Source organism: Nocardioides segetis (genome assembly GCF_051390595.1).
Lineage (GTDB): Bacteria > Actinomycetota > Actinomycetes > Propionibacteriales > Nocardioidaceae > Nocardioides.
On record NZ_JBNINR010000009.1, the window covers coordinates 1 to 112,806 of the forward strand.

Consider the following 112,806-nt stretch of genomic DNA (forward strand, 5'->3'; position numbering starts at 1 on the left):
ACGAGTTGCGGATCGCGATCGTGACTTGGATCGAGAGGACCTACCACCGCCGCCGCAGGCAGGCCGGACTCGGACGATTGACCCCCATCGAGTTCGAGACCATCATGACTGCGCCAGCCACTCAGGCTGCGTGACCCAACCTGTCACCCGTTCGTGCAGCAGTCCCGATCTCGACCAACGTGCCTGGGCATCACAGTCAGAGGCTGGTGTCGAGAACGTGTCGAGGCTGGTCAGCAGCGCGGGAGCACGGTCCATAAGGTTCACAGACGAGTTCAGCGTCACCCGCCAGTCGAAGGACGACTGGTTCGACTTGGAGTGCACTGAGGAAAATGAATCGCCCCGGGTCTGATGGAGGCTCTCAATCCATGGAGGATGAGAGTCATGGCAGCACCCAGGAAGTACCCCGACGAGCTGCGTGAGCGGGCGACCCGGATGGCCGTCGAGCTCCGACAGGACGCAGCCACGAAGCAGGGCGCGATCGCTCGGGTGGCCGAGCAGTTGGGTATGCACCCCGAGACCCTGCGCAACTGGGTCCGGCAGGCCGAGATCGACGGCGGCGTCCGACCGGGCACCACGACCTGCGATGCGCAGCGGTTGGCTGAGCTCGAGCGGGAGGTCCGGGAGCTGCGGCGTGCCAACCACATTCTGAAGACGTCGGCGGCTTTCTTCGCGGCGGAGCTCGACCGCCCCACCAGCAGGTAGTTGCCTTCATCGACGCCCATCGTCACGACGTGGTCGATGGGCGCGAGGTCGGGGTCGAGCCGATCTGTGCCGTGCTGAAGAACGCCGGCGTGCAGATCGCCCCGAGCAGCTACTACGCCGCCAAGGCCAGGCGGCCTTCGGCGCGGGCGATCCGGGACGCGGAGCTGGTCGAGGACATCAAGGTCGCCCACCGGGCCAACGTCGGCGTCTACGGCGCGAGGAAGGTCCACGCCGAGCTCAACCGCGAAGGAGTCAGGGTCGCTCGGTGCACTGTGGAGCGGCTGATGCGCGCCGAGGGCCTGCGCGGGATTCCCCGGGAGAAGACCCGCAAGACCACCATCGGTGACAGCGCAGAGACCGAGCGGCCCGAGGACTTGGTGAAGCGGAAGTTCATCGCGTCCGGGCCGAACCAGCTGTGGGTGGCGGATCTGACCTACGTCAGGACTCATGCGGGCTGGACCTACGTCGCGTTCGTGCTCGATGTCTTCTCCCGGATGATCGTGGGCTGGCAGGTGTCCACCAGCCTGCGCACCGACCTGGCACTCGATGCCCTCGACATGGGTCTTTGGACCCGCCGCCGGGCCGGGCAGGACGTCACCGGCCTGGTCCATCACAGCGACCGCGGAGTCCAGTATCGAGCGATTCGCTACACCGAGCGGCTCGCCGAGGCCGAGGCCGTCGCGTCCGTCGGGTCGCGGGGCGATTCCTACGACAACGCGATGGCCGAGGCACTGAACTCCCTGTTCAAGGCCGAGTGCGTCCGCAACCCGGCGATGCGCCCCAAGGGCGGATGGAAGTCGGTAACCGACGTCGAGATCGCGGTCGCTGAATACGTCGACTGGTTCAACCACAGACGCCTTCACGGTGAGATCGGCCTCGTCCCGCCTGCCGAGTTCGAGGCCAGCTACTGGGCCAAGAACAACATCACCGACTACGTTGAAACACCCGTTCCGACCGGGGCTGGTTCCAAGTAACCGAGTCTCCACGAAACCCGGGGCGATTCAAAATCCCTTGGATGTCGATCCATTCCTGGTATTCGACGACACGGACCCCTTCTGGGCGTCGACCCATGACGACGTCATTGCCTTCTTTGGGCCTGCCCTCAACTACGTGATCAAGTCGGGAGGCAACCATGCATCGCCGCACTGGAGGAAGGCCGAGCGCAGGCTCACGTTCCCTGAGCCGAAGGAGTTCGCCCTCAGCCTGGCCATGGGTTCGCCGGACGGTGCAGGGACCGGCTCTGACTTCGCCACCCGCATGGCTGATGCGCTCGACCTCCTTCGTCGCGACAAGACTCCTCCCGGTTGGCGCAGATCTTTCCGACCAGGTATGTATGGGTGCGGTCGCTTTCCTTCGTCTATCAGCGATAGATCGCAACGAGATCCAACATGACTGCTGGGCCCTCCAGGTAGTTTTCGGCGTCCTCACCGGAGGGCTTTGTTGCTTCCATTGCCTTTCTTTCCTTGCGGGGCAACAAGTTCGAGCCGGGCAGGGCCAGGAGGGGCTTCCAACGATTCTCCGGCCAGCGCTGGGCTACCTTCCCGACGACCGTGACGAAGCCATCGAGCGCTCCGATCTCCGTAACGGATTCCGCCTTGAGTTGTGCTGCAACCTTCCAATCTGTGTCGTCCTCTCCGACGATCAGAAGATCACTGGATACCTTGTCCATGACGTCCTTCATTGCAGCCATCTCTTCGGTTGAAGGGATCCCTTGCATATCCAATTTCATCGACGAGGCCAGGGGGCTGATGGCCTGAACAAGGTCAATGATCCCGGACAGCTCCGAGCCCCCACCAGCGAGCATCTTGACGACGTCAGGGACGTAGATTTCGCATTCGACGGAGACCAGGGCGCCCTGCCCAACCGTTGCCAGCAGGTCGAGCTGTTCGAGGTCGACCCACCCCGTTTCGTCCGGCCGCGCTTGGGCGAGGCGCGCGAACCGTTCAAACTTCGCGGGCGGCGTATCAACAACCTCTCTCGTCTCGTGAGACTCCTTGCCGCGAGAACCGCTCAGTTTTGCGCCGCTTGCACCGACCGAGGCACCCATGCCGGCGTTCTTGCCACTTTGCCTCTCGATGCGGGTCGCGATCCCGTCCTCCAGCGCACCAAGGTAGTTATCGAGCGCGCGAAGATTGAGGTAGAGGAAGTTCTTCAGCATTGCTCCAGCATACTCCCGCGGACTCGCAGTCCCGTTCGATTTCCTTGCGGTGCTTAGGCGGCCTCAACCCCGCTGTTGCAAGGAGCACCTCGTTGAGTGCCTGTCCGGGAGTCTGCCAGTTCAGCGTCATTTGAGGCGGGTATTCAGACGTAGAGCGATGTCGTCGCACGCCGCCTGGGTCACGCCGATCAGGGCCGTACTCTTCGGCCAGTCCTCGCGCGGCAGTCCGTTCCTGTTCTCGTTGCTGCCGCGCTGCCAGGGCGAGTAGGGATCGGCAAAGTGGACTGGACGCCGGTCCCAAGCTTAAACGTGGCGTGCTGGGCCATCTCGGTGCCGCGATCCCAAGTGATCGACTTGATCAACTCGGTCGGCAGCGTCGAGACCATCTCGGTCAAGGTCAGCCGGATGTCTCAGGCGCGTGCCGGCCCGGGATCGGAGTGAGCGGCAGGAATCGGCTTGAGCGCTTCACCCACGCAATCACCGAACCCCTGCACTTGGCGCCCATCGCAGGTCACCCTCCCAGTGACCAGGCACTGCACGATCCGCAACCTCGGCCGGTCGGGCGCTGATCGAGACGTCCGGAGTGCACCGGATGCTGCTGCGTTTCGGGCCACCGTTCTGGGCTTTGCGCTCTAGTCGTCCCAACCTCAGGTGTCTGGCCAGCTCCCGTCGAAGCTGGCTCTTGGTCTGGACGAACAGCGCCTGATAGGTCGTCTCGTGGGACACCCGCATCGCCTCGTCGTCGGGGAACATCACCGGCAGCATCGCCGCGATCTGCTGCGGGGACCAGTCCGCCGGGACCAATTCCCAGGCCCTGTCCCGCAGTGGCGCCTGATCAAGCCGTCGCGGCACCGGCGACGTGCCCGCCGATCCGGCAACTCCTGGGCGAAGCTCGAGTCGTAGCGACCGCGATAGCCCTGCCCTGCGCCGCGCGCGATGCGACCTCGTACCGACGCCGAACCGAACCCTGACACGCCCGGTGCCAACGCAACTCACGCGACACCGTCGAGGGAGGCACCCCGATCAACGCCGCGATCGTCCGCTGCGCAGACCGACCCGATAGCCCCGCTCAATCACCGACCGCTTCCGAGCCGTCAAACGCTTCCCAGGCACGCGCCACAACCTCCACCGGACCACAACGAGTTGCAACAGCCTCTAGAAGGCCGCAGTAGAACCGTGAGAATGTAGAAGCGCCGCCGCTGGGCGGCGCTACTCGACCAGTGGAGTCCAGCAGAGTGGTGTACGACGGACCTGAGTGAGCGCGTGCCTGCAACGTAGGCGCGGCCGGCGTCCGCTAAGCGCCGCGACCACCGTTTCCGGATTCAGGGCGACGTCCACATGCCAACATGCCGACGTGATTCCGTTGGCGAGAAACCCGATCTCCCGAGCTTTAGCTCACGACCTCAGCTGGCGTCGAGGAACGCTTGGTAGCGCTCATCGAGCAGCACCCGATCGGGACGTTCCGTACGGCGCGTGGGCAGCACCATGAGCGGTTTCCCGTGGAACTCCTGGATGCCGTGGCGGAGCATCGGGCCGTCGACCTCATGCAGGACCTCGGCGTTGATCCGGACCTCGTAGTCGGGGGTGATGCCGAGGATCTGCCGGTCGTAGGCGGCGTGGTGCATCTTGCAGAGGGTGAGGCCGTTGGTGACGACGGGGCGTCCGCCGGCGCCGTCCTCGTGGATGTGGGCGGCGTCGAGGAGGTCGCTGTGGCGGAAGGAGCAGACGGCGCACGAGGTGCGGTACGCGCGGAGGACGGCGGCGCGGAACGGACGCTGGTGGAGGCGGCGCTTAGTGAGCTGCTGGCGGTACGACGGATCGAGTTCGAGCTCGACGGCCGGCCAGGTCACATCGGTCTGCGGGACGGCGTCGATGTCGACGACGAACTGCAGGTCCGCCAGCTCCTCGCCGACGAGGTAGATCGGGTACAGCGCGCTGTAGCCGCCGCCCTGGACGCCCAGCCACCAGATCAGCGGCAGCCGCTCGACCATGGCCTCGCGGAGCGCGCGGTTCTCGAAGTGGTTCGGGTCGTCGCCGCGCATCTTGTAGCGGTAGAAGCCGTCGGTCCCGACCGCGTCGTCGTAGGGCCGATTGCTGCCCTCGGGGCGGAAGACCGTCCGGAAGGACAGCGCGGCGACGAACTGCCCCGGCTTCCAGATCCCTTGCTGGGTGGGCATGAGCCGGACGGTCTCGCCGGCGAGGGTGAGTCCGCTCGTGTCGGCCTGGGTGAAGGTCTCCTTGCCCGCGGCGCGCTGCTGGTCGAGCCAGGCGAAGGCGGCATGCCGGATCGCGAGCTCACGCAGTCGCTGGTCCGGGGCCACGGCCGGATCATCTCAGGATTGGCAGAGGCGGGTTGAGCTTTGCGCCGGAATCCTCACTTCGGGCCAACAAACGCCTCGTAGCAAGGGCGCGGTGCGGATACCGTGCCCGGATGTACCAGCGGCGCCGGCCATCCCCATCCCCGCCACGCGAGGACCCGTCGGTGGCGGTGGTGGAGCAGATCCTCACCACGGCGGCCGCGCGGTCCGCGCCTCCGGTGCCGCGGCTCAACGACCGGTTCAGCGCCGATCGGGCCGTGTGGCTGTGCGCCTGCGTCACGGACTTCGGCGCCGATGCGCCGACCTGGCTGATCGTCGACTCCGACGACGGTGGCATCGCGTGGTGCAGGGTGCCGGACGGCTTCGCGGTCTCGACCTTCGTGAGTGCACCGCTCGTCACCGGCGACCACCTGCACCCCGAGCAGGTGCTGCACTGGCTGGAGGGCCGGGAGGACCGTTCCTGGCCGGGCGCCGGGACAGACCGTGAGGTCGTCGAGAGGTTGGGGCGGAAGATCCGCGATCTCCAGGCGGATTGAACGACCCTCCATCGGGTACGGCGTCGCACGGACTCTTGCGGCCGAGCCCGGACGACACCGGAGATTGTCCTGCGCGCCGGGGTGGACGTGAGGCCGGAGAAGAGGCAGGGTCGGAGGGTGCTCCGGTTCTGCCGGGCACATCTCGGAAGACACCTCATCTCGGAAGGTTGTTGAAGTGAAGAGAGCACTGACGATCGTGGCGTCGGTAGCGACGGCAGCAGCTGTGCTGGTGCCAGGGGGGAGCAGCGCCGCGCCGCAGGCTCCGCAGGTGACTCAGGCCGAGCCCGCGGCGTACACGCCGCCGGCGCCCGTGTGGGGGGCCTGCACCAACCAGCGTCTGATCGACGCGGGTGCGCAGTGCGCGATGCTCGAGGTCCCCCTCGACTACGACAAGCCCCAGGGCAAGAAGATCCAGATCGCCATCAGCCGGGTGCTGCACACCGACCCGGACTACAAGGGCATGATCGCGGGCAACCCGGGTGGACCCGGCGGCTCCGGTCTCGGCATGGCCCGCCTCGGCGCGGCGATCCCCAACGGCGTGGGCGCGAAGTACGACTGGTACGGCTTCGACCCGCGCGGTGTCGGCAGCAGCGAGCCGTCGTTGAACTGCAACCCCAACTACCCGGGTGCTGGCTACGACCGGCCGAACTACGTGCCGACGAAGAAGAAGGACATGAAGTGGTGGCAGAAGACCACCCGCAAGTACGCCAAGGCGTGCTCGAAGTCCGACGGGAAGCGGCTCCTCAAGCACATGCACACCACCGACGTCGCCCAGGACCTCGAGAGCCTGCGCAAGGCCGTCGGCGCGCCGAAGCTGAACTACTACGGCTTCTCCTACGGCACCTACCTCGGCCAGATCTACGCGACGATGTTCCCGAAGAAGGTCGGCCGGTTCGTGTGGGACGGCGTGCTCAACGCGGACCGTGCGTTCTACCAGTCCAACGTCGACCAGAACATCCAGTTCGACAAGAACATCCGCATCTACTTCAAGTGGCTGGCCCAGAACGACGCGGTCTTCGGCCTCGGCACGAGCGGCAAGGCGATCCGCAAGGGCTACTACAAGCTGCTCAAGAAGCTCGACAAGCAGCCCGCGGCCGAGGGCAGGCTGGGGCCCGACGAGCTCGGTGACGTGCTGCTCAGCGCCGGCTACTACGTCTACGACTGGAACGCCATCGGCCTCGCGTACGCGAAGCTCGTGAAGACCGGCGACGGCTCGGACCTGATCGCGATGTACGCCGAGCCCGGCGACGACAACGGCTTCGCCGTCTACAACGCCGTGCAGTGCACCGACGCGAAGTGGCCGGGGTGGAAGCAGACGGAGGCCGACGCCTGGCGCGTGCACAAGAAGCACCCGTTCCTGACGTGGGGCAACACCTGGTACAACGCGCCCTGTCTCAACTGGCCGGCGAAGTCGCGGGAGGCGTTCGACGTCAGCGGCAAGAAGGTGAAGTCGCCGATCCTGATGATCGCCGAGACCAAGGACGCCGCCACGGTGTTCTCCGGCGCGGTGGCCACGCGCAAGGCGTTCCCGACCTCGTTCCTCATCGAGGGCAAGGGCGGTACGACGCACTCCGGGTCGCTGTCCGGCATCGCCTGCACCGACGACCTGGTGGCGAGCTACCTCGACACCGGCGTGCTCCCGAAGCGCAGCAAGAAGAAGCGCAGCGACCTGAAGTGCGACCCGGTCCCGCCGCCGACGGCGAGCACGTCGGCCCGGGGCACCAGCCCGCTGACGGTCGACGACCGGATGCCGGCCGACCTGCGCCGGCTGATCGTCGAGGCGCAGGCCTCCGGGCGCTGATCGATGATGAGGTGACGGGGGTCGAGCAGACGGGGTGATCCCCACCCACGAGCGGGCGTCGGCGATCTCGTCGGCGCCCGCTCGCATCTGCGGCGCCCCCGCGCGTGGCATGGCAAGATGCGGCGGGTGAGCGGCATGGGGCGGGTCGGTGCGGTACTTGGCGCCTTCGTCGTCCTCGCCGGTCTCTCCGCCTGCAGCGGCGATCCCGAGCCGGTCAAGCAGCAGGTGCCGGAACCCGAGGTTGCCGTCGCCGAGTACGACGCCTCGAAGGAGCCCTCCGCCGCCGTGCTCGCACTCGTGCCGGCCGCGGCGACGACGCTCGAGGTCACCGACTTCGACCAGCTGCGCCTCGTCCTCGGGTTCTCCACCCTCGACGAGGCCACGCCCGCCCCCGAGCGCGAGCGGTTCTGGCAGCGGATCCGGAAGACCGCGGCCCTCTCCGAGGGCCTGCTGCGGCCGTTCGACCAGCGGCTGCGCAACCAGTTCGGCGTCAGCCAGGACGACGTCGCCTGGGAGGCGCGCTGGTCCGGGGCGGGCGGCCCGGCCGACGCGGGCTGGGTGCTCGCCTTCCACGACGACCTGCCGATGGCCGCGGTGCAGCGGGCGATCGAGGCCGGGGTCGGTCCGCTCGCGGGGGCGGTCGTCGACGAGGCACGCCGCCTGGTCACCGCGACCGCGCCTCCCGCGCCGGCCGACTCGTGGGGCGCCGACCCTGAGCTGGTCGCGCTCACCGGGAGCGAGGCCGTGTCGACGTACGTCGAGCGTGGATGCACGCCCTTCGCCACCGTCTTCGGCGCGGGGATCGAGGAGCAGCTCGCCGCGGCGCCGGCCGCCGCGCTCCACGGCCTCGACGAGCTCGAGGCCTGGTCGGTCGCCCTCGGCACGGAGCTGGTGACGGTGCAGCTCGGCAAGGCGCGCAGCGACGCCTTCGACCGGGTCCGGCTGGCCGACGTGATGCCGCCGACCGACCCGGAGTTCGGGCTGGTCATGAGCCGCGGCGTCGCCGACCCGTCGAGCGGCCGGCTGGGCTACACCCTGGCCGATCCGCCCGCCGCCGCCCGGCTGGTGCGCGAGCGGCGGCTGCCGTTCACGGTCTGTCCGAGCTGAGCGCGTCGTACTGCGCCCGGTCGTGGGCGCAGATGATGGTGACCTCGTCGCCGCGGGCGAGCTCCTGCAGCCGCGCGAGGTTGGCCACGCGCTGGCGGTTGTCGACCGCCATCAGCCGCTGGAACGCCGCGAGCGAGGCCGGGCAGGTCGGCGGTTCCTGCAGCTGCCCGCTGTGGAAGAAGGCGTCGCCGGCGTGGAGCAGCCACCGTCCGTCGTCGCGGCGTACGGCGACCCCGGCGTGGCCGCGCGTGTGGCCGTGCAGCGGGATGATCACGACGTCGTCGCCGAGCGCGGTGACCGACGCGAACCCGAACCAGTCGTCGCCGTCCTCGCGGTGCAGCGTCCACTGCGGCCGGTGCGCCCACTGGCCGGCGACGTAGCGGGCCTTCTCGCGCGCGGTCGGGCGGGTGGCGGCGGCGTGCTCGGTCGCGTGGATGTGCACGCGGGCGTGGGGGAAGTCGCCGATGCCGCCCGCGTGGTCGAGGTCGAGATGGGTCAGCAGGATGTCGGTGACGTCGGCCGGGTCGTGGCCGCGCGCCTTCACCTGCGCGAGCGCCGTCTCGCCCGGGTCGAGGGCGGGGCGCACCGTGGTGAGGAAGGGTCGACCGAGCCGGCGGCGGTCGGCGAGATCGCCGGTGCCGAAGCCGGTGTCGACCAGGGCGAGGCCGTCCGGACGCTCGAGGAGCAGCACGTGGGCGACCATGGGGGGAGCGAGCGGCGGCCGCATGGTCGCGCAGTTGAGGTGGTGGATCCGCACGGGCGTCAGCCTGTCATGGTCACAGCGACAGGTCGTGGAGGCGCTGGACGGTCGGAGACGTCGGCACCGTGCTCGGGTCGGGCGCGGTGCCGAACAGCCGGTCCGCCGTCCCGGCCGAGGTGACCGTGAACCAGTAGTGCTCGCTCTTGTAGTGGTGCAGCCGGTGGTTGCGCCAGACCTTGCGGTACCACGCGGACTTCGGCCGGTAGTCGCTGTGCAGCAGGTAGTGGGTCCACTCGTAGGCCGACTTGATCGCGTAGACCGCCGTCAGCAGCGTGAACATCGCGGCGGTGGTCGGGGTGACCAGCCAGGCCAGTGCGGTCCACGCCGGCGCGAGCCAGAGCTGGGCCTGCCACGGGATGAACACGAGCGGGATGGCGCGCGGGTCGGCGTGGTGGGCGCGGTGCTTGCGGGCCAGCAGCGGGTCGACGGTGAGCGGGCCGAGCCGACGGGGCCTCCAGTGCAGGATGAACACGTGGACGACCCACTCCACGACCGGCAGGATCGCCACCAGGCCGAGCGGGATCGCCAGCTCCCACCAGCTGCCGGGGCCCGACAGGAGCCGGCCGGTGATCGCGGCGGCCAGGCAGGTCGTCAGCAGGTAGGGGCTCGGGTGGCGCCAGAACTCGGCGAACACCGCGCCCATCGTCTGATGGGTACGACGGCCGGCGGACCGGTCGCCGACGTACGTGCCGTCCAGCCTGCTGCCGGGGCTCCCGTCGAGGCGGGCCTCGTCCTCGGCCAGCCGGCGCCGCGCGTGCGCCTCCCGGGGGCTCACGGGCTCGCTCACCGGTCGGCGCCCATCGCGGTGAACGCGCCGAGCAGTGTCTCCGCGGTCGGACCGAGCACCCGCGTCGCGGCGGCGCGGGCGGTGGGACCGTCGCCGGCGCGGACCGCGGCGGTGAGCAGCCGGTAGGGCTCGACCTGGCCGACCTCGCCGGCCAGCAGGGTCGCCAGCGCGGGCAGCGCCGGCTCGTAGGCGGCGCGCAGGCTGTTGAACATCAGCCGGAAGACCATCGAGTCGGCGCCGTCGACGAGCAGATCCCAGTAGTCGAGGGCGAGCACCTGCCAGCGCACCGCGTCGGTGGTGGTCGTCATCTCCTCGGCCACGGCGTCCAGGCCGGTGGCGAGTGCCGGTCCGCCCCGCTCGGCGGCCAGGGCGGCGATCCCGGGCCCGACCTCGGCGCGCGCCTCGATCACGCTGCGCCCGATGGAGGTGTCGAGCGTGCCGCCGCGCACGAGCAGCCGCGGCAGCAGGTCCAGCCCGGCGGCGCGCCGGAAGTCGCGGACCACGCTCGCGCCGCCGTGCCGCACCTCGACCAGTCCGGTCTGCGCGATCCGCTGCAGCGCCTCGCGCACCGCCGGCCGGGAGATGCCGAGCACCTCGGCCAGCCGGCGCTCGCTCGGCAGCGGCTCGCCGGCGGGCAGCTCGCCGTCGACTACCTCGTCGAGGAGCTGGTCGAAGACCTGGTCGGAGACCGAGCGGCGGGTGACGGGACGCAGAGCCATGGGTGTCACGGTAGGCGCCGGTGGACAGGTGGTCAAGTGGTCTTACCAGTTCGGGTTTGGGCAGAGACTGCATGCTTTGGGCCCCCAATTGCGTGGATTGGTCCCAAACCGCAGTGCTTCGACCCCGCGTCGTAGGCTGCACGTGTGGTGCCTTGGTGGAGCGTGCGGCTGTGGGGTGCCCACCTGCTCGGTCTCCTCTGCGTCGGCATCGCGGTCGGCATGGGGGCGTGGCAGTACGACGCCTACCAGGCCCGTCGCGCCGCCGAACGGGTCGACCTCACCCGGGCCGAGCCGGTCCCGATCACCGACGTGATCGGTGCCGACGACCCGTTCCCGACCGCCGGCCTCGGTCGCCCGGTCGACGTCCGCGGCACGTTCCTGCCCGAGGGCACCGTCCTGGTGTCCGGGCGCGCGGGGGCCGACGGCGCCGACGGCGGCTGGCTGGTCACGCCGATCACCGTCGGCGACGCGTCCGCGCCCGCCGTACCCGTCGTCCGCGGCTGGGTCGCGGACGGCGCCGACCTGGCCGCCCTGCCGGCGCCGCCGGCCGGCGAGGTCGACCTGCGCGGCTGGCTGCAGCCGCCGGAGGGCACCGGTCAGGTGGACGAGGACCCGAGCGACGACGTCCTGCCGGAGCTGCGTATCGCGGACCTGGTGCAGCGCGTCGACCAGGACCTCTACGGCGCCTACGTGATCGCCGAGGAGCCGCTGGCCGCCGACGCGGCCGCCGGGGTCGACGGCGCGACCCTCGACCAGCTGCCGGAGGCGAGCCGGTTCACGGGCCTGCGCAACCTGCTCTACGCCATCGAGTGGTGGGTCTTCGCGGCGTTCGCCGCCTTCCTGTGGTTCCGCTACGTGCGCGACGCCACCTCGGAGCGGACCGTCGAGGAGGCCGCCGCCGAGGAGACCGAGGGCGTCGTCGTACCCTCGGAGCCGTGACCAAGCTCTTCACCGTCTACCGCGTGCTCGCGCTCGTGGTCGGCGTGCTTCTCCTCGTCGGCACCGTCGGCTCGCTGCTGAAGTACCTGCTCGAGGACGGGACGTCGCTGCAGCGGTTCGGCGACGACCTCACCCCGATCTGGCTGATCCACGGCTGGATCTACATCGTCTACGTCGTCGTCGCCTTCCTCCTGACGCAGAAGGCGCGGTGGACGATTCCGCAGCTGCTGCTGATGCTGGTGGCGGGCCTGATCCCCGGCCTGATCTTCTGGGTCGAGCGCCGGGTCGCCCAGCGGCTGCGCGAGGACAACCCGGAGCTCGCGAACAGCTGACGCCGTGCGGACCATCGGGCGGGGCGAGGAGCTCGAGCGGCTGCGTACGGCGCTCGCCCGGGCCGAGTGCCAGGTCGTCCTCATCGCCGGCGAGGGTGGGGTCGGCAAGACCCACCTGCTCGACGTCCTCGCCTGCGACACCGGTGCCGTCCGTGCGTACGGCACCGCCGCCCTGGCCGGCGTACCGCTCAGCGCGATGGCGCACCTGGTCGCCCCCACCTCGGTCGCGATGACGGCGATGGTCGCCGACGTCGTCCGGGCCGTGCCCGCCGGCGGGGTGCTCGCCGTCGACGACCTGGACCAGTGCGACGATGTCTCCCTCGGGGTCGCGCTGCGGGTGGCGCGCGACCACGGGCGCACCGTGGTGGCGACCGTGCGGACCCAGGACGGCGTCCTGCCGGCGGCGATCGGCGCGTTCGCGCACGATCTCGGGACCGAGCTGGTCACGGTCGGCGTCTTCACCCGTGAGGAGACCGAGCGGTTCGTCCAGGACCTGCTCGGCGACGTGGTCGACGCCGGGATCGTCCAGGAGGTCTGGAGCCGGACCGGCGGCAACGCCCTGTTCATCGCCCAGGTCATCGGCGAGGCCCGGCATGCCGGGACGCTCCATCATGAGCCAGCCGGCTGGGTCGCCCGCGGGAGCCTCAGCGTGCCGGTCCGGCTGCGGCAGGCGCTGCTCGCCCGGCTCGCCGGCAGCTCGGACGAGGCCCAGGAGGCGGCCCGGGTCGTCGCGGCCGTCGGCCGGATGTCGCTCGAGGAGGTCGAGCGGTGGGGTGCGGCGACCGTCGACGAGCTGGTCGGCCTCGGCGTACTGCGGTGGGACGGGCCGGTCCTGCGCTTCGTGCACCCGCTCTTCGCGGAGGTTCTCTGGGACGACACCTCGCCGGTCGCCCGCCGCCGCCTGCTGCGCCAGCATCTCGAACTTGCGCAGCGCTCCCCCACACCCGACGTCGTCCGGATCGCCGTGCTCAGCCTCGATGCCGGCGAGCGGCCCGATCCGTCCGGCCTGCTGGCCGCGGCGCGGCTCGCCAACGCGGGCGGCTCGGCCGAGACGGCCCGGCGTCTCGCGGCCGCCGCCGTGGAGCTCGGCGACGGCGAGGTGGCCGGCCAGGCTGCCCTGGTCCTGGCCGCGGCGCTCAGCGAGCTGGGCCGCTCGGGCGAGGCCGTCGAGGCGCTGCGCGCCACCCTGGCCCGGATCGAGCCCGGGCCGCTGGCGATCGCCCTCGCCGTCACCGTGCACAAGCTGATCGTCTGGGGGACCTTCGACGTCGCCGCGGCCGCGGCCGCCCTGCGGGCCGAGGCGCGGCGCTACCCCGCGGGGGCGCCGATGGTCCGCGAGGCGTTCGCGATCGCCGAGGCCGACAGCCGGATCTACGCCGCCGAGGCGCACCGCGCCCAGCAGTTGCTCGACGGCATCGACCTCGCCGCGCTGCCTCCGGCGCTGCGCACCCTGCACGCGACGACCCGGGTCCACGTGCTCACCCACCTCGGCCGCACCGCCGAGGCACTCGATCTGGTTGGCGGCACCCTCCGTCTCGCGCTCGACCATCCGCAGGAGGTCATCCCCGGCACCCGGGACCGGCTGCTGACGATCGCCAGTCACGCCGCGCGCGAGCACGGGAGCTACGCCCTCGCCGTCGAGTACGGCGAGCGCTCGCACGACGGTGCCCTCGCCGACGGCATCGTGGTCGGCCGCGCCTGGGGAGCCGTCGTCGCCTCGGCCGCCTGGGGCCAGGTCGGCGACCTCGACGCAGCGGTGCTCTGGGCCCGGCGCGCGCTCGTCGCCGCGACCGCCTGCGGGATGGTCGACGCGCAGCGGCTGGCGATCGCGATGCTCATGGTGTGCACCGGGAGCCGCGGCGAGGCGGTGTCCCCGGATCTGCTCGCCCGGCTCGCGGCGCTCCCCGAGGGCGTCGGCTTCCTGCGGCACCAGATGCCGATCGCCCACGCCTGGGCGGAGTACGGCGCGGGCCGGCCCGGCCGCGCCCGCGGTCTCCTGCGCGAGGGCGAGCGGGCGACCCGCGAGGTCGAGGCCCGGGTGACCGAGGCCTGGATCCTGCATGAGCGGCTCCGGATGGGCGACCGGGAGGGCGTCGCCGCACGCCTGGCCGAGCTCGACCTCGACTCGCCGCTCGCCGTGGCCCGGCTCCGGCTGGCCACCGCGCTCGACCGGCACGACGGCGCCGGCGTCGTCGCGGCGGCCGAGGACTTCGTCGGCCTCGGGGCGATCCTCGCGGCGGCCGAGGCCGCGGCGGAGGGATCCCGGCTCCTGACCGGGCGCGCCGCGGCCGCCGCCCGACGGCAGGCGCACGAGCTGGCCGCCCGGATCGGGCAGCCCGCCACGCCGCTGCTGGTCGGTCTCCCGCAGGACCCGCTGAGCCGGCGCGAGCGCACCGTCGCCGAGCTCGCCGCCGACGGCGCCTCGAACGCCGAGATCGCCGCGCGGCTGCACCTGTCGGTCCGCACCGTCGAGAACCACCTGAGCCGGGCCTACGCCAAGCTCGGGGTGTCGTCCCGCGGTGGGCTGGCCGCGGCGATCGGCGTACCCGAGCGTCCCTGACCCCCGCGGCAATTGAGTGGTGACCACTCAAGCCCGGGAGGCGCCGGCGTTCCTAGCCTCCGTGGGGCCGGACGGTCCCGTCCGGTTCACGCGCGCCCCGCTCGGGCGGGGTCTCGGAAGGAAGCAGACATCATGACCGTCCTTCGCAGGCTCCTCGCACCCGGCGTCGTGCTCGCTGCGGTGCTCGCCCTCGCCCTCGCCGGTGGCTCCTACGCCGCAGGCAAGATCACCGGAAAGCAGATCGCCAAGAACGCGATCGTCTCCAAGCACGTCAAGGACGGCAGCCTGGTCGCCGCGGACCTCTCGCCGTCGGCGCTGGCCGCGCTCAGGGGCGCCCCGGGCGACAAGGGCGCGGCCGGTGAGAAGGGTGCGACCGGTGCGACCGGCGCGCCGGGTCCGCAGGGCAGCGCCGGACCCCAGGGTGCGACCGGCCCGCAGGGCGCCACCGGTCCCCAGGGACCGCAGGGCGCCACCGGCCCGCAGGGCGCGACCGGACCTCAGGGGCCGGCCGGGGTCCTCGGCCTGCAGGCAGTCCTGTACACCACGGTCGATTCCCAAGCCACGCCCCAGGCCAACGTCGTGGCGAACAACGCCGAGGTGACCCGCTGGTACAAGTGCCCGGCCGGCAAGTTCCTGATGAACTGGACCCTCGCCAACGTCAACATCGATAACATCTTCGTCACGCCCACGGTGGGCACCGCGGACGCCTTCCACCGGGTCAGCGAGGTAGGCCTGCGGATCTCCAACACCGGGTCGACCAGCCTGTCGTTCAATGTCAACCTGATGTGCTTCTCAGGCTGACCGGCCGGTCCTCGGAGCCCTGGGCGCTCAGTTCTGCGGCTCCTCCGGCAACGGGTCGGTCAGCGGGTCCGGGGTCGGCGGCGGGGGCACCTGATCCGGAGCGTCGGCCGCGCCCGGCAGGTCGGCCGGCTCGTCGATCGGCTCCGGCGCGTTGTCGACGAGCAGCTCGTCGGGCGCCGGCGCGGGCGGTGCCGGCGGCTCCGGGGTGTCCGGCGGCAGCGGCGGTGTGGGCGGGTTCGGCGCGGACTGCCACAGCGACGCCTCGTCGGCGCCCCCGGCCTGCAGCCGCTTCGCGACCGTCGCGACGAGCGCTCCCAACCCCCCGAGGACCACGAGCTTCTTCAGCTTTCCCATCCCGAGCCTCCTTCGCCGTACGGCGCTCTGTCGGCCCGGTCGGACCGACAGGTCCATCCCACCACGTCCTCCGCGGCAGGTACACCCGTCGTACCTGTGCTGCCTCAGTAGGATCGACCTCGTTCCGCACCACATCCCCACCAGCTGGAGACGAGGCACTTCCATGGCAGAGCCGCAGGCCGTCCTGAAGACCAACAAGGGCGACATCACGCTCAACCTGTTCCCGAACCACGCGCCGGAGACGGTCGCCAACTTCACCGGTCTCGCCACGGGCGAGAAGGCCTACGACGCCGGCAACGGGGCGAGCGGCCCGTTCTACGACGGCCTCACCTTCCACCGGGTCATCCCCGGCTTCATGATCCAGGGCGGTTGCCCGCTCGGCACGGGCACCGGCGGCCCCGGCTACACCTTCAAGGACGAGCCGCACCCCGAGCTGGTCTTCGACAAGCCCTACCTGCTCGCGATGGCGAACGCCGGCCCCGGCACCAACGGCTCGCAGTTCTTCATCACCGTCGGCGCCACCACCTGGCTGAACTTCAAGCACACGATCTTCGGCGAGGTCGCCGACCAGGCCGGTCGCGACGTCGTCGACGCGATCGCCGCGGTCCCGACCGGCCGCAACGACAAGCCGGTCGAGCCGGTCGTGATCGAGTCCGTCGAGATCATCGGCTGACGCTCCTCCCATGAGCACCCCTCCGGTCGGAGTGCCGACCTGCTACCGGCACTCCGACCGTGAGACCTGGATCCGCTGCCAGCGCTGCGAGCGCCCGATCTGCCCCGACTGCATGCACGAGGCGGCCGTCGGCTTCCAGTGCCCCGAGTGCGTCGCCGAGGGGCGCGCGTCGGTGCGGCAGGCGAAGACGGCGTACGGCGGCCAGATCTCCGCGAACCCCGGCGCGGTCTCCGTCGCGCTGATCGGCATCAATGTCGTCATCTGGATCGCGATCATGGCCTCGGGCCGGTACGGCAGCCGGCTCTACGAGCTCTTCGCGCTGGCCCCCCGCGGCTCGTGCCGCGAGAGCAACGGCGGCTACTACCCGTTCGTCGACGAGGCGAGCTGCCGGACCGGCACCACGGCCCACTGGGCGGACGGGGTCAGCGACGGCGCCGTGTGGCAGCTGCTCACCTCGATGTTCACCCACGTCGAACCGTGGCACCTCGGCTTCAACATGCTCGCCCTGTGGGTGCTCGGGCCCCAGCTGGAGTCGATCCTCGGCCGCGGCCGCTACCTCGCGCTCTACCTGCTCTCCGGCCTCGCCGGCTCGGTCGCCGTCTACTGGCTCTCGGGCGAGCAGACCACCACGGTCGGCGCCTCCGGCGCGGTCTTCGGCCTGATGGGCGCGCTCGTCGTCGTCGGGCTCAAGGTCGGCGGCAACGTGCAGAGCCTGCTGGTGTGGATCGGCATCAACGTCGTCCTCACCTTCTCCCTGTCCAACGTCTCCTGGCAGGGCCACTTCGGCGGCCTCCTCGGGGGTGCCGCGATCGCGGCGGTGCTGGTCTTCGCGCCCCGCGCGCGGCGTACGGCGATCCAGGTGGGTGGGCTTGCCGCGCTCGGCGTGCTCCTCGTGGTCGCCACGGTGCTGCGCACCCTCGTGCTGACCTGATCGCCCTTGTAACTAAGGGTGACAGCACGAATTTCGGTGCCACAGCACCCGGGTAGGTGTCCTAGCACCCGGGGAGTCGCGCCGGGCGGCTGCTCGGCGGCCTGGCGCGTCGTTCGAGCATCTACCCGGGCGGTATGACACCTACCCGGGCGCTGTGGCACCCCGAAACCGTACGTAACCCTTAGTTACAAGCGGCGGCGACGCCTTTCCCACAGGCTTTTCCACTGGTGTGGACGAATCACACCCATGTAGTTCTCCCCAGGTGTGGAGATCTCTGGGGAAAACGAAACGCCGCGCCGGGGACCCAGGTCCACCGGCGCGGCGTACGACGTGTGCGGGCGCGGGCTACTCCCAGCGGGTGGCGAAGGCGAAGCCGACGGCCATGAAGGCGATGCCGACGAAGAGGTTCTTCTGCCCGAGGTCACTCATGATCGGGATGTCCTTCGGGTCCTCGCCGGTGAGGAAGATGTAGAAGACACAGATCCAGACCAGGCCGACGATGAAGCAGGCCAGCATCCCGATGACGACGCCGCGGCCGCGGCCGAACGGGGTCTTCGGGTGGGCCGCGACCATCAGGCCGAGGAAGAACGCGATGAACCCGATCAGGTAGTTCTTGCCCTCGAGGTCGGCGAGGAACGACGGTCCGCCGGGCTGGCGGACCTTGCCGTCGGAGCCGATGCTGCCGAAGCCGTCGGTCGGCCGGATGCCGAAGTAGTAGTACAGGATCCAGGCGATGCCGCCGAGGATGAGCACCAGCGCGACCGCGAACCGGATGCTCAGGACGGGGCCACGATCCGGGTCGCCGAAGACCTCGCGCTCCTTGCGCTTCGACAGGCGGGACGACTTCGCCACGGGTGGCTCCTCGATCGGGTTCGGGCGCCGCGCGAGCCCCGTGGGCGCGCGCGACAGTGGTGGTGGACACTGTCAGTATGACGGGTGCCCATGCCGGAGGTACGACAGGCCGCCGACCCGAGGCGGCTCGTCGCTCCCTCGTGTGGCGCGTCGGCACCCCCGTCGTGGTGCTCCTGAGCGGTGCGCTGCTGGCCGTGTCGGCCACCAACAGCGAGGGTTCCGACCTGCGCCCGGGCCGCTACACGGACCTGTCCGGGCTGGTCGAGGGCGAGGCCGCGGACTTCCGCAAGGTGGAGAACCGCTACCAGGAGCTCTCCGATCAGGTCGACCGGCTCACCGACGCGGTCAGCGACAAGGGCGTGCGGGACGCGCGGCGCGAGATCGCCGAGCTGCGCGACCCCGCCGGCATGACGCCGCGCACCGGCCCCGGCCTGCAGATCACCCTCTCCGACGCCCCCGAGGAGCTGCTCGACGAGGCGGTCGAGCGCAACAAGGGCCTCGACCCCGAGCAGCGGCTCAACCTCAACCGGTTCGTGGTGCACCAACAAGACATCCAGGCGGTGGTCAACGCGCTGTGGCGGGGCGGCGCGACCGCGGTCACGATCGCCGGGCAGCGGGTCATCTCGACGACCGGCATCCGCTGCAAGGGACCGGTGGTCCAGCTCCAGGGCGAGCCGTTCCCGCAGCCCTATGTCATCGAGGCCGTCGGCGACCCGAGCGAGCTCTACGGCTCGGTCGCGGCCGACCCGATCGTCAGCGGCTACCGCAAGGACGCGGAGAACCCGCTCATCGAGATGGGCTGGTCCCTGGAGTTCGAGGAGCGGATCGAGGCGCCGGCGTACGACGGCCTCGTGGACCTGCAGTACGCCCGGCCGCTGCGCTGAGGCGCGGGCGCCGGACCGCTGCGGCGCCGTGCGTCCACCGACGGGCGGGCAGCGGGTCCGCGTCAGGCGTCGCCGTCGTCCGCGTCGCCGGAGGCTCCCGGCTCGCCCGCGCCGCCCCAGCCGCCGCCCGAGCCGCCGGGCCGGACCTCGCGGCCCAGCGGGTTGAGCGGATCGGTGCCGTTGGCGACCTCCTGGCCGTCGCTGACCCCGTCGCCGTCGGTGTCCGGGTTCGTCGGGTCGGTGCCGCGGGCGGCCTCGTCGTCGTCGGGCAGGCCGTCGCCGTCGGTGTCGGTGTCGGTCGGCGGCGGGGGGGCCGGCTCGTAGACCGAGATGAAGATGACGACATTGGAGCCGGCCGCGAGGGTGCCGTCGGCGGGGATCTGCTCGGTGACCCGGCCCTTCTTCTGGCTGGCGTCGTCGGGCCGGGCGTCGCGGACCACCGGCACGAAGCCGGCCTCCTTGATCGCCCGCTCCGCGTCGGCCTGCTTCATGCCGACCACGCTCGGGACGGTCTCGGGCCCGTCGGACACGCAGAGCTCGACGGTCGCCTCGCGGTCGACCATGGTGTTGCCCGGCGGGTTCTGCTCGACGACGGTGCCCTTGTCGTCGTCGGTGTCGCACTCGCGCTCGGTGATACTGCGCCGCGCGATCCCGGCCCCGACGAGGGTGTCGATGGCCTCCTTGCGTTTGAGCTCGACGACCGACGGCAGCGAGAACTGGCCCGGTCCGAGCGAGACCACCAGGTTGACCTTCGACTCCGGAGCGACGTAGTCGTCACCCTCGGGATCCTGCTCGATGACCAGCCCGGCCTCGATCTCGTCGTCGTTGCGCACGGTGACGGTGCCGACCTCGAGGCCGGCGTCGCCGATCGCGTCGCGGGCGTCGTCCTCGCTCATCCGGATCACGCTCGGCACCCGCACCGGTGGCGGGGTGTCGTCGAAGAGCCGCGGCCACACGATGTAGGCGGTCGCGATGATCGCCGCGATGAGCAGGCCGAGCACGACCCACAGCCCGACCCGGCTGCGCCGGTCGTCGTCGCGGCTCGGCGGCAGCGGAGGCCGGACGGCGGTGGCGCCGTGGTCGCCGTGGTCGGCCGGCGCCGGGGGTCGCGGCGCGACGACGGACGTCTCGCTCGTGACCGGCGGCAGCACCGCCTGGACGGGGCGGCCGGCGAGGTAGCGCTCGATGTCGGCACGCATCTGCGCAGCCGACTGGTAGCGGTCCTCGACCCGCTTGGCCAGCGCCTTCATCACGATGGCGTCGACCTCGGGGGTGAGGTCGTCTTCGTGCCGCGACGGGGGTACGGCGGGCTCGCGGACGTGCTGGTAGGCCACGGCCACGGGCGAGTCGCCGACGAACGGCGGCCGGCCGGTGAGCAGCTCGTAGAGCAGGCAGCCGGCGGAGTAGACGTCGGAGCGGGAGTCGACGGTCTCGCCGCGGGCCTGCTCCGGGGAGAGGTACTGCGCGGTACCGACGACGGCGGCGGTCTGGGTCATCGAGGACTGCGCGTCGCTCATCGCGCGGGCGATGCCGAAGTCCATCACCTTCACGTCGCCCGACGGGGTCAGCATGACGTTGCCGGGCTTGATGTCGCGGTGGATGATCCCGGCGCGGTGGCTGTAGTCGAGTGCCGACAGCACGCCGCTGGTGATCTCCAGCGCCCGCTCGGGCAGGATCTTGCGACCCTCCCGCAGGATGTCGCGCAGGGTCCGCCCGGCGACGTACTCCATCACGATGTAGGGGACGACCTCGGTGCTGCCGTCGAGGTGGGTGGTGCGCTCCTCGCCGGTGTCGTAGACCGCGACGATCGCGGGGTGGTTGAGCGAGGCGGACGACTGCGCCTCGCGGCGGAAGCGCGCCTGGAAGGTCGCGTCGCTGGCCAGGTCGCTGCGCAGCCGCTTGACTGCGACCACCCGGCCGAGCCGGGTGTCGGTGCCCTTGCGGACCTCGGCCATGCCGCCGCGGCCGAGCAGCTCGGCGAGCTCGTAGCGACCGCCGACGACGGGGCGGGTCGCCCCGGGATCGTGCGGAGGAGTGGTCACTGGGCACCCCCGGTGAGGTCGGTGGGAGCGGTGGGCAGGGTGACCGGGTCGGTCGGCCCCGTGGGCTGGGTGGGCTGGGTGGGATCGGTGGTCGGATCCGCCGGCTCGGGTCCCCAGAAGTAGACGACGATCGCGTCGCCCACGGTGAGGGTGCCGTTGCGGGAGAACCTCGAGACGGTCCCCTCGTCACAGCCGCCGTCGTTGGCGCGGGAGTCCTGCTCCCAGGTGACCTTCAGCCCGTCGGCCTTCAGGTCGTCGACCGCACGCCGGTAGTTGCTGAAGCAGGTGTACTGCTCCTGGTCGACCTCGACCGTCTCCGGCTCCTCGGTGGTGGGCTCGTCGGTCGGCTCGTCCGTGGGCTCGGTCGGCTCGGAGTCCTCCGTGGTCGTCTCCGTCGTCGGCGTCGACCGCGTGGTCTCGGTGTCGACCGGGTCCTCGTCGCCACCGCCGAGCAGCAGGATCGCCGCGACGACCGCGATGGCCACGACCAGCAGGACCGTGATCGCGATGGGCCACGGCGAGGTGCGCTCGTCGTCGGTGTCGCCCCGGGTGGCAGCGTCGCCGTCGGAGCCCCGGTCGTCGCCGGCGTACGCCGCGGGGCTGTCGAGGCGCCGCATCGGCTCGGGTGTCGCCGTGCCGGCGGTGGGCGGGACCGGCACGGGCGGGACCACCCCGGTGAGCACCCGGGTCTGCCCGTCGTCCGGCTCGTCCGGGGTCGTCGCGGCGGCGACCTCCGGCGAGCGGAGCGCCTCGGCGAAGGCCGCGCCGTCGGCGTACCGCTCGGCGGGGTCCTTGGCGAGCGCGCGGCGGACCACGGCGGCCAGCGGCCCGGGTACGCCGGGCGGCAGCTGCGGCACCGGCTGCTGCAGGTGGGCCAGCGCGGTCGCGACCGGGGTCTCGGCCTCGAACGGGCGGCGTCCGGCGAGGCACTCGAAGGCGACGACGCCCAGGGAGTAGACGTCGGAGGCGGGCGTGGACGGGTTGCCGCGGGCCTGCTCGGGGCTGAGGTACTGCGGCGTGCCCATCACCGAGCCGGTGCGGGTGAGCGCGACCGAGTCGAGGGCGCGGGCGATGCCGAAGTCGGTGATCTTGACCGTGCGGTCCGAGGTCACCAGCAGGTTGGCGGGCTTCACGTCGCGGTGCACGATGCCGGCGCGGTGCGCGACGCCCAGCGCCTCGGACGCCTGCGCCATCAGGTCCTGGACCACAGCGGTATCGAGGGTGCGGCCGCTGGCGCGGGCGTTGGCGAGCAGCGTCGAGAGCGGCTGGCCGTCGACCAGCTCCATGACGAGGTACGGCGGCAGGTCGTCGCCGACGGCGTGCTCGCCGGCGCCGTAGTCGTAGACCCCGGCGATCCCGGGGTGGTGGAGCGCTGCGGCGCTGCGGGCCTCGCCCTCGAAGCGGCTGCGGAACATCGGGTCGTCGGCGTACTCGGGCTTGAGGACCTTGACCGCGACCGGCCGGTTCAGCCGGGTGTCGGTGCCGCGCCACACCACCCCCATGCCGCCGGTGGCGATCATGGAGTCGAGGCGATAGCGACCGGCCCGGTCGGCGTACCTGCTCTGCTCGGTCACGACGTGCTCACTTCTCCAACACCGCTTCCATCACTGCCTTCGCGATCGGACCACCGAGCTGGCCGCCCGCGATCTCGCTGCACGCCCGGTCGGGCGCCTCCTCGATCATGACTGCCACCGCCACCTGGGCGTCCTGGGCCGGCGCGAACGAGACGAACCAGGCGTACGGCGGCTTGCCGCCGGCGCTGCACAGCGTGTCGCCGCGCTGCGCGGTGCCGGTCTTGCCGGCCACGCTCACGCCGGGGATCGCGGCCGGCGACGCGGTGCCGTCGGTGACGGTGGAGACCAGCAGCTCGGTGAGCTCGCCGGCGGTCTCGGCCGACACCGCGTTCTCGTTGAGCACCTCCGGCTCGGTGGTGCGCAGCACGTTGAAGCCGGCCGTCTGCACCTTCTCGACGAGATAGGGCCGCATCAGCTTGCCCTGGTTGGCGATCGCGGCGGTGACCATGGCCATCTGCAGCGGAGTCGACTGCACGGTGTTCTGGCCGATGCCGGTCTGCGCGGTCTCGGCGAGGCTCAGCTCGCGGGTGCCGCCGCCCTCGCTGTCCGGCACGTCGACGCCGGTCGGGTAGACCGACGGGACCTGGCCCTGCAGGTCGAGCAGCGAGGTGCTGTTGAAGCCGAACGCCTCGGCCTGCTCGCGCATCTTCTCCGGGCCGACCTCGACGGCCAGCCGGGCGAAGGTGGTGTTGCACGACCACTCCATGGCCCGGGCGAAGCTGATGTTCGCGGGGCTGCACTGGCTGCGGCCGTCGTTGCCGATCTGGTGGCTGGTGCCCGGCGGCTCGTACGTCGCCCCGGCGGGGACGTCGTCGTTCGCGTGGTACTTGCCCGCCTCGATCGCGGCGGCCGCGGTCACCAGCTTGAAGGTCGAGCCGGGGAAGAGCCGGGTCCGCAGGGCGCGGTTGAGCAGCGGCTCCCGCTCGTCGGCGTCGAGCGCCTCGTAGGCCGCCGACGCCTTCGCCGCGTCGTGGGTGGCGAGCTCGTTGGGGTCGTACGACGGGTAGGACGCCATCGCGAGGACCCGCCCGGTCTTCGGCTCGATCGCCACGACCGAGCCCTCGCCGCGCGGGCCGAGGGTGTCGCGCAGCCCCTCGAACGCGGCCTTCTGCGCCTCGGCGTCCACGGTGAGCACGACGTTGCCGCCCTGCGCGGTCTCGCCCTTGAGCAGGTCGACGAGGCGGGTGACGAACAGCTGCGGGTCCTCCCCGGTGAGCACGGCGTTCTGGCTGCGCTCGATGCCGGTCTGGCTGCCGAGCTGGAGGTAGCCGGTGATCGGCGCGAACATCCGCGCGCCGGCCTCGGGGTAGACGCGGAGGTACTTGTAGCGGTCGTCGGACTTCTTGCTCTCCGCGACCGGCTTGTCGCCCACCAGGATCTGGCCGCGCTCGCGGCTGTAGGACGCCTCGGCGACGCGGGCGTTGCGCGGATCGGTGTTGTAGTCGTCGGACTTCCAGAACTGCACGTAGGTCACGTTCGCCATCAGGGCGAGGAACAGGAACATGCAGAAGATCGACACGGCGCGGATCGGCTTGTTCATCTCACATCACCGCCACTCCGGCATGACCTTGACGACCTGGGTGGCCTGCTCGTCGGGGTCTCCCGCCTCGTCGGCCGCCAGGTCGGGCAGCGGCCGGCGGGCCTGGTCGGAGATACGCAGCAGGATCGCGATGATCACCCAGTTCGCGACCAGCGAGGAGCCGCCGTAGGAGAGGAACGGTGTCGTGAGGCCGGTCAGCGGGATCAGCCGGGTGACGCCGCCGATGACGACGAAGACCTGCAGCGCGAAGACCGCGGCGAGGCCCGTCGCGACCAGCTTGCCGAAGCCGTCGCGCGAGATCAGCGCCGCGCGCAGGGCCCGCTCCACGACGAGGCCGTAGAGCAGCAGCACCGCCATCACCGCGGTGAGGCCGAGCTCCTCGCCGATCGCGGCGAGGATGAAGTCGGACTCGACGTACGGCACGCGCTGCGGCATGCCCTCGCCGAGACCGCGACCGACCAGGCCGCCCCAGGCGAAGCCGTAGAGCGCCTGCACCAGCTGGTAGCCGCTGCCGTCGGCGTCGGCGAACGGGTCGAGCCAGATCTCGACGCGGCTCTGCACGTGGCCGAAGATGCGGAACGCGACCGCCGCGCCACCGAAGAACAGCAGCGCCCCGACGACCAGCCAGCCCGGCCGCTCGGTCGCGACGTAGAGCATGACGAGGAACAGGCCGAAGAACAGCAGGCTCGAGCCGAGGTCGCGCTGCAGCACGAGGATGCCGAGGCTGACGATCCACATCATCAGGATCGGGCCCAGGTCGCGGCCGCGCGGGAGGTCGACGAACACGACCCGCCGGCCGGCGAGGGCGAGCGCGTCGCGGTGCACGACGAGGTAGCCGGCGAAGGTGATGACGAGCAGCACCTTCGCGATCTCACCGGGCTGGAAGCTGAACGGGCCGAGCGCGATCCAGATCCGGGCGCCGTTGATCTGGGTGCCGAGCCCCGGGATCATCGGCAGGATCAGCAGCGCGATGGCGGTCAGGCCCGAGGTGTAGGTGAACCGGGCGAGTAGCCGGTGGTCGGGCAGCACGATCAGGGTGCCGACGAACAGCACCACGCCGAGCGTCATCCAGGTCAGCTGCTGGCTGGCCAGGCCGGTGTCCTTGGCGAGGTCGACGCGGTGGATGATCGCCAGGCCCAGCCCGTTGAGCGCCGCCACCACGGGCAGCAGCACCGGGTCGGCGTACGGCGCGACGATGCGCACCGCGATGTGCGCGGCGACCACGAGGAGGGTCAGCCAGCCGCCGTACCCGATCAGGTTCGTGGGCACCTCCCCGTCGACGCCCAGGCCGACCGCGGCGTAGGCGCCGATGCCGACGATCAGGGCGAGGACGAGCAGGAAGAGCTCCGCGCCCCGCCGGCGGCGGTGCACGAATCCCATCAGCGCGGAGTTGGTGGCCATGGCTGGTCGTCCGCTCCTCAGGCGCCGCTCGGGGTCGAGGAGGTCGGGGCGGTCGGATCGCCGGCGCCCTGGGGCGAGGGCGAGAACGGCGACGCGGAGTCGGAGGCCGGCGGGGTCGGGTCGGTCGGCGTCGTGGGCGTCGTCGGGGTCGTCGGCGTGGTCGTGGCGTCGTCGCCGGACTGGCGGCCGTTGGCGCCGATGCGGGTGATCGCGTCGCGGGCCCGCTCGACGCTGCTGTAGATCATCGCGCCGTCGCGGACCTCCTCCTGGGTCGACTCCTGGAGGTCCGCGACCGGGAGGTCGGAGATCTCGTAGACGTGCGAGAGGCCGGGGACGTCGACGCCGCGGTAGATGACGACGAAGCCGTCGTCCTCGCCGACGTAGTACTTCTGCTGGCTCCACCAGTAGCCCGTGCCGACCGCGATCCAGCCGATGCCGAGCACGACCGCGGCCGCGAGCAGGCGGCGGGCCCAGGCATAGCGCGGCGGCGGCTGCGGCGCGTAGCGCAGCGTCTCGGGGTCGACGATCGGGTCCTCGGGGATGGCGTAGCCGACCCCCGCGGGGATCTCCGCGGTGATCGGCTCGAGCTCGCCGGTGTCGCCCGAGCGGTGCGCGCGGAACAGGTTGCGGGTACGCCGACGGCTCAGGTCGGCCGCCGCGCCGACCACCATCGGCGCGGAGGGCCCGGGCCCGGCCGGGTCGCCGGCGTCGACGACGTCGGCGACCACGCAGGTCACGTTGTCAGAGCTGCCGGCGTCGAGGCTCGCGCGGACCAGCTCGACCGAGCTGAACTCCGGCGTGCCGTCGGCCAGCAGCGCGGTGATCCGGTCGTCCTCGAGGACCCCGCACGCGCCGTCGCTGCACAGGAACAGCCGGTCGCCGGGCACCAGCTCCAGCGCGAACAGGTCCGGCTCGACGTCGTGCAGCCCGTCGAGCGCCTTGAGGATCAGGTTGCGGTGCGGGTGCACCCGCGCCTCCGCCTCGGTGATCCGGCCCTCGTCGATCAGGCTCTGCACGAACGTGTGGTCGTTGGTCAGCTGCGACAGCTCGCCGTCGCGCAGGAGATAGGCCCGCGAGTCGCCGACGTGGCCCACGGCCAGCCGCCGCCCGTCGAACAGCGCGACCGTGGCCGTCGTACTCGTGCCGTTGAGGGCGGGGTCGTGGTCGACCTGCGCTCCGATCGACACGTGCGCCTCGTGGAGCCCGTCGTTGACCCGGTCGATGACATCCGTCGCGCCCGGCGGCTCGTCGAGGCGGCGCAGCTCGCTGATCGCCGTACCGGAGGCGATGTCGCCGCGCGCCGCGCCGCCCACGCCGTCGCACACGGCGAGCAGCCACGGGCCGGAGTAGCCGGAGTCCTGGTTGTCCTTGCGCACCCGGCCGACGTCGGAGACGGCGTACCCGTCGAGCCGGAGCCGGGTCTCGCGCAGCCGGACGTCGACCGTGTCGGGGCCCGGCTCGGGCGCGGGCGCGCCCTCGGGCCCGTTCGCGGGCGGGAGCACGGGGTCCTGCGGTCGGTCCGTTGGGGGGTCGGTCGGGGGGGCGGTCGGCTGGCCGGGCGGCGGCGGGGTGCTCGGGGCGTCGGTCATCTACTTCCTCAGCTCCACGATCGTCTTCCCGATGCGGATCTGCGAGCCGAGGCCGACCGGCACCGGCTGGGTGAGCCGCTGGCTGCCGAGGTACGTGCCGTTGGTGGAGCCGAGGTCCTCGACGTACCACTGCCCGCCGGACTCGACGATCCGCGCGTGGCGGGTGGAGACGTAGTCGTCGTCGAGGCGGATGGCCGCGTCGTTGCCGCGCCCGATGAGGACCGGGGCCTGCGCGAGGTCGGCGACGATGCCGGTGTTGACGCCCTGCACGACCTCGACCCGGGTGGGCTGGCCGCGGCGCGGGCTGGCCGGCTTGGGGGCGCGCGGCTGCTTGCCGGGCGCGGCAGGGGCGGGCACGCGGGCGCCGAACATGTCGCTGCGGATCACCGAGATCGCGGACAGGACGAAGATCCACAGGATCGCCAGATACGCGATCCGGACGAGGAACAGGGTCAGCTCAGACATCTCCCACCACCTGACTCGGTTCCTGGAGCAGCCGGAGCACGAGGGACGTGTGGCCGATCTGCACCCGGGAGCCGTCGCGCAGCGTCGCGCGCGCGACCTTCTGCCCGTCGACGCGGATGCCGTTGGTCGATCCCATGTCGTGCACCTCGACGTGGACAGGACCCGCGCCCGTCGTACCGGGCTGGGTGGTGATGAGGAACTCCGCGTGGCGCCGGCTCACCCCGGGGTCGTTGATCCGCAGGTCGGCCTCGCTGCCGCGACCGACGACGAGTCCCGGCGCCTGCAGCGGGTGCTCGGTGCCGTTGACCTCGAGCACCGCCCGCGTGCGCCGGCCGGTGCCGCGCCGGCTCTGCCCGGTCACCTCCGCCTCCGCGTGGCTGCGCACCCGGAACCGTCCGGTCCCCAGGTCGTCGGCCGACTCGAACACGATCCGGATCGGGCCGGGGAAGACATAGGACTGCAGCTCGGCGTGCTCGGTCAGCTGTGTCGTCAGCTCGCTCGCCAGCGCCGAGTCGTACGGCGCCAGCCGCTCCAGGTCGCCGTCGGACAGCTCCACCACGAAGCTGTTGGGCACCAGCCGTCGCTGCCGCGACAGCACCTGGGCCTGGTTGTCGAGCTCGCGCTGCAGCGCGGCCGCCACCTCCACCGGCTGGACGGCGCTGCGGAAGGTGCGCGCGAACACGCCGGAGATCGCCTGCTCCAGGCGCTGCTCGAACCGCTGCAGTCCTCCCACGTCGCTGCCCTCCTTCCGCATGCCTCACTGGCCGGACCCGTGCCCGACGATCCCCACGATCGTATCGGTGGCGCCCTGCCCCACCCGGGACCTTCGCTCGCCCATCGCCTGCCTCCCGGCGAGCCGACCCTTCGGCGTACCCCCCGTTTTGGGTGAGGGGCGGGACTGGGATAGCCTTGGCCGGCCGTTGATTGGCGGCGACGCGCGAGTGGCGGAATAGGCAGACGCGCACGGTTCAGGTCCGTGTGTCCGAAAGGACGTGGGGGTTCAACTCCCCCCTCGCGCACGTGTGACTGGCCCCGGGTCTTGGGATCCGGGGCTTCGTCCCATTTAGGAGTCGCCCGTCGGGTGTGCCCGCGATGCTTGGTTGTCGCCGATGGCGCGGCGTGGTCCTCCTCGTGTGGGTCTGGCGTGCTCGTGTCAGTCACCTATGTCGCGGCCGAGCGCGCGGGCGATCAATCCGCGGCAGCTTTCTGGAACGAATAGAGAATCTTCGGCTGCCCGTGCACCCCTGGGGGTGCACGGGGCGGATCGGCGGTCTCAGGGCGACCACTGCCTCGTCGGGCCTGTCGATAACCTCGGGCAGACCGTTGCCCGTGGGAGCGGGGCATGACGGCCTTCTCCAGGTCGGCGAGCGCCCCTGTCCGGTAGCGGGCCGCAGAACTCACGGCGGAGTGTCCTCTCCCCGCCCCGTCGGACACGACGAACCCTTAGTGTCGCGTCGAGCAGGACTTCAGAGCCGCAGGAGATCATCGTGGACGTCGACGACTATGCAGGGCGCGACGGGATGCTCGCCTTTTACAGAGACTGCCGAGGGCTCGCAGCGGCGGGCGAGGTGGGGCAGTTAATTCATGCATTGTCGACGAAGGCAAGCCGGACCTACGAGAAGCACGAGGTCGCTCGAATCGCCGCCGGTGTCCTAGCGTCGATGGACTCGACTGGCATCGCCGCGCTAGGACGATTTCTGGAGTCGGCCGACGTTGGTGGGCTCCGGGCCAGCGCGGCGTTGAGGGCGCTCTGGCTCGCGTCGCAGGGTCAGTCGCCGGTGGAGACCGTGCTCGGCATCTCCTACCCGGTCGAGCCGGTCGCGCTCGATCTGCAAGCGCAGGCGCGCGTCGTCGTAGACGACTTCATCGCAGCAGCCTCGACGAGCGCAGAGCACTCGCGTGTGCTCGTTGCCCTCCAGCAGCAGGAGTTCGACCTGAGCAGAGACGATGCGCTGCCACCACTCACTGCGCACATCCTGAAGGTGACCCGGGAGTCTTCGATTGTCTTGACCCTTGGAGTCATCGAAGAGTGGGAGGCGCTGGTCGCGCAGGATCTGCCCGAGAAGGACTATCAGAACTTTTTGGAGAAGCACCCTGTCCTTGTCGACCCGCTCGCAGCGGAGGTGCTGAATCGCAAGCGGCTTGGGCTCGAGCTGGTCACGGACTTCGTCGTACGGCGCCACGACTACCGCTACGTCGTCGTAGAGATCGAGAAGCCCCAGGACCGGATCTTTACTCAGGCTGATGACTTCGCTGCGCCATTCACTCATGCCATGGGTCAGATCCTCGACTTTCAAGGCTGGGTCGCGGAGAACGTCGCCTATGCCCAGAAGCACCTGCCGGGGATCGAGAACCCGCACGGGGTCCTCATCATGGGGCGCCGGAGCGAGGTGACCCACGACCAGGAAGCCAAGTTGCGACGGTGGCTTCACAACAGCAAGAACATCGAGGTCCTCACCTTCGATGACCTCAGCGTGCGTGCTCGCGCGCTCCACACCAGTCTCCGGGGCGCCGTCACCCCGCCTGCAACCTGATGGGCCGCGTACTGCTGGCGTGATCGAGACGCCTGCATGCACGCGTGTCGAGCTCGACGGGTCAGTCCCGCTCGTTTGGCCTTGCGCCGCGGCCACCGGGCCGTTTCTGTGGCTGCGGGCGGCGGAATGACCGGGCTTGCCAGCGAGATGCTGGCTGACTCAGTCACGTGCGGCCAGCCTGTGGCTCAGGCACTCCCTGTCGTCGGCGCGGGACTCACGGTGTGTGCCCGGGCGCCTCGAACGAGAGGGTGCGCTGGTCGCCGTCGAAGTGCACTCGACCTCCGTGGTGAGCTACGAGCAGCCGGAAGACGTGGAAACCCTGAAGGATTGCCGACTCCCAGTTGGCTTGGCTTCGGACTCCCACCTCGAGTTGGCCGGTGACCATCTGGATGGTGTCGAGCAGGCTCTGGTCGAGGCGGTTGATGTTCTCGAGCATGTTGTGTTGGGAGGCATAGCCGAAGACGATGGCAGCGATGCCTTCCTCGATGACGATGGCGCGGCCACCGTCCTCGTTCTCATCAGTGACTCGGTCGCTCTTCCGCTTCCTCTTCAGGATCGACCGTGTGACCGGCGACCAGCCAAGGATGACGGCATAACTGAGATGGAAGATGTCGTGGAACCGGTACCCGTCGTCGACGTAGGAGGCGTCGGTCAACTGGTCGCCGACCTTCTCGCCGTCAAGGAACAGGTCGACTGCCGGACGACCGGACGCGGAAGTAGTGGGCACGAATTCGTAGATCCCCGACCGCGGAAGCTGCTCGGCGTCGGGCCAACTCGCGTCGAGCGCGGCACTGCTGGAGGGCAGCCACCGGTCAGTCGTCTTCTCCAGGTTTGCCTGGGCGATCTCGTCGAGGTCCAAGTCGAGGTGGCGCGCGATCGCGGCGACATACCAGAGAACGTCGCCGAGCTCTTCCCGCATCCTGGGCCGCCACCACGTGTGTGAGCCGCCGTCACGGAGCGACTTCTTGTACTCCGATGCGACTGAGCCGGCTTCGCCAGCCAGGCCGAGGAGGTGAACGACGATGTCAGCCGGGTCTGGCTTCTGGTCGGTGCGTAGCGCCCGGTCCTGGAACTCTCTGAACTCCATGAACGAGATCCTCCTTCTTTTTCGGCGACCTGTCTGGTTTTCCGACATGTGTGCTGTAGGATAGACCGACAAGTATGTCGGTAAATCCGACTAGCTCGGTGACAGGAGGCATCGTGAGGATTCCTACGCAGCACGCGATTGAGGACGTGATCATCGAGCTGCTGGCCGAAGACGGTGGGGTCAATCCCGCCGACCTGCGCCGGCAGCTGGAAGAGCAGGGGCCCGGCCTACCGATCGACTCGCTCCTGGCAGTGGAGGTGTTGGTGCGTGTTGAGCAGCGGTTCGGCGTGCAGCTGGACGCGAACCCGGCTACGGCTGAGGCGATGCAGTCGGTGGTCGCGTTCGCCGCGACGGTCCGTAGCGCCATCGTCGCGCTTCCTTCGGAGGCCGCCCAGTGAGCACTCCTGATGCAGATATTGACGAGGAGTGGCGGGCGCTGGGGGCTCGGCTGCGGGACATTCGCGAGTATCTTGGCATCTCTCAGCAGAACGTCGCGGCGGCGACCGGCATCCCCCGCACGGCCGTGTCGGACATCGAGCGGGGCCAGCGCAAGGTCGACAGCCTTGAGCTGCGCAAGCTGTCGAAGCTCTACCGGTACCCGGTCAGTTACCTGCTGGGCGAGTCGGGTGTCGACGAAGACGAGGCCGCTCCCGTGTCCGCGTTGGCGCGCGTGTTCGACGACCTCACCGACCAGGACCGTCAGGAAGTCCTGCGGTTCGCCGAGTACCTCCGGTTCAGCGCGCAGGTGGACAAGCCCGCCCGCCGCGGAGGCGGCTCCTCGTGAAGGTCGTGGTGTTGCGCCCAGTGCCGACTGTTCCCGAGGTCGATACTCGGGATGCGCCGGTTGTCGGACGCATCGGGGGTAGAGGGCGAATGGGATCCTGGCAGCAGGCGAACAAAGTCGCGAACGTTGCCGCCGCGCGCGCTCACGGCGCCCTCGAGGTCGACCTGTCGGCTCCGCGCGTGGACGTAGAGGCCGCTGTCGGTCGGGCCGACCTGGACTTGTTCTGGCGACCGATGCCGCGCCTGTTCGGCCTCTACGTCAGTGAGCCGGACGCGGCGGTCGGCATCCTCGTCAACAGCGGCCTTCCGCGGGGAGCTCGTCGACACACAGTGGCCCACGAGCTTGGCCATCATCTGCTGCGCCACTCCACAACTGTCGATGATGGCAGCACCATCGACATCGGCGGCGCTGTCGACCCGCTCCCAGAGAACGGGGCACCGCGGCGCTGGACCGACCAGGAGATGGGCGCCGAAGCGTTCGCTGCGTGGTTTCTCATGCCACGTCGTGTCGTCGCGGCCGCGCTGCGGCTCCTCAGCCGTGACCGGCCCGAGTCTGCGCTGGACGTGTACCGACTGTCGGTCATCCTAGGGACGTCGTACGCGACCACGCTGAGGCACCTGCCGAACTTGAAACTGGCATCTCCTCGCGACACGAACGCGTGGCTGAAGGTGCCGCCTGGCCGACTCAAGGCGCGGCTCGACCGGGGCGTGGAGCCGCCGGCCGATCGTCGTCGTGACGTTCTCGTCGTAGGCGCGCCACTGAGTGGCGTTCCGGTGCACGCCGAGACCGGCGACCGGTTGGTGATTCCGGGCGTCACACCGTCTCAGGTGCATGCACCGGAATGGCTTGCCGTCGCCGGGACCACCGCTGGGGCCTATTTCGCCGACGGCGTCGTCCTTGACGTCGTCGACCTGGCAGAGCCGCACACCGGGCTGCTGACCGTTGAGGCCGGAGCTGGCTGGACCCTGGCGGTTGAGGCCGGGCCGCAGCCTGTCGGACGTCAGCCGAGAACGAGGAGCGACCGATGAGCCGCGTCGCGCCGGGGCTCGTTGTCGCCGGCAATCTGTCGCAGGCGTGGCTGGAGACAACCAAAGACGTGCAGGAGCAGGGCGGGAAGGCGTTCCATACGTTGACGCGCATCGAGAACCCGCTGGCAGAAGACGCGTCCATTCGCGACGGGTATGACGCTCTTCTCCAGGCTCTGCGGATGCAGTCGGCCGAGACTGTCGCCCATACGATCTTTCCGAGCGGGCCGGCTGCCGAATCGGACTCGCCGGACGCTCTTGTCGCCAGATACCTCAACTCGTACCCAACCCTTCGACGGTTCGGTCCGAACAAAAAGGGCACTTACTTCGGCCGCATCGTCGCCTACCCGAGCCCGACCGGCGACCTGGACCAGCTGACGCCGCTGATCCGCAAGCTCGCACAGGAACTGGAGACGCCAGGGCCGATGAGTGCGCGCTACGAGGTGGGCATCGAAGCCGCCCACGACAGGCATGACGACGACACTGCGCATGACGGTGACCACCAGGAGGACCCAGGCGTAGCCGAGGTGGCTGTGCCAATCTTTGCGCCGCACAAGGACACCGGGCGGCGTGCGTTTCCGTGCCTGTCGCTGCTGTCGTTCCAGCTCGACGCTGGACAGGTGCATCTGCTCGCTCAGTACCGCTACGAGTATCTGGTGGAGAAGGGGTACGGCAACTACCTCGGGTTGGCGCGGCTGTTGGAGTACGTCGCGGCATCCGTAGACCTAACCCCGGGGCAGCTGACGGTGACAGCCGGCCGCATCCAGACCGACGCACCAAACCGCGCTCTCGCCGATCACCTCGGCGATGCGTGGAGTCACGCCTGACCGCACACCGTCAGCGGTCGAAGCGTGCGGGAGGTGGCTGCACCGCGACGAGCGGTGACCGGCGAGCGAAGGCGGCGGGATTCTCGTCGTTGATGCCCCACTTCGGGGGGAACCAGGCCGTCGGCGGCTGGTCCACGGCGGTGAACCTCTGCTTGATGCGCGACCGGCCGCTGATACCGGCGACGTCCGGATGAGCGACACGAGCGTACTTGTCGACCTCGCAGAACAGGTTCTGGCAGTCGATGAGTTGCAGCGGGCGGCCCCGCAGTCCGCCGAAGTCGAGGCCGAGCCGCTCGAAGTGCATGTCCTGGGTGTCCGCCATATAGCGGATCAGGTCAGCTTCGATGCCGGCGGCCTGAGGGCCGAAGCACTTGCGGAGCCCATCGCGCGCGCCCGGCCCTGCCACAACGAAGTCCATCTCGTCGAAGTCGAGCACCTCGGAGTAGTTCAGATCGATGAGGAACTGGAACGCCAGGAAGTCGCCCATGCCCGGGAAGGCGCGCAGCGTCTCGAACGCCTGCTGCATGGTGGCCGACTCCTGCAGGTGGCCGGGCAAGTCGCTGCTCATCATGTGGGCGAGGAGCAGCAGGTGGTTTGTGTGCTTACGGACAGCTCCGAACTTGGGCGGAGGGATGACGTACGCGGCCGAGTACAGCCGCTGTCCGGAGGCGATCGCTCGCCCGAGGACGGTGTCGTAGGCAGCGTGGTCGAACTCAGCCCAGGTCAGCTGACCTAGCTCGGATGTCAGGAGTTCCCACGTCGAGACCTTGTTGAACATCTTAAAGAGCAGCGCGCGGAAGACGACCTCGGTCGGGTCGGCATCGCCCGCGTAGAGGACCTCGGAGATCAGGTATTGGCTGACGCGGTCAGCGGCCCGGAAGCAGTTGGTAAACCGGTGAGCTTGAAGAATCGGGTCGTCCGTCCACGGCCCAGGCCTCCCGGTCAGGCGGGCTTCGTAGACGGCTTGCCGCCGAGCGGCGAACTCCCAATACGTATCGAACACGACCGTCGGCGACACCCGACGGCCCGCGATGACGACCTCGGCCGGCCGGTCCGTCGGAGCATCGGTGAGAGGCGGCCGAGCCGTGAGCACCTGCGCTTGCGACATCTGCTTCTCCTTTGATGTTGCGAACCGCGTGACCGACATCGCTACACAAGGCACACTATGTTGGTGACTGTTCCCGACGGGGAGGCGCGACGGGCAAGGTCCGCGGCGCTATTCAACAACCGGCACTTCGCCGACTGTGCAGCGCATCTGCTCACCGCGTCGAAGTCGGGTGCCGAGTTCGTAACCGTCCGGCAGATCGCGGCCGCTTCCCAGCTCGCCGACAGCCTTGTCCGGCCGGTCGTGCTGCGACTGGTCGATGCGGGCGTGCTGGAGAAGCTTCCGCGTCTCGGCAGCGGTCGCTCACCCCAGTACTACCGCGTCGTCGATGCCGACCTACTGGCTTGGGCCTCTCTGACCAAGTCGGTCAACTATCAGTCGACGGCGCGTTAGCCGTACAGCATCTCTCCCCGAGAGAAGCCCGCGATGCGCCGAAGGCGCGCGGGGCGGGTTCGCGAGCGGGACAACTGCGCGCGACCTATCTGAGCAGGGTCAATCACTCTGACACTCGCGTCCGGAGAGAATCGATCCGGCGTCTACATGGATGCCGGATCTGTACCGAAATCAGCCCACCGTGGGACAGCATCATCGGGGCGAACTGACCATGGTCACCCGGTTGCCGGGGGGAAGCGCTTCCGAAGCCGATCGATGCTTTTCACCCACGATTGCCCGGTCTGGCTGTCGATGGCTGCTTGTGGTGGCGGGCTGCGGCGATGGGTTCAGTAGACCGACATGTTGTCGAGGACTCGTTCGGCGATGTTGACGATGGCGCGGATTTTGGGGAGGTCGTCGCGGATGTCGTCGGGATGGAGGTCGGGGGTGTCGATCTGGGGGTACTCGGCGTCGTGTCGCTGGCGACGCATCCGGTCGAAGGGTCGTAGGTCTCGTCCCATCGGCGGGTCGAGCTGGGCTCTGACGGCTTGGTAGACGGCGAGGTGGCCGCCCTTGGTGGTGGGTCGCAATCCCTGGTTGGCCAGGATCGCCCATAGTGCCTTCCGGCCGGCGTCGTACAGGGTGCCGTAGGCGCCTTCGGGATCTGATTCGCAGGTAGCTTCGGCGGAGTCGAGGTGACGCCGTGCTTGGGTGAGCAGCCGGTCGGCGTGCTCTCGGCTGGCTTGGACACGTTCGAGCTCACCGTCGGCGAGCATCGTGTCGATCTCGGTGCGCCCTTGCTGCCACTTCATGTGTCATCCCGTCCGGTGTTGGCTTCGGTATTGGTGTGGAGCTCGACGAGCGGGCGGGACCTCACGGTTGCCACGAATGGGTCGTCTTGCTTCTCCCACGTGGTTGGACGGACCCTGCGGACGTTCACTTCACGCCGCAGGATGGCTTCGGCTTCGCCGGCGCGTTCATCGAGGTCGTCGGGGTCGACGTAGCCGATGACGATGACGTCGACGTCGCCCGGCACAGGTCCCGGTTCGCCGTTGTAGCGGGCTGCCCAGGAGCCGTAGATGAATGCCTGGTCGACTCCGTCTAGTCCGGCGAGGGATCGGGTCAGAACGGGCAGCGGTCCGTAGGTGACCGCAAGCAAGTCGGTCAGGGGGCGGGTGAGGAGCGAGTCCTGCACGGAGCGGACCAGCCGTGAGGTGCCGACCTTACGATCGGCCAGGAGGCCGTTCTCCACCAATCGTGTGACCTCCTGGTGGACAGCCTTGACTGACGCGCCGATCCGGTGCGCCACCTCGGTGATGCTGTACTCCTCGTCGGGGTTGAGGTAGACGAGTGCCAAGAGGTCTCCCTGGACCCGCGATCTCAGGAGCGGCAGCAACGGGGACGGCGAAGTTCGCATAACAGGTTCAGTATCGATACCTTTTAGGTGAACTGCAAGCGTCGCTGTGGCTTCGCCTTCCCGTCGATGCTGCTGGCCAACCGAACAGTGGCTGGTGCACCCCTGGGGCACACGGACCCGAGAGAACGGGTGCCAACCGCAGGCAACGGGAGGTGGGTTTCAGGCTCATCACGGCGGTTCCCGCCGGGTCGAGCGTGGTAGTCCTACGGTTCAACCCCCTCTCCCGCACAACAACCCAGGTCAGAGACCTGGGGGGCTCTGTGTTGGGGGCGGCTCCGCCTTCGGCGCACGTGCCGAGATAGGTGCCAGACCGACGACGGAACGTCGCGTGGTGCGCGCTGGGCGATCATCGTGACCATGGCGACAGCGGCCGACCCAGAACCGGGGGGTCCGCGGCGTGACCGAGCCGCGACGCGACCGCTGTCGACCTGATGGCCCCGAGGATTCGACATCGGTACGTCGATGGCGGCCCTCCGGCTCTGCGAGTCTCGGCTCCGTCCGATCCCCTCTCGCGAAGGAGCCAGTCCATGGCGATCGTCTTCCCGCCCGCCGACCTCTTCCACGCAGCCATGGACGAGGGTCTGCTCGGTCCGCCGAGCGCCGTCGTCCTCGACGGCGAGATCCCGGTGCGGTCGAGCGTGCCCTTCACGTCCGAGGACGGACGGGTGCTCTCGGGCGTGTGGGAGGCCGACCCGGGAGTGTCGCGCTGGGAGTTCCTCGATCGAGGCGAGGTCATCTTCGTGCTCGCGGGACGGATGGTCGTGACCCCGGACGAGGGCGAGCCGCTCGTGCTGACCACGGGCATGGCTGCGGTGTTCCCGATCGGCTGGGTCGGCACCTGGGAGATCACCGAGCAGATCCGCAAGTTCTTCGTCGTCTACCGCGGCTGAGGAGACACCTGCCGCGCGCCCTCGCGCAGCCGGACGTCCAGGTCGTCTCCGAGCTCCTCGGCCAGGCGGCGCCGCACCGGGCCCAGTGACGCCGCGAGGACGCGGGGCAACGGCGATCCCGTACGCCGCCGGAGGGCGTGGGACTCGCCGAGGGCCCGCGCGCGGGCGGGTGCGTCGTCGTGACTCACGGCGACGGCTTCGAGCGCGTGCGCGACGGCGCGCGGGTCCCCGGTGGCGCGGGCGAGGTCCACCGACCGGGTCGCGAGCGCGGCGGCGTCCGGAGAGCCGGCCGCGGCGAGCTCGTGGGCCAGGCGCCCGGCCGTGTAGCTGACGCCCGCGCCGGAGCCCTGCCGCTCATACCACGTGAGTGTGGCGGCGTGGATCTGCGCTGCCCGGTCGTGCTCCCCGACCAGGCCGTGGGCGAGACCCAGTCCGTTCTCGGCCAGGGCCACCCCGGCGGCCGAATCGATCGAGCGCGCGACCCGCACCGCCGCCCGCAGCGTGCCCAGACTCTGCTCGGAGCCCGCCAGCGCCTGTACCGAGCCGAGCCGGGTGAGCTGGGTCGCCTGCCACTCGGGTGCCTCGATCGCCCGCGCCAGCGCGAGTGCCCGCTCGTGGGTGCGCCGGGCGTCGTCCAGGTCGCCGACGATCTCGGAGCAGTAGCCGAGCAGGTCCATCGCCATCATCCGACCAGCGGGATCGTCGAGCTCCTCGAAGGCGCGTCTGGCCGCGCGGCCACCGGCCGTGGCGCGCGCCACGGCGCCTCGTTGCAGCGCCGCCTTCGCCTCGACCAGGCCGACGAGAGCCAGGCCCCAGCCGTCGCCCAGCCGGCCCAGGCTCGCGCGTGCGGCGTCCAGCAGCCACGTCCCCCGGCGGGGCTGCCCGCGCTGGAGCAGCCGCTCCGCCAGCAGGACGGCGGCCAGCGACTCGGGTCGGCGCCAGCCGAGCTCCAGCGCTTCGCGCAGCGCCGCCTCGCCGGCCGCGATCGCCTGCGCGGCGTCGGAGGCCACCGCGTCGAACACTCCCAGCCAGGCGGTCGCGCCGAGGACCGCCGGTCGGTCGGCCCCGCCGGGGGCGATGCCGACGAGCTCCTCGAAGAGGTCCCGTCCCTCCGAACGGCGTCCGGCCAGCCACCACCACCAGGCACCGCGCAGGGCGAGCTCGACGGCCGCGCCCACGGCACCCTCCCGGGCCAGCCAGCGCGCGGCGTCCATGGCGCCGGCCGGGACCGCGGGCGCCCGCGGGACGTCGAGCGAGCGACGAGCGGCCCGCCGTTCGGCGCTCAGGAGCCGCGTGAACTCCTCCTGCAGCTCGGCGGGGGGAGCCAGGCCGGTCTGCTCCGCGAGCACGCGCCGGCCGACGTCGTACACCGCGAGTGCCTCGGCGCGGCGTCCGCCCCGGTCCAGCGCCCGCATCAGCAGCAGCCGGGCGCGGGACCGCAGCGGGTCCTCGGCCAGCAGCGCACGCAGGCCGTCGACCGGGGACGGTGCCGGCGCCTCGGCGGCCAGCGCGGCCTCGGCGCTGAGCTCCAGGAGGGAGGCACGCTGCTCGGTCAGCCGCGCCCGGGCGGCGACGAGTCGAGGGTGCTCGCCGAGCTCGGCGGGCGGAGGCCCGTGCCACAGCGCCAGTGCCCGCGCGGCCACCGCGCCGGCCTCCTCGGGACGGCCCGCGGCTGCCGCATCGGCCGCCTCGCGCGCCAGGGTCTCGAACAGGCCGACGTCGACCTCGTCGCGCGCCAGCGCCAGGCGGTAGCTGCCCTGGTCGTGCTGGAGCGCGTGGCCCCGAGGGCCCAGATGGCGGCGGAGGCGCGAGACCTTCACCTGCAGGGCGTTGCGCGCGTGGGCCGGCGCCTCCGGCCCCCACAGGGCGTCGATCAGGTCCGTCGCCGGCACGGCGCGGCCCTCCGCGAGGGCGAGGTGTGCCAGCACCAGCCGATCGAGACGCGCCGGCGCCACCGCCGCACCGCCGGGCTGCCGCACGGAGACGGCTCCGAGCAGGCGCAGCAGCGGGTCGTCGCTCACCCGCCGACCGTGACTTCCGTCGTCGGCGCCATGCCCATGCCGTTGGGATAGGGAACGCCTCCCGCGGTGACGATCGGCTCGGTGACCCCGACCAGGCGTCCGGTGAGCCCGGCGAGCTCGTCGTCGTCGAGATGGCGCCATGCCTCGGTCGTCATCGCGTCGGTGTGGGCCTCGATGGCGGCCCGCTCCCGCCTGCCCGTGGTGGTCGCCGCACCGGCCTTGGTGAGCCACCCGCGCCCGGTCAGCGCCGCGGCGGCGGTGGCCCACTCCGACTCGCTCCATCCGCGGTAGCTGCGCTGGTCGTCGGGAACCAGCCCGAGCGCGACCATGAGCACGTTGCTCTCCGCCGAACCGACGCCGGCGACGCGGAGCGCGGCGACGTGGGCGTCGCCGCGGAACTCGCGCAGCGCGCTCGTCGCCCAGAACAGCGCGAGGTGCGCCGCCTCCGGTCGGCCCAGGCTGCGATGGGCGGCGAACAGCGGTGCTCCGGCCGCCGGCAGCGTCTCGACGACGCCGGTCAGCTGCTCGGCGAGCTCGCTCAGCACCGGCGCGTCGACCCGGTCACCGAGGTGGCGTCGTACGGCCCGGTCGAACACGGCCAGACGGGCGGCGACGGCCTGCTCCGGTGTCGTGTGCCGCCACGCGTCGGGCAGGGCGCGCTCCACCATCCGGGGAGCGAAGCCGTGGAAGCACGCGGTCACGACGTCGGCGGGCACCGCGCCGAGGGCCGCGGACCGGGTCGCGAAGTAGCCCATCCAGCCGCCCTTGAGGCCTAGCGCGGTGTAGACCTCGGGCCGCTCGGGCGCGTAGTAGACCAGCGCGTGATAGGCCTCGATCAGGCGCCACACGGCGCGCTCGGCGCTGCGGCGCGTCGGATCGGGGAGCGAGCCGCGGGGGTCGGCCATGGCGTCACCTACCTCACTGGGACCCGCCGCGGCCGGTCCCGATCGGAACAGTAGTCGTCCGCGGGGGCGCTCGACGGGCCGCGGCGTACGACGAGCCTGGCCGTCCGCGCTGACAGCCCACTGACAGCCCCACTGGCAGCCCACTGATCGCCGCCGGCGGCGGAGCTGTCAGCGATATGTCAGTGCGGTCGACTAGCGTCCGACGCGACCCGGCTGACCGCCACCGGCCTGGCCGTCGGTGCGGCCGCCCTCATCGGTGAGGAACGAGGAATGAGCGAGAACGCGTGGCTCCTGCGGGAGCAGTGGGACGCGGTCCGTGCGTGGCTGCGAACGGAGCGGGTGCTCGACCGCGCCGCCGATCCCTCGGGTCTCGGCAGCTGGTCGGTAGCCGATGTCGTCGTCCATCTCGGCTACGGGTTGCGGATGCTGGCCGAGGTGGTGCCCGCGGACGGCGACGAGCCGATCGCCCTGGCGCGGTACGTCGCGGGATACGCCCCGGCCGGACGGCAGATCGCCGCCGACACCGAGGCCGCCGCCGGATCCCTGCGCGGCAGGGAGCTGGAGGGCATCGACGAGATGGCCGACGAGGCCTGGCGGGCGCTCGATGCCGGCCTGCCGGCGGTGGTCCGCGGCCGCCGGGGTCCGTTGCGGGCGGACGACTTCGTCCTGACCCGCCTGCTCGAGCTCGTCGTCCACGGCGACGACCTCCACCGTTCGCTCGGCTCCGCTCACCCCTCACCGCTGCTGCCCGCGGCGGTGGACGCGGTGTCCGCGGCGCTGGCCGAGGGCTATCGGGAGAGCACCGGTCGACTCCCCGCTGCCGACGGTCTCGCACTCGTCCGGATCGCCACCGGGCGCGTCGCGACCGAGGACCCGGCGTTCCCGCTGCTCTCGTGACGCGCACGCGGAGTACGGCCCGAGCGCGAGCCGTTCGGCCGGGGAAGCGGCCCCCTGAGGGCCCAGCAGGAGAGGACGGACGATGACGACCAGCGAGACGACGGTCTTCCTGCAGGCGGCGGACATGTTCGCCGACCTCTGCCGTCAGGTGCCCGACGGGGCGTGGACCCGCCCCGGCCTGGGCGAATGGGACGTCCGCGCGCTCGCCGGCCACACGCTGCGCGCGGTCACCACGGTGGCGGCGTACCTCGACCAGCCGGCGGCGGAGACCGCCGCGTGCCCCAGTGCCGGCGAGTACTTCGCGCGGGTCCGCACGATGCCCGGCGCCGACGACCGCGCTGTCGCCGAACGCGGCCGCCGGGCGGGCCGGGACCTGGGCGCGGATCCGGCCGCCGCCGTGCGGGCCGCGGTGGCGCGGACCCGGGACGCGCTCGCCGTCGTCGCCGGCCGGGACCCGATCGTCGCGACGATCGCCGGTGGGATGCGCCTCAGCGACTACCTTCCCACCCGCACGTTCGAGCTGTTGGCGCACAGCCTCGACCTGTGCGCCGCGACCGACCTCGTCCTCGAGCCGCCTCCGGCGGTCGTCGAGTCCGCGGTGGTCACGGCGGCGGCCGCTCTCACGCACGTGGGCGACGGCGTCGCCACCTTCCGGCATCTCATCGGACGGGCCGGCGGAGCACACCGTCCCTTGTTCGGCTGACGGCTCGGCTGCTCGACTGCGCTCGTCGGTCGCCGCGGGCGGCGCGGGCGGCGAGGCGGCCCTCAGTGCACGCTCGGCGACGGCGTCGACCGGCCCCAGCCGGCGTCGGCGGTGAGCTTCGCGAGGGCCGGCTGGGCGCGGTAGGGCACGGGCGTCGAGACGGTGAAGGTCGAGGTCGTCTTGCGGACGCCCTCGATCCCGACGATCGCGGCGGTCAGGGTCTGCAGGGCCTCCAGCGACTCGATCGCGACCCGGACGAGGAGGTCCTCGCGACCGGCCTGGATCCGGACCTCGAGGACCTCGGGGAGGGCGGCCAGGCCGTCGACGATAGGCGCCATCACGCGCTGGTCGATCTCGAGGGTGACCAGGGCCTGGACGGCGAGGCCGACCGCGTCGAGGTCGATGATCGGCTGATAGCCGAGCAGGATGCCGGTCTCCTCGAGGTGCTTGAGGCGTTGCTGCACGGTGACCCGGCTGACGCCGAGGGAGGCCGCGATCTCGGCGATGCCGGGGCGGGCGGTGGCCGCGACGCGACCGAGGATCTCGGCGTCGAGCCGGTCGATGGTTGCCACGGTGCTCAGCTCCCGGTACGTCGATCAGTGCGGAGGTTGTCGGAAAGCATAGTTGTGACGCATCCGCTTGACGGACGTGACAACCAAAACCACGATCGTCGTACCCCAGAAACACCGACTCCTCGGGACCGCCAGCCACAAGCCGGGCGGCGACGAGGAGAGACAAGGAGCGCGCTCCGCATGCCGACGACCACCCCCGTCGAACCTCTCGCCGTCTTCGACCGCAGCGACGATCTCGCCACGGCCGGCCACGAGCAGGTCGTCTTCTGCCGCGACGACCGGACCGGACTGCGCGCGATCATCGCGATCCACTCGACCGTCCTCGGACCCGCCCTCGGCGGCACCCGGTTCAAGGCCTACCCCCACGAGTCGGCGGCCCTCGTCGACGTGCTGCGGCTCTCGCAGGGCATGACCTTCAAGGCATCCCTCGCCGGCATGCCGCTCGGCGGCGGCAAGGCCGTCATCATCGGCGAGCCCGACACCCGCAAGACGCCCGAGCTGCTGGCGGCGTACGGCAGCTTCGTGGACCGTCTCGGCGGGCACTACGTCACCGCTGCCGACGTCGGCACGACGGACGCGGATCTCGACATCGTCGGGACCCGGACGCGCCACGTCACCGGACGTACGCCGGCGCAGGGCGGGTCGGGCGACAGCGGCCGGTCCACCGCCACCGGCGTCTTCGAGGCCATGCGTGCCGCCGCCGAGCTGGTGTGGGGCGACGGCGGGCTGCAGGGTCGCCGGGTCGGGGTCGAGGGTGTGGGCAAGGTCGGCCGTCACCTGGTCGACCTGCTCCTGGCCGAGGGGGCGCGGGTCGCCGTCGCCGACGCCTCGCCCGCGGCGCTGGCGCGGTTGCGCGCCGACCTCGACGCCGCCCCCGCCCGGGGCGCCGCCGTCGAGGTGCTGCCCTCCGTCATCGACGCGGACGTCGACGTCTACGCGCCGTGCGCCCTGGGCGCGACCCTCGACGTCGCGTCGATCGAGCGCCTCCGGGCGCGGGTCGTCTGCGGCGCGGCCAACAACCAGCTGGCCACCGACGAGGTCGACGAGCTGCTCGCGGCCCGCGGTGTGGTCTGGGTGCCGGACTACGCCGCCAACAGCGGCGGTCTGATCCAGGTCGGCGGCGAGCTGCTCGGCTGGTCGTCCGACGAGGTGGACCGCCGGGTCCGCGCCGTCGGCGCGACCGTCCGCGAGGTGCTCACCACCGCCGCCGCGACCCTCCTGCCGACCGGCCGGGTCGCCGACGAGCAGGCCCGCGCCCGGCTCACCCGCTGACGCCGACCTGCCCGACCCGCCCGCACCGCGCACCCGGGCGCGCTCTGCTCGCGTCCCGCTCGCGCCCTGCCCGCGACCCGTCCTTCGTGGAGGAGCCCGCATGTCCCACCCTGCCCTGAACCAGACCCCCGCCCCGTCGGCGACCCGCGGCGAGCCGTCGGCCGTGGCCGCCCGATCCCCGCTCCAACTGGTCGGCGCCGACGGCCGGGTCACCGAGGCCGGCCGGGCGCGAGGCGTCGACGTCGACCTCGCGCGGCGGCTGTACCGCGACATGGTGCTGGCGCGGGCGCTCGACCGCGAGGCGGTCGCCCTGCAGCGCCAGGGCGAGCTCAGCCTGTGGCTGCAGTGCGAGGGCCAGGAGGCCGCCCAGGTCGGCTCGGTGCACGCCCTCGCCGACCGCGACCACGTCTTCCCGAGCTACCGCGAGCACGCGGTGGGGCTGGTGCGCGGCCTGACCCCGGGCGAGCTGCTCGCGCAGTGGCGCGGCATCGCGCACGCGGGCTGGGACCCGGCCGAGCACCGCCTCCACTTCAACTCCCTGGTGCTGGGCACGCAGACGCTGCACGCGGTGGGCTACGCCCTCGGGTGCCGGCTGGACGGCGACGACGGTGTCACCGTCGTCTACTTCGGCGACGGTGCCGCCAGCCAGGGCGACGTCAACGAGGCGTTCAACTGGGCCGCGACCATGGCCCTGCCGGTCCTGTTCATCTGCCAGAACAACCAGTGGGCCATCTCGACGCCGACCAGCAAGCAGTTCGGCACCAGCCTGCACGACCGCGCCGCCGGCTTCGGCCTGCGGTCGTGGTGGGTCGACGGCAATGACGCGCTCGCGGTCCACGCCGTCACGGCGGAGGCGGTCGAGAGCGTCCGCCGCGGCCAGGGACCGGCGCTGATCGAGGCGGAGACCTACCGGATCGGCGGGCACAGCACGTCCGACGACCCGAAGCGGTACCGCACCGACGAGGAGCTCGACGCGTGGCGGCGCCGCGACCCCGTCGCGCGGCTGCGCACGGCGCTGACGGACCTCGGCGTCGAGGCGGCGTGGTTCGGCACCGTCGACGCCGACGGACGGGAGCTCGCCGCGCGTACCCGAGCCGAGTGCCAGGCACTCGCCGGACCCGACCTCCGCGACCTCTTCGCCGAGGTGTACACCGACCCGCATCCCGTCGAGCGCGAGCGCGCGTCGTACGAGGCCTATCTCGAGCTGACGGGGCGTGGTCGGTGATGGCCGTCCTCCCGCTCGGCAAGGCGCTCAACCTCGCGATGCGGCGGTCCCTGGCCGAGGACGACCGCGTCGTCGTCCTGGGCGAGGACATCGGCACCCTCGGCGGGGTCTTCCGGGTCACCGACGGACTGGCCGCGGAGTTCGGCTCCGACCGCGTGATCGACACCCCGCTGGCCGAGTCCGGCATCGTCGGCACCGCGATCGGCCTGGCCCTGCGCGGGTTCCGGCCGGTGTGCGAGATCCAGTTCGACGGCTTCGTCTACCCGGCCTTCGACCAGATCGTCAGCCAGCTCGCGAAGATGCGTGCCCGCTCGCGCGGCCGCGTCCAGCTGCCCGTCGTCATCCGGATCCCGGCCGGCGGCGGCATCGGCGCGGTCGAGCACCACAGCGAGTCGAACGAGGCGTACTTCGCCCACACCGCCGGGCTGCGGGTCGTGTCCTGCTCCAACCCGCAGGACGGCTACCGCCTGCTGCGTGCCGCGATCCGGAGCAACGATCCGGTCGTGTTCTTCGAGCCGAAGCGGGCCTACTGGGACAAGGGCGAGGTCGACCTCGACGCGAGCCCGGCGTCGCTCGACCGCGCCCTGGTGCTCCGCAAGGGCCGCGACTGCACCCTCATCGCCCACGGACCGAGCGTGAAGGTGGCGCTGTCCGCGGCCGAGGCGGCCGAGGAGGACGGCGTGTCCGTGGGCGTGGTCGATCTGCGCTCGATCTCCCCGCTCGACGTGGAGACCCTCCAGCGCTGCGTCGCCGCGACCGGCCGTGCCGTCGTCGTCCACGAGGCGTCGACCTTCCTCGGGATCGGCGCGGAGGTCGCCGCCGCCGTCACCGAAGGCTGCTTCCGGGAGCTCAAGGCCCCGGTGCAGCGGGTCGGCGCCTACCAGCTGCCCTACCCGCCCGCCCACGTCGAGGACGCCTTCCTCCCCGACGTCGACCGCGTCCTGCTGGCGATCGACCGGTCCCTGCACTACGGAAGGACGGCCGCGCATGTCTGAGCCGCAGGTCTTCAAGCTCCCCGACGTCGGCGAGGGGCTCACCGAGGCCGAGATCGTCGCGTGGCACGTCCGGGTCGGCGACGAGGTCGAGGTCAACGACGTCCTGGTGGACGTGGAGACGGCCAAGTCCGTCGTCGAGCTGCCCTCGCCGTACGCCGGTGTCGTCCTCGAGCTGTACGCCGAGCCGGGCCAGGAGCTGCCCGTCGGCGCGCCGCTGATCGCCATCGGTAGCGCCGCCGCCGCGCCGCCGACCGCGGCCCCGCCGCCGGTCGAGCCGGTGCCCGTCGCATCCGCGCCGGTCGAGCCGGTGATCGTCGAGTCGGTGCCGGTCGAGTCGGTGCCGGTCGAGTCGGTGCCGGTCGAGTCGGTGCCGGTCGGGAGGGAGGCCATGCCGGTCGCGTCCGACCCGACCGAGCCGGAGTCCGCGGCCCCGGCGGTGCTCGTCGGCACCGGGCCGCGGGCGGCCGTCGCGCGCCGGGTGCACCTGCGCCGGCCGGACGAGGCGTCCTTCGAGCGGGCCTTCGAGCGGGCCGCGGAGCCGGTCGCCGTCCGCACCCCCGCCGAGCGGCGGATCCCGGTCAAGGGCGTGCGCCGCGCGACGGCCGAGGCGATGGTGCGCTCGGCCTTCACCGCACCCCACGCGGCGATGTGGACGACGGTCGACGTGAGCGCGTCGATGCGGCTGGTGCGTCAGCTGCGGGAGGACCGCGCCTGGCGCGACGTCCGGGTCAGCCCGCTGCTCCTCGTGGCCCGCGCGACGGCTCTCGCCGTCGCGCGCCACCCCGAGATCAACGCCTCGTGGGACGACGCGGCGCAGGAGATCGTGCTGCACGGAGCGCTCAACCTCGGCATCGCGGCAGCGACGCCACGCGGCCTGATGGTCCCGCACGTCAAGGACGCCGGGTCGCTGTCGCTGCGCGAGCTGGCCGAGGCCATCGACGACCTCGTCACCCGGGCCCGCGCCGGCAAGCTCGCGCCGAGCGACATGACGGGCGGCACCCTCACGCTGACGAACGTCGGCTCCTTCGGCATGGAGGGCGCGACGCCGATCCTCAACCCGCCGGAGGCGGCGATCCTCGCGCTCGGCGCGATCGAGCCGCGGCCGTGGGTGGTCGACGGCGCGCTCGGCGTACGCGAGGTGATGACCCTGTCCATCTCGATCGACCACCGACTGGTCGACGGCGAGCTGGGCGCCACGGTGCTGCGCCACGTCGCCGACATCCTGAGCGACCCCGCCCGGGCGCTGCTGTAGCGGGCCGGTGCCGACGATGACCGACGTGACCGACGTGACCGACGTCCGCGGCCGCCCGCCGCTCGCGAGCCCCACGGTGCTGCGCGTGCGCGCGGCCGGCGAGGAGGCGCTGTTGCTGCGCATCGCCTCCCTCGTCGCCCACTACGACGTGCGACGGTTCACTCTCGACGCCCGAGGCGACGGATCGACCGACGTCCGGATGGAGCTCGGGGGCACGCCCGCCGATCCGGCGGCCGGCCTGCTCGAGCGGCGCCTCGGCCGCATCGTCGGCGTCACCGAGGTGGTCAGGACAGGCTGAGCTTCAGCGACCGCAGGTGGTCGCGGCTCAGCGCGCGGGCGTGCTCGGCCTGCCGGGCGACGATCGCGTCCAGCACCTGCGCGTGCGCGCCGTGGTCCTCGTTGCCGTCGAACGCACGGTGGATGCGGAGCATCTCGACCATCGCCTGGCGCTGGCGGGGGGTGAGGTCGTCGAACATGCCGACCAGGATCTCGTTGTGCGAGGCGCTGAGGATGCTGCGGTGGAAGGCGAGGTCGGCGTCCACGAGCTCCTCGATCGTCGCCTGCGACCGTGCCCGGTCTTCCAGGGCGCGGCGCATTCGCCGGATGTCCGCGGGGGTCCGCCGCTCCGCCGCGAGCGCCGCGGCCTCGCTCTCGATCGAGATCCGCGCCTCCAGGACGGTCGTGATGGCCGCCCGGCGCAGCACCAGGTCCCACTCGTCGTTGGCCTCGAGCGACACCACGAACACGCCGGCGCCCTGCCGCGTCTGCAGGACGCCCAGTCCGGCGAGCTGACGGATGGCCTCGCGCACCGTCGACCGGCCGACGCCGAGCTGCGGGCCCAGCGTCGTCTCGGCGGGGAGCTTGGCGCCGAGCGCCCACTCGCCCGAGCGGATCCGTTCGAGGAGGGCCTCGGCGGTCTGGTCGGCCAGCGAGTGACGGCGGATGGGCGGCACGACGTCATCGTACTCGTCTACTTGTCTGAGGAGTGAGGGCACGGCATCGTCTGCTGGCCCGTCCTGCTGGCCGCCACCGCGCCGGTTCCTCGGCCTGCCGCACTCACCGACGCCAGGGCGCCGGGGGCTGGTCGACAGCCGCCCGACGCCCTGTCCGCGCCGTCACTCAGCGCCCGGCCGGCACCGCCATCGGAGTCTCGGCGGCCACGACCGGCGCGGTCCGCCGGCGCGGCCAGGCCCGCTCCCCGAGCAGGATCAGCACGGCGGGCAGCACCACGAGCCGGATCAGCGTGGCGTCGACGAGGATCGCCGCGGCGAGGCCGACGCCCATCATCTTCATCTCCATCATCGACAGCGTCGCGAAGATGGCGAACACGGAGACCATGACCGCGGCGGCGCTGGTGATGACGCCGGCGGTGTCGGCGATCCCGCGGTGGACGGCGTCCCGGGCGGGCAGCCCGCGGTCGACGAGCTCACGGATCCGGCTGAGGACGAACACGTGGTAGTCCATCGACAGGCCGACCAGGACGACGAGGACGAAGATCGGGATCCACTCGATCACGAAGCCGGGGCTGGTGAAGTCGAGCAGCCCCTCGCCGACCCCGTGCTGGAAGACGATCGACAGCAGCCCGAAGGCGACGCCCACGGACGCCAGGTTGAGCACGGTCGAGACCAGGCCCAGCAGGACGCTGCGGAACGCGAGCATCATCATCACCATCGTCAGCAGGAGCACGAACCCCAGCAGGATCGGCATCCGCTCGGTGCGCAGGTCGAGGCGGTCGAGCGACTCGGCGGCCCCGCCGCCGACGGCCCACGAGCTGCCGGCGCCGAGGCCGTCGAGGGCGGCGGGCGCGAGGTCGGCGCGGAGCCGTTCGATCGCCTCGGTGGCGCGGTCGTCGGCCTCCTCGTAGGGCAGCGGGAGGTCCACGACCGACGTACGGCCGTCCTCGGAGGTGCGCACCTCGGCCCCCTCGGTCGCGAAGTCGTCGCCGGCACCGGCTGCCGCGGCGAGCTCCTCGAGGGCGGATCGGGCCGCGGCGGGCTCGGCGCCGGCGACGACGACCTGCGCGGCGGTGCCCTCGGCCGGGAACGCCTTCGTGATCGAGCGGAGCGTCTGCACGGCCGGGATGTCGGCGGGCAGCGTCTCGATGCTGGCCTGGTGGGTCTTCATCCCGAAGGCGGGTACGGCGAGCGCGACGATGCCGATCGAGGCGGCGACCAGGGCGGCGACGGGATGCCGGACCACCGGGCCGAGGATCCGGCCGCTGATCGTGCCCGTGCGGACCCGGCGGGTCATCCGCCACAGCAGGGGCAGCCGGGGCCGGTCGACCCAGCGGCCCAGCTTGACGAGCAGCGCGGGGAGCACGGTGATCGAGCCGAGCACGGCGACCGCGACGACGAGGATCGCACCGGTGGCCAGCGAGTTGAAGGTGACGTCGGAGAGGACGAAGAGCCCCGCCAGGGCGGCGATCACGGCGCCACCGGACACCAAGATGGCGTGTCCCGAGGTCTCGGCGGCGATGGCCACGGCGTCGAGCGTCGACCGACCCGCGGCACGCTCCTGACGCTCCCGCTTGAGGTAGAAGAGCGAGTAGTCGACGCCGACCGCCATGCCGATGAGCACGATCATGCTGAGCACGGTCGGCTCGGCCGGCACCAGCCAGGAGATCGGGGCGCTGATGCCGATCGTCGCCGCGACGCTCGTCGCGGCGAGCAGCACCGGCAGCCCGGCGGCGATCAGCGCCCCGAACGCCAGCAGCATCAGGAGCAGGGTGATGGGGAGGCTGATGAACTCCGCGGAGCGCAGGTCCTCACCCACCCGCTCGTTGATCGCCTCGTCGATGGTGACGTCGCCGGCCTGGGCGATCACCAGGTCCGGATGGGCGGCCTGGACCGCGGCGGTGACCTCGAGGAGGGGCGCGGCATCCACGTCGTCGGCGGTCAGCTCGACCGGGACCAGCAGCGACGTCCCGTCCGCGCTGGGCACGGCCTCGCCGACCCCCGCGACCCCGGGCGTCGTGCGCATGCCGTCGGCGATCGCGGCCGCCGCGGCGCTGCCGTCAGCCGTGTCGAGGGGACCGGACCGCGCGCGCACCAGCACGCTCTCCGAGGGCGGCTCGTCGAGACCGGCCTCCTCGATCAGCGCACCGGCCCGCCCGGACTCGCCGATCCGGTAGTCGGCGTCCTCGACGTCGTTGGTGGGGACCGTGGCGGCGAGACCGACCGCGATCACCACGAACGCCAGCCAGGCGCCGATCGCGCGCCACGGATGGGTGGCGCTCCAGCGGGCGGCCCGCGTGGGCAGCGCGCTCAGGGAAAGGGACATGACAGCTCCTGGGAGGTGAAGGGAGGGATGGAGCCAGCCTCCCGGCGCGAGCGCCCGCGGTCAGGGGTGGAGCGTCCCGTCCGGTTGTGGTGCCTGCACCACTGTCCGGGCGGTCGGGTTCGGGGAGACTGGTGCGGTGAGCAGCAGTCCCGACGACGTCAGTCCCGACAGCGCGGCGCGGGCCGGCCGCTGGGCCGTGACCGGGTACGCCGCCCTCCACGTCCTCCTGTTCGTCCCGATCGTCGTCACGTTCGTGCTGGTGACGGTCAGCGCGGTGCTGGTCGTCGTGTGGGTCGGGATCCTGTTGCTCGCCGGCCTCCTGCCCGCGATGCGCGGCCTGGCGGGACTCCACCGCTCGATGGCCGGCCGGACGCTCGGCACGCCGGTGCCGGCGCCGTACCTCCCGCTCACGGGCGGACCGCTCGCCGACCTCCGCACCCGGGCCAGCGACCCGATGACCTGGCGGGACCTGCTCTGGATGCTGTGGGCGATGAGCTTCGGGTTCGTGGTCTCGCTGCTGGCGGTCGTGCTCTTCCTGGGCGTCGTGACGCTGCCGATCTGGTGGTACGGCGTGGTGCCGCTGCTGCGCGGACGCGCCGCCGTCGACCGCGCGATCCTCACCATCGGGCGCACCGAGCGGCTGGAGCGCCGGGTCGAGGCGCTGACGGCGTCGCGCGCGGTCGTCGTCGACCACTCCGCCGCGGAGCTGCGCCGCATCGAGCGCGACCTCCACGACGGCCCGCAGGCCCGCCTGGCCGCGGTGTCGCTCAGCCTGGGGCTGGCCGACGATCTCTTCGAGTCCGACCCGGAGGCCGCACGCCGGTTGATCAACGAGGCCCGCGGCACGTCGTCCACCGCGCTCGGCGAGCTGCGTGACGTGGTGCGGGGCATCCATCCGCCGGTGCTCGCCGACCGCGGGCTGTCCGGGGCGGTGTCGGCGCTGGCGATCGACATGGCCGTCCCGGTCGAGCTCGCGCTCGACGTACCCGAGCGGTTGCCGGCTCCGGTCGAGTCGGCGGTCTACTTCGCCGTCGCCGAGTGCCTGGCCAACACCGCTAAGCACTCCGGCGCCGCCCACTCCTGGGTGAGCCTCCAACACGACGGCACGGTGCTCCGCGGCCGGATCGGCGACGACGGCCGCGGCGGCGCGGACCTGCGGAAGGGGACCGGGCTCCCGGGCATCGCCGCGCGTCTGGCAGCCTTCGACGGAACCCTGTCGGTGTCGAGCCCGCCCGGCGGGCCGACCGTCGTCACCTGGGAGGTCCCGTGCAGCCCCTCCGTGTCGTCCTCGCCGAGGACCATGCGCTCCTGAGAGCGGGTCTGACCCAGCTCCTGGAGGCGAAGGGCTTCACGGTGCTCGCCGCGGTCGACAACCTGACCGAGCTCGAGCGCGCGCTCGACGACCCGTCGGCCGAGGCCGCGGTGGTCGACGTCCGGATGCCGCCGTCGTTCACCGACGAGGGCCTGCGGGCCGCGATCGCCGTGCGGGCCCGCCGGCCGGGCTTCCCGGTGCTGGTGCTGTCGCAGTACGTCGAGCAGCTCTACGCCCGCGAGCTCCTGGCGAGCGGGGAGGGCGCGGTGGGCTACCTGCTCAAGGACCGGGTCGCCGACGTCGCCGAGTTCGTCGACGCGCTGCGCCGGGTCGCCGAGGGCGGCACCGTCCTCGACCCGTCGGTCGTCGCCGCGGTCCTCGACCGCCGCCGCGACACCCCGGTCGACCGGCTCACGGAGCGGGAGCGGGAGGTGCTGGCGCTGATGGCCGAGGGACGGGCCAACGCCGGCATCGCCCAGGCGCTGGTCGTCACCGAGAAGGCCGTCGCCAAGCACATCAACAGCATCTTCGCCAAGCTCGACCTGCCCGCCGACACCGACGACCACCGCCGGGTGCGGGCGGTGCTGGAGTGGCTGCGGATCTAGGAGACCGCCGGCTCCGTGGGCGCGCCCGCGTCGGCCCGGGCCCGCTCGATCAGCTGCTCGTCGCGCCAGGCCACCCGCCGGTCCCACTCCTCGAGCGGCAGCAGCGCGCGGCGCTGGGCCGCGACCGTGGCGACCAGGTCGGGCGTCCACGGGTCGTGCTGGCCGCGCTCGCGCCCCATCCGCTCGTACGCCGGTCCCATCTTCTCCGCGTGGGCCTCGATCCCGCCGCGGGTGTTCAGGTCGACGGTCTCGAACGGCCCGATCACGCTCCAGCGCCGGCCCAGCCCGAGGGTGACCACGGCGTCCAGGTCGGCGACGTCGACCACGCCGTCACGGACCAGGCAGTAGGCCTCCCGGAGCACCGCGCCCTGCAGCCGGTTGAAGACGAAGCCCTCGACCTCGCGGTGCAGGGCGATCGGGTGCAGTCCGGCGCCGGCGTACAGCTCGACGGCGGTGCGGGTGATCGAGGGATCCGTCGCGGTGCTCGGGACCAGCTCGATGACGGGCAGGAGGTACGGCGGGTTGGCCGGGTGCGCCACGAGGATCCGCTCGGCGGCACGGTTGCCCTCGGCGAGCAGGCCGGCGCGCAGAGCCGAGCTGGAGCTGGCGAGCGGGACACTCGCGTCGGTGAGCTCGGCCAGCCGCGCGTACAGCGCCTGCTTCACGTCGAGGCGCTCGGGAGCGCACTCCTGGACCAGGTCGGCGTCCTCGACGGCGCCCTCGAGCCCGCTCACGAACGAGACCCGGCCGGCGACGGCGTCCGGGTCCTCGCCGAGCAGCCCGCCGTCCGCCAGTCGGGCCAGCCGGTCGCCGAGCTCGGCGGCCGCCCGACGACGGGCGTTCGGGTACGGGTCCCAGCACCGCACGTCGTGGCCCGCGCGGGCGAACACCACGGCCATGGCGACGCCGATCGAGCCCGCGCCCGCGATGCCGATGGTCATGTCCACCAGCTCCGGTCGCCGGCGATCCCGCGCTCGAGGATCCGTACGACGTCCGCCCGGTCGAGCTCGCGCGGGTTGTTGGCGGTCAGCCGGGTCGCCAGCATCGCCTGGTCCGCGACCTGCTCGACCTGCTCGGGACGCAGGCCGAGGGCGGCCAGGTCGAGCGGGCAGCCGATAGTGGCGAGCAGCGCCTCGATGCCCTCCACGGCGGCGTGCGCCGCGGCCTCGGTCGAGCCGCCCGCGGGCCTCACCCCGATCAGGTCGGCGACCTCGGCGAGCTCCTCGGTCCGGGTCGGCAGGTTGAAGCGCAGCACGTAGGGCAGCAGCGCACCGACCCCCAGGCCGTGCGCGCTGTGGGTGAGGGCGCCGATCGGTGACTGGATCGCGTGCGCGGCCGCCGTCCCGGCGGTGTTGATCGCCAGTCCCGCCGAGAACGCGGCGAGCATGGTGTCCGAGCGCGCGCCGAGGTCGGCGGGATCGGCGGCCATCCGGGGGAAGGCGTCACGCACCAGCAGCAGCCCCTGGCGGGCCCAGGTGTCGGCCAGCAGGTTCTTGCCGGCGTACAGGTGGGCGTCGAGGTCCGCGCTGGTCGGGTTCTTCGCCCGGGCGGTGAACGCCTCGACGAGGTGCGTGAGCGCGTCGGCGGCCGTCGCCGTGGTGAGCGAGGGCGGGCAGGTCAAGGTGAACTCGGGGTCGATGATGGTCGCCGCCGGCTCGAGCCAGGCGCTCGCGATGCCGACCTTCATGCCGCGCTCGTCGTCGTAGACGACCGAGATGCAGGTCGCCTCGGCGCCGGTCCCACCGGTCGTGGGCAGGGTCACGAGCGGCAGGCCCGCGGCGGGGACGACATTCTCGCCGTAGAGGGCGGCGACGTCGCCGCCCTGCGCGAGCAGGATCGCCGCGACCTTCGCGAAGTCCAGGACGCTCCCACCGCCGACCGCGACGACGACGTCGAACTCGTCGCCGTCGTGGGCGCGAGCCACCGCCTCGAGGTTCTGCCGGGGCAGGTCCGGCTCGACCTTGGCGTAGGTGGTCACCTTGGTGCCGGCGTCCTCGACGCCGGCGACGAGCTCCCGGTAGACCGGGTCGGCCGCCATCCGCTCGTCGGTGCAGAACAGCGCCCGGCCGCCGTACGCCGGCAGCAGGCGGGCCAGGTGGTGCCGCTGCCCGGGACCGAACAGGACGGTGCCCGGCTGCCGGAGCAGGCCCAGCCGCAGGTCGTTCGTGGTCCGGACGGGGGCGCTCATCGCAGGCCGTCCTTGGACTCGTCGACGGTGATCGCGAGGTACTTGGGCTCCAGGAACTCGTGGATGCCGTCGGGGCCGCCCTCGCGGCCGAGGCCGGACGCCTTGACGCCGCCGAACGAGGCGACCGGGTCGGCCATGATCCCGCGGTTGATGCCGACCATGCCGAACTCGAGGTGCTCGGCGATGCTCACCGCGCGGTCCAGGTCGCGGGTGAACAGGTACGCCGCGAGCCCGTAGGTGGTGTCGTTGGCGAAGTCCAGCGCCTCCCGGACGCTGGCCACGCGGTAGAGAGCGGCCAGCGGGGCGAAGAGCTCCTCGGTGCACAGCTCGTGGTCGCGGCTGGCGAGCGCCATCACCGTGGGCTCGTAGAAGTAGCCGTCGCCCGGGGCGGGTCGCCCACCGGTCAGCACGTCGGCGCCGATCCCGCGGAACCGGTCGACCAGGTCGACGACCCGGTCGCGCTGGCGGCCGCTGATGATCGGGCCGACCTCGGTGGCCTCGTCGAAGCCGTTGCCGACCCGGAGCTCGCGGGCGCCGGCCACGAACTTCTCGGTGAACTCATCGGCGATCGCCTCGTGCAGGATGATCCGGTTGGCGGCGACGCAGGCCTGGCCCGCGTTGCGGAACTTGCAGATCAGCGCGTGCTCGACGGCGAGATCCACGTCGGCGTCGTCCAGCACCAGGAACGGCCCGTCGCCGCCGAGCTCCATCGAGGCGTTCACCACGTTCGGCGCGGCCTGCTGGAGCAGCAGGCTGCCGACCCCGGTCGAGCCGGTGAAGCTGATCTTGCGCAGCCGGCGGTCCGCGAGCGCGGTCTCCGAGACCGTCGCCGAGCGGGTCGTGTGCAGCAGGTTCACCACGCCGGCCGGGAAGCCCGCGTCCACCAGGGTCTGCGTGAACAGCGCCCCGGTGAGCGGCGTCTCCTGGGCCGTCTTCATCACCACCGTGCAGCCGGCCGCGAGAGCCGCGCCGGCCTTGCGGGCCGACATCAGCAGCGGGAAGTTCCACGGGGTGATGAGCAGGCAGGGGCCGACCGGCTGGTGGGTCGTGACCACGCGGTAGCCGCCGTTCGAGCCGTGCGCCCAGGTGCCGTGCAGGTGGGTGATCTGCTCGGCGTACCACAGGAAGAAGCCGGCCGAGAGGTCGAACTCGGCACGCGACTCGCTGAGCGGCTTCCCGCTCTCGGCGGTCATCACCCGGGCGAACCGCTCCCGGCGCTCGCGCAGCAGGGCGTGGGCGTGGTGAAACAGGTCCGCCCGGGCCCGCGGCGCCCAGTGCGCCCAGTCCTGCTGGGCGCGCACGGCCGCGTCCAGGGCGGCGCGGGTCTCATCCGCACCCGCGTCGGCCATGCGGGCGATGACGAGCCCGGTGGCCGGGTCGGTCACCTCGAACGAGCGGCCCGGGTCGCTCCAGGCGCCGTCGATGTGGACGCCGGTCGGCACGTCCGCGGCGGCCGACAGTCCCTGGGGCGCCACGGTCTCGGCAGTGGTCATGGTTCTTCCTTCCTGGTGCGGGCCAGCCCGCGGGTGCGAATGGGGTGGGGGCGGTTCAGCGGGCGGTGTAGCCGCCGTCGATGGGCAGCGCGACTCCGGTGACCCAGGACGCCTCGTCCGAGGCGAGGTACAGCACGCCGTAGGCCACCTCCTCGGGGCGGCCGAGCCGGCGCAGCGACTGATGGGTGGTGTTGACCTCCTCGTAGGCCGCGATCCCGCCGGGGAAGTCGGCCGCGATGCCCTCGACGAGCGGGGTGAGCACGGTGCTGGGGTGCACGCTGTTCACCCGGATGCCGTACGTGCCGTAGGTCGCCGCGTCCTGCCGGGTCTGCATGGTGACCGCGCCCTTCGCGACGTGGTACGCCGTGAACTCGTCGTTGCCGCGCAGGCCGTAGATCGAGGAGAAGTTGACGATGCTGCCGCCGCCCTGCTCGATCATGTACGGCACGGCGTGCTTGGTGCCCCACAGCACGCCCTTGACGTCGATCGCGAACAGCGCGTCCCACTCGGCCTCGGTGATCTCGTGGGTCGCCTTGTCGGGGCCGATGACGCCGGCGCAGTTGACCAGGATGTCGATCCGGCCGTGCTCGCCGACCACGTCGGCCCAGGTCCGGGCGACCGCGGCCTCGTCGCTCACGTCGAGCGGCCGGAACGAGGCCCGGCCGCCGGCGTCGCGGATCGCCGCCGCCGCGGCCTCGCCCTCGCGGGCGTCGATGTCGGTGAGCGTCACCACGGCGCCCTCGCGGGCGAACAGCTCGGCGGTGGCCCGTCCCATGCCCATGGCGGCGCCGGTGACGACGGTGACCTTCCCGGCGACCCGTCCGACGCGTCCGGTCGCCTCGGCGGCAAGGGCGCTCACGCCGGGACCACCGCCTGCTCGGTCGCGGCGACCCGGTCGTTGAGGAAGGACACGTAGCCCTCCGCCTCCGCCTGGCCGCAGTAGTCCTGGTAGACCTGGCCGCCGCCCATGTAGACCTGGAACGCGCGCCCCTTGCCCGGGACGTTGTGACCGAGGAACCAGGCGCCGGCCTTCTCGCCCTCGGAGCACATCACGGTCGCCTCGCCGGCCCGGTTGGTCTCGTCAAACCACCACTGCTCGGACGCGGCGGTCGCCTCGATCCGCGGCACGTCGTTCTCCCGGGCCCAGACCAGCAGCCGCTGCAGCCACTGCGCGCCCAGCTGGATCGGGACCGGCAGGTTGGAGTACGGCGTCTGCGGGCCGAGCGACATGAAGAAGTTCGGGAAGCCGTGGACCGAGATGCCCAGGTTGCTGCGCAGGCCCTCGCGCTCCCACTTCTCCCGCAGCACCAGGCCGTCGCGGCCGACGATGTCGATGGTGGTGAGGGTGCCGGTCATCGCGTCGAAGCCGGTCGCGAAGACCAGGACGTCGAGGTCGTACTCAGTGTCGCCGACGACCAGGCCCCGCTCGGTGATCGCCGAGATCGGCGTGGACTTCACGTCGACGAGGTGCACGTTCTCGCGGTTGAAGGTGTCGTAGTAGTGGTGCCCGGTCGGGACCCGCTTGCCGTTGAACGAGTAGTCCTTCGGGCAGAGCAGGTCGGCGACGGCCGGGTCCTTGACGATCTCGCGGATCTTGGAGCGGATGAACTCCGAGGCGAGCTCGCTCGCCTCGTGGTTGGTGGCGAGGTCGTTGAAGCACTCGTTGGCGAAGTGGAAGCCGCCCTCCTGCCACTTGCTCTCGAACACCGCGCGGCGCTCCTCGGGCGTGGCCTCGAGGGCGCTCTTCTCGGCGTACTCCATCGCGACGCCGAACGGGTGGGCGGCGGCCTGCGCGAAGATCTCGTCGTAGTGGTCGCGCACGTACTGCATCCACTCCGCGTCGACCTGCTCGTTGTTGGTCTCGACGACGTAGTTCGGGGTGCGCTGGAAGACGTAGAACTCCTCGGCCTGCTCCGCGATCACCGGAACCGCCTGGATGCCGGACGCGCCGAGGCCGATGATGCCGACCCGCTTGCCGCGCAGGTCGATGCCCTCCCGGGGCCAGGAGGCGGTGTGGTACTTCTCGCCGGCGAAGGAGTCGATGCCCGCGATGGCGGGGTAGATCGGCTGGGAGAGCACGCCCATCCCGCTGACCAGGTAGCGCGCCGTCTGCCGGGTCCCGTCCTCGAAGTCGACCACCCAGCGGTTGCCCGCCTCGTCGTACGCCGCCCGCGAGACGCGCTTGCCGAGCTCGATGTCCTTGCGGAGGTCGAGGCGGTCGGCGACGAAGTTGAGGTAGCCCAGGACCTCCTTGCCGCTGGGGTAGCGCTCGGTCCAGGTCCACTCCTCGCGGACCTCCTTGGAGAAGGAGAAGGAGTAGTAGTGGAACTCGCTGTCGGTGCGCACACCCGGGTAGTTGTTGATCCACCAGGTGCCGCCGATGCCGTCGGTCGCCTCGACCACGTGGGTGGCCAGGCCCGCCTCGCGGAGGTGGTGGAGCAGGGCGAGGCCGGAGAATCCGGCGCCGATGACGAGGGCGTCGTGGTCGACAGTGAGGTCGGTGCTCATTGCTGTGGTCCTTCGGGTTCGGGAGTGGTCGGTCAGGCGGGGAGGCCGGCGCGGTACCAGGCGGCGATCGCGGTGATCTCCTGGTCGGCGCGCTCGGTGCGGCCCGCCAGGAACGGGAAGACGTGCTGCTGGCCCTCGCCGACGGAGAGGGTCACGTCCACGTCGTGCTTGCGGGCCAGCTCGTCGAGCCGGACGCTGTCGTCGAGCAGCGACTCGACGGAGCCGGCGCAGATGTAGAGGCGTGGGAAGCCGGTGAGGTCGGCGTACAGCGGGTTGGCCAGCGGCTCGGTCGGGTCGCAGACGCCCCCGAGATAGCGGTCGATATTGGCCTGCAGCCCCTCGCGGGTGATCAGGAAGTCGGTCGCGTCGTTGGTGTCGAGGGTGGCGCCGGTGTTCTCCATGTTCAGCCAGGGCGACATGGTGATCACCTGGCGGGGCAGCGGCTCGCCGGCCCGGAGCAGGCGGAGCGTGGTGGCGATCGCCAGGTTGGCGCCGGCCGAGTCGCCCACGATCGTGGTGCGCTCCGGGGCGCGCCCCTCGGCACGCCAGGCCGCCAGCACGGCGAGCGCGTCCTCGATGGCCGCCGGGTAGGGGTGCTCCGGGGCCAGCCGGAAGTCGGCGACGAAGACGGGCGCCTCACAGGCCCGGGCCAGGTGGCCGCCGAGCTTGCGGTGCGAGGCCGACGAGCCGAGCGCGAAGCCACCACCGTGCAGGAGCAGCAGCACCTCCTCGGACTCCACGCCGGCCGGCTCGGCCCAGATCCCCGGGACGCCGCCGACGGTCGTGTGGCGGTAGGTGATCCCCTCCGGCTCGGCGGTGGCCCGCTGCCAGTCGTCGAACATGATCCGCAGCAGCTGCAGGGACATGTCGGGGTGGTCCTGCATCTCGTCGGCCCACTGGGCGTAGATCTCGCCGAGGAGGTCCTGCGGCACCGGTTGCGTCATCGCTGACGTCTCCTTCCGAGGGATGGGTGTCCCCCTCGACCGGCGTCCGGACCCGGGCCGGGAGGGGGGTGGCGATCGGCCACGTCCTCACCTTGAACGGCCGGATCGCCGCGATGCGAGGGCTGTCGCAGATTGCGACAGTCCGGTCGCAGAGTGACGCGGCTCACTGCGCTCCGGACGCCCAAGACTCCCGGTTCAAGGAGGTGCTGTGACGGACGGCACCCACGGACAGGGCGGACTGATCACAGATGCAGGTGAGCAAGAAGGGCCTTCTCGCGCTGGCGGCGACCGCGGCGCTGGCGACGGCGTGCTCGAGCGGCGCGCCGTCGGGGGCGAAGAGCGCCGAGGACGCGGTCGAGGGCCAGCAGGTCGGCGTCGTCGGCACCCAGGACCAGATCCAGGACATCGGCGAGTTCTGCGGGGACGACGACATCACCGTCGCCCTCGCCGACGGCTTCGGCGGCAACTCCTGGCGCAAGATCACGCGGGCCGTGTTCGAGGCCGAGGCCGCCAAGTGCGACAACATCTCCAAGGTCCTCTACACCGACGCGCAGGGCGACACCCAGAAGGCGATCGCCGACATCAACTCGCTCGTCGCGCAGGGCGCCGACGTCATCGTCACCTTCGTCGACGGCGGTGAGGCGCTGCTGCCGACGATCAAGAAGGCGACCGCCGCCGGAGTCAAGGTGGTTCCCTTCGTCGGCTCGCCGGGCGGCGAGCCGGGCAAGGACTATGTCGACTTCGTCTCCGAGGACATCGCGACGTACGGCGAGAACCTGGCGACCTGGACCATCGAGAAGATGGGCGGCAAGGGCAACCTGGTCATGCTCGGCGGCCTGCCCGGCAACTCCTACTCCCAGGGCGTGTACGACGGCGTCGCCCGGGCCGTGGAGGAGAACCCCGACGTCACCCTGCTCAACACCGACGGTCCGGTGAGCACCGACTGGGAGCCCGGCAAGACCCAGCAGGTCGTCGCCGGCCTGCTCACCAAGTACGAGTCGATCGACGGCATCGTGGCCGACTACGGCGGCGGCTCGGTCGGCGGCATCCGCGCCTTCCTCGCGGCCGGTCAGCCGCTGCCGGTCTGGTCGGCCAACGACTCCAACGAGTTCGCGTGCCTGTGGTACGAGCACGCCAAGGCGCAGCCCACCTTCCAGGTCGCGACCGAGTCCTCCCGCAACTGGGTGGTGAAGGTCGCGCTGCACAAGGGCCTCGCCGCCCACAACGGGATCCTCAACGAGGAGCCGTCGACCTACAACCTCGAGATCATCGAGGACTCGACCGATCCCGCCAAGGCGCCGAAGTGCGAGGACTCCCTCCCGCCCGACGCCATCCTCTCCTCCGGCCTGACGGTCGAGGAGCTCCAGGCGCTCTTCGACTAGGGCGACCGACCGAACCATCCATCGACCGCCGGTCCGGACGGCCACCACCACCACGCTGTCCGGACCGGCGGGTCCAGCACACCCAGGAGCACCCCATGTCCCGACTCACTGGCAAGGTCGCCATCGTCACCGGCGCGGGACGCGGCATCGGCCGGTCCATCGCCGAGGTCTTCGCCCGCGAGGGCGCGAGCGTCATCGCGACCAGCCGCGGCAGCGACGCCGACCAGCTCGGCGGCCATCCCGGTGTCGAGTACCAGCAGCTCGACGTCGCGAAGGACGACGACTGGCAGCGCGTCGTCGCCCGCGTCCTCGACCGCCACGGGCGCATCGACGTCCTGGCCAACAACGCCGGCATCATCACCTACCAGCCGGTGCACGAGCTCACCGTCGAGGACTGGGAGCGCGTCGTCGCCACCAACCAGACCGGCACCTGGCTCGGGATGCGCGCGGTCCTGCCGACCATGCTCGGCCAGGGCAGCGGCTCGATCATCAACGTCTCCTCGATCTGGGGATCCGCCGCCGTCGCGGGCGGGCACGCCTATCACGCCACCAAGGGCGCGGTGCGGAACATGTCGAAGAACGCCGCCATCACCTATGCGCCGAACGGCATTCGGGTGAACTCGCTGCACCCGGGCTTCATCAGCACGCCGCTCACCGACGCCCAGGACCCCGAGGTCAACGACTACGTGGTCGGCCAGACGCCGATGGGCCGGGCTGGGAAGCCGGAGGAGATCGCGCAGGGGGCGGTGTTTCTGGCCAGTGACGACTCCAGCTTCATGACGGGCGCGGAGCTCGTCATCGACGGCGGGTACCTGGCGCAGTGAGCACGGCCGGCATGGAGGGGAGCACCGCCCTGACGGTGCAGGAGGCCACGGTCCGCCCCGGTACGACGGACGCGCCCGCGGGGCACGCCCTCGAGCTGCGCGGCATCGGCAAGCGCTTCGGCGCGATCCGGGCGCTCGCCGACGTCGACCTCGTCGTCGACCGCGGCGAGGTGCACGCGCTGGTGGGCGAGAACGGCGCCGGGAAGTCGACGCTGATGGCGATCGCCTCCGGGGCGCTCGCCGCGGACGAGGGGCAGATCGTCATCCTCGGGGACGAGCTGGGGCACGCCTCGCCGGACCGGGCCCGCGAGCTCGGACTGGCCATCGTGCGCCAGCACCCGGCGCTGCTCCCGGACCTCACCGTCGCCGAGAACATGGCGGTCGGCGTGGGATTCCGGAACGGAGGCGTCCGTGGCGCGGTGGCCTGGAGCCGGGACCAACTGGCGCCGTGGGGCATGGACATCGATCCACGGGCGCGGGTCCGGGACCTGCCGATCGAGCAGTGGTTCGTCATCGAGATCGCCAAGGCGCTGGCGCTGCGGCCCAAGGTGCTCGTGCTCGACGAGCCGACCGAGCACCTCAGCCTGGACGAGGTGCGCCTGCTGTTCCGGCGGCTGCGCGAGGTCGTCGCCGACGGCACCGCCGTCGTCTACATCTCCCACCGGATCCCCGAGGTCAAGGAGATCGCGGACCGGATCACGGTGCTGCGCGACGGTCGGACGCGGGGCGTCCACGACGCCGCGACGGTGTCGGAGGACCAGATCGTCGAGCTGGTCGTGGGGCGCGCGCTGGAGACCGTCTTCCCGCCGAAGGGCTCGGTGGCCGGCTCGGTCGGGACCCGCGAGCAGCTCGTCGTCGACGGACTGTCCGGTGGCCGCTTCCAGGACGTGTCGTTCACCGTCCGCGCCGGCGAGGTGGTCGGCCTGGCCGGTGTCCAGGGCAACGGCCAGGCCGACCTGCTGCGTGCCATCGCGGGTCTCGAGCCCAGCCGCGGCTCGGTGCTCGTCGACGGCCACGCCGTACGCCGGGGCAGCACCGCCTCGGCGCGGCGGGCCGGCGTGGTGCACGTTCCGGCGGACCGGCACGAGGAGGGGGTGTTCCTGCCCCTCTCCGTCGCCGAGAACACGGTCGCCGCGACCCTCGACCAGGTGAGCACGGCCGGCATCGTGCGCGGCCGCGAGGTCGCCGCGCGCGCCGAGGAGCAGCGGGCGGCGCTGAGCATCAAGACCCCGTCGGTCGACGCCCCGGTCGCCTCGCTCTCGGGCGGCAACCAGCAGAAGGTGGTGCTGGCGCGCACCGTGCTCGCCACACCGGGCGTGCTGCTCGCGGAGGAGCCGACTCAGGGGGTCGACGCCGGGGCGCGCGTCGACATCTACCGGATCCTCAGATCGGTGGCCGACGACGGCGCGGCCGTCGTGGTGCTGTCGTCGGACGGCGTGGAACTGGAGGGCCTGTGCGACCGGGTGCTCATCGTGTCGCGCGGCAGCGTCGTCAAGGAGCTCGCCGGTGCCGAGGTCACCGAGGAGGCGATCGCACACGCCGCGCTGACGGCCACGAGCGTGCGGGAGCGCGCCGAGGTCGCCGCGCCCCGACGCGCGGGCTGGCGCCGGCTGCTGGCGAGCGACCATGCGCCGGCGGCGATGCTGGTCGCCGTGATGGCCGTGCTGGGGCTGGTCGTGGGCGCGCAGAACGCGTCGTACTTCTCCTCGTTCAACGTCTACAACCTGCTCTTCATGGCTGCGCCGCTGGTCCTCGTCGGAGCGGCGCAGCACCTCGTGGTCCTCACCGGCGGCATCGACTTGTCGGTCGGCCCGTTGATGGGACTGCTCGTCGTGGTCGGCTCGTTCTGGGTCGTCGACGGCGGCAACCCGGGGCTCGGTCTGCTGCTCATGGTCCTGACCGGACTCGGGGTCGGGCTGGTCAACGGGTTGCTGGTGGCGGTCCTCGGCGTCGACGCCGTGGTCGCGACGCTCGCCGTGTTCATGGCTCTCCAGGGCCTCTACCTCACCCTGCGCGAGGTGCCCGACGGCATCGTCGCCGAGGGTTTCGCCACCCAGGTGATGGCCCGGCTCGGCTCGCTGCCGGTCGCGATCCTCGCGGTCGCGCTGGTCGCGATCGCCCTCGAGGTCGCGCTGCGGCGCACCCGGTGGGGCGTGGCGCTGCGGGCGACCGGCTCACGCCGCGCGGCCGCCGAGAGCATCGGCGTGCGGACGGTGCGGGTGCAGCTCGGCGCGTACGTCCTCGCGGGCGCCCTGACCTGCGCCGCCGCGGTGCTGCTGATGGCGCAGATCGGCATCGGCGACGGCCGGCCCGGCGTCGGCTACACGCTCTCGTCGATCACCGTCGTCGTGCTGGCCGGGGCCAGCGTCTTCGGCGGGCGCGGGTCCTTCCTCGGCGTGCTCGCGGCCGGTCTGCTGGTGCAGCAGCTGCTCTCCGCCTCGCCGTTCCTGCAGCTCCCCCAGGCCTGGAGCTACCTGCTCCCCGGCCTGGTCATCCTCGCCGCGGCCGTCCTCTTCGGCCGCCTCCAGCACGCACGGAAGGCGTGAGCATGGACATCACCCCCTCATCGACCCCGGCGGTCCGCGACCTGGGGCGCCGGCTCCTCACCGCGGGACCGACCACCATCGCCGTCGCCACGGTCCTGCTGTTCGCGGTGTCGCCCGTGGTCGCCCCCGGCAGCCTCGGCTCGGCGCCGCTGCTGAGCATGCTGCCGTTCGCCGCGGTCCTGGCGATCGCCGCGGCCGGGCAGACCCTCGTCGTCCAGCAGCGCGGCCTGGACCTGTCCGTGCCCGGGATGATCGCGCTGGGCGCGGTGCTCTGCACCGCCCTGCCCCAGCAGCACGGCTGGCCGCTGGCCCTCGCCGTCGTCGCGGGCGCACTCGGTCCGGCCGTCGCCGGCCTGGTCACCGGAGTGCTGGTCACCCGGTTCGCGGTGATCCCGCTGATCGCGACTCTCGGCCTCAACGCGGTGCTGCTCGGCGTCGTGTTCGCCGTCGCGGACGGTACGCCGGCGGGCGCGGCCCCGGCACTCAACCAGTTCGCGCTCGACCGTACCCTCGGCGTACCGAACACGGTGCTGGTCGCGGTCCTCGTCGTCGGCGTCGTCGGTCTGGTGATCGGTCGATCGACCGGTGGGCGGCGGCTGACCGCGGTCGGGGTGAGTCCTCGCGCGGCCGAGGTGATCGGGGTCCGGGTCGAGCGCTACCAGCTGCTCGCCTACGCGAGCGCCGGCGCGTGCTACGGCGTCGCCGGGGTGCTGCTCGCCGGATACACCAAGACCCCGCCGCTCTTCCTGGGCGACTCCTACCTGCTGCCGACCGTGGCCGCAGTCGTCCTCGGCGGCACCGCTCTCACCGGTGGGGTGGCCAGCGTGGTGGCGTCCGGCGTCGCCGCCTTGTTCCTCACCCAGCTGGGCCAGCTGCTGCGGGCGCTCGGCTGGTCGGACTCGCGCCAGCTCATCGCGCAGGCGGTGGTGCTGCTCCTCGTCGTCCTCGGGCGGGTGCTGGCGCCGATGGCCGTCGCGGCGTGGCGCCGTCGCGTCACCGACCGGACCGCGGCGCTGCCGGCGTGACGGGGGTGCTCGGGTCCTGCCGTCAGCCGATGAGTCGGTAGGACTTCATCTTGCGGTAGACCGTGGCCCGTGAGACGCCGAGGATCTCGGCGGCGCGGGCCCGGTTGCCGCCGGCCTCCTGGAGGGCCTGGCGGAGGGCGCGGACCTCGACCTGCTCGATCAGGGTCAGGCCGGGGGCGCTCTCACGCAGCGCCGCGGGCAGGTCGGCGATGCCGACCGGCCCCGTCTTGCCGGACTGCGCGAGGCGGGAGACCAGCAGGCGCAGCTCGGTGAGATTGCCGGTCCAGTCGTGGCCGCGGAGCAGGTTGAGCGCCTCGGGGCGCAACACCATCCCGGCGCCGGGTGCGTGCACCCGGGCGAAGGAGTTCCACAGCTCGGGCAGGTCGGCCGCGCGCTCGCGCAGGGGTGGGACCCAGACCACCCGGCCCCCACCGAGACGGACGGCGAGCTCCTCGGCCTCGGCAGGCTCGCCGGCAGACACGGTGACCACGACCGCAGGCGCCTCGTCGGCGTGGGCGAGGAGCGACCGGAGCCCGGCCAGGGCGGCGCGGTCGAGCGTCTCGGCGCCGTGCACCACCAGGCGCCGCGACCCGGTGAGGTGCTGGGCGATCCCCGCCAACCAGGCCTGGGTCCCGACGACGTGACTCTCCGCCGCGTCGACCACGACGTCCGAGGGCTCCGCCGGGGCGGACCCGGTCGAGCTCCACGGGTGCCCGACCGCTATCGACATCTTGCCGGTGCCGGGTTCGCCGGCGAGGACGAGGGGGCCGTCCTCGTCCCGGGCGCGCGCGACCTGCTGCAGCACCGCGAGCCACTCCGGCGTACGGCCGACCAGGCCGAGGCTCGGCGCCGCCGCCGGCGTCGCGCTCCGGGCGGCGACGCGCCCCTGCCGGGGTGTCTCGAGCACCACCGCGACGTGGTTGTCGTCGGCGAGGGTGGTCAGCTGCAGGTGGAGGCTCTCGGTCGTCACCCGGGTCGGGAGGCCCTGCGGCGCGCCGGCCTCCCGGCAGGCCTCCTGGATCTCCTGGAGCTGGGCGGGGCTCAGCTTGCTGGCCAGCGCGTTCTGGATGACCAGGCCGTTGTGCCCGAGGGCGACGACCGGCTCGGAGTAGCGGCGTACGGCCTCGATGAAGCCCTCGAGGACCTGGCGCGACGCCGGGGTCTCCACGTCGAGGATGTGCTGGCGCAGTCGCTCCACGATCGTCTGGAGCAGGGGGCGGATCAGCGCGGTGCCGGGGCTGATGTCGGAGGAGAGGGTCACCGACCCCAGCAGCGAGCCGGTGATCGGGTGCAGCAGCGGGGCACCGGTGCACACCGCGCGCTGGTAGAAGTCGGCGAAGTGCTCCGCCCCGCGGACCTGGACCAGGCTTCGCGTGGCGAGGGCGGTGCCGACGCCGTTGGTGCCGACCGAGTCCTCCGAGAGCACCGAGCCCCGGAAGGTGCCGACCTTGTCGAAGTGGGCGCTCGCGGTCCGGTCCGCCACCCAGCGCTCCAGGATCCGGCCGTTGGCGTCGGAGAGCAGCAGGCCCAGGCCGGTGCCGTCGAGGGTGTCGGCGAAGCGCTGCAGCGGGCTGCGCATCATCTCGAGCAGGTGGGCGTCGAGGAGCTCCTCGCCGACGTGGGGGACGTCGCGCACGTTGGAGGGTACGCCGAGGGCGTCACGGGAGCGGCGCCACGAGTCGATCAGGGCGGGCGCAGGCACGGCGGACCCGGCGGGCTCGTTGAGCACCGCGTCCTTGGCCGCCGCCAGCGCGTCGGGTGCGGGCTGATCCGGCACGACAGCCTCCTATCTCGCTGCGTCCAGGCGTCCGGCCTCCGCGTTCGGAGCGGGTGGCGCGGTCCGAGATGGACAGCCGTGACGACCGTCACCATAATCGTCATACCGTCATACGATCAAGGCCCGCCGGTGTGGGTCGTCACCTTGGGGAGGACAGCGATGATCACGGTGCCGGCCGCACCCGTCCGCCAGGAGGTGGTCCGGGCCGTCCGCCAGGACATCGTCCAGCTCGAGCTGCGGCCCGGACAGCGGCTGGCCGAGCCGATGCTGTGCGAGCGCTACGGCGTGTCCCGCACGGTCGTGCGCGAGGCGCTGCGGCAGCTCGAGTCCGAGGGGCTGATCACGCTGCTGCCCAACCGGGGCGCGATCGTCACGCTGCTCACCCGCTGCGACATCATCGCCATGTACGAGGTGCGCGCCTGTCTCGAGGGCCTGATGGGGGAGTGCTTCGCCGAGCGGGCCACCGACGAGCACGCCCGGGGACTGATCGCCCACCTCGAGCGGATGGACCGCGACTTCCTGCCCGGTGACCTGGCCACCCGGGTGGCGCTCAAGGACGAGTTCTACGAGCGGATGCTGACCGGGGCCGACAACGAGGTGCTCCGCGAGAACCTCGAGCGGATCCACCTGCGCATCGGCATCTTCCGCCACTTCGCCTTCACCGACGACGAGCGGGTCCGGCTCTCGCTCGACGAGCTGCGGCGCATCGTCGACGCCGCGGCCGTGCGCCGGGTCCCGGCCGACGCCCGCGCGGCCTGCACCGCCCACATCAAGCGCGCCGGCGAGCTGGCAGTGGCCGAGTACGAGACGCGGACGCCGCCTCTCCTCGCGGCGGGTGGCTGAGAAGCACCGGCCGCGCGGCCGCGATACTCGACCCATGAACCCGGTCGACATCTCCGAGCCGCTGCGATCGCGCTGGAGCCCGAGCGTCTTCGACGACCGCCACGTGCTCGACGACGAGCAGCTCACCCGGCTGCTCGAGGCGGCCCAGTGGGCACCGAGCGCCGGCAACCGGCAGCCATGGCGCTATCTCGTGGCCGTCCGCGGCAGCGCCTCGCACGAGGTGGTGGTCCGGCACCTGTCGCGCGGCAACTCCGGCTGGGTGCCGCGGGCCTCGGTGGTGCTCGTCTCGGTCGCCGTGCTGGCCGAGGAGGGCGAGGAGCCGGGGGATCCGACGATCCCGACCCACGACGTGGGCCAGGCGTCCGCCCACCTCACCCTGCAGGCGCGCGCGATGGGTCTGCACGCCCACCAGTTCGCCGGTTTCGACCACGACGCGGTCGCGGCCGAGCTCGGCGTCCCGGCGCACGCGCGGGTGGTCGCGGCGATCGCGGTCGGCCGGCGGGGCGACCCGGCCGACGTACCCGAGCGCGACGCGGAGCGGGACCACCGGATCCGCCGCCGCCGGCCGCTCGAGGAGACCGCGTTCACCCGTTGGGGCCAGGCCTGGCCCGGGGCGGTGCCGTCGGGTCCGACGGTGGCGCGGCCCGAGTGACACGCTGCCGGCGTGTTCCGGGGCGGTCGGCCCCGGCATGACCTCACAGGTCATGGCCGACCGACCCCCGGCGGGGCGAGGGTTCAGGTACGAACCCACCGAGGAGGACACCATGACCACCACGCTCGACCACTCCCTCGCCCGTCCCGCGGACCTCGCGCCCCGCCGCCTCTGGTTCGGCGCCGACGCCGTCGTCACCGGCGCCAACGGTCTCGTCTACCTCGCCGCCGCCGGACCGCTCGCCGACCTGCTCGGCGGCGAGCCCGGCCTCTGGCGCGGCATCGGCGCCTTCCTGCTGGCCTACGCCGCCGGCGTCGCCCTCTACGCCCGGTCCCCGCGCTCGGCCCGCGTCGGCTGGACGATCGTCGTCACCAATGCCCTGTGGGTCGTCGCCTCCCTGGACGTCGCACTCACCGGCGTGCTCGACCTCGACCCGCTCGGTCGCGGATGGGTCGGCGCCCAGGCCGTCGTGGTGGGCTGCTTCGTCCTCCTGCAGGCGCGCGTGTTGCGTGCCAGACTGCGGGCATGACGTCCCTCCACGATTTCAAGGCCACCGCGATCGACGGCCGCGAGGTCGACCTGTCGTCGTACGACGGCTCGGTCGTGCTCGTCGTCAACACGGCCTCGAAGTGCGGATTCACGCCGCAGTACCAGGGCCTGCAGGAGCTGTACGACAGCTACGGCGAGCGCGGCTTCGCCGTCCTCGGCTTCCCGTGCGACCAGTTCGCGCACCAGGAGCCCGGTACGGACGACGAGATCGCCGCCTTCTGCGAGCGCAACTACGGCGTCTCGTTCCCAATGTTCGCCAAGGTCGACGTCAACGGCAAGGACGCCCACCCGCTCTTCCAGTGGCTGAAGAAGGAGCACGGCGGGTTGATCGGCGGCGCGATCAAGTGGAACTTCACGAAGTTCCTGCTCGGTCGCGACGGCCGGGTGCTCGACCGCTACGCCCCCACCACCGAGCCCGCCAAGATCTCCGGCGACATCGAGAAGGCCCTCGGCTGACTCCCTGGGGGCGGATTCATCACGGGATGTAGGCCAACTGTCCCTTCTGTAGCGGAGCTCCGCTACAGAAGTGGCGGTCCACCTACATCCCGTGATGAAGCCGCGCCGGCCAACCGCCCGCGCCATTCCCGGAAGCCACCGACCCGGCGCGTTCAAACGCGCCGGGTCGGTGGCTGTGCGGTGTTCAGATGCGACGGGTCGGTCAGACGCCGGCCAGCTGCTTGTCCTCGTCGAGGTCGTCGTCGCTGACGTGGACCGGGGCCGAGTCCCGCTCGAGCGACTCGCCCTCCACGTCGACGTTCGGCAGGATCCGGTCCAGCCAGGCCGGCAGCCACCAGGCCTTGTCGCCGAGCAGGTAGAGCACCGACGGGATGAGCACCATCCGGACGATGAAGGCGTCGAAGACGATCGAGGCGGCGAGCGCGAAGCCCATCGACTTGACCACGGCGTCGTCCTCGAGGATGAACCCGGAGAACACCGCGATCATGATCGAGGCCGCGGCGGTGACGACCCGGGCGCTGTTGCGGAAGCCGTCGACGACGGCCTCGTGCATCGGCAGCCCGTGGACGTGCGCCTCGCGCATCCGGGTCACCAGGAACACCTGGTAGTCCATCGCCAGGCCGAACACCACGCCGATCAGGAAGATCGGCATGAAGCTCACGATCGGCTGGCCCTCGAACAGGCCGAGCGCGCCCTCCTGGAAGATCGCGACCGTCGCCCCGAGCGTGGCCAGCACCGAGAGCAGGAAGCCCAGGGTGGCGGTCAGCGGCACCAGGATCGAGCGGAACACCAGCACCAGCAGGATGAACGCGAGGCCGATGACCACCGCGAGGTAGACCGGCAGTGCCCCGTTGAGGCGGTCCGAGACGTCGGTCGTGATCGCGGTCAGGCCGGTGACGCCGACGACGGTGTCCGTCCGGTCCTCGATCGCGCCCTGGCCGTCGCGCAGCGCCTCGAGCAGGTCGAGGGTCTCGGGCTCGTCGGGGCCGGAGGAGGGCACGATCTGGATCATCGCGCCGGTGCCGGTCCCCGTCGGGGCGCCGTCCTCCCCGAGCGGGGCGTTGGTGGCGACCAGGTCGGCGCTCTCGACGTCGTCCTGGCCCGCGGCCCAGGCCACGACCTCGTCGAAGGCGGCCTGCCGGCTCTCGTCGTTCGCGATGTCGCGACCGTCGACCACCACCAGCAGCGGACCCTCGCGACCCGGGCCGAAGGCCTCGGTCATCAGGTCCGACGCCTGGCGCTGCGTGGTGTCGGTCGGCGCGGTGCTGTCGGTCGGGAACGCGAGGTACATCTGCGTGATCGGCGCGGCCAGCGCACCGAGCAGGACGACGACACCGAGCACCCAGGCGACCGGCGCCTTGGCCAGCATGCGCGCCCAGCGGACGCCGTTGTTGTCGATCCGGCCGTGCTCGTCCCGCTTCGGGTCGTAGCGACGGACCCGGCCGGCGAAGGCCTTCGACTTCGTCAGGCCGAGCAGCGCGGGCAGCAGGGTCAGTGCGACCAGCACCGCGATCAGCACGGTCGCCGCGGCCGCCAGACCCATGGCGGTGAGGAACGGGATCTGGACGACGGCCAGCGCGGACAGGGCGATGAGCACGGTCAGGCCGGCGAAGACGACCGCCGAGCCCGCCGTACCGACGGCGATGCCGGCCGCGTGGGCGCGGTCGTCGGTGTGGTGCAGCTCGGTGCGGTAGCGGGCCAGGATGAACAGGGTGTAGTCGATGCCCACCGCGAGGCCGATCATCGTGGCCAGCATCGGGGTGCTGGAGCCGATGTCCATGACCGCCGTCATCGCGGTGATGCCGACCATGCCGAGGCCGACACCGAAGACCGCGTTGAGCAGCGGCATGCCGGCGGCCATCAGCGAGCCGAAGGTGAGCACGAGGACGATCAGGGCGATGCCGAGGCCGATCAGCTCGGCGGTGCCGCCGGGCGGGGCCATCACGGCCATGCCGGGACCGTTGGCCTCGGCGATCAGGCCGGTCTCATCGGTGGTGTCGCTGAGCAGGTCCTCGAGCTCCTCGACCGACGTGGTCTTCAGGTCGGCCGGCGAGTCGACGTCCCACTCGAACGTCATCGTGCCGATCCGGCCGTCGTCGGAGAGGGTCGCGAACGCCGCGGGCATGCCCTCGGGCGCCGCGGCGGGGGCGACGAGGCCCGGGTTCTCGGCGCCGGTCTGCGGCAGCGAGGGCACCTTCTCGATCAGCTGCTGGATCGCGGCCTGGTAGCGCGGCTCCTCAAGGGTGTGGCCCTCGGGCGCCGCGACCACGACGTTGACCGACGCGTCGTCGAACGCGTCGCCCGACTCGGGGAACAGCTCCTGCTGGATGTCGGCCGCCTTCTCCGAGGGGATGCCCGGGATGGAGAAGGAGTCGGTCATCGGCTTGGAGAAGGCGGCGGCGAGGCTGCCGACGATGACGGCGAGCAGCAGCCATCCGGCGATGAAGAACGGCCACCGCCGATAGGCGGTCGAGCCGATGCGGTAGAGCAGGCGGGCCATGTCAGGTCTCCTGGTGGGACGGACTGCGACCGGGGTCTCCGGCGCAGGTCGGGGTGAGGGAAGGGTGCTGCTGGTGGAGCGGGTGAGTCGGGTGAGTCGGCGGATCAGGCGGATCAGGCGGATCGGGCGGATCGGGCGGATCAGGCGGCGGGCGGACGGGAGTCAGGCGAGAGCGCTGCGGGCGTCGGCGATCGTCGCGTCGAAGTGCTCGGCGAAGGTCCGGCTCGGATCCTCGGCGATCCGGTCCAGGGCGTTGTCGAAGAAGGAGAGCAGCAGCTTGAGCAGCAGCCGGGACTGCTGCGGCGGGAAGTCGTCGCCCTCCCGCTGGCGCACGCACTCCACGAAGCCGCTCGCCGCCTCCTCGAGGCGGGTGTGGACCAGGGCGAGCAAGCGGGTGTCGGTGATGACCGCGTCGCGGAGCAGCGAGATCAGCTGCTCGTCGCCGCGGTCGCGGACCGCCTCGTGCGCGAGGGCGATCAGGTCGTCGAAGAGCCGTCCGGTCGGTCCTCCCGCGACGAAGGCGTCCACCTTCGCCGGGTCCACCTCGATGCCGGGCCCGAGGACGATGTCGGCCTTGCCGTCGAAGTAGTTGAACACGGTCCGGCGCGACACGTCGGCCGCCACCGCGAGGTCGTCGATCGTCCAGCCGTCGAAGCCCTTCTCGAGCGTCAGCCGCAGGCCGCACTGCTGGAGCCGGAGCGCGGTCTGGATGCGCTTCGCCTCACGGCGGTTGGGACTGCACAGCTCGGGCATGGAGTGCATCTTTGCACTTCCTGCGTCGCTGGTGCAACTTTGTGACGACCGTCACGCCGCGCGGTGACGTCGGGCGGACTCGCTCCGGCAGCCGACGATCGCGGGCGCCTCCCCGACCAGCTCCTCGTCGTCGAGGGCCGCGACCATGAACAGCGCGAAGTCGGTACGGCGGGTCAGGTTGCTCTCCAGCAGGGGATCGCCGACGTGGCGGGCCCAGACCGGGAGCCCCTCGGACGGCCCCTCCTCCAGGTCACTGCCCCGGACCAGGGTCCAGCGGGTGTCGCTGGCGAAGATGCGCCGACCCGCCTCGACCTGGTCGTCGATGTCGGCGAACCGGATCAGTCGCGCGACGATCGTGACCGCGCGGACCGTCGCGCGGAACCGGCGGGAGTAGCGATCCCGCGCGTCACGCGCGACGTGCCAGCCGCAGCAGAAGACCAGGCGGGCACCGGGCTCGGCGTGGTCGAGCACGGCCTGGGCGGTGCCACTGGCATAGCCGCGCACGCCGAACGGGACCAGGACCGTGAGTACGCCGTCGCAGCCCGCGACGGCGCGGGCGATCACGGACCGGTCGTCTGTCGCTCCCGCCACGATCGTGATCCGGTCGGCGACGTGGGCCAGCTTGCCGACGCTCTTCTCGCGGCACACCGCCACCACGTCGTACCCCCGATCGAGGCAGTGCTGGACGAGATAGCGGCCGAGCTTCCCGGAGCCGCCGACGATGCAGATCCGCCGGGTCGCGGTGCCGTCCTCAGAATCCACCTTACGCATGTAAGGAGAGTAGACCCCGGCCTTACGGCTGTAAAGTGCCGGCCATGGCCGGCTCCCGCACCCCCCTCACCCCCGAGCGCATCGTCGCGGCGGCGGTCACGGTCGCCGACCGCAGCGGCATCGGCGCGGTGAGCATGCGCAACGTGGGCAAGGAGCTGGGCGTCGAGGCGATGTCGCTGTACCACCACATCGCCAACAAGGAGGCGTTGCTCGACGCCCTCGTGGACTGGGTGTTCGACGGCATCGACCTGCCCGAGGACGACGAGCCCTGGCGCGCGGCGATCCGCCGCCGCTCGGTCTCGGCCCGCGCCCGGCTGGCCGCGCACCCCTGGGGCGTCGGCCTGATCGAGTCCCGCCGCGCGCCGGGGGCTGCGCTGCTCCGGCACCTCGACACCGTCCTCGGCGCGCTGCGCCGCGGCGGCTTCTCCCTCGCCGACGCCGCCCATGCCTTCTCGGTCGTCGACGCCTATGTCTACGGCTTCGTGATCACGGAGGTGAACCTGCCCTTCCAGGCGCCGGACGAGGTCGAGGCCGTGGCCGCCGGGATCGCGGAGGCGATGCCCGACGGCGCCTATCCGCATCTCGCCGAGCTGATCGCCGACCACGCGCTGCTGCCCGACTACGACTACCGCGAGGAGTTCGCCTTCGGCCTCGACCTGATCCTCGACGGCCTGGCCCGTCTGGTCGACGGCGACGGATCCGCGGTTTGACGCACGGCCCGCCGGATACGATCCAGGACCCGTCCCCTTCCCCGGAGCATCCGTGACCGTCTTCCTCGTCCTCGGCATCGCCGGGCTCGTCCTGCTCGCGGTGTCCCTGCTCGCGGGCGACCTCCTCGACGGCATGTTCGACGCCCTCGAGGCCGACTGGATCTCCTCCGCCGTCATCGGCGGCTTCGTCTCCGCCTTCGGGTTCGGCGGCGCGGCCTCCGACGGGGCCGGACTGCCGCTTCCGGTCTCGCTCGCCATTGGCGCGGGCAGCGGCCTGGTCGTCGGCTGGTTCGCCTGGTGGCTGACGCGCCTGCTCAAGGACGGCCCCAGCGACGGCACCGTGTCGATCAGCGACAGCGTCGGACGAGTCGCGACGGTCGTCACCGACATCCCCGGTGAGGGGTACGGCGTCGTGCGGGTCGTCGTCGGGGGACACCCGATGCGCCTCAACGCCTCCGCCCTCCAGCCCATCGAGGCCGGCACCGAGGTCAACGTGACCGGCGTGCTGTCCCCGACCGCCGTGAGCGTCACCGAGATCTGGCGGCCGTGACCCGCGGCCTCCCCGCTCCTGCCTCTCCCATCCCCTCCGAAGAACGGAAGTCATCGCTGTGAACACCGATGTCCTGGTGCCGATCGCCGGCATCGTCGTCCTATTCGTCCTGCTGGTGCTGCTGGTCACCAGCCGCTACAAGGTGGCCGGACCCAACCAGGCGTTCATCATCACCGGCCGCAAGGGCAAGGCGGTGATCAACCCGGAGACCGGGGAGCTCACCACCGACCTCTCCGGCCAGAAGGTCGTGCTCGGCGGCGGCGTCTTCGTGATCCCGTTCGTGCAGAAGCAGGCCACGATGGACCTGTCCAGCCGCCGGATCTCCGTGCAGATCCGCGGTGCCGTGTCCGGGCAGGGCATCAAGCTCAACCTCGACGGCGTCGCGATCGTCAAGGTCGGCGGCAACGCCGACCAGATCCGCCTGGCCGCGCAGCGCTTCCTCTCGCAGCAGGCCGACATCGAGCCGTTCACCCAGGAGGTGCTCGCCGGCGCGCTCCGCTCGATCGTCGGTGGCCTGACCGTCGAGCAGATCATCCGCGACCGCGCCGCCTTCGCGCAGCGGGTCGCCGACGAGTCGGAGTCCTCGCTGACCGGCCAGGGCCTGATCCTCGACGCCTTCCAGATCCAGGACGTGACCGACGACGGCACCTACCTCGCCGACCTCGGTCGGCCCGAGGCCGCGCGCATCCAGCAGGCCGCGGCCATCGCCGAGGCCAACGCCCGGCAGGCGGCCGAGCAGGCTCAGATCGCCGCCGAGCAGGAGATCGCGATCGCCCAGCGCACGCTCGCGCTGAAGCAGGCCGAGATCAAGGCCGAGACCGACGCCGCCTCTGCGCAGGCGGCCGCCTCCGGTCCGCTGGCCCAGGCCGAGCGCGACCAGGCGATCCTCGCCGAGCAGGAGAAGGTCGCCGTCCAGCAGGCCGCGCTGACCGAGCGCCAGCTCGAGACCCAGGTCCGCAAGCCCGCCGACGCCGAGCGCTACCGCGTCGAGCAGGAGGCCGAGGCGCGGCGTACCGCCGAGATCGCGGGCGCCGACGCCCGCAAGGCCGCGACCATCGCCGCCGCGCAGGCGAAGGCGGAGGAGACCAAGCTCAGTGGTGAGGCCGAGAAGGCCCGGCGCGCGGCGCTCGCCGAGGCCGAGGCGATCGAGGGTCTCAAGCGCGGTGAGGCCGAGAAGGGTCGCCGTCTGGCCGAGGCCGACGCCACCCGGGCCGAGGGTGAGGCGCAGGCCGCGGCGACGCTTGCGATCGGGCAGGCCGAGGCGGAGGCGATGGACAAGCGCGCCGAGGCGTTCGCCCACTACAACGACGCGGCGGTGCTGCAGATGCTGATCGAGGTGCTCCCGCAGATCGCCAAGGAGGTCGCCGCCCCCATCAGCGCGATCGACCAGCTCACCGTCCTCTCCACCGACGGCGCCGGCGCGCTGCCCAAGCAGGTCACCGACAACGTCACCCAGACCCTGCAGATGCTGAAGACCTCGACCGGCCTCGACCTGGAGTCGCTGATCAAGAAGTCGGTCGGCAAGGCCGCCGACGGCACGGTCGCGGGCGAGCTGGACGACTCCGCCCCGGCCTGATCTCGTCGCGGTTCAACTACCGGAATTGTCGTCCAGCCCGCGTCAGCGCGACAAATTCGGTAGTTGAACCGTCGCTCAGGGGCGCTGGGGAGCGACCAGCCCGTGGTCGTAGGCGTACACGATGGCGGCCGGTCGGTCCCGTAGGCCGAGCTTGGTGAAGATCCGGCCGACGTGGCTCTTCACGGTGAGCTCGGAGATGACCAGCTCGGCGGCGATCTCGCCGTTGCTACGCCCCAGCGCCATCGCCCGGAGGACCTCCAGTTCACGGGCCGTCAACGGGTCGACCGCCCCGGGGGCCACCGTGACCGGAGCGGGGGCGAAGCTGCGGAAGCGGTCGAGGACCCGGCCGGTGACCGCCGGGTCGAGCCAGCTGCCGCCCTGGGCGACCGTGCGCACCGCGCGGATCAGGTCGTCGGCCGAGGAGTCCTTGAGCAGGAAGCCCGCCGCGCCCGCGCGCAGCGCGCCGGACAGCATCTCGTCGTCGTCGAAGGTCGTCAGCACCAGCACCGGCGGGCCGTCGGACTCGACGACCGCCCGGGTGGCGGTGATCCCGTCGACGCGGCGCATCCGCAGGTCCATCACGACCACGTCCACCCCCGCGGGCCCGAGACCGCCGAGGACGCCGGGCACCTCGCCGCCGTCGGCGCACTCCGCGACGATCTCGAAGCCGTCGCGCCGGCGCAGGATCCGGCGCAGTCCGGAGCGCACCAGCTCCTGGTCGTCGACGAGCACGACCCGCAGCACGGGGTCGGTCCGGGACGGGCCGCTCATGCGGTCTCCGCCTTCCACAGGGTGTGCCCGCAGGGCAGTTCGAGGCCGGGCCGCGCCGGCCCGCCCAGTCGTACGTCGACGACCCACTCGCCGCCCGCGGGCCCGGCGTCGAGCCGGGCGCCGAGCTGGGCCGCCCGGGCCTGCATGCCGGCCAGGCCCGAGCCCAGTCCGTCGGGGCGGCGCCGCCCGGCGGGCAGCGGGTTCGTGATCCGGAGCCGGGCCCGGGCCCCGGTGACCGAGAACCGCACCCGCACCCGCGCGTCGGCGCCGGCATGCTTGACCACATTGGCCAGCGACTCCTGCGCGATCCGGTAGAGGCCGAGCCCGGCGGCGGCCGGCAGCGCGGCGGGATCACCCTGCTCGTCGTACTCCACGGCGAGGCCGGCGTCGGCCATCTCCCGCACCAGCGCGGCGATGTCGCCGCCGGTGGGCAGGGCGTGGCGCTCGGCCGCGCCGTCGGCCAGGGCGCTCACGGCGCGCCGGATGTCGCCCATGGCGCGCCGGCCGACCTGCTCGGCGTCGGCGAGCGCGGCGTCGACCTCGGCGACCGCGTCCGCGGTGTCCTCCGGCCCCGACGCCTCGCGTACGTCGCGCAGCGCGTGCCGGGCGCCGGTGATCTGGAGCAGCGAGACGCTCAGCGAGTGGGCGACGAGGTCGTGGATCTCGCGGGCGATCCGCTCCCGCTCGGCCGTCGTCGCGCGGTCCCAGGCCTGCTCACGGGCCCGCCGCTCGGCGATCAGGGCCCGCATCTGCCACAGCAGCATCGCGCCGATGACGAAGCCCAGGACCAGCTCGAAGGTGTAGAGCGGCGCACCGGTGAGCCCGGGGCGGACGGCCGCACCGATCAGCACCAGCTGGCCGACCGCGGCGACCGCGAGACCCTCGCGCAGCCCGTCGCGGGCGGTGATCTCGGCGGTGGCGAGGGCGAGGAGGGCGGGCGCCAGGTCGAGGACGCCCTCCGGCGGGCGGGAGAGCAGCAGTGCCGCCGCCACGACGCTGCCCGCGCTGTCGGCCCACCACGGCAGCCAGCGGTGCGTGCGGAACTGGATGAGCGGCGAGACCATCACCAGCGGCAGGCAGATCAGCAGCGGGTCGAGCGGCCAGAGCGCGTCGCGCAGGGCGAGGCTGACGACCACCGAGGTCACCTGCCCGAGGTGGGACGCCAGGGGCACCCACCAGGGGTAGAGGATCTGGTGCCGGTCGAGGTTCTCCTCGATCCCGGCGCGCAGCCAGCGCAGCATGACCACCAGCGTAGGGAGCGCGCGGCGGCCGGTCATCCCGCGGCGGGAGGTCGGCCGGCTCCTCCCCTGGTAGGAGTCCGGGTGCCTGCCGTCGGCCGATGCCCGGCGCGGGCCCGGCCGCCTACGGTCGACCCATCACCTCGCACCCCACGACAGAGAGGTCGGTGAGGACGATGACCTGGACCGAGACCCATCGCCGCTGGCAGGCGCTGCGGGCCGTCGAGCAGGAGCTGGGTGCGGCCGATCGGCCCGAGCTGCCCTGGACCGCCGAGCTCGCCGAGCTGTTCGGCGACCGCGACGGCCTGCGGGCCGCCCTGCGCTACCGCTGGCGCCTCGCCGTCAGCACCCAGCTCGACACCCACCTCCCGGAGCGGGTGCTCGAGGAGCAGCGCCGGCGGCTGGCCGAGCGCGCCCGCGGGGTCCTGCGCGTGTTGGACGAGTCCGAGCGGCAGGCGCTGGACACGGGCTCCGGCGAGGGGTTGGGTACGTCGCATGCGGTCGCCTGATCTCGCGCGCTCGGTCGACCTGCCGCGCTCCTTCGCCTCCTGGGTGCTGGCGCACGGCCTCCAGCGCGCGCTCATCCAGCGGGGCGCCCGCCGGGGCGACCTGATCAGCCGGATGGTGATGGACCCGGGCCTGCGGGTGGATCCCTTCCCGGCGTACGAGCAGCTGCGCGCCCGTGGCCGGATCGCCGCCAACGACCTGATCTCCGCGAGCGTCGACCACGCGGTGTGCAACGAGGTGCTGCGCAGCGACGCGTTCGGCACCGCCGGTGGCCAAGGCGAGCTGCCGAAGCCGCTGCAGTGGCTCCACCACAAGGTGATCGACCCCGACACACTGGGCCCGGTGGACCCGCCGTCGATGCTGGCGGTCGACCCGCCGCTGCACACGCGCTACCGCAAGCAGGTCGCTCGCGCCTTCACCGCCCGCAAGGTCGGCCGGATGGGCGACCGGGTCGACGCCGTCGCCCGCGAGCTGCTCGACGAGCTGGCCGGGGCCGATGACTTCGACCTCATCGAGAGCTACGCCTCGCAGCTGCCGGTCACCGTGATCGCCGACCTGCTCGGCGTACCCGAGCAGGACCGGGGCCGCCTCCTCGCGCTCGGCAACGAGGCCGCGGTGACCCTCGATCCCGGTCTCTCCTGGCGCGAGTTCCGCCGGGCGGAGCGGGCGCTGCGCGAGATGCACACCTGGTTCCGCGGCCACGTCGAGCGGATCACGGCCGAGCCGGGCGACGACCTGATCAGCCAGCTCACGCTGCTCGAGGGGGAGGACCGCCTCGACCCGGTCGAGCTGCACCAGGTCGGCCTGCTGGTGCTGGCGGCGGGCTTCGAGACCACGGTGAACCTCATCGGCAACGCCGTCGCGCTGCTCGACGAGCACCCCGACCAGCTGCGCTGGCTGCGGGAGAACCCCGACGGCTGGGGCAACGCGGTCGACGAGGTGCTGCGCCACCAGTCGCCGGTCCAGCTGACCCTGCGGATCGCGCTGCGCGAGACCGAGGTGGCCGGCAAGACGTTCGAGCCCGGCCACGGGATCCTGCTCTACCTCGGCGGCGCGAACCGCGACCCCGCGGTCTTCACCGATCCGGCGGCCTTCGACGTCACCCGGCCGAACGCCGACCAGCACCTGGGGTTCTCGGCCGGCGTGCACTTCTGCCTCGGAGCCAGCCTGGCGCGGCTCGAGACCGCCGTCGCGCTGCGCGCGCTCTACGAGCGCTTCCCCGATCTCCACGTCGCCGGCCGGGCCGAGCGTCGCGGCACGCGGGTGCTGCGGGGGTTCGAGCGGCTGCCGGTGCGGGCGCTGCAGGAATCGCCGGTCGACCGGTGATTCCCGCCCGACAGGTGTGACGCCGACCACTTTACAACTCACGCCCCCTTGTCAAACTGCTTTACAAGTCCTACCGTCGTGTCAAACGGCAGTGATGCCGATCACGAGGAGGCAGGACGATGACCGGACCGACCGTGGGCGCCACCGTTCCCGAGGGCTCGACCGAGCGGTGGAAGGACAAGAAGCGCTATCTGTGGCTGCTGGGACTGCTGATCCCGGGCTTCGCCATCATCGCGTTCGTCGTGTACGCCGAGCTCGGCTGGCAGTGGGTGCTGTGGATCGGTCCGATCCTGGTCTTCGGCATCATCCCGATCCTCGACCTGCTCGCCGGGCTCGATCCGACCAACCCGCCCGACGACGTGATCGAGGAGCTCGAGAACGACAAGTACTACCGGTGGGTCGTCTTCATGTACCTGCCGATCCAGTACCTCGCGTTCTTCGGCGTGATGGCCATGGTCGTCGACATCAACCCGATCGCGGCCACCGCCGACCTCGTCGGCATCAAGGACTGGCTGGCGTCGACCCTCAGCGCCGACCTGGTGCGTGACTTCGACCTGTCGGTCGTGGACAAGATCGGCATCGCCATCTCGCTCGGCATGATCAGCGGCATCGGCATCAACACCGCGCACGAGCTGGGCCACAAGAAGGAGTCGGTCGAGCGCTGGCTCTCGAAGATCGCGCTCGCGCCGTCGTTCTACGGCCACTTCTACATCGAGCACAACCGCGGCCACCACGTCCGGGTCGCGACGCCCGAGGATCCGGCGTCCAGCCGGCTCGGCGAGAGCTTCTACACCTTCTGGTTCCGCACGGTCTCGGGCTCGCTGAAGAGCGCCTGGAGCCTGGAGGCGAAGCGCTACCAGCGCAAGAAGACGCACCCCTTCCACCTCGGCAACGACGTCCTCAACGCCTGGCTGATGTCGCTGGTCCTCTTCGGTGCGGTGATCGCGCTCTTCGGTCCGGCGACCATCCCCTACCTGCTCATCCAGATGGTGCTCGGCTTCTCCCTGCTGGAGATCGTCAACTACCTCGAGCACTACGGCATGAAGCGGCAGAAGGTCGGCGAGAAGCAGCGCTACGAGCGAGTCCTGCCCATGCACTCGTGGAACTCCAACAACATCGTGACCAACGTCTTCCTCTACCACCTGCAGCGCCACAGCGACCACCACGCCAACCCGACCCGGCGCTACCAGACGCTGCGCGACTTCAAGGAGTCCCCCGCCCTGCCGACCGGGTACGCCGGCATGATCGACCTCGCCCTCATCCCGCCGCTGTGGCGCCGGGTGATGGACCGCCGGGTCGTCGACCATCTCGACGGCGACGTCACGCTCGCCAACATCAAGCCGGGCAAGGAGGCGGCGTACCTCGCGAAGTTCCCGCCGCCGGACCAGCACCGGCTCAAGACCGACGACCTGTTCGCGCAGCAGTACGTCGGCGAGGTGCTCGCCGCGCGCTGCCCGGGCTGCGGCTATGTCTACGAGGTCGCCGCGGGCGACGAGCACGAGGGCTTCGCCGCGGGCACGGCCTGGGCCGACATCCCGGACGACTGGTGCTGCCCCGACTGCGGCGTTCGCGAGAAGATCGACTTCATCCCCTTCGACCCCGAGAAGATCGGAGCCTAGTGCCGTGAAGATCTCCGTCGACATCGACAAGTGCGAGGGCCTCGGCATGTGCGAGGCGATGGCCAACGACTACTTCGAGGTGGACGAGGACGAGGACAAGGTCGTCATCCTCGACGAGACGCCGCCCGAGGACGACCGGGCCCACGTGTACGCCGCGGTGCAGGCCTGCCCGGTGCTCGCGCTGACGCTCGAGGGGTGAGTCGGGCCGCGATGTCCCTCCTCGCCGAGCGGTCGCGAGCGCTGGTGGAGCGGGTGGCTACGCTGACCGGCGTGGCCACCCCGACCCTGCGCGACCGCCTGATCGAGGCGGCGGTGGGGCTCACCACCACGGTCGGGTGGGCGAAGGTGACGATGGCGCGCCTGGCCGACGAGGTCGGCGTCAGCCGGCAGACCGTCTACAACGAGATCGGCACCAAGAGCGACCTCGCCGAGGCGATGGTGCTGCGCGAGCTCGACCGCTTCCTCGCCGGCGTGACCCGCTCCTTCGACGAGAACCCCGACGACCTGATCGCCGCGATCCGCGACTCGGCGCGCCGCGTGCTCAAGTACGCCGAGGACAACGCCCTCCTGCACGCCGTCGTCTCCGCCACCCACGGCGCCGACACCGAGCTGCTCCCGCTGCTGACCACCCACGCCGACCACCTCCTGGAGGGCGCCAAGCTCGTCGTCGCCGACCGCGTGGCGGCGTACGACGTGAAGCTCGCTCCGGACCGGCTCGAGGCGAGCATCGACATGGTGGTGCGGCTGGTGCTCAGCCACGTCATGCAGCCCTCCGCCGCGCCGGCGCGCACCGCCGACGACATCGCCTGGATCGCCGAACACGTCCTGCGTTGAGGGGCGAGGTACTACCCTCGCCTCGGGAGGACTGCCGGGCGGACCGGCGGAGGGAAGGGACCATGGGGTTGGTGCGACGCGCCCTGGGGGCCCGATCGACGGTCGGGATCGCGGCCGGTGCTGCCCTCCTCGCGCTCACCGCCTGCGGCTCCGCGGAGAAGGGCGCCGAGAAGGAGACGAAGGCCGACCCCAGCGAGGCGGCGGCCAGCACCTCCGCCGCGCCGACCGCGGCCGTCGCCGACCCCGAGCACGCGGTCGACCCGCCGGGCGCCTTCGACGGCAAGCAGTACGGCGACGACCTGCTCCTCGTCGCCGAGGACACCATCTCGGCGGAGGACCTCGCCACCATCACCGGGGTCACCGTGCGGGGCAAGCCCGGCGTGGCGGCGTATACGCAGCTCTCCTACGGCCAGTTCTCGGTGGAGAACAAGCTCTTCAACATCGCCGCCGTCGACCCCGGTGAGTACCGGCGCTTCACCGGCCCCGACGCGGCCCCGTTCCAGCCGCAGTGGGACCGGGTGGCGGGCGGCGAGATCGCGGTCGCCGACCGGCTGCAGCAGGACCTGCCGATCGACGGCGACGGCTACCTCGACGTCGAGGAGCGCAAGATCCACGTCGGCTCGTGGTCACCCGGCGGGGTCGACGGCATCGACGCCGTCGTCAACAGCAGGTGGGGCGAGGAGCTCGGGCTGCCCGAGGACAACGCGGTGCTGATCAACACCGGCATCTCCTCGCCGCAGGTGGTGCGGGAGAAGATCGAGAAGGCCTTCGGAGCGACCCGCTTCTCCATCAACGCCCTCGACATCGTCGCCCAGAGCGGCATCGACCCCGGCACCTATCAGCAGGCGATCCCCGTCGGCGCGTTCAGCGACGCCGTCGGCGTCTTCCGCTACACGCCGATCGGCGGCGGCCGGATCGCGCCCGACCCGGCGTGGGTGGAGGCCCACATCGTGACCGAGGCGGTGCCGATCCTCGGCACGGTCACCTGCAACAAGTACATGATGCCGCAGCTCAAGGCGGCCCTCGGCGAGATCCAGGCCAGCGGCCTGGGCGACAAGATCGACCCGCGCCAGTACGCCGGCTGCTACTACCCGCGTTTCATCGCCGGCTCGACGCAGCTGTCCAACCACTCCTTCGGCCTGGCCCTCGACCTCAACGTGCCCGGCAACCAGCGCGGCACCGTCGGCCAGATGGACCGGGTCGTGGTCGCGATCTTCAAGAAGTGGGGCTTCGCCTGGGGCGGTGACTGGGCCTACACCGACCCGATGCACTTCGAGCTGGCCCGCATCGTCAATCCGGGCTAGAGATCTCCGCCCCGTTCGATAGTCCCTGCCCAAAAGCACCGTTTCGCATCGAAGAACGGTGCTTTTGGGCAGGGACTATCGCCGGAAGCTGACAGCAAAAGTGTCACGGTTGTGCGAGGATCGGCGGTATGACGTTCGCGCTGGGTCAGGGAACCGGTCCGCTGCAGGGCCTCAAGGTCGTCGAGATCGCCGGCATCGGGCCGAGCCCGCACGCCTGCATGATCCTGGCCGACCTGGGTGCCGACGTGATCCGCGTGGAGCGGCCCGGCGGGCAGATGCTGACCGGCGGCTCGCACGACCTGCTCAACCGCGGCCGCCCGAGCGTGGCCCTCAACCTCAAGGACCCCGAGGCGGTCGCCACCGTCCTCGACCTCGTCGAGCAGGCCGACGTGCTCGTCGAGGGGATGCGGCCGGGCGTGGCGGAGCGGCTCGGCTTCGGCCCCGAGGAGTGCCACGCGCGCAACCCGCGGCTGGTCTACGGCCGGATGACCGGCTGGGGCCAGGACGGCCCGTGGTCCCAGGCCGCCGGCCACGACATGAACTACATCGCCATCACCGGCACCCTGCACGGGCTGGGCCAGGTCAAGGACAAGCCCCAGTTCCCGACCAACCTCGTGGGCGACTTCGGCGGCGGGTCGACGTACCTCGTCATCGGCATCCTGGCGGCGGTCCTCGAGGCGCGGACGTCCGGGCAGGGCCAGGTCGTCGACGCCGCGATCGTCGACGGGACCGCCAACCTCAACGCCATGACGTCGGCCTTCCTGGCCGGCGGCGGCTTCAAGGAGGAGCGGGTCGCCAACCTGCTCGACGGCGGCGCGCCGTACTACGACATCTACGAGACCGCCGACGGCGAGCACATGTCGGTCGGCGCGCTGGAGCCGCAGTTCTACGAGCTGTTCGTCGAGCTGCTGGGCATCAAGGACTCCGCCCCGGACCGCTTCGACCTCGCCCGGACCGACGAGCTGCGCGAGCTGATCACCACGACGTTCAAGAAGAGGACCCGCGACGAGTGGTGCGCGATCTTCGACGGCACCGACGCGTGCGTGGCACCGATCCTGCGGATGAGCGAGGCGCCGCACCACGCGCACATCAAGGGTCGCGAGGTCTTCGTCGAGCACGATGGGATCGTCCAGCCGCAGCCCGCCCCGCGGTTCTCGCGCACCCGCGCCACGCTCTCGCACCCGCCCGCTCCCGGCGCCGGCGCGCACACCCGGGAGGCGCTCGCGGCGTGGGGCGTGCAGGACGTCGACGGCCTGATCGAGCGGGGCGCGGCGGTGCAGCTCGAGGACTGACGCCGGGTACGAGGGTCGGCGTGTCACATCCCACGTCGCGGTTCGGCCCGTCGATTCCCGTCGCCGTGGCGTGAGCCCCTAGGCTGAGAGCACAGATCCGGCCGGTCTTGCCCCGGATCCCGGCGCACCGCACCGCACCATCTCGTGGCCGCGCCCCTCACCCGAGGCACCGCTCCACCGCTCGTCACCGGACGAGCAGCGCGGCGAGACGCCCACTGAGGGGATCGCGCCGTCCTGCGCGCAGCGGTCCCCGGAGAGAAACACCGTGACCACCACCTTCGCCGACCTCGGCGTGCCCACCGCCCTGCTCGACGTCCTGGCCGCCGACCGGATCACCGTCCCGACGCCGATCCAGGCCGCCACCCTGCCCGACTCTCTGAAGGGCCGCGACGTCCTCGGCCGCGGCCGCACCGGCTCCGGCAAGACCTACGCCTTCGGGCTGCCGCTCGTCGCCCGGCTGATCGCCGACGGCCCGCCGCGGCGGCCCGCCGCGAAGCGCCCGCGCGCGCTCGTCCTGGCCCCGACCCGCGAGCTCGCCTCCCAGATCGCGGCGACCGTCGCGCCGCTCGCGACGGCCGTCGGGCTGCGCACCACCACCGTCTTCGGCGGCGTCGGGCAGGGCCCCCAGGTCTCCGCGCTGCGTGACGGCGTCGACATCCTCATCGCCTGCCCCGGCCGGCTCGAGGACCTGATCGGCCAGGGCCACTGCAGCCTCGCCGACGTCCGCGTCACGGTGCTCGACGAGGCCGACCACATGGCGGACCTCGGCTTCCTGCCCGCCGTACGCCGCCTCCTCGACCAGACGCCGAAGGGCGGTCAGCGGATGCTGTTCTCGGCGACGCTCGACAACGCCATCGACGTCCTGGTGAAGCGGTACCTGCGCGAGCCGGCCGTGCACGAGGCCGACTCGGCCCAGTCGCCGGTCGCGAAGATGGACCACCACGTGCTCCATGTCGAGCGGGAGCAGCGGCTGCCGGTGCTGCTCGACCTGGTCAGCGCCCCCGGCCGCACCGTGGTCTTCACCCGCACCAAGCACGGCGCCAAGGCGCTGGCCCGCCAGCTCAACAAGAACGGCGTGCCCGCCGTCGACCTGCACGGCAACCTGAGCCAGGGCGCCCGCACCCGCAACATGGAGGCCTTCCACAGCGGTACGGCGACCACGCTGGTCGCCACCGACATCGCGGCCCGCGGCATCCACGTGGACGACGTCTCGCTGGTCGTCCACGCCGACCCGCCCGCCGAGCACAAGGCCTACCTGCACCGCTCCGGCCGCACGGCCCGCGCCGGTGCCGCCGGCACGGTCATCACCTTGATGACGAGTGAGCAGCGCGGCGACGTCCGGGCACTGACCCGGGCCGCCGGGATCACCCCGACCACCACCCGGGTCCAGGGCCCCGACCACCCGGTGCTGCAGGACCTCGCCCCCGGCGAGCGGACCCGCCCCGGCGGCATCGACCTCACCCCGGCGGCGCCCCAGGGCGGCAACGGCGGCGGCAACGGCGGCGGCCGGCGTCGGTCGTCGGCCAAGAAGCCCGCGGCGCGGGGCGCCGGCGCGGCCAAGCCGGCCGGTCAGGGCTCCGGTCGCCGCGGTGGCGCGAGCGCCGGCGGTGCCCAGCCCGCCGGCGCGAAGTCCGGCGGCGGCAACCGCAACCGGTCGCGCTCGCGCGGCTCGGGCCGTGGTGGCGGCCACAGCGCCGCGGACTTCAGCTCCGGCCGGCGCTGACCCAGGCAGCTGTAACTACCTGTCCTCGTCACTACCGCACCCGTAGACCGGTGCGGTAGGAGCCCGAACAGATCGTTACAGCTGCCGTTCCGCGACCCGCCGACGCCGATCTCGGGCACAATGCACTCCGGGCGCGACGGGCGAGGAGTCGGGATGCGGCGATGGCTGGCCGGAGGCACGGCGCTCGTGGCCGTCGTGATGACGGCGCGGCGGTGCCGGTCGATCCTGGCGGTGGCGCCGGAGCTGCGGCCGTGGAACGCGTTCGTGCCGTTCTCCATCGGCAGCGGCCGCGAGCTGGCCCTGCTGCGCCGGCTCTACCCGGACACGGCGGAGCCGGCGCCCGGGGTCGACGTCGAGACCCATGACGTCGACGGCGTACGGATCTTCGTCCACCGTCCCTCGCGCCCGGCCTCGGTGCCGCGGGCGGCGCTGCTGTGGCTGCACGGTGGCGGCCTGATCGCGGGGACGGCGGCGGCCGACCACGGCCTGTGCGGGCGCCTCGCGGCGGAGCTGGACCTGGTGGTGGTCGCGGTCGACTACCGGCTGGCACCCGAGCACCCGTGCCCGGCGGCGCTCGAGGACTGCTATGCGGCGCTCCGCTTCCTGCATGCCGCGGCCGGCGAGCTGGGCGCGGACCCCGCGCGGATCGGCATCGCCGGGGCGAGCGCGGGCGGGGGACTGGCCGCGACCCTCGCGCAGCTGGCGCTCGACCGCGGCGAGGTGCCCGTCGCACTGCAGCTCCTGCTGTACCCGATGCTCGACGACCGCACGACCCTGCGGCGCCCCGCGCGCGGCGTCGGTCGGGTGGGGTGGACGCCGCGCTCCAACCGGTTCGCGTGGCGCGCCTACCTGGGCCGGCGCCCGCGCAGCTCCGACGCGCCGCCGTACGCCGCCGCCTCCCGGCGCGGGGACCTCACCGGCCTCCCGCCGGCGTGGCTCGGCGTCGGCGAGCTCGACCTGTTCCGCGACGAGACCGTCGCCTACGGGCGCCGCCTCGCCGAGGCCGGCGTCCCCGTCGAGGTCCACGTCGAGCCGCGGATGTTCCACGGCGCCGACCTGATGTTCCCGGACGCCCCGCCGATGCGCCGCTTCCGCGCCCGCCTGGACGCGGCGCTCGCCGCGGGGCTCGCCGCGGGGCTCGCCGCGGGAGAGCCGGCGGACGGCCTCGGGTCAGCGTGAGCGGCGCGGGGAGCGCGCGGCACGGGCGACCGCGGCCTCGTACGCCGTCACGAGGCCGCCGACCGAGAGCGGCTTGAGCCGCTCCATGATCTCGCGGAAGTGTCCGGAGGTGGCCGCGTCGTCGTACAGCGGCGCGAGCTTGTCGTTGATGACCTCGTAGAGCTCCTTGGCCATCTGCTCGCCGTGCTCCTGGTAGACCGCGGCCGCGGCGACCGCGACCTCGCGCGGGAACCCGAGCTCGAGCAGCCGCACCCCGATGGCGAGCTGGTTGCTCGCGACGAGGTAGGACGCCCCGCGCAGACGGAGCACGCCGAGCGCCTGCAGCGTGGCGATGTCCTCGGCGGACAGGGCGCGGCCGGCCTTCTGCTCCAGCTGGGCGCGGTCCATCTCGACCGGCAGGTCGGACTGCCAGGGCGCGAGCATGGTGCGCGCCAGGGCGATGTCCTCGGGGGTGGCGTCCTCGGGGATGCCGGCGACATAGCGCTCGATGGCGGAGAGCGTGAAGCCGTGGCTCTGCAGCTCCAGCACCAGCTCGATCCGGGCGATGTGGACCGCCGAGTAGTAGCCGGAGCGGCCGCGGCGGATCGGCGGCGGGACGAGGCCGCGTGAGGTGTAGAACCGGACCGTCCGCACGGTGAGGCCGACCCGGGCGGTGAGCTCCTCGAGGGTGAGGAGATCCGGTGCCGGGTCCTCGCCGGATGCGTCGTGGGTCACACCGTCCGACGGCCCCTCGCTCTTGACCATGACAGTAATAGTGTCACAATCGACCCCAGAACACCTCCTGGTGCGGCGCGTCCGTCGATCGCCGTACTCCACCGCCGAACCAGGCACGACACCTCACAGGAACTAGGACGGTCATGGCAGAAGCATTCGTGTACGACCACCTCCGCACGCCGCGCGGCCGGGGCAAGGCCAACGGCTCCCTCCACGAGGTGAAGCCTGTCGACCTCGCGGTCGGACTGCTCGACGCCGTGCAGGAGCGCAACCCCGGTCTCGACACCCACCGCATCGACGACGTGATCCTCGGCGTCGTCTCGCCCATCGGCGACCAGGGCGGCGACATCGCCAAGACCGCGGCCATCGCCGCCGGCCTGCCGGACACCGTCGCCGGCGTCCAGCTCAACCGCTTCTGCGCCTCGGGCCTCGAGGCCGTCAACCAGGCCGCCGGCCGGGTCCGCGGCGGTTTCGAGGACCTCATCGTCGCCGGTGGCGTCGAGTCGATGAGCCGGGTGCCCATGGGCTCCGACGGCGGCGCCTGGGCCTCCGACCCCGCCACCGCGTTCAAGGCGGGCTTCGTGCCGCAGGGCATCGGTGCCGACCTGATCGCCACCATCGAGGGCTGGAACCGCGAGGACGTCGACGCGTACGCCGCCGAGTCGCACCACCGGGCCGCCAAGGCGCAGGCCAACGGCTACTTCGACGGCGCGATCATCCCGGTCAAGGACATCAGCGGCCTCACGATCCTCGACCGCGACGAGACCGTCCGCCCCGACACCTCCGTCGAGGGCCTCGCCGGTCTCAAGCCGTCGTTCGCGCAGCTGGGCGCGGACGCCGGCTTCGACGACGTGGCGCTGGAGAAGTACCACTGGCTCGAGAAGATCAACCACGTCCACCACGCCGGCAACTCCTCGGGCATCGTCGACGGCGCCGCGCTGACCCTGATCGGCAACGAGCAGGTCGGTCAGGACCTCGGCCTCACCCCGCGGGCCCGCATCATCGCGACCGCGGTCTCCGGTGCGGACCCGATCATCATGCTGACCGGCCCCGCCCCCGCGGCCCGCAAGGCGCTGGCCAAGGCCGGCCTCGAGGTCGGCGACATCGACCTGTTCGAGATCAACGAGGCGTTCGCCGCGGTCGCCATGCGGTTCATGCGCGACATGGGCATCGGCCACGACATCACCAACGTCAACGGCGGCGCGATCGCCATGGGCCACCCGCTCGGTGCGACCGGCGCGATGATCCTCGGCACGCTGATCGACGAGCTCGAGCGGCGTGACCTGCGCCGCGGCCTCGCCACGCTCTGCGTCGGCGGCGGCATGGGCATCGCCACGATCGTCGAGCGCGTTTAGTCCGATCTGGGCCGAGCTCCACCACAACTCTCGAACCTCTCGAACTCTCAAGGAACGACATTGAGCACCGACACCCAGACCGCGGTCCGCTACGACCGTGACGCCGACGGCATCGTCACCCTCACCCTCGACGACCCCAACCAGAGCGCGAACACGATGAACGAGCTCTACCGCGAGTCCATGGCGGCCGCGGTCGAGCGCCTGTACGCCGAGCAGGACGACATCACCGGCGTCGTGATCACCTCGGCGAAGAAGACCTTCTTCGCCGGCGGCGACCTCAAGCTGATGGTCCAGACCACCAAGGAGAACGCCGGCGACGTGTTCGCCCAGTGCGAGAGCATCAAGGCCGCCCTGCGCCGCCTCGAGCTCTTCCCGAAGCCGGTCGTGGCCGCCATCAACGGCGCCGCGCTCGGCGGTGGCTACGAGATCACCCTCGCGACCCAGCACCGGATCCTGGTCAACGACCCGAAGGTCAAGGTCGGCCTGCCCGAGGCGACCCTGGGCCTGCTGCCCGGCGGCGGCGGCGTCACCCGCGCCGTACGCAAGTGGGGCCTGCAGACCGCCCTGATGGATGTGCTGCTCCAGGGCACCCAGTTCAACCCGGAGAAGGCGCTGGAGAAGGGCGTCGTCGACGAGCTCGTCGCCACCCGCGAGGAGCTGGTCCCGGCCGCCAAGGCGTGGATCAAGGCCAACCCCGACGCGGCCCTGTCGCCGTGGGACGCCCCCGGCTACAAGATGCCCGGCGGCACGCCGAAGTCACCGGCACTCGCGGGCTTCCTTCCCGCCTTCCCGGCCCTCCTCCGCAAGCAGCTCAAGGGTGCCGACTACCCGGCGCCGCGCGCGATCCTCTCGGCCGCCGTCGAGGGTGCGCAGGTCGACTTCGACACCGCCTCGCGCATCGAGTCGCGCTATCTCGCCAACCTGGTCGTCAACCAGGGCTCGAAGAACATGATCCAGGCGTTCTTCTTCGACCTGCAGGCGATCAACTCCGGCTCGCTGCGTCCGCAGGGCATCGAGCCCTACAAGGCCAAGAAGGCCGTCGTCCTCGGCGCCGGCATGATGGGCGCCGGCATCGCGTACGTGCTGGCCAAGTCGGGCGTCGAGGTCGTCCTCAAAGACATCTCCGTCGAGGCGGCCGAGAAGGGCAAGTCCTACTCCACGGGCTTGCTCGACAAGGCGATCTCGCGGGGACGCTCCACGGAGGAGAAGAAGGCCGAGCTGCTCGGCCGGATCACCGCGACCGACGACCCGGCCGCCGCGGCCGGCGCCGACCTCGTCGTCGAGGCGGTCTTCGAGGACCCGTCCCTCAAGGCGAAGGTCTTCGCCGAGATCCTGCCGCACCTGGCCCCCGACGCGCTGCTGTGCTCGAACACCTCGACGCTGCCGATCACCGAGCTCGCCGCCGGCCTGGAGGACGAGGCGGACCGGCCGCGGTTTATCGGCCTGCACTTCTTCAGCCCGGTCGACAAGATGCCGCTCGTCGAGATCATCGCCGGCAAGGAGACCTCCGACGAGGCCCTCGCCAAGGCGTACGACGTCGTCCTGCAGATCCGCAAGACGCCGATCGTGGTCAACGACAGCCGCGGCTTCTACACCTCGCGCGTCATCGGCTACATGGTCAACGAGGGCATGGCGATGCTCGCGGAGGGTGTGGCGCCGTACTCCATCGAGCGGGCCACCACCTCCGCCGGCTACCCGGCCCCGGTGCTCCAGCTCTCCGACGAGCTCAACCTCGAGCTGATGGCCAAGATCGCCAAGGCCACCGCGGACGCGAACCCCGACCAGCCGGTCCACCCGGGCCAGCTCGTCGTGGGCAAGATGCTGGAGGCGGGGCGCGCGGGCCGCCTGCGGGGCGCGGGCTTCTACGACTACGAGGACGGCAAGCGCGGCTCGATCTGGGCCGGTCTCGCCGAGCTGTTCCCCGTGGCCGAGGAGCAGCCGCCGATCGAGGACATCCGCGACCGGATGCTCTTCGCCGAGGCGCTGGAGACGGCGAAGACCTTCGAGGAGGGCGTGATCACCTCGGCGGCCGCCGCCAACATCGGCTCGATCATGGGCATCGGCTTCCCGCCGAACACCGGCGGTGCCGCGCAGTTCATGACCGGCTACGAGGACAAGGCCACCGGCGAGATCGGGCTCAACGCCTTCCTGAAGCGCGCCGACGAGCTGGCCGCGAAGTACGGCGACCGCTTCCAGGCGACGCCCTGGCTGCGGGAGCTGGCCGCGAAGGGCGAGGGCTTCCCTGCCTGATCCTGTGGAGAAGTCCCTGGCTGGGACGACAAAACTCATGCCTGGACGAGGAAGTTTCCTCGTCCAGGCATGAGTTTCTCCGGCCGGCCGGTGAAACTCCCACCTCCCGGCTACCGTCTGCGCCATGGAGGGTTCTCGCCGGACGGTGCTGCGGACCATCGCGGCGAGCCTCGTCGCGCTCGGCCTGCTCACCGGCCTGGGCGTCGTGTTGGTCTACCAGAACTGGAACAACAACCTCGAGCACCCGAGGGTCGTGGGCAAGAACCGGCCCGAGAAGGAGACCACGGCGCTCAACATCCTGGTGATGGGCACCGACAGCCGCAGCTGCGAGGGCTGCCGGATCGACGAGGAGGCCGGTGGCGGCCTGTCCGACACCACGATCCTGTTCCACCTCTCGGCGAACCGCGAGTTCGCCTACGGCATCTCGATCCCGCGCGACACGGCGGTGATGCGGCCGACCTGCTACCGCGCCGACGACAGCGAGATCCCGGCGGCGACGGCGTACGACAAGTGGAACGTCGCCTTCCAGGTCGGCGGGCCCGGCTGCACCCGCCAGCAGCTGGAGCAGCTGACCGGCATCCACGTCGACAAGTTCGTCGTCGTCGACTTCAACCAGTTCAAGGACATGGTCGACGCGCTGGACGGCGTGGAGATCTGCGTCCCCGAGGAGATCGACGACACCACCGGCAACATCCACCTCGACGCCGGGACCCGGGAGGTCGACGGCGAGGAGGCGCTGGCCTACGCACGCGTGCGCTACGGCATCAGCGGCGGCATCGACCCCTACCGGACGCGGCGCCAGCAGGCGCTCATCGGCGCCATGATCGACAAGGCCCTCACCCGCGGCATGCTGGCGCGTCCGGACCGGCTGGCGGGCTTCATCAGCGCGGCGACCACCGACCTCCAGACCGACTTCAAGACCGTGGCCGCGATGGCCAAGGTCGCCGCGAGCGCCCAGAGCATCGACGCCGCGGACATCAAGTTCATCACCACGCCCTGGACCCTCGAGACCGACAAGGTCAGCGGGGGCGTCGAGTGGCTGCCGTCGGTCGAGCGGCTGTGGCGCCTGGTCATCGAGGACCGGCCGCTCACGCGGGAGTTCCTCGGCCAGGCGATCAGTGCCGGCGACAGTCCGGACGGCAGCGGCGCCTCGGGTACGCCGGGGTCCGCGTCCGCCCCGCCGACCGGCTCGGCGTCCGGCTCGGCGTCCGTGCCGACCGCCAGCTCCCACGCCACACCGTCTCCGGACCCGTCCCCGGACCCGTCGGGCGGCACGTCGGGCGGGCTGTCGGACGACGACCGCGCCGCCGCCGGCCTCTGCAGCTGATCGCGGTTCGCGAGCGCGGCGACCCGGTCCGGCGCATCCTGGAGTCATCCCCACCGCCGGCACCGAAGGGAGCACCATGACGACGACCACGCGGGCCACGCAGGACCCGGGGGCGGCCGACCCCACCCGCTGTCATCTCGACCTGACCGAGACCTACGCCGCGCACAACTACCACCCGCTCCCGGTGGTCCTCGCCTCCGGCGAGGGTGCCTGGGTGACCGACGTCGAGGGGCGGCGCTACCTGGACTGCCTCGCGGGCTACTCCGCCCTCAACTTCGGCCACGGCCACCCCCGCCTGGTCGCGCGCGCGGCGGAGCAGCTGCAGCGACTCACGCTGACCAGTCGGGCGTTCTACAACGACCAGCTCGGGCCCTTCGCGCAGGCATTGGCCGAGCTGACCGGCAAGGACATGATGCTGCCGATGAACTCCGGTGCCGAGGCCGTCGAGACGGCCATCAAGGTGAGCCGGAAGTGGGGCTACCAGGTCAAGAGCGTCGCGCCCGGCACGGCGCGCATCGTCACGATGCGGGGCAACTTCCACGGCCGGACGACCACCATCGTCGGCTTCTCCGACGATCCCGACGCGACGGCCGACTACGGTCCGTTCACGCCGGGCTTCGTCGGCGTGCCGTACGGCGACATCGATGCCGTCGCCGCCGCGATCGACGACGCCACGGTGGCGGTGCTCGTCGAGCCGATCCAGGGCGAGGGCGGGGTGGTCCTGCCGCCCGAGGGCTTCCTGCGCGCGCTGCGCGGGCTGTGCACCGAGCGCAACGTCCTCATGGTGGCCGACGAGATCCAGTCCGGGCTGGCCCGCACCGGCCGCACCTTCGCGTGCGACCACGAGGACGTCGTCCCCGACGTCTACGTGCTCGGCAAGGCGCTCGGCGGCGGGATCTACCCGGTCTCGGCCGTCGCCGCGGACCGGGCGGTGCTCGGCGTCGTCCGGCCGGGTACCCACGGCTCGACGTTCGGCGGCAACCCGCTCGCCGCGGCGATCGGCCACGAGGTGGTCCGGATGCTGGCGACCGGCGAGTTCCAGGAGCGGGCGCGGGTCCTCGGCGCGCGGCTCGAGGAGGGCCTGCGCGGGTTGGTCGGGCGCGGGCTGTCCGCCCTCCGCGTGCGCGGCCTGTGGGCCGGCGTCGACGTCGACCCGGGGCTGCTGACCGGCCGGCAGGTCTGCGAGGACCTGATGCGGCACGGGATCCTCGCCAAGGACGCCCACGGCTCGACGGTGCGGTTCGCGCCGCCCCTCGTCTGCACCGAGGACGACATCGACCTGCTCGTGACCGCCCTGCGGGCGGTGCTGGCCGACGCACTAGGGAAGCGCTGATCAATGTCGCGGCGCGCAGCAGGCGAGATTGATCAGTGGTTCCCTAGATGATTGATGCGCGGGGATCGTGCTGCGAGCGGTGCCTGGCGCCGCGCAGCGTGCGAGACCCGTGCATCAATCATCTAGTGTCGGCCGGGTGACCGACCAGCCGCAGCAGCACCAGCGCGTCCTGATCACCGGCGCGGCCTCCGGGCTCGGCGCCGCGCTCGCCCGGGCGTGGGAGGACCGGGGCGCCGACGTGCTCCGCACCGACCGCGCCGCCGCCGACGGGATCCTCCCCCTCGACGTCACCAGCGACGCCGACTGGAGCGCCGCCCGCGCGCACGTCGAGCGGACCTGGGGCGGGCTGGACGTCCTGGTCAACAACGCCGGCATCGCGGGCGGCGGCCGCCTCGACGTCTCGGGGATCGACGAGTGGCAGCGCCTGGTCGACATCAACCTGCTCGGCGCGGTCCGCGGCACCGCCACGTTCACCCCCGTGCTCAAGCGGCAGGGGAGCGGTCGGATCGTCAACATCGCCTCGCTCGCCGGGCTCGTCCACCCCGCCGGCATGGCCGGCTACAACGCCACCAAGGCCGCGGTCGTGGCGCTCACGGAGACCACCGGCCACGAGCTCGCCGCCTACGGCGTCACCGCCCACGTCGTGTGCCCGTCGTACTTCCGCACCAACCTGATGTCCGCCGTCGAGGGCCGCGACGCCGCCTTGCAGACCGTGATGACGAAGCTGGTCGAGGACAGCCCCGTCAGCGCGGACGACATCGCCGCGGCAGTGCTCGCCGGGATCGACGCCGGCACCGAGCTGATCGTGCCCGACGACGCCGCGCGGGCGGCGTACCAGCTCAAGCTGGGCGACCGGGCGGCGTACGACGCGGTCATGCGTGCCCAGGCGCGCAAGCTGGAGGCGGTGGCCGAATGACGGGGATGAGCGGAGGGAGCGACGAGTCGCGCCCGGTCCGCGACGAGGACGCCTTCGACGTCGCGGCCGTCGAGGCGTGGCTGGACCGCGGGCCGATCATCGAGGTCCGCCAGTTCCCCGGCGGGGCGTCGAACCTGACCTACCTGCTGCGCATGCAGGACGGCCCCGAGCTGATCCTGCGCCGCCCGCCCGTCGGCACCAAGGCGAAGGGCGCCCACGACATGGGCCGCGAGTACCGCATCCAGGCCGCGCTGAAGCCGGTCCTGGACCAGGTGCCGGCGATGGCGGCGTACTGCACGGCCGAGGAGAGCCCGATCGGCAGCGAGCTCTACGTGATGGAACGGCTCGAAGGGCTGATCCCCCGCCGGGACTTCGGCTTCCCGGTCACGGCCGAGCAGGCGTCCGCGCTGTGCGATGCCGCCGTCGACCTGCTGGTCGCGCTGCACGCGATCGACGTCGACAGCGTTCCCGGCCTGGCCGCGCTCAACAAGGGCGAGGGCTACGTCGCGCGCCAGGTCGCCGGCTGGATCGCCCGGTTCGGCGACGCGCGCACCGACGACACCGGCGACTGGTCCGACATCACCGGCTGGCTCGACGCCCACCAGCCCGCCGACGTGGGACAGCGGATGATCCACAACGACTTCCGCTTCGACAACATGGTCCTCGACGCCGAGGACCCGACCCGGATCATCGGCCTCCTCGACTGGGAGCTCGCCACGGTCGGTGATCCGCTGATGGACCTCGGCTGCGCGCTGGCGTACTGGGTCGAGCCCGAGGACGACGAGTTCTTCCTGCTCTTCCGGCGCCAGCCCACGACCGCGCCGGGCATGTGGACCCGCCGGCAGGTCGTCGAGGCCTACGGCGACCGCGCCGGCCTCTCGCTGACACCCGCGCAGTGGAGCTTCTACGAGGTCTTCGGCCTCTTCCGGCTCGCGGTCATCGCCCAGCAGATCTGGTACCGCTACGTCCACGGCCAGACCACCAACGAGGCGTACGCCGCGTTCGGCCCGGCCGTCGGCTATCTCGAGGGGCGCTGCCGGCGGATCGTCGCCGGGTCGGCCGAGGCGGACGGCGTCTGATGGGCGTGCTGCTGCTGGTGCGTCACGGCCAGGCGTCCTTCGGTGCCGACGACTACGACGTGCTCTCCGAGAACGGCTGGGAGCAGGGCCGGGTCCTCGGCCGCTGGCTCGCCAAGGAGGGACCCGAGCCGGTCTCCGTCGTGCACGGCGGGATGCGCCGCCACCGAGAGACGTGGGAGGCGATCGCCGACGGCGCCGGCTGGACCGGGCTCCCGGGCTCCCCGCGGGCCGAGGTGGACGAGGACTGGGCCGAGTTCGACCACCTCGCGGTCCTGGCGCGCTTCGCGGAAGCGACCGGAGCAGTCGTCGACCACACCACCGACCGGCGCGCCTTCCAGGAGCAGTTCGAGGTCTCCACGGCGCACTGGGCGGCCGCCGGACCCGACGGCGGCTACCCCGAGCCGTACGACGCCTTCGTCGGCCGTGCCCGCAGTGCCCTCGACGCCGCGGCCGCCCGCCCCGGCCCCGCCCTGGTCGTGACGTCGGGCGGGGTGATCGCCGCCCTCGCCGCGCTGCTCGTCGTACCGGATCCATCGGCCGTGGGCCCGGTCTGGGCGCGGTTCAACACCGTCATCGCCAACACCTCGGTCACCCGGGTCATCGTCGGTGCCACCGGCGCGCGGCTGCTGACGTTCAACGAGCATCCGCACCTGCCGCGTCCGCTGGTGACCTACCGCTGAGCCTGGATCCGATGTCCGACCAGGTGATGAACGCCGTTATCGCGACCGGCCTCGGGACCGTCGTCGCGGTGGTGCTGCTGCTGCCGGTGGCCGCGGTGGAGTACCGGCGCGACGGGCGCCTGGGGCCGCACGACCTCCTGGTGCTGCTCTCCGGTGCGGTCTACGCACTGGCGCTGTGGACCTACACCCTGCTGCCGATGCCGGCGGACGACGACTACGTCTGCGTCGGTCGCCAGACGGTCCCGTTCGACACGATGCGTGCGATCGACTGGGGCGACCTCGGGTCCCGGGCCGGGCTGTCCGCGCTGGTGCACGACGCCGCCTTCGTGCAGGTGGCGCTCAACGTGCTGCTGTTCGTGCCGCTCGGCTGGTACGTGCGGCGGATCGCGCGACGCGGCGTCGTGGTGGCCACGCTCCTCGGGTTCGGGATCTCGCTGCTGATCGAGACCACCCAGGCCACCGGCGTGTGGCACCTCTACGACTGCGCCTACCGGCTCTTCGACGTCGACGACCTGATGATCAACACCCTCGGCGCGGCCCTCGGCTCGCTGGTGTCGGCGATCTTCATCCGCCGGAAGCGGCCGGAGGCGGTGTGGCCGAGTGCGATCACCCTCGGCCGACGGCTGGTCGGGATGGTCTGCGACGTCCTGTTCGTGGTGCTGCTCGGCTCGGCGCTGTCGGTGGCCTGGCGGGCGGTGCAGCTGTACGTCGTCGAGGTGCCCGTCGAGGACCTGCCCACCACACCGGAGCGTCTGCTGCAGTGGGGCGTCCCGGGCCTGATCGAGGCCGCCGCCGTACTCCTCGGCGGACGGACGGTCGGCGAGTGGGTGGTGGCGGTGCGCACCGTCCGGCGGCGCGGCCCGGTCCCGCTCGCGCGGCTGGTCAAGCTCGCCACCGGCGTGGGCCCGATGATCGTGCTGCTCGCCGTGCCGGGCACGTGGACGGGGTCGGCCCTGCTGCTCTTCGTGGTCGTCACCGTCGTCGCCGCGATCCCGCGGGCGGGCGGGCACCGCGGCCTCGCGCACGCGGCCGCGGGCCTCGACCTGGAGATCGTGCTGCCGCGCTCGGCCCGCGACCGGGTCAGATCAGCCGCTTGAGCACCCCGAGCGGGGCGTGCCTCATCACCGGCGCCAACGCGGCCCACGGCCACCGTGGCACGCAGGCGTCGGCGACCTCCTTCTCGATGGCCGCGACCATCGCCCGCACGCCCTTCGCGGTCGAGCACATCAGCGGCGTGCGCTGGGCGACCTGGTCGTTCATCTCGGACCGGATGTAGCCCGGGTAGAGCACGCTCACCTTGATCCGCTCCTGCAGCCGGGTGCCGTGCAGCTCGGTCCGCAGTCCCTCGGCCAGGTGCGCGACCCCGGCCTTGGTCGCGGCGTAGGTCGTCATCGCGGACGGCATGCCGCGCGCCGCCGACATCGACGACACCATGACCAGGTGCCCGGCCTCCTGCGCGCGGAAGATCTCCATCGCCGCCTCGGTCTGGGCCAGGGCGCCGACGAAGTTGGTCATCGCGGTCTCGAGGTTGGCGTCGAAGCGCCCGGTGCCGAGCTTCGCGCCCTTGCCGAGGCCGGCGTTGACGACCACCCGGTCGAGCCGCCCGAGCTCGTCGCGCAGCTCGCCGAAGACGCGGAACACTGCCGCGTGGTCGGTCACGTCGAGCGCCCGCAGCGCGACCCGCCGTCCGGGATGCGCCTGGAGGATCTCGCCCGCCAGCTCCTCCAGGCGCTCGGTACGGCGCGCGGCCAGCGCGAGGTCGTAGCCCAGGTCCGCGAACTGGCGGGCCATCTCGGCGCCGAGTCCGCTGGACGCGCCGGTGATCAGGATGGTCTGTGCCATGGCGTCAGTCTGGCGCAGCGTCCTCGTCCCCGCGCCCGACCCACGCCGTCGCGACCATCCGACCGTCCTGCCCGCTCCGCCCGTCACGATCCTGGCCCGGGGCGGCGGGGAGCGGCCGGTCGCCGCGACCGCCCGGGCCCGGTCGAACGACGCGCTGGGGGTGCGCTCCCGGCCGCCGGCAGCGTCGATGACATCCTGCCCTGGTGCGACAGGGTGCGGGGATGCGGAGAGCTCGGGTCGCCGCGGCGACCGTGGTGCTGGCGGCCGGCGTCGGACTGGCCGGAACGGCGCCCTCGCCGGCGCGGGCGCCGGTGCCGACGTGCGCCGGCAAGCGGGCGACCGTCGTCGACCCGTCGAAGGGCGACGACCGGATCGTCGGCACCCGGGGGCGCGACGTGATCGTCGCCGGGCGGGGCAAGGGCCGCGACGTCGTCGTCGGTCTCGACGGCAACGACCTGATCTGCGGGGACGCGCGGACCCGGGTGTTCGGCGGCCCGGGCGACGACACGGTCCACGGCGCCGGGAGCGCCGACGGCGGCAAGGGCGCGGACCGCTTCTACGGCGTCGGCACCGCCCGCGGCGGGAAGGGCGCCGACCGGTACTGGGCGCCCCTGGGGGCAGGCTCCTTCGACGGCGGCCCGGGCTACGACCGGGTGAGCTTCTACGACGGGTACGTGCCGGGGATGACGTCCGGCGTCTACGTCAACCTCGCCACCGGTCAGGCCAGCGCCGAGGCCGAGGTCGGGGGAGTGCGGTTCCGGACGGCGCTCGCCGGCGTCGAGGAGGTCCGGGGCACCCCCGACGACGACCTCATCCTGGGCGACGCCTACGACAACGTGCTGCGCGGCGGCGCGGGCAAGGACGTGCTCAACGGTCGCGGCGGCCACGACACCGTGATCGGTGGCCGCGGCAAGGACTCCTGCACCGGCGAGATCCGCCAGAGCTGCGAGCGGTAGGGCTCAGCCTGACCTGCCGGTCGCGCGCCGCCGCGTGTAACTATCTGTTCGCGCCACTGCCGTACCGGTCTACGGGTGGGGGAGGGGCGCGAACAGGTAGTTACAGCCGCGCGGGGGGCGTGCGAGCGGTAGGGCTCAGCCCATCTTCCGCGCGGCGACCCGGGCCAGCCGGACGAACGGCGCCTTGCGGACCTGGTCCGGCGTCTCGACGGTGAGCACGAGCAGCCGCTTGCCCTGGCGGACCGCGACCGTGAGGTAGTTGCGGTTCGGCAGGTTCTTCTCCGGCGCGAAGGTCTCGGTGGTGCGGAAGCCGACGCGCTGGTCACCGAGCCTCGGCACCCGCACCGGCTGCACCGTGGTGTCGACCCCGGCCCAGTGCTGGCCGCAGTCGCGCACATAGGCCCGGAACGTCGCGTGGAGCCGGCGGGCCGCGGCCTTGCTCGGGAACCGGATCACGCGCGCGCTCACCGCGCGGTCGCCGGTGCTGCTGACGCCTCCGAACTCCTTGCCCGAGGTCCCGTCGACCCGCTCCCAGGTCGAGCAGACGCCGTCGTAGTAGGTGAGCGTCCGGTTCCCGAACCGGCCGAGGGGGACGCTCTTGAACGCCGGGAACGCCCGGACGACGTCGGCGCGGTTCGGCACGTCGGCACCGTCCACCCGGGGTGCGGCCGCCTGCGCGGCGGGCACGGCAGCGGCCAGCAGGCCGGTCACGGTGAGTGTCACGAGCGTGAGGAGGGTGGCGAGGCGAAGGCGGTGCATGGGATCCCTTCCGGAGGCCGACATCTCCAGCCCGCTACCCCGCGCGCGACGCCGGCAAACGACGTCCGCGGGTTCCCGCCCTTGGCTATACCGGGTATACAGTTTCTATACCCGGTATGTAATCACCTCCGAGGAGTCCCCGATGTCCGTGAAGCACGCCCTGCTGGCGCTGCTCGAGCAGCAGCCGATGTACGGCTACCAGCTGCGCGCCGAGTTCGAGCAGCGCACCGGCACCGCCTGGCCGCTCAACGTCGGGCAGGTCTACACGACCCTGACCCGCCTCGAGCGCGACGGCCTGGCGCTCGCCGCGGGCGAGGACGACGAGGGCCACGTCGTGTACCGGATCACCGACGCGGGCCGCGACGAGGTCGCGACCTGGTTCACCACGCCCGTCGCCCGCACGCAGCCGCCGCGCGACGAGCTCGCGATCAAGCTCGCCCTGGCGGTGACGGTCCCCGGCGTCGACGTCGGCACCGTCATCCAGCAGCAGCGCAGCGCGACGATGGCGGCGCTCCAGGACTACACCCGGCTCAAGCGCCGGGCGGCGGGCGGCCCGGACGCCACCGGCGCCACCGGTGCCCCCGGTGGCGCGGACGAGCGCGCCGACCTCGCGTGGAGCCTGGTCCTGGACTCCTTGGTGTTCGGCGCGGAGGCCGAGATCCGGTGGCTCGACCACTGCGAGGCGCGCCTGCGGCGCGCCGCGTCCGAGCGGGAGGCCGCCGGGGCGCGGCCGGACGAGGCCCCGTCGCCGTCCCGGCCCGAGGCCGGCCAGCCGGCCGGCGGGTCTCCCGGGCGGAGCCGGCGATGAGGCGCCGGTGAGCCCCCCGGTGGATCCCCGATTCGAAGACCAAGCCCGCCGTCTCGATCGCGCCGAGCGACGCTGGCTCGCCGACGCGCGGGCCCGCCTCGAGCGCATCCGCGCCGACCGACTCCTCTCCCGAAAGGCCGAGCGATGAACCCCGTCCTCCAGCTCACCGACGTCACCCGCACCCACGGCGAGGCGCCGCACGAGGTGCGTGCTCTGCGCGGCATCTCGTTCGCCGCGTATCCCGGCGAGCTGGTCGCCGTGATGGGCCCGTCGGGATCGGGCAAGTCCACGCTGCTCACCATCGCCGGCGGGCTCGACCGGCCCACCAGCGGAGCGGTGAGCGTCGAGGGCGTCGACCTCGCCCGCCTCGACCTCCAGGGCCGGGCCCGCATGCGGCGTACCTCCGTCGGCTACGTCTTCCAGGGCTTCAACCTGATCCCGGCCCTCACCGCCGCCGAGAACGTCGCGCTCCCGCGGGAGCTCGACGGGGTGGCCCCGCGCCGGGCCCGGGCGGAGGCGCAGCGGGCACTCGACGAGGTGGGGATCGCCGACCTCGCCGACCGGTTCCCCGACGACATGTCGGGCGGACAGCAGCAGCGGGTCGCCATCGCCCGGGCCGTCGTGGGGGAGCGCCGGCTGATCCTGGCCGACGAGCCGACCGGCGCGCTGGACACGGAGACGGGCGAGGGCATCCTCCAGCTGCTGCGTGCGCGGTGCGACGCGGGCGCGGCCGGTGTGCTGGTCACCCACGAGGCGCGTCATGCCGCCTGGGCCGACCGGGTGGTCTTCCTGCGCGACGGCGTCGTCGTCGACGAGACCGGCACCGACCGGGTCGAGGTCCTGACCGAACCGGCCGGCCGATGAGCGGCGCACGCATCGGTGGCTGGCGGGTGGCGCTGCGCCTGGCCCGACGCGAGGCGCTGCGCCGGCGCGCGCAGACCGCGCTGATGTTGGTCCTGGTCTGCCTGCCCGTGCTGGCCGTCGTGGCGGCCGCCGTCGTGTGGCGCACCGCGGACGTGTCCGGCGCGGAGGGCGTCGAGCGCCGGATGGGTACGGCGGCCGCGCTGGTCTACGGCAGCGGCACGACGCAGGTCGTCCAGTCGTTCGACCCCGACGGCACGACCTCCTGGATCGGCGAGGAGGAGCATGTCTCGACCGCCGCGGAGGTCCAGCAGGTGCTGGGCGCCGACCGCCCGCTCCTCCCGATCGCCCGGGAGTACCTCTCCTACGCCACCGACCGCGGCGTCGGCGACGTCGTCGTCACCCAGACCGACCTCGCCGACCCCCTGGCCCGCGGCCTGTTCCGGCTCGAGGACGGCCGGCTGCCGCGCGCCACCGACGAGGTCGTCGTCAACCCCGCGCTGGTGCGCCGCGGCCCCGGGCTCGGCGAGACCCTCACCGCGCTGCGGCGTGGCTCCGACGGCGAGACGCGCACGGAGCTGCGGATCGTGGGGATCGTCGAGAGCGCCACGACCCGCGACGAGGCCGTCGCGGCCGTCCTGCCGGGAGCGGTCGGCACCCCCGACGCCCCGCCGCAGTGGCTGGTCGGCGGCGCACCGGTGAGCTGGGACGACGTCCGCGCGCTCAACGCCGTCGGGCTGCTCGCCGCCTCCCGCCAGGTGCTCTCCGACCCGCCTCCCGCGTCGGCGCAGCCGCCGGAGGTCGTGAGCGACGAGCCGGTCGACGAGACCGCCCTCACGGCCCTGGTCCTCGTGGTCACCATGGTGCTGCTCGAGGTGGTGCTGCTCGCCGGCCCGGCCTTCGCCGTGCGGGCCCGGGCCCAGGCCCGCGCGCTCGCCCTCGTCGCGGCCGCGGGCGGCACGCCCGCCCAGGCCCGGCGCACCGTGCTGGCGTCGGGAGTGGTGATCGGCCTGCTCGGCGGCGTGCTCGGCACGGTGCTCGGCATCGGGCTCGGTGCCCTGCTGGTCCCCGTCGCCCAGCGCCTGCAGGGCACCTGGTTCGGGCCGTTCGAGGTGCCATGGCCGCTCCTGCTCGCGGTCGCCGGCTTCGGCCTCGTGGCGGCCGTCCTCGCGGCGGTGGTGCCGGCGTACTCCGCCTCCCGCAACGACGTCGTCGCCGTCCTCGCCGGTCGTCGTGGGGAGGGGCGGACCTCCCGGCGCTCACCGGTGCTCGGCCTGGTGCTCATCGCCGCGGGGGTGCTCGCCGGCCTGGTCGGCTCACGGGCGAGCGGCGCCTCGCCCGCCCTGGTCGGCGCGTCCGCGCTGCTGTCGGTCGTCGGGATGATCCTGCTGGTCGCGACGGTGGTGGCGGCGGTGGGCGGCGCGGCCCGCCGGTTCCCGCTCGCGCTGCGCTTCGCGGCACGCGACGCCGCTCGGCACCGAACCCGGACCGTGCCCGCCGTGGCGGCCGTCGGCGCGACGGTCGCCGGCGTGATCGCCCTCGGCATCGCGCTCAGCAGCCAGCAGGCGGCCGACGAACGTGACTACGAGCCCCGGCTCGCCCACGGGTACGCCGTCACGACGCTCGGCCCCGAGAGCGACGTCGACGTCGTCGCGGGTGTGCTCGCGAAGCGCCTTCCGGACGCCCGGGTCGAGGAGGTCGCCGGGATCCGCGGTGGGCAGGAGGGGACCTGGGTCGAGCTGACCATGGAGCAGGAGGGCGAGCCGGTCGTGCTGCCCACGTTCGGCAGCTTCGGCACGTCCTATCTTGTGGGGTCCGCCGTGCCCGCCGCGCTCGGCCTGTCCGGCGCCGAGCGGGCCGCGGCCGAGGAGGCGCTCGCCTCGGGTCGGGTCGTCCTGTTCGGCGACGCCGCCGAGCTCGCCGAGCGGCTGCGCGCGGTCGTCCGGGTCACCGACGACGCGACGGAGGAGGTGCTCGACGAGCGCACTCGGGACGTCGCGGTCACCGTGGTGCGTCCGCCCTCGGAGCTGCCACCGGCCGCGGGCGTCCTGCCGTCCGCCCTCGCCGACGAGCTCGGGCTCACCACGGGCACGACGGCACTGGTCGTCGCGCCGACCGTGGACGAGTCGGCCGAGGCGGATCTCGCCGAGGCGCTGGCGACCGTGGCGGGCGTGGGCGAGCTCCACGTCGAACGCGGCTTCGAGCCCGAGCCGGCGGCGCGGATCCTGCAGTGGGTGCTCGCCGTCCTCGGCGGCGTGATGATGCTGGGTGGCACGCTGACCGCCACCTTCCTCGCGCTCTCCGACGCCCGTCCCGACCTGGCCACCATGGCCGCGGTCGGAGCCCGGCCCCGGACCCGACGGCGCGTCGCGGCGTCGTACGCCCTCGTCGTGGGGCTGGTCGGCGCCCTGCTCGGCGCGCCCGTCGGCTTCGTGCCGGGCATCGCGGTCAGCCGGCCGCTCTCCCGCGGCGACGACGGCGCGACCCTCCTCGCCGTCCCGTGGCCGCTGCTCGCGATCGTGATCGTCGGGCTGCCGCTGCTCACCGCCGCCGCGGTCGGGCTGTGCGCGCGGAGCCGGTTGCCGCTGGTGGCGCGGATCGACTGACCACGTCGGGTGGGGTCGGGTGGGTGAGCGTGCCCTGGAGGTCACTCTCACTCACCCGACCCCACCCCGGAACAGTTAAAGTCAGGCTTGACTGTTTGTTTGTCCGCCGGCATGCTGGCGGGCATGAGTACGCCGGCCGCCACCCGCGTCCCCCAGGAGGAGCGCACCCGGGCGATGCGGCAGCGGCTGATGGATGCGACCGTCGAGCTGCTGGTGGAGAAGGGCTTCGGGGGGACGACGACGACGCTGGTCTCCGAGCGCGCGGGCGTGAGCCGGGGCGCGCAGCTGCACCACTTCCCGACCAAGAACGACCTCGTCGTCGCCGCGGTCGCGCACCTGACCGCGATCCGCGGCTCCGACCTCGAGGCGGCGGTGGCGAGGCTGCCGCGAGGCCGGGGGCGCACCGAGGCCGTGGTGCAGATGCTCGGCGACCACTTCGCCTCGCCGGTGTTCACCGCCGCGCTCGAGCTGTGGGTGGCCGCGCGCACCGACCCGTCGCTCCACGAGGCCGTCGCGCCGCTGGAGCAGCACGTCGGCCGCGAGACCCATCGGCTCACCGTCGAGCTGCTCGGCATCGACGAGAGCCGGGCGGGCGCCCGCGAGCTGGTCCAGGCGACCCTCGACCTGGTGCGTGGCCTCGGCCTCGCCAACACGCTCGGCGACGACGCCCGTCGGCGTCGCCGGATCCTCACCGAATGGGCGCGCACGCTGGACCGCGCGCTCCAGGACCCCCAGGGAGACGACCGATGAACCACCCCCGCCGCTTCTCCGCTCCCCCGCTTCACTCCGCGACGAACGAGCGACCGGGGAGCCCGGCATGAGTGTCCTCGACGAGGTGATCGCCGACCTGAGCGCCGAGGGCGATCAGCTGCGCGCGACGGTCGCCGGCCTCGACGCCGAGGCCTGGCGTACGGCGACCCCCGCCGAGGGCTGGGATGTGGCGACGACCATCGCCCACCTGCTGTGGACCGACGAGGTCGCGGTGCTCGCCGCAGGGGCACTGAGCGACGAGGGCAAGCAGGCGTGGGACGCCGTCGTCCTGACCGCGATCGAGGACCCGTCCGGGTTCGTCGACAAGGAGGCGCTGCGGATCGGCGCCGAGGCGCCCGACGTGCTCCTCGCGCGCTGGGACGCCGCCCGCCCGGCGTTGCTCGACGCGTTGCGCGGCTACCCCGACGGCCAGAAGATGCCGTGGTTCGGCCCGCTGATGGCGCCGACGTCGATGGCGACCGCCCGGTTCATGGAGACGTGGGCCCACGCGCTCGACGTCTACGACGCGATCGGCGTCCGCCCCGAGGTCACCGACCGGATCCGCCACGTCGCCCACATCGGCGTCCGCACCCGCAACTTCGCCTACGCCAACAACGGCCTCGACGCCCCCGCCGAGGAGTTCCGCGTCGAGCTGACGGCTCCTTCTGGGGCTTTGTGGACTTGGGGGCCCGCGGAAGCGACGCAAAAGGTGACGGGAACCTCGTACGAGTTCTGCCAGCTCGTCACCCAGCGCATCCACCGCGACGACACGGACCTGAAGGCGGTCGGCGACGACGCCGAGAAGTGGCTCACCATCGCCCAGGCCTTCGCCGGCCCGGCCGGCGGCGGGCGGGACCCCCGATGACGAGCCACGCCGGCAGCGCGGCGGGAGTATCCCGCCGGCAGCTTGCTGCCTCCCATGGAGACGGAGACGCGCTCGGCCGGAGAGCGCTGAGGATCGCCAACTGCAGCGGCTTCTACGGCGACCGCCTCTCCGCGCTGCGCGAGCAGCTCGAAGGGGGAGAGGTCGACGTCATCACCGGCGACTACCTCGCCGAGCTGACCATGCTCATCCTCGGCATGGACACGCTGCGCGACGCCGATCTCGGCTACGCGCGGACCTTCCTCACGCAGCTCGAGGACACCCTCGGCCTCGCGCTCGACAAGGGGGTCAAGATCGTCAGCAACGCCGGCGGCCTCAACCCCGCGGGGCTGGCGCGCAGGATCCAGGAGCTCGGCACCGGGGCCAAGGTCGCCTACGTCGAGGGCGACGACCTCCGCCCGGCCGACCTCTTCGAGGGCGCACTCACCGCCAACGCCTACCTCGGCGCCTTCGGCATCGCGTCCGCGCTGAGCAACGGCGCCGATGTCGTCGTCACCGGCCGGGTGACCGACGCCAGCGTCGTGGTCGGCCCCGCGATCGCCCACCACGGCTGGACGCCCACCGACTACGACGCGCTCGCCGGAGCGGTCGTCGCGGGCCACGTCATCGAGTGCGGCACCCAGGCCACGGGGGGCAACTTCTCCGGCTTCCGCGAGCTGTTCCGCTCCGGGGCACCGATGGACAAGCCGCTCGGCTTCCCGATCGCCGAGGTGGCGGCCGACGGCAGCAGCGTGATCACCAAGCACACCGGCACCGGCGGCGCGGTCACGGTCGACACCGTGACCGCCCAGCTGCTCTACGAGATCCAGACGACGCGCTACCTCAACCCCGACGTCACCACCCGGCTCGACTCCATCCGCCTGCACCAGCAGGGCCCCGACCGGGTCGAGATCACCGGTGTCACCGGCACCGCGCCCGCGGAGCGACTCAAGGTCGCGGTCAACCGGCTCGGCGGCTACCGCAACCAGGTCGAGTTCGTGCTCACCGGGCTCGACATCGACGCGAAGGCCGAGTGGGTCCGCGCGCAGCTCGACGGGCGGCTGAGCGCTGCCGACATCACCTGGACCCAGACCCCCGCCCGCACCGGCGACGCGGACACCGAGGAGGGCGCCTCGGTCATCCTGCGCTGCATCGGCAAGGACCCGCAGGCCGGCCCCCTCGGCAAGCCGTTCACCGGTCCGGCCGTCGAGCTCGCCCTCGCCAGCTACCCCGGCTTCACGATGACCACCCCGCCCCAGAAGCCGTCGCCGTTCGGCATCTACACCCCCGAGTACGTCGACAGGGGCCAGGTCGAGCACGCGGTGGTCCACCACGACGGCACCCGGGAGGTGATCGCCGACCCGACCACCTTCGCCGACCCCGCGGAGCTCGACCCGGAGCTCGGCAAGCGGCCCACGCCGTACCCGGCCCCGGCGGACACGATCACCCGCCGGATGCCGCTCGGCACGTTCGTGCACGCGCGCTCCGGCGACAAGGGCGGCAACGCGAATCTCGGCCTGTGGGTCAAGAACGACGGCTCCCCGAAGTACGACGCCCGGGTGCAATGGCTGGCGAAGATCGTCAAGGACCGCAAGATCCGCGAGCTGATCCCCGAGGCGCGCGACCTCGATGTCGACGTCTACGTGCTGCCCAACCTCGGCGCGGTCAACGTCGTGATCCACGGCCTCCTCGGCGACGGCGTCGCCGCGTCCACCCGGTTCGACCCGCAGGCCAAGGGCCTCGGCGAGTGGGTCCGCAGCCGGATCGTCCACATCCAGGAGGACCTCGTATGACCAGCTTCGACCACGGCTGGACCCCCGAGCAGCTCGCCCTGAAGCAGAGCGCCATCGCGTTCACCGAGCGCGAGGTGACGCCCTACCTCGACCAGTGGGAGAGGGACGGCGAGCTGCCGCGCGAGCTGCAGAAGAAGCTCGCCCACGCGGGCCTGCTCGGCGTCGGCGTCAGCGAGGAGGTCGGCGGCGACGGCGGCACGCTCATGGACATCTGCGCCGCGCAGGAGGGCTTCATGGAGGCCGGCTGGTCCGGCGGCGCGATGGCGTCGGCGTTCACGCACGGCATCGCGATCCCGCACATCATCCAGAACGGCAGCAAGGAGCTGATCGACGCCTGGGTCCGCCCCACCCTGGCCGGCGACCTGATCGGCTCGATGGCCGTCACCGAGCCGGGCACCGGCTCCGACGTCGCGAGCATCACCACCCGCGCCGTGCGCGACGGCGATCACTGGGTGATCAACGGCGCCAAGACGTTCATCACCTCCAGTGTCCGCGGGGACTTCGTCACCACGGCGGTCCGCACGGGCGAGGCCGGCGCGCACGGCATCTCGATGATCGTCGTCCCCAAGGGGACGCCCGGTTTCACCGTCTCGCGCAAGCTCGACAAGATGGGCTGGCTCGCCTCCGACACCGGCGAGCTGTCGTACGTCGACGTCCGCGTGCCGGTCGGCAACCTGGTCGGCCAGGAGAACCACGGCTTCTACTACATCGCCGAGAACTTCGTCACCGAGCGGATCTTCCTCGCGCTGATGGGCTACGGCCACGCGCTGCGCTGCCTCAACCTGTCGGTGCAGTACTGCAAGGATCGCGAGACCTTCGGCAAGCCGCTGGTGAAGAACCAGGTGGTGCGCGCCAAGCTGGTCGAGATGCACCGCCAGGTCGCGGTGGCGCGCGGCTACACGCTCGAGGTCGCGCAGCGCTACGTCGCCGGCGAGAACGTGATCGCCGAGGCCTGTCTGGCCAAGCAGACCGCCGTCGACACGGCGGTCTGGGTCGCCGACCAGGCGGTCCAGCTCCACGGCGGCATGGGCTACATGCGCGAGTCCGAGGTCGAGCGGCACTACCGCGACGTCCGTCTGCTCCCGATCGGCGGCGGTGCGACCGAGGTCCTCACCGACCTGGCCGCCCGTCTCCTCGGCTACGCGTAGGAGAGAGCGATGAGTCTGATGAAGCCGCTGGGCGGCGAGGTGACGGTGCACATGAAGGCGCCGGTCGAGGAGGTCTGGGCGCTGGTCAGCGACGTCACCCGGATCGGCGAGTTCTCGCCCGAGACCTTCGAGGCGGTCTGGACCCACGGCGCCACCGGGCCGGCCGTCGGCGCACGGTTCAAGGGGCACGTCAAGCGCAACGGCGTCGGCCCCGTCTACTGGACGCCCTGCACGGTCACGAAGGCCGTCGAGCCCGGCAGCAACGGGGAGGGGGTCTTCGAGTTCGCCGTCGGGCTCGACGGCAACGCCCTCAACACGTGGGGCTACCGGATGCGGCCCGTGGACGGCGGCACCAGCGTCACCGAGTACTTCCGGCTCACGCCGGCCTGGTACCTGCGCGGCTACTGGCTGGTCCTCGGCCGACTGCGCGGCAGGACCAACGAGCGCGGCATGCGCACGACCCTGGAGAGGATGAAGGCGGTGCTGGAGGAAGTGAGCCAGGCATGACCACGACCGAGACCGAGACCGGAGCCGCGACGGAGGCGCCGGCCGAGCAGACCCGGCGCGAGGCCATGGAGGCCAAGCTCGCCGACCTGCATGCCGAGCAGACCAAGGCCGTCGAGGCCGGCGGCAAGTACATCTCCCGCCACAGGGAGCGCGGCAAGCTGACCGCCCGCGAGCGGATCGACCTGCTGGTCGACGAGGGCTCGGCCTTCCTCGAGCTGATGCCGCTAGCCGGCTGGGGCAGCGACTTCGCGGTCGGCGCCTCGCTCGTGACGGGCATCGGCGTGGTCGAGGGCGTGGAGTGCCTGATCGTCGCCAACGACCCCACGGTCAAGGGCGGCGCGCTCAACCCGTGGTCGCTCAAGAAGTCCTTCCGGGCGGCCGAGATCGCCGAGAAGAACTTCCTTCCCACGATCAATCTCACCGAGTCCGGCGGCGCGGACCTGCCGACCCAGAAGGAGATCTTCATCCCCGGTGGTCGCGGCTTCCGCGACCTCACCCGGGCCAGCGCCCGCAAGCAGCCCACGATCTCGGTGGTCTTCGGCAACTCGACCGCGGGCGGCGCCTACGTCCCGGGCATGAGCGACTACGTGATCATGGTCAAGGAGCAGGCCAAGGTGTTCCTGGCCGGCCCGCCGCTGGTGAAGATGGCCACGGGTGAGGAGTCCGACGACGAGACCCTCGGTGGTGCCGAGATGCACTCGCGGATCTCCGGGCTGTCCGACGCGCTGGCCGTCGACGAGCACGACGCGATCCGGCTCGCCCGGCGTACCGTCGCCCGGCTCAACTGGCGCAAGCACGGCGCCGTCCCCGCCGAGGCGTTCGCCGAGCCCGACCTCGACCCCGAGGACCTGCTCGACCTGATCCCGACCGACCTCAAGGAGCCGTTCGACCCGCGCGAGGCGATCCTGCGGATCGTCGACGGCACCGGCCCCGGCAACGAGGTGCCCTTCGACGAGTTCAAGCCGCTCTACGGCTCGGCGCTGTGCGTCGGCTGGGCGAAGCTCCATGGTCACCCGATCGGCATCCTCGCCAACGCCCGTGGCGTGCTGATGAGCGAGGAGGCCCAGAAGGCCGCGCAGTTCATCCAGCTGGCCAACCAGAAGGACACGCCGCTGCTCTTCCTGCACAACACGACCGGCTACATGGTCGGCGCGGAGTACGAGCAGGGCGGCATCATCAAGCACGGCGCGATGATGATCAACGCGGTGTCGAACTCGAAGGTCCCGCACCTGACCGTGATCATGGGCGCGTCCTACGGCGCCGGCAACTACGGCATGAACGGGCGGGCCTACGACCCGCGCTTCCTCTTCACCTGGCCCTCGGCCAAGTCGTCGGTGATGGGACCGGCGCAGCTGGCCGGCGTGCTCGAGATCGTCGCGCGCGAGTCCGCGGAGAAGAAGGGCCAGCCCTTCGACGCCGAGGGCTTCGTCGCGATCAAGGAGATGGTCGAGACGCAGATCGAGGAGCAGTCGCTGCCTTACGTCCTCTCCGGGATGGTCTACGACGACGGCGTCAT

At 72.0% G+C, this 112,806-nt stretch carries 104 protein-coding genes, 1 tRNA gene and 1 pseudogene (1 of these 106 only partly in view); 68 read left to right on the top strand and 38 right to left on the bottom strand.

The window, feature by feature from the left end; translation table 11 throughout:
- From ACPZVR_RS16220 to ACPZVR_RS25445, 3 genes and pseudogenes are all read left to right on the top strand, one after another.
- Positions 1-134 (top strand): annotated as a pseudogene (locus ACPZVR_RS16220) (IS3 family transposase); the annotation flags it as partial.
- Between the two features lie 247 nt (positions 135-381).
- A protein-coding gene (locus ACPZVR_RS16225; protein ID WP_436700646.1) for an IS3 family transposase occupies positions 382-1,676 on the top strand; the annotation gives its coding sequence in 2 pieces (ribosomal slippage) (positions 382-661 and positions 661-1,676; 1,296 coding nt in all).
- A complete protein-coding gene (locus ACPZVR_RS25445; protein ID WP_495542741.1) occupies positions 1,567-2,094 on the top strand; it encodes a DUF8370 family protein in 528 nt (175 codons plus the stop codon). The genes ACPZVR_RS16225 and ACPZVR_RS25445 overlap by 110 nt, the downstream gene beginning before the upstream one ends.
- On the opposite strand, the gene ACPZVR_RS16230 is transcribed toward ACPZVR_RS25445, so the two are convergent.
- Positions 2,063-2,860, bottom strand: a complete 798-nt coding sequence (locus ACPZVR_RS16230; protein ID WP_436700647.1) for a DUF6414 family protein — start codon at positions 2,858-2,860, stop codon at positions 2,063-2,065. The genes ACPZVR_RS25445 and ACPZVR_RS16230 overlap by 32 nt on opposite strands.
- Positions 2,861-4,263: 1,403 nt before the next feature.
- Entirely contained in the window at positions 4,264-5,181 is a 918-nt protein-coding gene (locus ACPZVR_RS16235) for an HNH endonuclease (RefSeq protein ID WP_436700648.1), read from the bottom strand.
- 161 nt (positions 5,182-5,342) lie between these two features.
- Here ACPZVR_RS16235 and ACPZVR_RS16240 point away from each other — a divergent pair, with 161 nt between their 5' ends.
- The 3 genes from ACPZVR_RS16240 to ACPZVR_RS16250 all read left to right on the top strand — a co-directional run bounded on the left by ACPZVR_RS16240 (position 5,343) and on the right by ACPZVR_RS16250 (position 8,622).
- On the top strand, positions 5,343-5,714 hold the full coding sequence (locus ACPZVR_RS16240; RefSeq protein ID WP_436700649.1) for a hypothetical protein: 372 nt from the start codon (positions 5,343-5,345) through the stop codon (positions 5,712-5,714).
- 268 nt (positions 5,715-5,982) lie between these two features.
- Entirely contained in the window at positions 5,983-7,515 is a 1,533-nt protein-coding gene (locus ACPZVR_RS16245; protein WP_436700650.1) for an alpha/beta hydrolase, read from the top strand.
- Positions 7,516-7,641: 126 nt separating this feature from the next.
- A complete protein-coding gene (locus tag ACPZVR_RS16250) occupies positions 7,642-8,622 on the top strand; it encodes a hypothetical protein (protein WP_436700651.1) in 981 nt (326 codons plus the stop codon).
- On the opposite strand, the gene ACPZVR_RS16255 is transcribed toward ACPZVR_RS16250, so the two are convergent.
- Genes ACPZVR_RS16255 through ACPZVR_RS16265 form a run of 3 tightly spaced genes read right to left on the bottom strand, consistent with a single transcriptional unit; the run spans position 8,603 to position 10,888 of the window.
- The gene (locus ACPZVR_RS16255) at positions 8,603-9,379 is read right to left on the bottom strand and encodes an MBL fold metallo-hydrolase (protein WP_436700652.1); all 777 of its coding nucleotides are present in this window, start codon (positions 9,377-9,379) and stop codon (positions 8,603-8,605) included. The two genes, ACPZVR_RS16250 and ACPZVR_RS16255, sit on opposite strands and share 20 nt — an antisense overlap.
- A 19-nt stretch (positions 9,380-9,398) precedes the next feature.
- Positions 9,399-10,169 carry a sterol desaturase family protein gene (locus tag ACPZVR_RS16260; protein WP_436700653.1) on the bottom strand — a complete coding sequence of 257 codons (771 nt, stop codon included), beginning with the start codon at positions 10,167-10,169 and terminating at the stop codon, positions 9,399-9,401.
- Positions 10,166-10,888: a FadR/GntR family transcriptional regulator gene (locus ACPZVR_RS16265; protein WP_436700654.1), complete on the bottom strand. Its 723-nt coding sequence runs from the start codon at positions 10,886-10,888 to the stop codon at positions 10,166-10,168. Before ACPZVR_RS16265 ends, ACPZVR_RS16260 begins: the two co-directional genes overlap by 4 nt.
- Positions 10,889-11,035: 147 nt before the next feature.
- On the opposite strand from ACPZVR_RS16265, the gene ACPZVR_RS16270 reads away from it, so the two are divergent.
- The 4 genes from ACPZVR_RS16270 (at position 11,036) to ACPZVR_RS16285 (ending at position 15,520) form a co-directional block, all read left to right on the top strand.
- Complete coding sequence (locus ACPZVR_RS16270) at positions 11,036-11,827, top strand: SURF1 family protein (protein ID WP_436700655.1); 792 nt, start codon at positions 11,036-11,038, stop codon at positions 11,825-11,827.
- The gene (locus tag ACPZVR_RS16275) at positions 11,824-12,159 is read left to right on the top strand and encodes a DUF3817 domain-containing protein (RefSeq protein WP_436700656.1); all 336 of its coding nucleotides are present in this window, start codon (positions 11,824-11,826) and stop codon (positions 12,157-12,159) included. Before ACPZVR_RS16270 ends, ACPZVR_RS16275 begins: the two co-directional genes overlap by 4 nt.
- Positions 12,160-12,163: 4 nt before the next feature.
- Positions 12,164-14,719 (top strand): helix-turn-helix transcriptional regulator, encoded by a 2,556-nt coding sequence (locus tag ACPZVR_RS16280; RefSeq protein WP_436700657.1) that lies wholly within the window; start codon positions 12,164-12,166, stop codon positions 14,717-14,719.
- 132 nt (positions 14,720-14,851) lie between these two features.
- Entirely contained in the window at positions 14,852-15,520 is a 669-nt protein-coding gene (locus ACPZVR_RS16285) for a hypothetical protein (protein ID WP_436700658.1), read from the top strand.
- Between the two features lie 27 nt (positions 15,521-15,547).
- On the opposite strand, the gene ACPZVR_RS16290 is transcribed toward ACPZVR_RS16285, so the two are convergent.
- Positions 15,548-15,874 carry a hypothetical protein gene (locus ACPZVR_RS16290; RefSeq protein WP_436700659.1) on the bottom strand — a complete coding sequence of 109 codons (327 nt, stop codon included), beginning with the start codon at positions 15,872-15,874 and terminating at the stop codon, positions 15,548-15,550.
- 163 nt (positions 15,875-16,037) lie between these two features.
- On the opposite strand from ACPZVR_RS16290, the gene ACPZVR_RS16295 reads away from it, so the two are divergent.
- Entirely contained in the window at positions 16,038-16,547 is a 510-nt protein-coding gene (locus tag ACPZVR_RS16295) for a peptidylprolyl isomerase (RefSeq protein ID WP_436700660.1), read from the top strand.
- Positions 16,548-16,557: 10 nt separating this feature from the next.
- The gene (locus tag ACPZVR_RS16300) at positions 16,558-17,478 is read left to right on the top strand and encodes a rhomboid family intramembrane serine protease (protein WP_436700661.1); all 921 of its coding nucleotides are present in this window, start codon (positions 16,558-16,560) and stop codon (positions 17,476-17,478) included.
- Positions 17,479-17,823: 345 nt separating this feature from the next.
- Here the strand turns inward: ACPZVR_RS16300 and ACPZVR_RS16305 are convergent, their stop codons facing one another.
- Entirely contained in the window at positions 17,824-18,330 is a 507-nt protein-coding gene (locus ACPZVR_RS16305; protein WP_436700662.1) for a cell division protein CrgA, read from the bottom strand.
- 77 nt (positions 18,331-18,407) lie between these two features.
- Between ACPZVR_RS16305 and ACPZVR_RS16310 the strand changes: the two genes are divergently transcribed.
- Positions 18,408-19,214, top strand: a complete 807-nt coding sequence (locus ACPZVR_RS16310; RefSeq protein WP_436700663.1) for a DUF881 domain-containing protein — start codon at positions 18,408-18,410, stop codon at positions 19,212-19,214.
- 62 nt (positions 19,215-19,276) lie between these two features.
- Here ACPZVR_RS16310 and pknB read toward each other — a convergent pair whose 3' ends face one another.
- The 7 genes from pknB to ACPZVR_RS16345 form a co-directional block, all read right to left on the bottom strand.
- On the bottom strand, positions 19,277-21,169 hold the full coding sequence (pknB, locus tag ACPZVR_RS16315; protein WP_436700830.1) for a Stk1 family PASTA domain-containing Ser/Thr kinase: 1,893 nt from the start codon (positions 21,167-21,169) through the stop codon (positions 19,277-19,279).
- 83 nt (positions 21,170-21,252) lie between these two features.
- Entirely contained in the window at positions 21,253-22,830 is a 1,578-nt protein-coding gene (locus tag ACPZVR_RS16320; protein ID WP_436700664.1) for a serine/threonine-protein kinase, read from the bottom strand.
- A gap of 7 nt (positions 22,831-22,837) precedes the next feature.
- Complete coding sequence (locus ACPZVR_RS16325; RefSeq protein ID WP_436700665.1) at positions 22,838-24,370, bottom strand: peptidoglycan D,D-transpeptidase FtsI family protein; 1,533 nt, start codon at positions 24,368-24,370, stop codon at positions 22,838-22,840.
- Positions 24,371-24,376: 6 nt separating this feature from the next.
- Positions 24,377-25,771 (bottom strand): FtsW/RodA/SpoVE family cell cycle protein, encoded by a 1,395-nt coding sequence (locus ACPZVR_RS16330; RefSeq protein WP_436700666.1) that lies wholly within the window; start codon positions 25,769-25,771, stop codon positions 24,377-24,379.
- Between the two features lie 17 nt (positions 25,772-25,788).
- Positions 25,789-27,273 (bottom strand): PP2C family protein-serine/threonine phosphatase, encoded by a 1,485-nt coding sequence (locus ACPZVR_RS16335; protein WP_436700667.1) that lies wholly within the window; start codon positions 27,271-27,273, stop codon positions 25,789-25,791.
- A gap of 87 nt (positions 27,274-27,360) precedes the next feature.
- Positions 27,361-27,825 (bottom strand): FHA domain-containing protein FhaB/FipA, encoded by a 465-nt coding sequence (locus ACPZVR_RS16340; RefSeq protein ID WP_308087793.1) that lies wholly within the window; start codon positions 27,823-27,825, stop codon positions 27,361-27,363.
- Positions 27,818-28,558 (bottom strand): FHA domain-containing protein, encoded by a 741-nt coding sequence (locus ACPZVR_RS16345; protein WP_436700668.1) that lies wholly within the window; start codon positions 28,556-28,558, stop codon positions 27,818-27,820. The genes ACPZVR_RS16340 and ACPZVR_RS16345 overlap by 8 nt, the downstream gene beginning before the upstream one ends.
- Before the next feature lie 202 nt (positions 28,559-28,760).
- Here ACPZVR_RS16345 and ACPZVR_RS16350 point away from each other — a divergent pair.
- Positions 28,761-28,844 (top strand) — tRNA-Leu (locus ACPZVR_RS16350).
- A gap of 468 nt (positions 28,845-29,312) precedes the next feature.
- The gene (locus ACPZVR_RS16355) at positions 29,313-30,359 is read left to right on the top strand and encodes a Shedu immune nuclease family protein (protein ID WP_436700669.1); all 1,047 of its coding nucleotides are present in this window, start codon (positions 29,313-29,315) and stop codon (positions 30,357-30,359) included.
- Between the two features lie 214 nt (positions 30,360-30,573).
- Here the strand turns inward: ACPZVR_RS16355 and ACPZVR_RS16360 are convergent, their stop codons facing one another.
- Positions 30,574-31,446: a nucleoside triphosphate pyrophosphohydrolase family protein gene (locus ACPZVR_RS16360; RefSeq protein WP_436700670.1), complete on the bottom strand. Its 873-nt coding sequence runs from the start codon at positions 31,444-31,446 to the stop codon at positions 30,574-30,576.
- Between the two features lie 146 nt (positions 31,447-31,592).
- Here ACPZVR_RS16360 and ACPZVR_RS16365 point away from each other — a divergent pair, with 146 nt between their 5' ends.
- Genes ACPZVR_RS16365 through ACPZVR_RS16380 form a run of 4 tightly spaced genes read left to right on the top strand, consistent with a single transcriptional unit; the run spans position 31,593 to position 34,082 of the window.
- Positions 31,593-31,844, top strand: coding sequence for an acyl carrier protein (locus ACPZVR_RS16365; RefSeq protein WP_436700671.1), 252 nt, complete (start codon positions 31,593-31,595; stop codon positions 31,842-31,844).
- Positions 31,841-32,230 carry a helix-turn-helix domain-containing protein gene (locus tag ACPZVR_RS16370; protein WP_436700672.1) on the top strand — a complete coding sequence of 130 codons (390 nt, stop codon included), beginning with the start codon at positions 31,841-31,843 and terminating at the stop codon, positions 32,228-32,230. The genes ACPZVR_RS16365 and ACPZVR_RS16370 overlap by 4 nt, the downstream gene beginning before the upstream one ends.
- Positions 32,227-33,258, top strand: a complete 1,032-nt coding sequence (locus ACPZVR_RS16375) for an ImmA/IrrE family metallo-endopeptidase (protein WP_436700673.1) — start codon at positions 32,227-32,229, stop codon at positions 33,256-33,258. Before ACPZVR_RS16370 ends, ACPZVR_RS16375 begins: the two co-directional genes overlap by 4 nt.
- Positions 33,255-34,082 carry a thymidylate synthase family protein gene (locus ACPZVR_RS16380; protein WP_436700674.1) on the top strand — a complete coding sequence of 276 codons (828 nt, stop codon included), beginning with the start codon at positions 33,255-33,257 and terminating at the stop codon, positions 34,080-34,082. Before ACPZVR_RS16375 ends, ACPZVR_RS16380 begins: the two co-directional genes overlap by 4 nt.
- Positions 34,083-34,092: 10 nt before the next feature.
- Here the strand turns inward: ACPZVR_RS16380 and ACPZVR_RS16385 are convergent, their stop codons facing one another.
- Positions 34,093-35,190 carry a nucleotide kinase domain-containing protein gene (locus ACPZVR_RS16385; RefSeq protein WP_436700675.1) on the bottom strand — a complete coding sequence of 366 codons (1,098 nt, stop codon included), beginning with the start codon at positions 35,188-35,190 and terminating at the stop codon, positions 34,093-34,095.
- Positions 35,191-35,253: 63 nt separating this feature from the next.
- On the opposite strand from ACPZVR_RS16385, the gene ACPZVR_RS16390 reads away from it, so the two are divergent.
- The gene (locus ACPZVR_RS16390; protein WP_436700676.1) at positions 35,254-35,580 is read left to right on the top strand and encodes a hypothetical protein; all 327 of its coding nucleotides are present in this window, start codon (positions 35,254-35,256) and stop codon (positions 35,578-35,580) included.
- A 326-nt stretch (positions 35,581-35,906) separates the two neighbouring features.
- Here the strand turns inward: ACPZVR_RS16390 and ACPZVR_RS16395 are convergent, their stop codons facing one another.
- Complete coding sequence (locus ACPZVR_RS16395; protein WP_436700677.1) at positions 35,907-36,371, bottom strand: HEPN domain-containing protein; 465 nt, start codon at positions 36,369-36,371, stop codon at positions 35,907-35,909.
- Complete coding sequence (locus tag ACPZVR_RS16400; protein ID WP_436700678.1) at positions 36,368-36,916, bottom strand: winged helix-turn-helix domain-containing protein; 549 nt, start codon at positions 36,914-36,916, stop codon at positions 36,368-36,370. The genes ACPZVR_RS16395 and ACPZVR_RS16400 overlap by 4 nt, the downstream gene beginning before the upstream one ends.
- Before the next feature lie 587 nt (positions 36,917-37,503).
- Here ACPZVR_RS16400 and ACPZVR_RS16405 point away from each other — a divergent pair.
- Positions 37,504-37,866 carry a cupin domain-containing protein gene (locus tag ACPZVR_RS16405; RefSeq protein WP_436700679.1) on the top strand — a complete coding sequence of 121 codons (363 nt, stop codon included), beginning with the start codon at positions 37,504-37,506 and terminating at the stop codon, positions 37,864-37,866.
- Here the strand turns inward: ACPZVR_RS16405 and ACPZVR_RS16410 are convergent.
- Positions 37,854-39,887, bottom strand: coding sequence for an AfsR/SARP family transcriptional regulator (locus ACPZVR_RS16410; protein WP_436700680.1), 2,034 nt, complete (start codon positions 39,885-39,887; stop codon positions 37,854-37,856). The genes ACPZVR_RS16405 and ACPZVR_RS16410 overlap by 13 nt on opposite strands.
- Positions 39,884-40,792, bottom strand: coding sequence for an SCO6745 family protein (locus tag ACPZVR_RS16415; RefSeq protein WP_436700681.1), 909 nt, complete (start codon positions 40,790-40,792; stop codon positions 39,884-39,886). The genes ACPZVR_RS16410 and ACPZVR_RS16415 overlap by 4 nt, the downstream gene beginning before the upstream one ends.
- A gap of 270 nt (positions 40,793-41,062) precedes the next feature.
- Here ACPZVR_RS16415 and ACPZVR_RS16420 point away from each other — a divergent pair, with 270 nt between their 5' ends.
- On the top strand, positions 41,063-41,689 hold the full coding sequence (locus tag ACPZVR_RS16420) for a maleylpyruvate isomerase family mycothiol-dependent enzyme (protein ID WP_436700682.1): 627 nt from the start codon (positions 41,063-41,065) through the stop codon (positions 41,687-41,689).
- Between the two features lie 82 nt (positions 41,690-41,771).
- Positions 41,772-42,392, top strand: coding sequence for a maleylpyruvate isomerase family mycothiol-dependent enzyme (locus ACPZVR_RS16425; protein ID WP_436700683.1), 621 nt, complete (start codon positions 41,772-41,774; stop codon positions 42,390-42,392).
- A 62-nt stretch (positions 42,393-42,454) separates the two neighbouring features.
- On the opposite strand, the gene ACPZVR_RS16430 is transcribed toward ACPZVR_RS16425, so the two are convergent.
- Positions 42,455-42,964, bottom strand: a complete 510-nt coding sequence (locus ACPZVR_RS16430; protein ID WP_436700684.1) for an Lrp/AsnC family transcriptional regulator — start codon at positions 42,962-42,964, stop codon at positions 42,455-42,457.
- A gap of 180 nt (positions 42,965-43,144) precedes the next feature.
- Here ACPZVR_RS16430 and ACPZVR_RS16435 point away from each other — a divergent pair, with 180 nt between their 5' ends.
- The 5 genes from ACPZVR_RS16435 (at position 43,145) to ACPZVR_RS16455 (ending at position 48,006) form a co-directional block, all read left to right on the top strand.
- Positions 43,145-44,236, top strand: a complete 1,092-nt coding sequence (locus tag ACPZVR_RS16435) for a Glu/Leu/Phe/Val family dehydrogenase (protein ID WP_436700685.1) — start codon at positions 43,145-43,147, stop codon at positions 44,234-44,236.
- 100 nt (positions 44,237-44,336) lie between these two features.
- The gene (locus tag ACPZVR_RS16440; protein WP_436700686.1) at positions 44,337-45,461 is read left to right on the top strand and encodes a thiamine pyrophosphate-dependent dehydrogenase E1 component subunit alpha; all 1,125 of its coding nucleotides are present in this window, start codon (positions 44,337-44,339) and stop codon (positions 45,459-45,461) included.
- Complete coding sequence (locus tag ACPZVR_RS16445; protein ID WP_436700687.1) at positions 45,461-46,456, top strand: alpha-ketoacid dehydrogenase subunit beta; 996 nt, start codon at positions 45,461-45,463, stop codon at positions 46,454-46,456. The genes ACPZVR_RS16440 and ACPZVR_RS16445 overlap by 1 nt, the downstream gene beginning before the upstream one ends.
- On the top strand, positions 46,449-47,708 hold the full coding sequence (locus tag ACPZVR_RS16450; RefSeq protein ID WP_436700688.1) for a dihydrolipoamide acetyltransferase family protein: 1,260 nt from the start codon (positions 46,449-46,451) through the stop codon (positions 47,706-47,708). The genes ACPZVR_RS16445 and ACPZVR_RS16450 overlap by 8 nt, the downstream gene beginning before the upstream one ends.
- A 25-nt stretch (positions 47,709-47,733) precedes the next feature.
- Entirely contained in the window at positions 47,734-48,006 is a 273-nt protein-coding gene (locus ACPZVR_RS16455; protein ID WP_436700689.1) for a hypothetical protein, read from the top strand.
- Here ACPZVR_RS16455 and ACPZVR_RS16460 read toward each other — a convergent pair.
- Positions 47,993-48,661 carry a FadR/GntR family transcriptional regulator gene (locus tag ACPZVR_RS16460; protein ID WP_436700690.1) on the bottom strand — a complete coding sequence of 223 codons (669 nt, stop codon included), beginning with the start codon at positions 48,659-48,661 and terminating at the stop codon, positions 47,993-47,995. The genes ACPZVR_RS16455 and ACPZVR_RS16460 overlap by 14 nt on opposite strands.
- Before the next feature lie 166 nt (positions 48,662-48,827).
- Positions 48,828-50,987, bottom strand: coding sequence for an MMPL family transporter (locus ACPZVR_RS16465; protein ID WP_436700691.1), 2,160 nt, complete (start codon positions 50,985-50,987; stop codon positions 48,828-48,830).
- 136 nt (positions 50,988-51,123) lie between these two features.
- On the opposite strand from ACPZVR_RS16465, the gene ACPZVR_RS16470 reads away from it, so the two are divergent.
- Both ACPZVR_RS16470 and ACPZVR_RS16475 read left to right on the top strand, forming a co-directional pair.
- Positions 51,124-52,299 carry a sensor histidine kinase gene (locus ACPZVR_RS16470; RefSeq protein WP_436700692.1) on the top strand — a complete coding sequence of 392 codons (1,176 nt, stop codon included), beginning with the start codon at positions 51,124-51,126 and terminating at the stop codon, positions 52,297-52,299.
- Complete coding sequence (locus tag ACPZVR_RS16475; protein ID WP_436700693.1) at positions 52,254-52,904, top strand: response regulator; 651 nt, start codon at positions 52,254-52,256, stop codon at positions 52,902-52,904. The genes ACPZVR_RS16470 and ACPZVR_RS16475 overlap by 46 nt, the downstream gene beginning before the upstream one ends.
- On the opposite strand, the gene ACPZVR_RS16480 is transcribed toward ACPZVR_RS16475, so the two are convergent.
- Genes ACPZVR_RS16480 through ACPZVR_RS16505 form a run of 6 tightly spaced genes read right to left on the bottom strand, consistent with a single transcriptional unit; the run spans position 52,901 to position 60,037 of the window.
- Positions 52,901-53,845, bottom strand: a complete 945-nt coding sequence (locus ACPZVR_RS16480; RefSeq protein ID WP_436700694.1) for a 3-hydroxyacyl-CoA dehydrogenase — start codon at positions 53,843-53,845, stop codon at positions 52,901-52,903. The genes ACPZVR_RS16475 and ACPZVR_RS16480 overlap by 4 nt on opposite strands.
- Positions 53,842-55,092: an iron-containing alcohol dehydrogenase gene (locus ACPZVR_RS16485; RefSeq protein WP_436700695.1), complete on the bottom strand. Its 1,251-nt coding sequence runs from the start codon at positions 55,090-55,092 to the stop codon at positions 53,842-53,844. The genes ACPZVR_RS16480 and ACPZVR_RS16485 overlap by 4 nt, the downstream gene beginning before the upstream one ends.
- A complete protein-coding gene (locus ACPZVR_RS16490) occupies positions 55,089-56,585 on the bottom strand; it encodes an NAD-dependent succinate-semialdehyde dehydrogenase (RefSeq protein WP_436700696.1) in 1,497 nt (498 codons plus the stop codon). Before ACPZVR_RS16490 ends, ACPZVR_RS16485 begins: the two co-directional genes overlap by 4 nt.
- Positions 56,586-56,640: 55 nt before the next feature.
- Complete coding sequence (locus tag ACPZVR_RS16495; protein ID WP_436700697.1) at positions 56,641-57,444, bottom strand: SDR family NAD(P)-dependent oxidoreductase; 804 nt, start codon at positions 57,442-57,444, stop codon at positions 56,641-56,643.
- Positions 57,441-59,093 (bottom strand): flavin-containing monooxygenase, encoded by a 1,653-nt coding sequence (locus ACPZVR_RS16500; protein WP_436700698.1) that lies wholly within the window; start codon positions 59,091-59,093, stop codon positions 57,441-57,443. Before ACPZVR_RS16500 ends, ACPZVR_RS16495 begins: the two co-directional genes overlap by 4 nt.
- Positions 59,094-59,125: 32 nt before the next feature.
- A complete protein-coding gene (locus ACPZVR_RS16505; RefSeq protein WP_436700699.1) occupies positions 59,126-60,037 on the bottom strand; it encodes an alpha/beta hydrolase in 912 nt (303 codons plus the stop codon).
- A 248-nt stretch (positions 60,038-60,285) separates the two neighbouring features.
- On the opposite strand from ACPZVR_RS16505, the gene ACPZVR_RS16510 reads away from it, so the two are divergent.
- The 4 genes from ACPZVR_RS16510 to ACPZVR_RS16525 all read left to right on the top strand — a co-directional run bounded on the left by ACPZVR_RS16510 (position 60,286) and on the right by ACPZVR_RS16525 (position 65,814).
- A complete protein-coding gene (locus ACPZVR_RS16510) occupies positions 60,286-61,419 on the top strand; it encodes a substrate-binding domain-containing protein (RefSeq protein WP_436700700.1) in 1,134 nt (377 codons plus the stop codon).
- A 95-nt stretch (positions 61,420-61,514) separates the two neighbouring features.
- Positions 61,515-62,243 carry an SDR family NAD(P)-dependent oxidoreductase gene (locus tag ACPZVR_RS16515; RefSeq protein ID WP_436700701.1) on the top strand — a complete coding sequence of 243 codons (729 nt, stop codon included), beginning with the start codon at positions 61,515-61,517 and terminating at the stop codon, positions 62,241-62,243.
- 11 nt (positions 62,244-62,254) lie between these two features.
- Positions 62,255-64,789, top strand: coding sequence for an ATP-binding cassette domain-containing protein (locus tag ACPZVR_RS16520; protein ID WP_436700702.1), 2,535 nt, complete (start codon positions 62,255-62,257; stop codon positions 64,787-64,789).
- 2 nt (positions 64,790-64,791) lie between these two features.
- The gene (locus ACPZVR_RS16525; protein WP_436700703.1) at positions 64,792-65,814 is read left to right on the top strand and encodes an ABC transporter permease; all 1,023 of its coding nucleotides are present in this window, start codon (positions 64,792-64,794) and stop codon (positions 65,812-65,814) included.
- Positions 65,815-65,836: 22 nt separating this feature from the next.
- On the opposite strand, the gene ACPZVR_RS16530 is transcribed toward ACPZVR_RS16525, so the two are convergent.
- Positions 65,837-67,591, bottom strand: coding sequence for a sigma-54-dependent Fis family transcriptional regulator (locus tag ACPZVR_RS16530; RefSeq protein ID WP_436700704.1), 1,755 nt, complete (start codon positions 67,589-67,591; stop codon positions 65,837-65,839).
- Between the two features lie 159 nt (positions 67,592-67,750).
- Here ACPZVR_RS16530 and ACPZVR_RS16535 point away from each other — a divergent pair, with 159 nt between their 5' ends.
- The 4 genes from ACPZVR_RS16535 to ACPZVR_RS16550 all read left to right on the top strand — a co-directional run bounded on the left by ACPZVR_RS16535 (position 67,751) and on the right by ACPZVR_RS16550 (position 70,091).
- Entirely contained in the window at positions 67,751-68,434 is a 684-nt protein-coding gene (locus ACPZVR_RS16535; protein ID WP_436700705.1) for a GntR family transcriptional regulator, read from the top strand.
- A 34-nt stretch (positions 68,435-68,468) separates the two neighbouring features.
- Positions 68,469-69,086 (top strand): nitroreductase family protein, encoded by a 618-nt coding sequence (locus tag ACPZVR_RS16540; RefSeq protein WP_436700706.1) that lies wholly within the window; start codon positions 68,469-68,471, stop codon positions 69,084-69,086.
- Positions 69,087-69,198: 112 nt separating this feature from the next.
- On the top strand, positions 69,199-69,615 hold the full coding sequence (locus ACPZVR_RS16545) for a hypothetical protein (RefSeq protein WP_436700707.1): 417 nt from the start codon (positions 69,199-69,201) through the stop codon (positions 69,613-69,615).
- Complete coding sequence (locus tag ACPZVR_RS16550) at positions 69,612-70,091, top strand: glutathione peroxidase (protein ID WP_436700708.1); 480 nt, start codon at positions 69,612-69,614, stop codon at positions 70,089-70,091. The genes ACPZVR_RS16545 and ACPZVR_RS16550 overlap by 4 nt, the downstream gene beginning before the upstream one ends.
- A 202-nt stretch (positions 70,092-70,293) precedes the next feature.
- Here ACPZVR_RS16550 and ACPZVR_RS16555 read toward each other — a convergent pair whose 3' ends face one another.
- The 3 genes from ACPZVR_RS16555 to ACPZVR_RS16565 all read right to left on the bottom strand — a co-directional run bounded on the left by ACPZVR_RS16555 (position 70,294) and on the right by ACPZVR_RS16565 (position 74,115).
- On the bottom strand, positions 70,294-72,591 hold the full coding sequence (locus ACPZVR_RS16555; protein WP_436700709.1) for an MMPL family transporter: 2,298 nt from the start codon (positions 72,589-72,591) through the stop codon (positions 70,294-70,296).
- A gap of 162 nt (positions 72,592-72,753) precedes the next feature.
- Entirely contained in the window at positions 72,754-73,353 is a 600-nt protein-coding gene (locus ACPZVR_RS16560; RefSeq protein ID WP_436700710.1) for a TetR/AcrR family transcriptional regulator, read from the bottom strand.
- A 42-nt stretch (positions 73,354-73,395) separates the two neighbouring features.
- Positions 73,396-74,115, bottom strand: a complete 720-nt coding sequence (locus tag ACPZVR_RS16565; protein ID WP_436700711.1) for an NAD(P)-dependent oxidoreductase — start codon at positions 74,113-74,115, stop codon at positions 73,396-73,398.
- A gap of 44 nt (positions 74,116-74,159) precedes the next feature.
- Here ACPZVR_RS16565 and ACPZVR_RS16570 point away from each other — a divergent pair, with 44 nt between their 5' ends.
- The 3 genes from ACPZVR_RS16570 to ACPZVR_RS16580 are packed head-to-tail and all read left to right on the top strand — an operon-like array spanning position 74,160 to position 76,951.
- Positions 74,160-74,825, top strand: coding sequence for a TetR/AcrR family transcriptional regulator (locus ACPZVR_RS16570; protein ID WP_436700712.1), 666 nt, complete (start codon positions 74,160-74,162; stop codon positions 74,823-74,825).
- A gap of 52 nt (positions 74,826-74,877) precedes the next feature.
- Entirely contained in the window at positions 74,878-75,375 is a 498-nt protein-coding gene (locus ACPZVR_RS16575; RefSeq protein WP_436700713.1) for an NfeD C-terminal domain-containing protein, read from the top strand.
- A 58-nt stretch (positions 75,376-75,433) separates the two neighbouring features.
- Positions 75,434-76,951 (top strand): flotillin family protein, encoded by a 1,518-nt coding sequence (locus ACPZVR_RS16580; RefSeq protein ID WP_436700714.1) that lies wholly within the window; start codon positions 75,434-75,436, stop codon positions 76,949-76,951.
- A 75-nt stretch (positions 76,952-77,026) separates the two neighbouring features.
- On the opposite strand, the gene ACPZVR_RS16585 is transcribed toward ACPZVR_RS16580, so the two are convergent.
- Together ACPZVR_RS16585 and ACPZVR_RS16590 are read right to left on the bottom strand one after the other, a co-directional pair.
- On the bottom strand, positions 77,027-77,722 hold the full coding sequence (locus ACPZVR_RS16585; RefSeq protein ID WP_436700715.1) for a response regulator transcription factor: 696 nt from the start codon (positions 77,720-77,722) through the stop codon (positions 77,027-77,029).
- The gene (locus tag ACPZVR_RS16590) at positions 77,719-78,963 is read right to left on the bottom strand and encodes a sensor histidine kinase (protein ID WP_436700716.1); all 1,245 of its coding nucleotides are present in this window, start codon (positions 78,961-78,963) and stop codon (positions 77,719-77,721) included. The genes ACPZVR_RS16585 and ACPZVR_RS16590 overlap by 4 nt, the downstream gene beginning before the upstream one ends.
- 173 nt (positions 78,964-79,136) lie before the next feature.
- On the opposite strand from ACPZVR_RS16590, the gene ACPZVR_RS16595 reads away from it, so the two are divergent.
- The 9 genes from ACPZVR_RS16595 to ACPZVR_RS16635 all read left to right on the top strand — a co-directional run bounded on the left by ACPZVR_RS16595 (position 79,137) and on the right by ACPZVR_RS16635 (position 88,744).
- Positions 79,137-79,469, top strand: a complete 333-nt coding sequence (locus tag ACPZVR_RS16595; protein WP_436700717.1) for a hypothetical protein — start codon at positions 79,137-79,139, stop codon at positions 79,467-79,469.
- Positions 79,456-80,793, top strand: coding sequence for a cytochrome P450 (locus ACPZVR_RS16600; RefSeq protein ID WP_436700718.1), 1,338 nt, complete (start codon positions 79,456-79,458; stop codon positions 80,791-80,793). The genes ACPZVR_RS16595 and ACPZVR_RS16600 overlap by 14 nt, the downstream gene beginning before the upstream one ends.
- Positions 80,794-80,912: 119 nt before the next feature.
- Entirely contained in the window at positions 80,913-82,412 is a 1,500-nt protein-coding gene (locus ACPZVR_RS16605; RefSeq protein WP_436700719.1) for a fatty acid desaturase, read from the top strand.
- A 4-nt stretch (positions 82,413-82,416) separates the two neighbouring features.
- Positions 82,417-82,611 (top strand): ferredoxin, encoded by a 195-nt coding sequence (locus ACPZVR_RS16610; RefSeq protein WP_436700720.1) that lies wholly within the window; start codon positions 82,417-82,419, stop codon positions 82,609-82,611.
- Positions 82,612-82,682: 71 nt separating this feature from the next.
- The gene (locus ACPZVR_RS16615) at positions 82,683-83,246 is read left to right on the top strand and encodes a TetR/AcrR family transcriptional regulator (protein ID WP_436700721.1); all 564 of its coding nucleotides are present in this window, start codon (positions 82,683-82,685) and stop codon (positions 83,244-83,246) included.
- A 62-nt stretch (positions 83,247-83,308) separates the two neighbouring features.
- On the top strand, positions 83,309-84,550 hold the full coding sequence (locus ACPZVR_RS16620) for a M15 family metallopeptidase (protein ID WP_436700722.1): 1,242 nt from the start codon (positions 83,309-83,311) through the stop codon (positions 84,548-84,550).
- Between the two features lie 128 nt (positions 84,551-84,678).
- Entirely contained in the window at positions 84,679-85,842 is a 1,164-nt protein-coding gene (locus ACPZVR_RS16625; RefSeq protein ID WP_436700723.1) for a CaiB/BaiF CoA transferase family protein, read from the top strand.
- A 265-nt stretch (positions 85,843-86,107) separates the two neighbouring features.
- Positions 86,108-87,565: a DEAD/DEAH box helicase gene (locus ACPZVR_RS16630; protein WP_436700724.1), complete on the top strand. Its 1,458-nt coding sequence runs from the start codon at positions 86,108-86,110 to the stop codon at positions 87,563-87,565.
- A gap of 153 nt (positions 87,566-87,718) precedes the next feature.
- Positions 87,719-88,744 carry an alpha/beta hydrolase gene (locus tag ACPZVR_RS16635; RefSeq protein ID WP_436700725.1) on the top strand — a complete coding sequence of 342 codons (1,026 nt, stop codon included), beginning with the start codon at positions 87,719-87,721 and terminating at the stop codon, positions 88,742-88,744.
- Here the strand turns inward: ACPZVR_RS16635 and ACPZVR_RS16640 are convergent.
- Positions 88,736-89,488: a MerR family transcriptional regulator gene (locus ACPZVR_RS16640; RefSeq protein ID WP_436700726.1), complete on the bottom strand. Its 753-nt coding sequence runs from the start codon at positions 89,486-89,488 to the stop codon at positions 88,736-88,738. The two genes, ACPZVR_RS16635 and ACPZVR_RS16640, sit on opposite strands and share 9 nt — an antisense overlap.
- Positions 89,489-89,601: 113 nt before the next feature.
- Between ACPZVR_RS16640 and ACPZVR_RS16645 the strand changes: the two genes are divergently transcribed.
- The 8 genes from ACPZVR_RS16645 (at position 89,602) to ACPZVR_RS16680 (ending at position 99,495) form a co-directional block, all read left to right on the top strand.
- Positions 89,602-90,813, top strand: coding sequence for an acetyl-CoA C-acetyltransferase (locus tag ACPZVR_RS16645; RefSeq protein WP_436700727.1), 1,212 nt, complete (start codon positions 89,602-89,604; stop codon positions 90,811-90,813).
- A 60-nt stretch (positions 90,814-90,873) separates the two neighbouring features.
- Positions 90,874-93,063 carry a 3-hydroxyacyl-CoA dehydrogenase NAD-binding domain-containing protein gene (locus tag ACPZVR_RS16650; RefSeq protein WP_436700728.1) on the top strand — a complete coding sequence of 730 codons (2,190 nt, stop codon included), beginning with the start codon at positions 90,874-90,876 and terminating at the stop codon, positions 93,061-93,063.
- A 124-nt stretch (positions 93,064-93,187) separates the two neighbouring features.
- The gene (locus ACPZVR_RS16655; RefSeq protein ID WP_436700729.1) at positions 93,188-94,390 is read left to right on the top strand and encodes an LCP family protein; all 1,203 of its coding nucleotides are present in this window, start codon (positions 93,188-93,190) and stop codon (positions 94,388-94,390) included.
- A gap of 76 nt (positions 94,391-94,466) precedes the next feature.
- Complete coding sequence (gene rocD / locus ACPZVR_RS16660; protein ID WP_436700730.1) at positions 94,467-95,723, top strand: ornithine--oxo-acid transaminase; 1,257 nt, start codon at positions 94,467-94,469, stop codon at positions 95,721-95,723.
- A gap of 136 nt (positions 95,724-95,859) precedes the next feature.
- Complete coding sequence (locus tag ACPZVR_RS16665; RefSeq protein ID WP_436700731.1) at positions 95,860-96,639, top strand: SDR family NAD(P)-dependent oxidoreductase; 780 nt, start codon at positions 95,860-95,862, stop codon at positions 96,637-96,639.
- A gap of 5 nt (positions 96,640-96,644) precedes the next feature.
- The gene (locus ACPZVR_RS16670; RefSeq protein ID WP_436700732.1) at positions 96,645-97,718 is read left to right on the top strand and encodes a phosphotransferase family protein; all 1,074 of its coding nucleotides are present in this window, start codon (positions 96,645-96,647) and stop codon (positions 97,716-97,718) included.
- Positions 97,718-98,398, top strand: coding sequence for a histidine phosphatase family protein (locus tag ACPZVR_RS16675; RefSeq protein ID WP_436700733.1), 681 nt, complete (start codon positions 97,718-97,720; stop codon positions 98,396-98,398). The genes ACPZVR_RS16670 and ACPZVR_RS16675 overlap by 1 nt, the downstream gene beginning before the upstream one ends.
- An 11-nt stretch (positions 98,399-98,409) precedes the next feature.
- The gene (locus ACPZVR_RS16680; RefSeq protein WP_436700734.1) at positions 98,410-99,495 is read left to right on the top strand and encodes a VanZ family protein; all 1,086 of its coding nucleotides are present in this window, start codon (positions 98,410-98,412) and stop codon (positions 99,493-99,495) included.
- On the opposite strand, the gene ACPZVR_RS16685 is transcribed toward ACPZVR_RS16680, so the two are convergent.
- A complete protein-coding gene (locus ACPZVR_RS16685) occupies positions 99,479-100,240 on the bottom strand; it encodes an SDR family oxidoreductase (RefSeq protein ID WP_436700735.1) in 762 nt (253 codons plus the stop codon). The two genes, ACPZVR_RS16680 and ACPZVR_RS16685, sit on opposite strands and share 17 nt — an antisense overlap.
- A gap of 221 nt (positions 100,241-100,461) precedes the next feature.
- On the opposite strand from ACPZVR_RS16685, the gene ACPZVR_RS16690 reads away from it, so the two are divergent.
- Positions 100,462-101,196, top strand: coding sequence for a calcium-binding protein (locus ACPZVR_RS16690; protein ID WP_436700736.1), 735 nt, complete (start codon positions 100,462-100,464; stop codon positions 101,194-101,196).
- Positions 101,197-101,331: 135 nt separating this feature from the next.
- Here the strand turns inward: ACPZVR_RS16690 and ACPZVR_RS16695 are convergent, their stop codons facing one another.
- Entirely contained in the window at positions 101,332-101,955 is a 624-nt protein-coding gene (locus tag ACPZVR_RS16695) for a hypothetical protein (RefSeq protein WP_436700737.1), read from the bottom strand.
- 142 nt (positions 101,956-102,097) lie between these two features.
- Between ACPZVR_RS16695 and ACPZVR_RS16700 the strand changes: the two genes are divergently transcribed.
- The 9 genes from ACPZVR_RS16700 to ACPZVR_RS16740 all read left to right on the top strand — a co-directional run.
- The gene (locus ACPZVR_RS16700) at positions 102,098-102,763 is read left to right on the top strand and encodes a PadR family transcriptional regulator (protein WP_436700738.1); all 666 of its coding nucleotides are present in this window, start codon (positions 102,098-102,100) and stop codon (positions 102,761-102,763) included.
- A 144-nt stretch (positions 102,764-102,907) separates the two neighbouring features.
- Positions 102,908-103,627 carry an ABC transporter ATP-binding protein gene (locus ACPZVR_RS16705; RefSeq protein WP_436700739.1) on the top strand — a complete coding sequence of 240 codons (720 nt, stop codon included), beginning with the start codon at positions 102,908-102,910 and terminating at the stop codon, positions 103,625-103,627.
- Positions 103,624-106,230, top strand: coding sequence for an FtsX-like permease family protein (locus ACPZVR_RS16710; protein WP_436700740.1), 2,607 nt, complete (start codon positions 103,624-103,626; stop codon positions 106,228-106,230). Before ACPZVR_RS16705 ends, ACPZVR_RS16710 begins: the two co-directional genes overlap by 4 nt.
- Positions 106,231-106,353: 123 nt before the next feature.
- Entirely contained in the window at positions 106,354-106,980 is a 627-nt protein-coding gene (locus tag ACPZVR_RS16715; protein ID WP_436700741.1) for a TetR/AcrR family transcriptional regulator, read from the top strand.
- 67 nt (positions 106,981-107,047) lie between these two features.
- Positions 107,048-107,845, top strand: a complete 798-nt coding sequence (locus tag ACPZVR_RS16720; protein ID WP_436700742.1) for a TIGR03084 family metal-binding protein — start codon at positions 107,048-107,050, stop codon at positions 107,843-107,845.
- Positions 107,842-109,635: an acyclic terpene utilization AtuA family protein gene (locus tag ACPZVR_RS16725; RefSeq protein ID WP_436700743.1), complete on the top strand. Its 1,794-nt coding sequence runs from the start codon at positions 107,842-107,844 to the stop codon at positions 109,633-109,635. Before ACPZVR_RS16720 ends, ACPZVR_RS16725 begins: the two co-directional genes overlap by 4 nt.
- Positions 109,632-110,783 (top strand): acyl-CoA dehydrogenase family protein, encoded by a 1,152-nt coding sequence (locus tag ACPZVR_RS16730; RefSeq protein ID WP_436700744.1) that lies wholly within the window; start codon positions 109,632-109,634, stop codon positions 110,781-110,783. The genes ACPZVR_RS16725 and ACPZVR_RS16730 overlap by 4 nt, the downstream gene beginning before the upstream one ends.
- Before the next feature lie 9 nt (positions 110,784-110,792).
- On the top strand, positions 110,793-111,290 hold the full coding sequence (locus tag ACPZVR_RS16735) for an SRPBCC family protein (RefSeq protein ID WP_436700745.1): 498 nt from the start codon (positions 110,793-110,795) through the stop codon (positions 111,288-111,290).
- Positions 111,287-112,806 carry the 5' portion of an acyl-CoA carboxylase subunit beta gene (locus ACPZVR_RS16740; RefSeq protein WP_436700746.1) on the top strand. 100 nt of this gene lie beyond the right edge of the window, so the window shows 1,520 of its 1,620 coding nt (coding positions 1-1,520); its start codon is at positions 111,287-111,289; its stop codon lies beyond the right edge, outside the window. The genes ACPZVR_RS16735 and ACPZVR_RS16740 overlap by 4 nt, the downstream gene beginning before the upstream one ends.

Bases quoted from the DNA above. Each gene is read 5' to 3' on its own strand.
- ACPZVR_RS16590 (WP_436700716.1), bottom strand. From the start codon at position 78,963: ATGCTGCGCTGGCTGCGCGCCGGGATCGAGGAGAACCTCGACCGGCAC.
- ACPZVR_RS16695 (WP_436700737.1), bottom strand. From the start codon at position 101,955: ATGCACCGCCTTCGCCTCGCCACCCTCCTCACGCTCGTGACACTCACC.
- ACPZVR_RS16520 (WP_436700702.1), top strand. From the start codon at position 62,255: ATGGAGGGGAGCACCGCCCTGACGGTGCAGGAGGCCACGGTCCGCCCC.
- ACPZVR_RS16340 (WP_308087793.1), bottom strand. From the start codon at position 27,825: ATGTCTGAGCTGACCCTGTTCCTCGTCCGGATCGCGTATCTGGCGATC.
- ACPZVR_RS16640 (WP_436700726.1), bottom strand. From the start codon at position 89,488: ATGGTCAAGAGCGAGGGGCCGTCGGACGGTGTGACCCACGACGCATCC.
- ACPZVR_RS16725 (WP_436700743.1), top strand. From the start codon at position 107,842: ATGACGAGCCACGCCGGCAGCGCGGCGGGAGTATCCCGCCGGCAGCTT.
- ACPZVR_RS16505 (WP_436700699.1), bottom strand. From the start codon at position 60,037: ATGACGCAACCGGTGCCGCAGGACCTCCTCGGCGAGATCTACGCCCAG.
- ACPZVR_RS16380 (WP_436700674.1), top strand. From the start codon at position 33,255: ATGAGCCGCGTCGCGCCGGGGCTCGTTGTCGCCGGCAATCTGTCGCAG.
- ACPZVR_RS16585 (WP_436700715.1), bottom strand. From the start codon at position 77,722: ATGAGCGGCCCGTCCCGGACCGACCCCGTGCTGCGGGTCGTGCTCGTC.
- ACPZVR_RS16735 (WP_436700745.1), top strand. From the start codon at position 110,793: ATGAGTCTGATGAAGCCGCTGGGCGGCGAGGTGACGGTGCACATGAAG.
- ACPZVR_RS16440 (WP_436700686.1), top strand. From the start codon at position 44,337: ATGTCCCACCCTGCCCTGAACCAGACCCCCGCCCCGTCGGCGACCCGC.
- ACPZVR_RS16565 (WP_436700711.1), bottom strand. From the start codon at position 74,115: ATGCGTAAGGTGGATTCTGAGGACGGCACCGCGACCCGGCGGATCTGC.
- ACPZVR_RS16450 (WP_436700688.1), top strand. From the start codon at position 46,449: ATGTCTGAGCCGCAGGTCTTCAAGCTCCCCGACGTCGGCGAGGGGCTC.
- ACPZVR_RS16675 (WP_436700733.1), top strand. From the start codon at position 97,718: ATGGGCGTGCTGCTGCTGGTGCGTCACGGCCAGGCGTCCTTCGGTGCC.
- ACPZVR_RS16555 (WP_436700709.1), bottom strand. From the start codon at position 72,591: ATGGCCCGCCTGCTCTACCGCATCGGCTCGACCGCCTATCGGCGGTGG.
- ACPZVR_RS16480 (WP_436700694.1), bottom strand. From the start codon at position 53,845: ATGACCATCGGCATCGCGGGCGCGGGCTCGATCGGCGTCGCCATGGCC.
- ACPZVR_RS16720 (WP_436700742.1), top strand. From the start codon at position 107,048: ATGAGTGTCCTCGACGAGGTGATCGCCGACCTGAGCGCCGAGGGCGAT.
- ACPZVR_RS16330 (WP_436700666.1), bottom strand. From the start codon at position 25,771: ATGGCCACCAACTCCGCGCTGATGGGATTCGTGCACCGCCGCCGGCGG.
- ACPZVR_RS16715 (WP_436700741.1), top strand. From the start codon at position 106,354: ATGAGTACGCCGGCCGCCACCCGCGTCCCCCAGGAGGAGCGCACCCGG.
- ACPZVR_RS16510 (WP_436700700.1), top strand. From the start codon at position 60,286: ATGCAGGTGAGCAAGAAGGGCCTTCTCGCGCTGGCGGCGACCGCGGCG.
- ACPZVR_RS16620 (WP_436700722.1), top strand. From the start codon at position 83,309: ATGGGGTTGGTGCGACGCGCCCTGGGGGCCCGATCGACGGTCGGGATC.
- ACPZVR_RS16490 (WP_436700696.1), bottom strand. From the start codon at position 56,585: ATGACCACTGCCGAGACCGTGGCGCCCCAGGGACTGTCGGCCGCCGCG.
- ACPZVR_RS16425 (WP_436700683.1), top strand. From the start codon at position 41,772: ATGACGACCAGCGAGACGACGGTCTTCCTGCAGGCGGCGGACATGTTC.
- pknB (WP_436700830.1), bottom strand. From the start codon at position 21,169: ATGGCCGAGGTCCGCAAGGGCACCGACACCCGGCTCGGCCGGGTGGTC.
- ACPZVR_RS16550 (WP_436700708.1), top strand. From the start codon at position 69,612: ATGACGTCCCTCCACGATTTCAAGGCCACCGCGATCGACGGCCGCGAG.
- ACPZVR_RS16420 (WP_436700682.1), top strand. From the start codon at position 41,063: ATGAGCGAGAACGCGTGGCTCCTGCGGGAGCAGTGGGACGCGGTCCGT.
- ACPZVR_RS16445 (WP_436700687.1), top strand. From the start codon at position 45,461: ATGGCCGTCCTCCCGCTCGGCAAGGCGCTCAACCTCGCGATGCGGCGG.
- ACPZVR_RS16290 (WP_436700659.1), bottom strand. From the start codon at position 15,874: ATGGGAAAGCTGAAGAAGCTCGTGGTCCTCGGGGGGTTGGGAGCGCTC.
- ACPZVR_RS16435 (WP_436700685.1), top strand. From the start codon at position 43,145: ATGCCGACGACCACCCCCGTCGAACCTCTCGCCGTCTTCGACCGCAGC.
- ACPZVR_RS16545 (WP_436700707.1), top strand. From the start codon at position 69,199: ATGACCACCACGCTCGACCACTCCCTCGCCCGTCCCGCGGACCTCGCG.
- ACPZVR_RS16535 (WP_436700705.1), top strand. From the start codon at position 67,751: ATGATCACGGTGCCGGCCGCACCCGTCCGCCAGGAGGTGGTCCGGGCC.
- rocD (WP_436700730.1), top strand. From the start codon at position 94,467: ATGACGACGACCACGCGGGCCACGCAGGACCCGGGGGCGGCCGACCCC.
- ACPZVR_RS16625 (WP_436700723.1), top strand. From the start codon at position 84,679: ATGACGTTCGCGCTGGGTCAGGGAACCGGTCCGCTGCAGGGCCTCAAG.
- ACPZVR_RS16300 (WP_436700661.1), top strand. From the start codon at position 16,558: ATGAGCACCCCTCCGGTCGGAGTGCCGACCTGCTACCGGCACTCCGAC.
- ACPZVR_RS16690 (WP_436700736.1), top strand. From the start codon at position 100,462: ATGCGGAGAGCTCGGGTCGCCGCGGCGACCGTGGTGCTGGCGGCCGGC.
- ACPZVR_RS16600 (WP_436700718.1), top strand. From the start codon at position 79,456: ATGCGGTCGCCTGATCTCGCGCGCTCGGTCGACCTGCCGCGCTCCTTC.
- ACPZVR_RS16560 (WP_436700710.1), bottom strand. From the start codon at position 73,353: ATGCACTCCATGCCCGAGCTGTGCAGTCCCAACCGCCGTGAGGCGAAG.
- ACPZVR_RS16595 (WP_436700717.1), top strand. From the start codon at position 79,137: ATGACCTGGACCGAGACCCATCGCCGCTGGCAGGCGCTGCGGGCCGTC.
- ACPZVR_RS16385 (WP_436700675.1), bottom strand. From the start codon at position 35,190: ATGTCGCAAGCGCAGGTGCTCACGGCTCGGCCGCCTCTCACCGATGCT.
- ACPZVR_RS16285 (WP_436700658.1), top strand. From the start codon at position 14,852: ATGACCGTCCTTCGCAGGCTCCTCGCACCCGGCGTCGTGCTCGCTGCG.
- ACPZVR_RS16360 (WP_436700670.1), bottom strand. From the start codon at position 31,446: ATGGAGTTCAGAGAGTTCCAGGACCGGGCGCTACGCACCGACCAGAAG.
- ACPZVR_RS16515 (WP_436700701.1), top strand. From the start codon at position 61,515: ATGTCCCGACTCACTGGCAAGGTCGCCATCGTCACCGGCGCGGGACGC.
- ACPZVR_RS16700 (WP_436700738.1), top strand. From the start codon at position 102,098: ATGTCCGTGAAGCACGCCCTGCTGGCGCTGCTCGAGCAGCAGCCGATG.
- ACPZVR_RS16635 (WP_436700725.1), top strand. From the start codon at position 87,719: ATGCGGCGATGGCTGGCCGGAGGCACGGCGCTCGTGGCCGTCGTGATG.
- ACPZVR_RS16525 (WP_436700703.1), top strand. From the start codon at position 64,792: ATGGACATCACCCCCTCATCGACCCCGGCGGTCCGCGACCTGGGGCGC.
- ACPZVR_RS16710 (WP_436700740.1), top strand. From the start codon at position 103,624: ATGAGCGGCGCACGCATCGGTGGCTGGCGGGTGGCGCTGCGCCTGGCC.
- ACPZVR_RS16570 (WP_436700712.1), top strand. From the start codon at position 74,160: ATGGCCGGCTCCCGCACCCCCCTCACCCCCGAGCGCATCGTCGCGGCG.
- ACPZVR_RS16230 (WP_436700647.1), bottom strand. From the start codon at position 2,860: ATGCTGAAGAACTTCCTCTACCTCAATCTTCGCGCGCTCGATAACTAC.
- ACPZVR_RS16265 (WP_436700654.1), bottom strand. From the start codon at position 10,888: ATGGCTCTGCGTCCCGTCACCCGCCGCTCGGTCTCCGACCAGGTCTTC.
- ACPZVR_RS16540 (WP_436700706.1), top strand. From the start codon at position 68,469: ATGAACCCGGTCGACATCTCCGAGCCGCTGCGATCGCGCTGGAGCCCG.
- ACPZVR_RS16680 (WP_436700734.1), top strand. From the start codon at position 98,410: ATGTCCGACCAGGTGATGAACGCCGTTATCGCGACCGGCCTCGGGACC.
- ACPZVR_RS16655 (WP_436700729.1), top strand. From the start codon at position 93,188: ATGGAGGGTTCTCGCCGGACGGTGCTGCGGACCATCGCGGCGAGCCTC.
- ACPZVR_RS16295 (WP_436700660.1), top strand. From the start codon at position 16,038: ATGGCAGAGCCGCAGGCCGTCCTGAAGACCAACAAGGGCGACATCACG.
- ACPZVR_RS16325 (WP_436700665.1), bottom strand. From the start codon at position 24,370: ATGAACAAGCCGATCCGCGCCGTGTCGATCTTCTGCATGTTCCTGTTC.
- ACPZVR_RS16465 (WP_436700691.1), bottom strand. From the start codon at position 50,987: ATGTCCCTTTCCCTGAGCGCGCTGCCCACGCGGGCCGCCCGCTGGAGC.
- ACPZVR_RS16605 (WP_436700719.1), top strand. From the start codon at position 80,913: ATGACCGGACCGACCGTGGGCGCCACCGTTCCCGAGGGCTCGACCGAG.
- ACPZVR_RS16670 (WP_436700732.1), top strand. From the start codon at position 96,645: ATGAGCGGAGGGAGCGACGAGTCGCGCCCGGTCCGCGACGAGGACGCC.
- ACPZVR_RS16500 (WP_436700698.1), bottom strand. From the start codon at position 59,093: ATGAGCACCGACCTCACTGTCGACCACGACGCCCTCGTCATCGGCGCC.
- ACPZVR_RS16485 (WP_436700695.1), bottom strand. From the start codon at position 55,092: ATGAGCGCCCCCGTCCGGACCACGAACGACCTGCGGCTGGGCCTGCTC.
- ACPZVR_RS16645 (WP_436700727.1), top strand. From the start codon at position 89,602: ATGGCAGAAGCATTCGTGTACGACCACCTCCGCACGCCGCGCGGCCGG.
- ACPZVR_RS16730 (WP_436700744.1), top strand. From the start codon at position 109,632: ATGACCAGCTTCGACCACGGCTGGACCCCCGAGCAGCTCGCCCTGAAG.
- ACPZVR_RS16310 (WP_436700663.1), top strand. From the start codon at position 18,408: ATGACGGGTGCCCATGCCGGAGGTACGACAGGCCGCCGACCCGAGGCG.
- ACPZVR_RS16685 (WP_436700735.1), bottom strand. From the start codon at position 100,240: ATGGCACAGACCATCCTGATCACCGGCGCGTCCAGCGGACTCGGCGCC.
- ACPZVR_RS16415 (WP_436700681.1), bottom strand. From the start codon at position 40,792: ATGGCCGACCCCCGCGGCTCGCTCCCCGATCCGACGCGCCGCAGCGCC.
- ACPZVR_RS16405 (WP_436700679.1), top strand. From the start codon at position 37,504: ATGGCGATCGTCTTCCCGCCCGCCGACCTCTTCCACGCAGCCATGGAC.
- ACPZVR_RS16395 (WP_436700677.1), bottom strand. From the start codon at position 36,371: ATGAAGTGGCAGCAAGGGCGCACCGAGATCGACACGATGCTCGCCGAC.
- ACPZVR_RS16705 (WP_436700739.1), top strand. From the start codon at position 102,908: ATGAACCCCGTCCTCCAGCTCACCGACGTCACCCGCACCCACGGCGAG.